The 115343-nt window shown below is 46.5% G+C and carries 97 protein-coding genes, 4 tRNA genes, 3 pseudogenes and 1 riboswitch (1 of these 105 running past the window's edge); of the genes and pseudogenes, 30 read left to right on the top strand and 74 right to left on the bottom strand.

The window, feature by feature from the left end:
* Positions 1–263: the 5' portion of a Panacea domain-containing protein gene (locus tag ACE3T3_RS06685; RefSeq protein WP_374665270.1), read on the bottom strand. The gene continues 253 nt to the left of window position 1, outside the view; only the first 263 of its 516 coding nucleotides appear in the window; its start codon is at positions 261–263; its stop codon lies off the left edge, out of view.
* A gap of 230 nt (positions 264–493) precedes the next feature.
* A pseudogene (gene tehB / locus ACE3T3_RS06680) lies at positions 494–1105 on the bottom strand (tellurite resistance methyltransferase TehB); the annotation flags it as partial.
* A 182-nt stretch (positions 1106–1287) separates the two neighbouring features.
* Here tehB and ACE3T3_RS06675 point away from each other — a divergent pair.
* On the top strand, positions 1288–1893 hold the full coding sequence (locus tag ACE3T3_RS06675; RefSeq protein ID WP_374665268.1) for a hypothetical protein: 606 nt from the start codon (positions 1288–1290) through the stop codon (positions 1891–1893).
* Positions 1894–2045: 152 nt separating this feature from the next.
* Here ACE3T3_RS06675 and ACE3T3_RS06670 read toward each other — a convergent pair whose 3' ends face one another.
* The 7 genes from ACE3T3_RS06670 to ACE3T3_RS06640 form a co-directional block, all read right to left on the bottom strand.
* Positions 2046–2318, bottom strand: a complete 273-nt coding sequence (locus tag ACE3T3_RS06670; RefSeq protein ID WP_374665266.1) for a hypothetical protein — start codon at positions 2316–2318, stop codon at positions 2046–2048.
* Positions 2319–2438: 120 nt separating this feature from the next.
* Complete coding sequence (locus ACE3T3_RS06665; RefSeq protein WP_374665264.1) at positions 2439–3188, bottom strand: hypothetical protein; 750 nt, start codon at positions 3186–3188, stop codon at positions 2439–2441.
* A 258-nt stretch (positions 3189–3446) separates the two neighbouring features.
* A complete protein-coding gene (locus ACE3T3_RS06660) occupies positions 3447–3953 on the bottom strand; it encodes a hypothetical protein (RefSeq protein WP_374665262.1) in 507 nt (168 codons plus the stop codon).
* A gap of 164 nt (positions 3954–4117) precedes the next feature.
* Complete coding sequence (locus ACE3T3_RS06655; protein WP_374665260.1) at positions 4118–4855, bottom strand: class I SAM-dependent methyltransferase; 738 nt, start codon at positions 4853–4855, stop codon at positions 4118–4120.
* 352 nt (positions 4856–5207) lie between these two features.
* Positions 5208–5283 (bottom strand) — tRNA-Phe (locus tag ACE3T3_RS06650).
* A gap of 134 nt (positions 5284–5417) precedes the next feature.
* Positions 5418–5493, bottom strand: a tRNA-Phe gene (locus ACE3T3_RS06645).
* A 215-nt stretch (positions 5494–5708) separates the two neighbouring features.
* Entirely contained in the window at positions 5709–6086 is a 378-nt protein-coding gene (locus ACE3T3_RS06640) for an acetyl-CoA sensor PanZ family protein (protein ID WP_374665258.1), read from the bottom strand.
* A 98-nt stretch (positions 6087–6184) separates the two neighbouring features.
* Here ACE3T3_RS06640 and hisB point away from each other — a divergent pair, with 98 nt between their 5' ends.
* From hisB to ACE3T3_RS06610, 6 genes are all read left to right on the top strand, one after another.
* On the top strand, positions 6185–6778 hold the full coding sequence (gene hisB / locus ACE3T3_RS06635) for an imidazoleglycerol-phosphate dehydratase HisB (RefSeq protein ID WP_374665257.1): 594 nt from the start codon (positions 6185–6187) through the stop codon (positions 6776–6778).
* The gene (gene hisH, locus ACE3T3_RS06630; protein ID WP_374665255.1) at positions 6778–7395 is read left to right on the top strand and encodes an imidazole glycerol phosphate synthase subunit HisH; all 618 of its coding nucleotides are present in this window, start codon (positions 6778–6780) and stop codon (positions 7393–7395) included. The genes hisB and hisH overlap by 1 nt, the downstream gene beginning before the upstream one ends.
* Positions 7396–7555: 160 nt before the next feature.
* Positions 7556–8026 (top strand): DUF805 domain-containing protein, encoded by a 471-nt coding sequence (locus tag ACE3T3_RS06625; RefSeq protein WP_374665253.1) that lies wholly within the window; start codon positions 7556–7558, stop codon positions 8024–8026.
* Between the two features lie 100 nt (positions 8027–8126).
* Positions 8127–8804, top strand: coding sequence for a 3'-5' exonuclease (locus ACE3T3_RS06620; protein ID WP_374665251.1), 678 nt, complete (start codon positions 8127–8129; stop codon positions 8802–8804).
* Between the two features lie 70 nt (positions 8805–8874).
* The gene (gene hisA, locus ACE3T3_RS06615) at positions 8875–9606 is read left to right on the top strand and encodes a 1-(5-phosphoribosyl)-5-[(5-phosphoribosylamino)methylideneamino]imidazole-4-carboxamide isomerase (RefSeq protein WP_374665249.1); all 732 of its coding nucleotides are present in this window, start codon (positions 8875–8877) and stop codon (positions 9604–9606) included.
* A 66-nt stretch (positions 9607–9672) separates the two neighbouring features.
* Positions 9673–10572, top strand: a complete 900-nt coding sequence (locus tag ACE3T3_RS06610) for a DMT family transporter (protein WP_374665247.1) — start codon at positions 9673–9675, stop codon at positions 10570–10572.
* 152 nt (positions 10573–10724) lie between these two features.
* Here the strand turns inward: ACE3T3_RS06610 and ACE3T3_RS06605 are convergent, their stop codons facing one another.
* From ACE3T3_RS06605 to ACE3T3_RS06595, 3 genes are read right to left on the bottom strand one after another with little or no spacing between them, the layout of a single operon-like run.
* The gene (locus tag ACE3T3_RS06605) at positions 10725–11117 is read right to left on the bottom strand and encodes a DUF4870 family protein (RefSeq protein WP_374665245.1); all 393 of its coding nucleotides are present in this window, start codon (positions 11115–11117) and stop codon (positions 10725–10727) included.
* A 26-nt stretch (positions 11118–11143) separates the two neighbouring features.
* A complete protein-coding gene (locus tag ACE3T3_RS06600) occupies positions 11144–11770 on the bottom strand; it encodes a DUF1294 domain-containing protein (RefSeq protein WP_374665243.1) in 627 nt (208 codons plus the stop codon).
* Positions 11771–11794: 24 nt separating this feature from the next.
* On the bottom strand, positions 11795–12745 hold the full coding sequence (locus tag ACE3T3_RS06595) for a homoserine kinase (protein WP_374665241.1): 951 nt from the start codon (positions 12743–12745) through the stop codon (positions 11795–11797).
* A gap of 110 nt (positions 12746–12855) precedes the next feature.
* On the opposite strand from ACE3T3_RS06595, the gene hisF reads away from it, so the two are divergent.
* Positions 12856–13617 carry an imidazole glycerol phosphate synthase subunit HisF gene (hisF, locus tag ACE3T3_RS06590; protein WP_374665318.1) on the top strand — a complete coding sequence of 254 codons (762 nt, stop codon included), beginning with the start codon at positions 12856–12858 and terminating at the stop codon, positions 13615–13617.
* 745 nt (positions 13618–14362) lie between these two features.
* Here the strand turns inward: hisF and ACE3T3_RS06585 are convergent.
* Positions 14363–14980 (bottom strand): hypothetical protein, encoded by a 618-nt coding sequence (locus ACE3T3_RS06585; protein WP_374665239.1) that lies wholly within the window; start codon positions 14978–14980, stop codon positions 14363–14365.
* Between the two features lie 107 nt (positions 14981–15087).
* On the opposite strand from ACE3T3_RS06585, the gene ACE3T3_RS06580 reads away from it, so the two are divergent.
* Entirely contained in the window at positions 15088–16095 is a 1008-nt protein-coding gene (locus tag ACE3T3_RS06580) for an AraC family transcriptional regulator ligand-binding domain-containing protein (protein ID WP_374665237.1), read from the top strand.
* Positions 16096–16206: 111 nt separating this feature from the next.
* Positions 16207–16893: an aquaporin Z gene (gene aqpZ, locus ACE3T3_RS06575; RefSeq protein ID WP_374665235.1), complete on the top strand. Its 687-nt coding sequence runs from the start codon at positions 16207–16209 to the stop codon at positions 16891–16893.
* A gap of 128 nt (positions 16894–17021) precedes the next feature.
* Here aqpZ and ACE3T3_RS06570 read toward each other — a convergent pair whose 3' ends face one another.
* Together ACE3T3_RS06570 and ACE3T3_RS06565 are read right to left on the bottom strand one after the other, a co-directional pair.
* Complete coding sequence (locus tag ACE3T3_RS06570; RefSeq protein WP_374665233.1) at positions 17022–17267, bottom strand: hypothetical protein; 246 nt, start codon at positions 17265–17267, stop codon at positions 17022–17024.
* 59 nt (positions 17268–17326) lie between these two features.
* Complete coding sequence (locus ACE3T3_RS06565) at positions 17327–18418, bottom strand: DNA/RNA non-specific endonuclease (protein ID WP_374665231.1); 1092 nt, start codon at positions 18416–18418, stop codon at positions 17327–17329.
* A gap of 266 nt (positions 18419–18684) precedes the next feature.
* On the opposite strand from ACE3T3_RS06565, the gene ACE3T3_RS06560 reads away from it, so the two are divergent.
* The gene (locus tag ACE3T3_RS06560; protein ID WP_374665229.1) at positions 18685–19395 is read left to right on the top strand and encodes a hypothetical protein; all 711 of its coding nucleotides are present in this window, start codon (positions 18685–18687) and stop codon (positions 19393–19395) included.
* A 151-nt stretch (positions 19396–19546) separates the two neighbouring features.
* On the opposite strand, the gene ACE3T3_RS06555 is transcribed toward ACE3T3_RS06560, so the two are convergent.
* Positions 19547–21427 carry a potassium transporter Kup gene (locus tag ACE3T3_RS06555; protein WP_374665316.1) on the bottom strand — a complete coding sequence of 627 codons (1881 nt, stop codon included), beginning with the start codon at positions 21425–21427 and terminating at the stop codon, positions 19547–19549.
* Positions 21428–21551: 124 nt separating this feature from the next.
* On the opposite strand from ACE3T3_RS06555, the gene ACE3T3_RS06550 reads away from it, so the two are divergent.
* Both ACE3T3_RS06550 and ACE3T3_RS06545 read left to right on the top strand, forming a co-directional pair.
* Positions 21552–21641: transfer RNA gene (locus tag ACE3T3_RS06550), tRNA-Ser, on the top strand.
* A 181-nt stretch (positions 21642–21822) separates the two neighbouring features.
* Positions 21823–23019: a tyrosine-type recombinase/integrase gene (locus tag ACE3T3_RS06545; protein ID WP_374665227.1), complete on the top strand. Its 1197-nt coding sequence runs from the start codon at positions 21823–21825 to the stop codon at positions 23017–23019.
* A 226-nt stretch (positions 23020–23245) separates the two neighbouring features.
* Here ACE3T3_RS06545 and ACE3T3_RS06540 read toward each other — a convergent pair whose 3' ends face one another.
* The 16 genes and pseudogenes from ACE3T3_RS06540 to ACE3T3_RS06465 all read right to left on the bottom strand — a co-directional run bounded on the left by ACE3T3_RS06540 (position 23246) and on the right by ACE3T3_RS06465 (position 47013).
* The gene (locus ACE3T3_RS06540) at positions 23246–25117 is read right to left on the bottom strand and encodes a DUF262 domain-containing protein (RefSeq protein ID WP_374665225.1); all 1872 of its coding nucleotides are present in this window, start codon (positions 25115–25117) and stop codon (positions 23246–23248) included.
* A 61-nt stretch (positions 25118–25178) separates the two neighbouring features.
* On the bottom strand, positions 25179–28445 hold the full coding sequence (locus ACE3T3_RS06535) for a type I restriction endonuclease subunit R (protein WP_374665223.1): 3267 nt from the start codon (positions 28443–28445) through the stop codon (positions 25179–25181).
* A complete protein-coding gene (locus ACE3T3_RS06530) occupies positions 28442–29704 on the bottom strand; it encodes a restriction endonuclease subunit S (protein WP_374665221.1) in 1263 nt (420 codons plus the stop codon). Before ACE3T3_RS06530 ends, ACE3T3_RS06535 begins: the two co-directional genes overlap by 4 nt.
* Positions 29704–32049, bottom strand: a complete 2346-nt coding sequence (locus ACE3T3_RS06525; protein WP_374665219.1) for an N-6 DNA methylase — start codon at positions 32047–32049, stop codon at positions 29704–29706. Before ACE3T3_RS06525 ends, ACE3T3_RS06530 begins: the two co-directional genes overlap by 1 nt.
* 147 nt (positions 32050–32196) lie before the next feature.
* The gene (locus ACE3T3_RS06520) at positions 32197–33372 is read right to left on the bottom strand and encodes a Fic family protein (protein ID WP_374665217.1); all 1176 of its coding nucleotides are present in this window, start codon (positions 33370–33372) and stop codon (positions 32197–32199) included.
* A gap of 203 nt (positions 33373–33575) precedes the next feature.
* Positions 33576–33806 (bottom strand): helix-turn-helix transcriptional regulator, encoded by a 231-nt coding sequence (locus tag ACE3T3_RS06515; RefSeq protein WP_374665215.1) that lies wholly within the window; start codon positions 33804–33806, stop codon positions 33576–33578.
* A gap of 79 nt (positions 33807–33885) precedes the next feature.
* The gene (locus ACE3T3_RS06510) at positions 33886–34770 is read right to left on the bottom strand and encodes a hydrolase or metal-binding protein (RefSeq protein ID WP_374665213.1); all 885 of its coding nucleotides are present in this window, start codon (positions 34768–34770) and stop codon (positions 33886–33888) included.
* 195 nt (positions 34771–34965) lie between these two features.
* Entirely contained in the window at positions 34966–36024 is a 1059-nt protein-coding gene (locus tag ACE3T3_RS06505) for a YqaJ viral recombinase family protein (protein WP_374665211.1), read from the bottom strand.
* Positions 36025–36209: 185 nt separating this feature from the next.
* Complete coding sequence (locus ACE3T3_RS06500) at positions 36210–37244, bottom strand: DUF932 domain-containing protein (protein ID WP_374665209.1); 1035 nt, start codon at positions 37242–37244, stop codon at positions 36210–36212.
* 22 nt (positions 37245–37266) lie between these two features.
* Positions 37267–37545 carry a hypothetical protein gene (locus tag ACE3T3_RS06495; protein ID WP_374665207.1) on the bottom strand — a complete coding sequence of 93 codons (279 nt, stop codon included), beginning with the start codon at positions 37543–37545 and terminating at the stop codon, positions 37267–37269.
* A gap of 104 nt (positions 37546–37649) precedes the next feature.
* Positions 37650–38624 (bottom strand): inovirus-type Gp2 protein, encoded by a 975-nt coding sequence (locus ACE3T3_RS06490; RefSeq protein ID WP_374665205.1) that lies wholly within the window; start codon positions 38622–38624, stop codon positions 37650–37652.
* A gap of 291 nt (positions 38625–38915) precedes the next feature.
* On the bottom strand, positions 38916–41462 hold the full coding sequence (locus ACE3T3_RS06485; protein WP_374665203.1) for a hypothetical protein: 2547 nt from the start codon (positions 41460–41462) through the stop codon (positions 38916–38918).
* Positions 41463–41712: 250 nt separating this feature from the next.
* Positions 41713–41913: pseudogene (locus ACE3T3_RS06480) on the bottom strand (integrase); the annotation flags it as partial.
* 838 nt (positions 41914–42751) lie between these two features.
* Positions 42752–43444 (bottom strand): hypothetical protein, encoded by a 693-nt coding sequence (locus ACE3T3_RS06475; protein ID WP_374665201.1) that lies wholly within the window; start codon positions 43442–43444, stop codon positions 42752–42754.
* A gap of 12 nt (positions 43445–43456) precedes the next feature.
* Complete coding sequence (locus tag ACE3T3_RS06470; RefSeq protein ID WP_374665199.1) at positions 43457–45478, bottom strand: hypothetical protein; 2022 nt, start codon at positions 45476–45478, stop codon at positions 43457–43459.
* A 29-nt stretch (positions 45479–45507) separates the two neighbouring features.
* Positions 45508–47013 carry a hypothetical protein gene (locus tag ACE3T3_RS06465; protein ID WP_374665197.1) on the bottom strand — a complete coding sequence of 502 codons (1506 nt, stop codon included), beginning with the start codon at positions 47011–47013 and terminating at the stop codon, positions 45508–45510.
* 985 nt (positions 47014–47998) lie between these two features.
* Here ACE3T3_RS06465 and ACE3T3_RS06460 point away from each other — a divergent pair.
* Together ACE3T3_RS06460 and ACE3T3_RS06455 are read left to right on the top strand one after the other, a co-directional pair.
* Complete coding sequence (locus ACE3T3_RS06460; RefSeq protein ID WP_374665196.1) at positions 47999–48226, top strand: hypothetical protein; 228 nt, start codon at positions 47999–48001, stop codon at positions 48224–48226.
* A 146-nt stretch (positions 48227–48372) separates the two neighbouring features.
* Positions 48373–48448, top strand: a tRNA-Thr gene (locus tag ACE3T3_RS06455).
* Positions 48449–48511: 63 nt separating this feature from the next.
* Here the strand turns inward: ACE3T3_RS06455 and ACE3T3_RS06450 are convergent.
* The 3 genes from ACE3T3_RS06450 to ACE3T3_RS06440 form a co-directional block, all read right to left on the bottom strand.
* Positions 48512–49342 (bottom strand): cyclopropane-fatty-acyl-phospholipid synthase family protein, encoded by an 831-nt coding sequence (locus tag ACE3T3_RS06450; RefSeq protein ID WP_374665195.1) that lies wholly within the window; start codon positions 49340–49342, stop codon positions 48512–48514.
* A 3-nt stretch (positions 49343–49345) separates the two neighbouring features.
* On the bottom strand, positions 49346–50644 hold the full coding sequence (locus ACE3T3_RS06445; RefSeq protein ID WP_374665193.1) for an FAD-dependent oxidoreductase: 1299 nt from the start codon (positions 50642–50644) through the stop codon (positions 49346–49348).
* Positions 50645–51066: 422 nt separating this feature from the next.
* Positions 51067–51948 carry a pirin family protein gene (locus ACE3T3_RS06440; protein WP_374665191.1) on the bottom strand — a complete coding sequence of 294 codons (882 nt, stop codon included), beginning with the start codon at positions 51946–51948 and terminating at the stop codon, positions 51067–51069.
* Positions 51949–52272: 324 nt separating this feature from the next.
* Between ACE3T3_RS06440 and ycaC the strand changes: the two genes are divergently transcribed.
* Together ycaC and ACE3T3_RS06430 are read left to right on the top strand one after the other, a co-directional pair.
* Complete coding sequence (ycaC, locus tag ACE3T3_RS06435) at positions 52273–52896, top strand: isochorismate family cysteine hydrolase YcaC (RefSeq protein WP_374665189.1); 624 nt, start codon at positions 52273–52275, stop codon at positions 52894–52896.
* A 142-nt stretch (positions 52897–53038) separates the two neighbouring features.
* Positions 53039–53962, top strand: a complete 924-nt coding sequence (locus ACE3T3_RS06430) for a LysR substrate-binding domain-containing protein (protein WP_374665187.1) — start codon at positions 53039–53041, stop codon at positions 53960–53962.
* 132 nt (positions 53963–54094) lie between these two features.
* On the opposite strand, the gene ahpC is transcribed toward ACE3T3_RS06430, so the two are convergent.
* The 8 genes from ahpC to ACE3T3_RS06390 form a co-directional block, all read right to left on the bottom strand.
* Positions 54095–54658, bottom strand: coding sequence for an alkyl hydroperoxide reductase subunit C (gene ahpC / locus ACE3T3_RS06425; protein WP_374665185.1), 564 nt, complete (start codon positions 54656–54658; stop codon positions 54095–54097).
* 28 nt (positions 54659–54686) lie between these two features.
* Entirely contained in the window at positions 54687–54905 is a 219-nt protein-coding gene (locus ACE3T3_RS06420) for a hypothetical protein (protein ID WP_374665183.1), read from the bottom strand.
* Between the two features lie 64 nt (positions 54906–54969).
* Positions 54970–55392: a hypothetical protein gene (locus ACE3T3_RS06415; RefSeq protein ID WP_374665181.1), complete on the bottom strand. Its 423-nt coding sequence runs from the start codon at positions 55390–55392 to the stop codon at positions 54970–54972.
* A 125-nt stretch (positions 55393–55517) separates the two neighbouring features.
* Positions 55518–56108, bottom strand: coding sequence for a single-stranded DNA-binding protein (gene ssb / locus ACE3T3_RS06410; protein WP_374665179.1), 591 nt, complete (start codon positions 56106–56108; stop codon positions 55518–55520).
* Between the two features lie 51 nt (positions 56109–56159).
* Complete coding sequence (locus ACE3T3_RS06405; protein WP_374665177.1) at positions 56160–57524, bottom strand: MFS transporter; 1365 nt, start codon at positions 57522–57524, stop codon at positions 56160–56162.
* Positions 57525–57673: 149 nt separating this feature from the next.
* Positions 57674–58759, bottom strand: coding sequence for a DUF475 domain-containing protein (locus tag ACE3T3_RS06400; RefSeq protein ID WP_374665175.1), 1086 nt, complete (start codon positions 58757–58759; stop codon positions 57674–57676).
* A gap of 200 nt (positions 58760–58959) precedes the next feature.
* Positions 58960–59295: a GlpM family protein gene (locus ACE3T3_RS06395; protein ID WP_374665173.1), complete on the bottom strand. Its 336-nt coding sequence runs from the start codon at positions 59293–59295 to the stop codon at positions 58960–58962.
* Positions 59296–59391: 96 nt separating this feature from the next.
* Positions 59392–59769, bottom strand: a complete 378-nt coding sequence (locus tag ACE3T3_RS06390) for a hypothetical protein (RefSeq protein WP_374665171.1) — start codon at positions 59767–59769, stop codon at positions 59392–59394.
* A gap of 235 nt (positions 59770–60004) precedes the next feature.
* On the opposite strand from ACE3T3_RS06390, the gene uvrA reads away from it, so the two are divergent.
* The gene (gene uvrA, locus ACE3T3_RS06385; protein ID WP_374665170.1) at positions 60005–62836 is read left to right on the top strand and encodes an excinuclease ABC subunit UvrA; all 2832 of its coding nucleotides are present in this window, start codon (positions 60005–60007) and stop codon (positions 62834–62836) included.
* 82 nt (positions 62837–62918) lie between these two features.
* Here the strand turns inward: uvrA and ACE3T3_RS06380 are convergent, their stop codons facing one another.
* Together ACE3T3_RS06380 and ACE3T3_RS06375 are read right to left on the bottom strand one after the other, a co-directional pair.
* Positions 62919–64622, bottom strand: coding sequence for a KAP family P-loop domain protein (locus tag ACE3T3_RS06380; RefSeq protein ID WP_374665168.1), 1704 nt, complete (start codon positions 64620–64622; stop codon positions 62919–62921).
* Between the two features lie 267 nt (positions 64623–64889).
* Positions 64890–66542: a GGDEF domain-containing protein gene (locus ACE3T3_RS06375; RefSeq protein WP_374665166.1), complete on the bottom strand. Its 1653-nt coding sequence runs from the start codon at positions 66540–66542 to the stop codon at positions 64890–64892.
* 1559 nt (positions 66543–68101) lie between these two features.
* On the opposite strand from ACE3T3_RS06375, the gene omp33-36 reads away from it, so the two are divergent.
* On the top strand, positions 68102–69046 hold the full coding sequence (gene omp33-36 / locus ACE3T3_RS06370; RefSeq protein ID WP_374665164.1) for a porin Omp33-36: 945 nt from the start codon (positions 68102–68104) through the stop codon (positions 69044–69046).
* A gap of 77 nt (positions 69047–69123) precedes the next feature.
* Here the strand turns inward: omp33-36 and ACE3T3_RS06365 are convergent, their stop codons facing one another.
* Positions 69124–69813: an ion channel gene (locus ACE3T3_RS06365; RefSeq protein WP_374665162.1), complete on the bottom strand. Its 690-nt coding sequence runs from the start codon at positions 69811–69813 to the stop codon at positions 69124–69126.
* Between the two features lie 246 nt (positions 69814–70059).
* Between ACE3T3_RS06365 and ACE3T3_RS06360 the strand changes: the two genes are divergently transcribed.
* Entirely contained in the window at positions 70060–70434 is a 375-nt protein-coding gene (locus ACE3T3_RS06360; protein WP_374665160.1) for a hypothetical protein, read from the top strand.
* A 90-nt stretch (positions 70435–70524) separates the two neighbouring features.
* Here ACE3T3_RS06360 and ACE3T3_RS06355 read toward each other — a convergent pair whose 3' ends face one another.
* Both ACE3T3_RS06355 and ACE3T3_RS06350 read right to left on the bottom strand, forming a co-directional pair.
* Positions 70525–72240, bottom strand: coding sequence for a cation acetate symporter (locus tag ACE3T3_RS06355; RefSeq protein WP_374665158.1), 1716 nt, complete (start codon positions 72238–72240; stop codon positions 70525–70527).
* Between the two features lies 1 nt (position 72241).
* Positions 72242–72574 carry a DUF485 domain-containing protein gene (locus tag ACE3T3_RS06350; RefSeq protein ID WP_374665156.1) on the bottom strand — a complete coding sequence of 111 codons (333 nt, stop codon included), beginning with the start codon at positions 72572–72574 and terminating at the stop codon, positions 72242–72244.
* A gap of 184 nt (positions 72575–72758) precedes the next feature.
* Here ACE3T3_RS06350 and ACE3T3_RS06345 point away from each other — a divergent pair, with 184 nt between their 5' ends.
* Positions 72759–76250, top strand: coding sequence for a PAS-domain containing protein (locus tag ACE3T3_RS06345; RefSeq protein WP_374665154.1), 3492 nt, complete (start codon positions 72759–72761; stop codon positions 76248–76250).
* Positions 76251–76704: 454 nt separating this feature from the next.
* The gene (locus tag ACE3T3_RS06340; protein WP_374665152.1) at positions 76705–77472 is read left to right on the top strand and encodes a hypothetical protein; all 768 of its coding nucleotides are present in this window, start codon (positions 76705–76707) and stop codon (positions 77470–77472) included.
* A gap of 91 nt (positions 77473–77563) precedes the next feature.
* Here ACE3T3_RS06340 and ACE3T3_RS06335 read toward each other — a convergent pair whose 3' ends face one another.
* Complete coding sequence (locus tag ACE3T3_RS06335) at positions 77564–78214, bottom strand: response regulator transcription factor (protein WP_005006791.1); 651 nt, start codon at positions 78212–78214, stop codon at positions 77564–77566.
* A 377-nt stretch (positions 78215–78591) separates the two neighbouring features.
* Here ACE3T3_RS06335 and ACE3T3_RS06330 point away from each other — a divergent pair.
* Together ACE3T3_RS06330 and ACE3T3_RS06325 are read left to right on the top strand one after the other, a co-directional pair.
* Positions 78592–78768 (top strand): annotated as a pseudogene (locus ACE3T3_RS06330) (FMN reductase); the annotation flags it as partial.
* A gap of 326 nt (positions 78769–79094) precedes the next feature.
* On the top strand, positions 79095–79709 hold the full coding sequence (locus tag ACE3T3_RS06325; RefSeq protein WP_374665150.1) for a riboflavin synthase subunit alpha: 615 nt from the start codon (positions 79095–79097) through the stop codon (positions 79707–79709).
* A 236-nt stretch (positions 79710–79945) separates the two neighbouring features.
* On the opposite strand, the gene ACE3T3_RS06320 is transcribed toward ACE3T3_RS06325, so the two are convergent.
* The gene (locus tag ACE3T3_RS06320; protein WP_374665148.1) at positions 79946–80110 is read right to left on the bottom strand and encodes a hypothetical protein; all 165 of its coding nucleotides are present in this window, start codon (positions 80108–80110) and stop codon (positions 79946–79948) included.
* Between the two features lie 8 nt (positions 80111–80118).
* On the bottom strand, positions 80119–82062 hold the full coding sequence (gene acs, locus ACE3T3_RS06315; protein ID WP_374665146.1) for an acetate--CoA ligase: 1944 nt from the start codon (positions 82060–82062) through the stop codon (positions 80119–80121).
* Between the two features lie 296 nt (positions 82063–82358).
* Between acs and ACE3T3_RS06310 the strand changes: the two genes are divergently transcribed.
* Together ACE3T3_RS06310 and ACE3T3_RS06305 are read left to right on the top strand one after the other, a co-directional pair.
* A complete protein-coding gene (locus ACE3T3_RS06310) occupies positions 82359–82940 on the top strand; it encodes a DUF805 domain-containing protein (RefSeq protein WP_374665144.1) in 582 nt (193 codons plus the stop codon).
* 112 nt (positions 82941–83052) lie between these two features.
* Positions 83053–84018 (top strand): mechanosensitive ion channel family protein, encoded by a 966-nt coding sequence (locus ACE3T3_RS06305; protein ID WP_374665142.1) that lies wholly within the window; start codon positions 83053–83055, stop codon positions 84016–84018.
* Here ACE3T3_RS06305 and ACE3T3_RS06300 read toward each other — a convergent pair.
* The 5 genes from ACE3T3_RS06300 to prfB form a co-directional block, all read right to left on the bottom strand.
* Positions 84004–84714: a 16S rRNA (uracil(1498)-N(3))-methyltransferase gene (locus tag ACE3T3_RS06300; RefSeq protein WP_374665140.1), complete on the bottom strand. Its 711-nt coding sequence runs from the start codon at positions 84712–84714 to the stop codon at positions 84004–84006. The two genes, ACE3T3_RS06305 and ACE3T3_RS06300, sit on opposite strands and share 15 nt — an antisense overlap.
* Before the next feature lie 253 nt (positions 84715–84967).
* Complete coding sequence (locus ACE3T3_RS06295; protein ID WP_374665138.1) at positions 84968–86248, bottom strand: 3-deoxy-D-manno-octulosonic acid transferase; 1281 nt, start codon at positions 86246–86248, stop codon at positions 84968–84970.
* Positions 86249–86333: 85 nt separating this feature from the next.
* Positions 86334–87422 carry an alkene reductase gene (locus tag ACE3T3_RS06290; RefSeq protein ID WP_374665136.1) on the bottom strand — a complete coding sequence of 363 codons (1089 nt, stop codon included), beginning with the start codon at positions 87420–87422 and terminating at the stop codon, positions 86334–86336.
* A gap of 29 nt (positions 87423–87451) precedes the next feature.
* On the bottom strand, positions 87452–87751 hold the full coding sequence (locus ACE3T3_RS06285) for a helix-turn-helix transcriptional regulator (RefSeq protein WP_086211566.1): 300 nt from the start codon (positions 87749–87751) through the stop codon (positions 87452–87454).
* A gap of 154 nt (positions 87752–87905) precedes the next feature.
* A protein-coding gene (prfB, locus tag ACE3T3_RS06280) for a peptide chain release factor 2 (protein WP_374665134.1) occupies positions 87906–89001 on the bottom strand; the annotation gives its coding sequence in 2 pieces (ribosomal slippage) (positions 87906–88928 and positions 88930–89001; 1095 coding nt in all).
* Between the two features lie 208 nt (positions 89002–89209).
* Here prfB and ACE3T3_RS06275 point away from each other — a divergent pair.
* Entirely contained in the window at positions 89210–90025 is an 816-nt protein-coding gene (locus tag ACE3T3_RS06275) for a putative porin (protein WP_374665132.1), read from the top strand.
* Positions 90026–90399: 374 nt separating this feature from the next.
* Positions 90400–91185: a putative porin gene (locus tag ACE3T3_RS06270; RefSeq protein ID WP_374665130.1), complete on the top strand. Its 786-nt coding sequence runs from the start codon at positions 90400–90402 to the stop codon at positions 91183–91185.
* 79 nt (positions 91186–91264) lie between these two features.
* Here the strand turns inward: ACE3T3_RS06270 and recJ are convergent, their stop codons facing one another.
* The 10 genes from recJ to ACE3T3_RS06220 all read right to left on the bottom strand — a co-directional run bounded on the left by recJ (position 91265) and on the right by ACE3T3_RS06220 (position 104894).
* Positions 91265–92968, bottom strand: coding sequence for a single-stranded-DNA-specific exonuclease RecJ (recJ, locus tag ACE3T3_RS06265; RefSeq protein ID WP_374665128.1), 1704 nt, complete (start codon positions 92966–92968; stop codon positions 91265–91267).
* Positions 92969–93625 (bottom strand): pyridoxamine 5'-phosphate oxidase, encoded by a 657-nt coding sequence (gene pdxH, locus ACE3T3_RS06260; RefSeq protein ID WP_374665126.1) that lies wholly within the window; start codon positions 93623–93625, stop codon positions 92969–92971.
* Positions 93626–93640: 15 nt separating this feature from the next.
* Positions 93641–94972, bottom strand: a complete 1332-nt coding sequence (gene glmM / locus ACE3T3_RS06255) for a phosphoglucosamine mutase (RefSeq protein ID WP_374665124.1) — start codon at positions 94970–94972, stop codon at positions 93641–93643.
* Between the two features lie 126 nt (positions 94973–95098).
* Complete coding sequence (gene guaB, locus ACE3T3_RS06250; protein WP_374665122.1) at positions 95099–96565, bottom strand: IMP dehydrogenase; 1467 nt, start codon at positions 96563–96565, stop codon at positions 95099–95101.
* A 226-nt stretch (positions 96566–96791) separates the two neighbouring features.
* The gene (locus tag ACE3T3_RS06245; protein ID WP_374665120.1) at positions 96792–97157 is read right to left on the bottom strand and encodes a YkgJ family cysteine cluster protein; all 366 of its coding nucleotides are present in this window, start codon (positions 97155–97157) and stop codon (positions 96792–96794) included.
* Positions 97158–97251: 94 nt separating this feature from the next.
* Positions 97252–98049, bottom strand: a complete 798-nt coding sequence (locus ACE3T3_RS06240) for an MBL fold metallo-hydrolase (RefSeq protein ID WP_374665118.1) — start codon at positions 98047–98049, stop codon at positions 97252–97254.
* 183 nt (positions 98050–98232) lie between these two features.
* The gene (locus ACE3T3_RS06235; RefSeq protein ID WP_374665314.1) at positions 98233–98808 is read right to left on the bottom strand and encodes a TMEM165/GDT1 family protein; all 576 of its coding nucleotides are present in this window, start codon (positions 98806–98808) and stop codon (positions 98233–98235) included.
* Between the two features lie 79 nt (positions 98809–98887).
* A riboswitch (yybP-ykoY riboswitch) is annotated at positions 98888–99032 on the bottom strand.
* Positions 99033–99207: 175 nt separating this feature from the next.
* Positions 99208–101178, bottom strand: a complete 1971-nt coding sequence (locus ACE3T3_RS06230) for a 2-oxo acid dehydrogenase subunit E2 (protein WP_374665117.1) — start codon at positions 101176–101178, stop codon at positions 99208–99210.
* A 2-nt stretch (positions 101179–101180) separates the two neighbouring features.
* Complete coding sequence (gene aceE, locus ACE3T3_RS06225; RefSeq protein WP_374665115.1) at positions 101181–103883, bottom strand: pyruvate dehydrogenase (acetyl-transferring), homodimeric type; 2703 nt, start codon at positions 103881–103883, stop codon at positions 101181–101183.
* A 321-nt stretch (positions 103884–104204) separates the two neighbouring features.
* The gene (locus ACE3T3_RS06220) at positions 104205–104894 is read right to left on the bottom strand and encodes a M23 family metallopeptidase (RefSeq protein WP_374665113.1); all 690 of its coding nucleotides are present in this window, start codon (positions 104892–104894) and stop codon (positions 104205–104207) included.
* Positions 104895–105002: 108 nt separating this feature from the next.
* On the opposite strand from ACE3T3_RS06220, the gene ACE3T3_RS06215 reads away from it, so the two are divergent.
* On the top strand, positions 105003–105443 hold the full coding sequence (locus ACE3T3_RS06215; RefSeq protein ID WP_374665111.1) for a DciA family protein: 441 nt from the start codon (positions 105003–105005) through the stop codon (positions 105441–105443).
* 97 nt (positions 105444–105540) lie between these two features.
* Here the strand turns inward: ACE3T3_RS06215 and lpxC are convergent, their stop codons facing one another.
* The 8 genes from lpxC to gshB all read right to left on the bottom strand — a co-directional run bounded on the left by lpxC (position 105541) and on the right by gshB (position 114920).
* Entirely contained in the window at positions 105541–106443 is a 903-nt protein-coding gene (lpxC, locus tag ACE3T3_RS06210) for a UDP-3-O-acyl-N-acetylglucosamine deacetylase (RefSeq protein WP_374665109.1), read from the bottom strand.
* A 125-nt stretch (positions 106444–106568) separates the two neighbouring features.
* The gene (ftsZ, locus tag ACE3T3_RS06205; RefSeq protein ID WP_374665107.1) at positions 106569–107765 is read right to left on the bottom strand and encodes a cell division protein FtsZ; all 1197 of its coding nucleotides are present in this window, start codon (positions 107763–107765) and stop codon (positions 106569–106571) included.
* A 157-nt stretch (positions 107766–107922) separates the two neighbouring features.
* Entirely contained in the window at positions 107923–109185 is a 1263-nt protein-coding gene (ftsA, locus tag ACE3T3_RS06200) for a cell division protein FtsA (RefSeq protein WP_374665105.1), read from the bottom strand.
* Positions 109186–109251: 66 nt separating this feature from the next.
* Positions 109252–110106 carry a cell division protein FtsQ/DivIB gene (locus ACE3T3_RS06195; protein WP_374665103.1) on the bottom strand — a complete coding sequence of 285 codons (855 nt, stop codon included), beginning with the start codon at positions 110104–110106 and terminating at the stop codon, positions 109252–109254.
* Positions 110107–110109: 3 nt separating this feature from the next.
* A complete protein-coding gene (locus ACE3T3_RS06190; RefSeq protein WP_374665101.1) occupies positions 110110–111039 on the bottom strand; it encodes a D-alanine--D-alanine ligase in 930 nt (309 codons plus the stop codon).
* A 58-nt stretch (positions 111040–111097) separates the two neighbouring features.
* Entirely contained in the window at positions 111098–112546 is a 1449-nt protein-coding gene (gene murC / locus ACE3T3_RS06185; RefSeq protein ID WP_374665100.1) for a UDP-N-acetylmuramate--L-alanine ligase, read from the bottom strand.
* Between the two features lie 12 nt (positions 112547–112558).
* Complete coding sequence (gene murG, locus ACE3T3_RS06180; protein ID WP_374665098.1) at positions 112559–113656, bottom strand: undecaprenyldiphospho-muramoylpentapeptide beta-N-acetylglucosaminyltransferase; 1098 nt, start codon at positions 113654–113656, stop codon at positions 112559–112561.
* Positions 113657–113975: 319 nt separating this feature from the next.
* Complete coding sequence (gshB, locus tag ACE3T3_RS06175; protein ID WP_374665096.1) at positions 113976–114920, bottom strand: glutathione synthase; 945 nt, start codon at positions 114918–114920, stop codon at positions 113976–113978.
* Between the two features lie 112 nt (positions 114921–115032).
* Here gshB and ACE3T3_RS06170 point away from each other — a divergent pair, with 112 nt between their 5' ends.
* Positions 115033–115236 (top strand): DUF3565 domain-containing protein, encoded by a 204-nt coding sequence (locus tag ACE3T3_RS06170; RefSeq protein WP_374665094.1) that lies wholly within the window; start codon positions 115033–115035, stop codon positions 115234–115236.
* Positions 115237–115343: the final 107 nt, after the last annotated feature.

Genomic DNA, 115343 nt, shown 5'->3' with positions numbered 1-115343 from the left:
TCATCATTCACAAAGTGAACTGGTGTTTCAGGCGTAGTAATACGGCTAAATCCATACGAACGAAAAGTATTATAGACACTAGGAGTTACCGGTCCATATTGCCATTTTTCAATTTGGTCATCAAAAATCGGGAAGCCACTCTTCAAAAAATCACAATAAACATAGTAAAGAATTTTTTGTAATTTCACATGTGTAAAACTAGTATTCGGAAAATTTTGATTCACGAACCAAATAATATAGTTAGCAAAAGCTAGAGCATTCATACAACACCTCCATTTTCACTAAAACAAACTTAAAAACCCAAAAGCACTTATAAAATAAGTGTCGACGTATTATCCATAAATCAATATTTTTATAAAGGCTGAATAACTTAAATATCTATACTATTTTTAACATGAGCGACCTAAGCTGTCACCCTAAATCAGATAGAAAAATTTTAATTTTTAAAATTAAAAAAATATAAAACAATAATTTAACTGAAAAATTGGGGAGGTTAATCAGTTCTCTGCGCCAACAACGTTGCAAAATGCTGTTTAATCCGCTTCCCTTCCGCATCGACCCGATGCAATTCCCCGACATTTTCGTTGTATTTCACAATCTTCCACCCTTCATACAGCGCACTTAACTCCCCTGCTTTAAAGGTAAACGGGAAGTCTGGCTGTGCAGGTATGTCATCGCTATCCATCGCACAAACGATCAGGTTAAAGCCATTGATATTCGTAGCTTGCTGCATCTGCTGAATCAAAGGTTTTACAGTTTTGGCTTCCAAGAACATCATCACCACCGTACAGCAAATAAAGTCATATTTGCCTGTAATGCTCTGGTCAGCATTGAGGTCACGTTGTTGCACATGAATCTTTTGAATGCCCTCAGCTTCTATAATCTGCTGTAGTTTTTGCAAGCTTTGTGGATTCACATCCCACGCATCAACCTCATAACCCTGCTGATTTAAATACAGACTGTTACGCCCCTGCCCACAGCCGACATCCAGCGCACGACCACCCTGCAAATATGGCGTTGCGGCTAAAATTTCAGAATGGGTGGGCGTCAGTTGATATTTCTTATAATAATAATCTTGCGGGGGACAGTAAAACCGCAGTAAGCATTGCACCTCTTGAACCATTCAAATTATTCATCTTCAAAAACAATGTTATCTCTTTGTAAATATAGGCGAATATTCACACAATATTAGCGCATTCAATAGCCACCATCCTAAATCCATATTTCATAAGCATTAACATAGTCCGTTCTCCCTCTAATCAAATCTCAAAATTCAGGATGCTACCCATGAATGCGATTAAAACTGCTATGGCTATTGCTCTAGTTACTGGTACAACCTCTGCTATGGCTGCTGAAGCTGTTCAAACAGCAAACCCTATTGCACAAGTGAAAGCAGACACTGTAAAAGCCGTTGCTGCTGTTGAAAAAACCACTGAAACCGCTGCACAAACTATTGCAGTAAAAACAGTTGAAGCAAAAGACACGGCTGTTAAAACTGCCGTAAACGCAAAAGAAGCCGCTGCGGCGAAAACCGTTGCAGCTAAAGATGCAACTGTTAAAACTGCTGTAAACACTAAAGATACTGTTACAGCGAAAACCGTTGCAGCTAAAGACGCAACTGTTAAAACTGCCGTAAACGCAAAAGAAGCCGCTGCGGCGAAAGCTGTTGCAGCCAAAGACGCAACCGTTAAAACTGCTGTAAATGCAAAAGATGCCGTTGCTGAAAAAACAGCTGAAATCAAAGAAGCTGCTGCCGAAAAAACTGAAGCAATCACTGCTGAAGTAAAAGAAGCATGTGCAGAACAATGTGCAGAGAAAAAAACTGAAGCGGTAAAAGCGCAAACTGAAGAGAAAAAAGGCTTCTTCTCTTGGTTTAAGAAAAAAGCTGCTTAATTAAAATTGAGCCGTTAAAAAAAGATGCCTGATGGCATCTTTTTTTATGTCCGCATCCAATAGCCAATCAATCTGTAGCCAGATATTTTTCATAAAAAATCAGATTTTCAGCTCTTAAGCTTAGCCAGAAATCAACCACAGCCAACGAGCGCTTAAGCCTGCAGTTCGCCCAGAAGCCATGGCAAATAGCGCGCCTGATCCATAAAATCCGGCGCATGGGCGGTATCTAAACTGAAGTAATCTTCATTCAATTTAATCACGATTTGTTCTGTATAATGCCAGTCTTCAATTAAATAAAAATATGTACTGAAAAAGAACCGGTTTTTGCCCCAGTTATTTAAGCTTTCCAATTTGGGATACTGCCGATTCGCTAAAAAATCAGCATACACTTGCGGGATATCATCAATAGCGCGAACATTTTTCATGCTGTTACCTGCTTTATAGAAATCAATCATTGCTCAGCAGTTCCAGACTAAACCCTCAAGTTGAATGCTTCATGACAAAACAGGCAAACTTTCGCACTATGGATTCTTTATGCTCGAGGCTTAGAGCTTCCCGGTAATCTCTTCGCGATTTTGCGCGCTGACCTGCTTCATCTGCTGATTCAGCGCCAAAATTTCTTTGTACAACGCATTAAACTGCGCTAAAGGCGCATCGTCATAAAACATAAAGGTCTTGCCGCGCTTTTCCCATTTGTTATTTTTCAATACGCTGAAAATGGCATCCGCTTTGGCTAAACTTTGCTTTTCCAGTTCAAATAGTGCATGCGCATCATCGCTGCGCTGGCTGTCTCTGAGGCTTTGCGCCAGCTGATGCCGGTATTTACTTTTAATCGGCAGATTTTTGGCCTGCGCCAGACCATTTTGCTCAAACTGCTGCGTTTTCTGCGCATAGCGGTCTACAGCTGCATGGACATTTTTCAGCATATCTTCAGTCGCTTGATAGCCCTGCTTTTTATCTGCGCTTAAACGGTCGATATCCAAAAAATGATCCCAATCCAGCGCTTTCAGCTCACGGATATAGCTGTTGCGCGCTTCAGCGCTTTGCAGCATCTGCGTCAGCACAAACTTCGCCATCACTTGATAATCCTCCTGCAGCCGAGGGTCATTAAGATCGACTTGAATCGGTTTTTCAGGGTCTTTGGCCTGATGAAAAATTTCCTCTGTTTTTTCCAGCAGAACAGTTTGATAGCTATGCAGCTGGCCCAGCTCTTTTTGCTGGGCACGATACTGATAAAACATGCCGCCAAAAATCAGCACCGTGGCGGCGGTTAACATAATCAGGATACGCGGCATAAAACGCTCCGAATCTCATTTATTTCAGTTTAAGTCCAAATACGCAAAATGGCGAATAATTCATCAATAAATGCCCTTCAATATTTAAATTCAAACTTTTTAGAAAGCTCAAACCTGTTTTGAATTTAAAAAAAATGGGGGCAGAAAATTTGAATTCAAAACAGATTGAGCCTAAAAAGCGCAGAAAACCGTGGTCTAAAGCAAAAAATCCGCAAACAGATTGCGGATTTTTCAGTTTTGAATTTAAAACTTCAGCCTTTACTTTTGCGGCGCGCTATTCAGCAAAGAACGGTCGATATTGCCTAAATTGATTTGGTCACGGCTGATCTGCACATTCACTGCATTGCGGTCCATGCCAAAAGGCTGAAGCATGATGTAGAGGCCATTGCGCGGATCTGACGACTGCAAGCCGCTGGCAATATTCAGCACATGCTGCTGCAAAGCGGGAGACAAGCCCGACATATCCACTGCAGGCACAGGCAGGATATCCAGATTGGCTACGACGGTCGGATCAACAGTAAACGACTGCGCATCGCCTTCAAGCTGCATGACACGGTGCTGCAGCGCTTTACGGCGCCCAGTTTCCTGCTGAAACGGCTCAACAACGGTTTCTTCACGCATTTCACGCTCAGCCATGACTGTCAGCACAGGCAAACGCACTGCTGCATCCTGCTGTTCTTTCGGCTGCTCTGCAGCAAAGGCTGCAGCTGAAATACAGCCGGTCAGCGCACAAATTGCCGCGCCGAATGGTTTTGGGAGATTCATATCACTGCACTCAATTCAAAGATGGAAAAGATGAAACATCTGATGAATCTCTATATTGTACAAGAAAGCGCCAAATCCTCTGCGTTTCTCTGACAGACGGCATGCTACCGCACGTCATGCACGCACTGTTCTATCTCATGGCAGCAGGCCTATTGGCCCCCTTTTTATTGCAGCTTGCCTATGCGCAGCAGCACCGGAAATCCAATGGCATATAATGCCTCTGCAGGCTGCTGGGCAAAAAACGCTTCCAGCCGCGCCAGCGGGTTCTGCCCCTGCTGCTTGATATAATGCTTCAGACCCGACCAAGTATTAAAGTAGTTCAGCAGCTGCTGCGCGCTCCAGCAGTAATTCAGCGACAGCGCTGGGACTGGCTGCTCCGCAAAGGGAAATGGAATGGTCTGATACAGCTCATCGACATAGCGGCGCTCAGCATCCCAATAGCCTTTCAGCGTGTCAAAATACAGCGCCTGAATCAGCTGGTTCAGCTCAGCGTCCTGCGCTTCAATCAAGCCATAGCCAATCACCGCCAAACTGCCATTGGGTTTCAGCACCCGGCGCACTTCGGTATAAAAGTCATCAAAATTAAACCAATGAACCGCCTGCGCCACGGTAACCAAATCTGCACTGTGATCCGGCAGTCCAGACTGTTCAGCGGGCGCCGCGCGGTAGGTGATATTTTCTAGGGCTTTGGCCTGCGCCAATTGCGCTGCGCTCAGATCAGTCGCCAGCACCTGCTGAAAATGCGGCGCCAGCCATTGGGTAAACTGGCCCGAGCCCGCGCCGCAATCCCATGCCAGCTGGCGTTCAGGCACGCAGTTTAAAATCGCCTCTAAAATATCCGCGGAATAATCCGGACGCGCTTGCTGATACAGCTGACTGTTGTCGGAAAATAAATCTTTCATGCATGCATCCTTTGCTTTGCAGCCATCTGCCGCCGCTGTGCTTTCTTATCATCCGCCTTGTGCGGTTTTAGCCAACTTAACTGAATTTGGACACAGGCAAAATAGTCAGATGGTCGCAGTCGTGAAGCCTTTTCAATTGCTGGGGCTATTTCATTTTTGGGTCTGGGATTGATTCAGTATTTTAAGTCCCGCGCAAGCTTATCAGCCTTCTTCTGTTGTTTATGGCGCTTGAAAAATACGGCGGCTTTATAAAAATTCTATGGTGGATCAATCTTTTTAGGCTTTTCATCACAGCAGCCAGCAAATTGAAGGCATAAAAAAGCCCCAAACACTGTTTGAGGCTTTTTAAATATGGTGGCGAGACCCAGGATCGAACTGGGGACACACGGATTTTCAATCCGTTGCTCTACCTACTGAGCTATCACGCCGATGCGGTGTATTAAGCCGTAATTGCCGGCATTAGTCAATCTAAATCATCAATATTTTTACTGAATGTATTTTTTTTAGACAAAAAAAATCCCTGATGGGATCAGGGATTGAAACTTTAAATCAGTTTTGAATATGGTGGCGAGACCCAGGATCGAACTGGGGACACACGGATTTTCAATCCGTTGCTCTACCTACTGAGCTATCACGCCGATGTCGCGTATTAAACAGTTTAAGCGCCATGACGTCAAGCATCAGATTTCATTTTCGCATCATTTGTTTACTTTTACAGCAAAAATTCCGGCATTTGCTTATTTTTTATTTAAATCTCAAGCAATTAATCCTGATTCCATTGTGTGACGATAAAGTGCGGCGATAAAAAAACGGCCCGCCGGCCGCCTTTTCTGATCCGCCTGCAGCATGCAATTTAAATTTTATCCAAATGCGCTAAACAGCGGTGAATGGCGCCGCAGCCCGGTTCAAACACTTTCACGCCCTTTTCTTCTTCCATGCGGCAGGCTTCACTCACCAGCCTTTCCGCCACCCCGCGCCCGCGGTTGGCTGGATGCACTACAATGTATTCTAATGTTTTGCTTTCGCCCTGCCCCGTACACCAAATTGCGCCGATCAGTTTGGTATTAAATTCTGCAGTATAAAGTAGGGTATACTGAGTTAAGTTTTGCTCCAGTTGCTCAATCGCATCTGCACCGTCGCTAAATTCAGGGCTGGTGTCATACAGTCGCTCAAGCTGGCTGCGCACTTCATCATTTTCTAAAGAAGTATAGGCATGTACGGTAATAGGCATTGATAAACCCTCCTGAGCAATCTAATATGCGGTGACTTTTCGTCACGGCGAAAAACATTTTTACATCAATCATTTTGACGTATTTGAGGAACGTGTCTATGACCGATCGTATCAGTGAAGTGGTAAGAAACACCAACGAAACCAAAATTCGAGTTCGCGTGAATCTTGATGGTTCCGGTCAAGGCACTTTAAATACTGGTGTTCCATTTTTAGATCATATGATTGATCAAATCAAGCGGCACGGCTTATTTGATATTGATATTCATTGTGACGGCGACCTCGACATCGACGATCACCACACCGTAGAAGACTGCGGCATTACTTTAGGCCAAGCTTTCGCGCAAGCGCTGGGCGATAAAAAAGGCCTGAAGCGCTACGGCCATTTCTATGCGCCTTTAGACGAATCTTTAAGCCGCGTGGTGGTGGATCTGTCTGGCCGTCCGGGCCTGTGGATGGACATTCCATTTACCCGCGCGCGCATCGGCACCTTTGACGTAGACCTGTTCTCAGAATTTTTCCAAGGTTTCGTCAATCACGCCCTCATGACCCTGCACATTGACAATTTGAAAGGCAAAAACAGCCATCACCAAATTGAAAGTGTCTTCAAGGCCTTTGCCCGCGCGCTGCGCATGGCGTGCGAAGTTGATCCGCGTGCAGAAGGCAAAGTGGCTTCAACCAAAGGAACACTGTAATGACCCGCATCGCCCTTCTTGACTATGGCATGGGAAATCTGCACTCAGCGGCCAAAGCGCTTGAGCATGTCGGTGCAACGGTAGATGTGACCAATGATCCAAAGCTGATTGCCCAAGCTGATAAAATTGTGTTTCCAGGCGTCGGCGCGATGCGTGACTGCATGCAAGGCATGCATGAAGCAGGCATTGATGAGGTGGTGCGCAAGGCGGCATTCAATAAACCCGTGCTGGCAATTTGCGTCGGCATGCAGGCATTAATGCAGCGTTCTGAAGAAAATGGCGGTGCAGATGCACTGGGTATTTTTGAAGGCGTGGTGAAACACTTTCCTGAAGTGGAAGGTTTAAAAGTGCCGCACATGGGCTGGAACCAAGTGCATCAGGCAGACCCAAGCCATCCGATGTGGAAAGACATCGAGCAAGACGCGCGTTTCTACTTTGTGCATAGCTACTATGTCGAACCGAAAGATTCCAGCATTGTGGCTGCAACCTGTGATTATGGCCTGGAGTTCTGTACTGCGATCCACAAGGAAAACTTGTTTGCCACGCAGTTCCACCCAGAAAAAAGCCATACCGCAGGCCTACAGTTACTGAAAAACTTTGTGGAATGGGATATTTAAATCTCAGCACATGGCTTTACATATTCAAAAGTCCGCTTCGGCGGGCTTTTTTATTGACTGCCTATTCTTTAATCTAGAAGAAAAAACCATTATGATCTGATTACTTATTCAATATTTCTATTCAACAAATATTTCTATTAAAAAATCAGAGGTCACAATAATGAATAACCCTGTCAATGATTCAGCCCTCAATGCAGCTGGACGTTTTGGACGCTTTTCCTATTTAGCCTGGAATTGCTTGCTCGCCATTGCGGTAATACTGATCGGCGGCAGCTTAGCCGTGATATTTCCCAATCTGTTCATCAATATGGAAACTGGCAATTTCGGCTCCGGCGCGCTTATTTTCGGCATTCTGTATATCGTCATGATTTATTTTACCTTTATCTTTGCCATTCGCCGCCTGCATGACCGCAACCACTCCGGCTGGCTGTCGCTATTATTTTTAGTGCCTTTCGCCAATATCCTCATTGGGCTGTATTTAGCTTTTGCCGCCGGCGATACGCAAAGCAATAATTATGGCGCACCAAGGCCTACGGCTGGATGGGAAAGCGTGCTGGCGTGGATTTATATTATTTTAATGCTCTTGGCGCTTATAGGCGGTTTAATCGCCGTTATGACCATAAATCAATAAGGGCCTGCAGCCTAGAACATAAAACCTGCGCCCAGCAGGTTTTATTTTGCCTTTGCGCTGAAAAGAAGCTAGTCTGCCTAAAAAGATAGTTTTGATTCCAATGAATAATCCCGCTGCCGCTGCGCTGCCCAGTAAAGACCAAATTCAGTCCTTTCCGCTGTTTCAAAATTTGCCCGCGCAAAATATTCAGGTCATTCAAACTTTAGCACAATGCCGCGTTATTGAAGCGGAATTGAAAACCGCTGCCCTGTTCGGCTTTGATACCGAATCTAAACCGACTTTTGTGAAAGGCGAAACCGCGACCGGCCCTCATCTCATCCAGCTGGCAACGCATGAACGCGCGTATTTATTCCAAGTCAGCGATGAAATTTTAGAATTTTTAAAACCGGTATTCGCCAATCGGGATCAAATTAAAACCGGCTTTGGCCTGAAAAATGATGCGCATCTGTTCCGTAAAAAAGGCATGGAGCTCAACAGTGTGGTTGAACTGTCGAAATGCTTTAAATCCTTTGGCTTGGACAATCCGGTCGGGCTGAAAAATGCGATGGCGCTGCTGTTTCAGGTGAATTTTCCAAAAAGCAAAACAGTCAGCACCTCCAACTGGTCGAAAAAGCATTTAAGCCCGCAGCAAATTGCCTATGCCGCAGCCGATGCTTATGCGCCGGTGCTGATTTTTGAAGAGCTGCTGCAGCTTGGCCTGCTGCCGAAAGAGATTCCGAACACCTCGCTCAAACTGCGGATTCGCCCGAATAAAATAAAACCGCCATCAGACGCTTAGAAAATTTACAATATTTTGCTAAGATGGCGCTCAATACATTCTTTTTTAAGATTAGGCAAGGAGCGAAAGCATGCTGATCATCCCGGCAATTGACCTGAAAGATGGCAAGTGTGTCCGTTTAAAACAAGGCCGTATGGAAGACGATACCGTATTTTCTGACGACCCTGTCGCAACTGCACAGCATTGGGTCAATGAAGGCGCGCGCCGCTTGCATTTGGTTGACTTGAACGGCGCTTTCGCAGGCACGCCAATCCATAAGCCCGTGGTTGAAGCCATTGCCAAAGCGCAGCCGGAATTGCCGATTCAAATCGGCGGCGGCATCCGCTCACTGGAAACCATCGAGCATTATTTAGATGCGGGCGTTTCATTCGTGATTATCGGCACTAAAGCGGTTCAAAATCCTGAATTTGTTGAAGAAGCATGCAAGAAATTTGCAGGCCACATCATCGTAGGCATCGATGCCATGAACGGCATGGTGGCGACGGATGGCTGGGCTAACGTGACCGATGTGAAAGCTACGGATCTGGCGAAACGTTTTGCCGATGCCGGTGTATCGAGCATCGTCTATACCGACATTGCGCGTGACGGCATGATGCAGGGCGTCAACGTGGAGCAAACTGTGAATCTGGCGCAATTCTCAGGCTTGCCTGTGATCGCTTCAGGCGGTGTCACCAATCTGGATGACGTGCGCAACTTAAAAGGCCAGCCGGGCATTTTGGGCGCCATCACTGGCCGCGCAATTTATGAAGGCACTTTAAACCTGCGCGAAGCGCAATTGCTGCTGGATGAACAAGCATTCTAAGACACGCTTGCTCTTCATCAAAAGGGGTCTGCGGGCCTCTTTTTTATTTGTTGAAATTGATCAATCATGAACTCTTCTACATGGCTGCACAGCAAAGCGCCGCAAATCTCCCTCATCCTCATCACCATGATTTGGGGCGGCAGCTTCATCACCGTGCAATACGGCCTGAACTTCAGCAGCCCGATTCTGTTTGTCGCACTGCGTTTTGCCGCAGCCGCCATTGCGGTCAGCCTGCTGTCTTGCAAAGATTTAAAAGGCTTTAATGCCTATGAAGTTTTTGCCGGTTTCTGCATTGGCGCAGTGATTGCGATTGGCTATGGCACGCAAACCATTGGCCTGCAAAGCATCAGCAGCAGCGAGTCGGCATTTTTAACCGCGCTGTATGTGCCGCTGGTGCCGGTGTTTATGTGGCTGTGCTTTAAAAGCCGCCCGCATATCATGACTTGGCTCGGCGTATTCCTCGCCTTTTTGGGCTTAATCTTGTTAACGGGCAATGGCTTGGGCGCTGTTCAGCTGAGTTTTGGACAGCTGATTACGCTGCTTGGTTCCGTGGCGATTGCTTTTGAAATCATTCTGATCAGTTACTTTGCCAGCAAAGTCAATCTGCGCCGGGTCACCGTTCTGCAGCTGGCTTTTGCTTCACTGCTGTGTTTTCTGATTGCGCCATTGAATGGTGAAACCCATCTCCCTGCTTTAGAATGGCCCTTAGTGGCCGTGCTATGTGCCTTGGGATGCGCCAGCGCAGTTATCCAGCTGGTGATGAACTGGGCGCAGCGCATGGTCGATCCCTCGCAAGCCGCGATTATTTATGCCGGCGAACCGGTTTGGGCTGCGCTGATTGGCCGCCTTGCCGGTGAACGCCTGCCGGCCTTAGCGCTGCTGGGCGGATGCATGGTGGTGCTGGGCGTCATTGTCAGCGAATGGCGGCCAAAATTTTTAAAACAGCCTCAATCTAAAGAAGTTTAAGCAGAATCCAGTTAAGGCAATACGCTAGGAAACCGGCATATATTTACAGGCCGAATGCCGGCAAGGCATCCTGCACACCGATTGAAACATTTCCCCTATCCTAAAAAAAGCAGCCGAAGCTGCTTTTTTTAGGATAGGAATTGCGCGATGAATTATTGATACATCGCTTCATTGTCATTGACGCGAATCAAACCCTTAATTGCGCGGTAGACAATCCAAATCCAAGACAGGCCGATGACCGCCACACAAAATGCCGAGGCGCCAAAAGCCACGCCAGCAAAGACATTCGGGTTTTCACCGGTAAAAAGTAAGAAGAAAAACGGCACAAAGGCCAGGATGTTCCAGAACAGATACCACCAGAAGGTGCGGATTTGCCAAGTGAAATGACTCTCAAAAATAGAGCCCTGCACATCGCTGCGCTTTACATAGTTAATGATCAGCGCAATGACAGCCAATAAACCTGCAGAAAAAATGGCAACGATATAAAGCACATACAGCGCTATGGTTAAGCTGCGGTTCGGATCTTTATCAATGGAATAATTCATGCGCCCTCTCTATTTTTATGCATCAATCAGCTTTTGAACGGATTGAATGGCGAAATCAGCCATAAAATCAATAATATATTAAATGCTATAGTACAAAAATAAATTTGGCGGAACGGTTGCTTTTGTGTTTTATGACGCAGGCGCTGCTGCGCCAGCCATGCCGCCGGCCAGCCGCCTAAAAAAGACAAGATATGCAGGGTATTTTCCGGCACACGGCGGTTGCCCAGCTGCGCGGCTTCCTTATCTTGCGCATAAAACCAATAGGTGGCGGCATTCACCAAGCTGATGGCCAGCAGCGCGATCCCTTTCAGCAGCCCCATTATGCTCAAGGCAGCCAGCGCCAAAATATAGGCAATGCACAAAATCTGCATCAGCGGGACTTTTTTCGGCATGCGCGTCACATTGTCTTTCACTTTTTTCGGTGCGGCCTTCACTTGCGCCGCTTTCAAATAAGTGACCTGCTGCGCGCGGTAACGCCCGCGCTCATCCAGAATAATCAGATATTCCAGCGCACAGCCCACGATAGGCCGCGGGCCGGGGCGGACAAAATCCTTGATGTGCAAAAATACGCGGTCTTTGGCGCTGTCATTGGGCTGAATAAAGCCATAGCCTTTATCGTCAAACCATTCAATTAAGCGGCCTTGATCGCGCATATGTGTTCCTTTTTATTTTCTAAATTAAGCCGTTACAAACTTCAGGCGTTCAATCAGCATATTACGCATTTCTGCCGGGTTTTTCTGCAGAATATCGCCGCCCGTACGGCCTTCCGCGGCATTCTTCTGCGCCACCTGCAGACGCATCATCCAGAAACGCCCTGCCGCCATGGCCAAATACAGCTCCAGACAGGCTTTTTCATCCGCCGTCAGCGGGCGCACGGTTTCATAAGCATTCAAAAAAGCTACGGCGCGCGCTTCGTTCAGTGTCACATCCGGGTAGTCGGTGCAGAAGTCATTTAACGTAATGGCAATATCAAACAGCCATTCATCTTTATTCAGCTCATAAAAGTCTAAAATGCCTTTCAGCCCATCGCCTTCAAACAAAGTATTGTCACGGAATAAATCTGAATGGATAAAACCTTTAGGCCGGTCCGGATACATCGCAGTCAGCGCATCATACAGGCCCAGCAGGCTGTTCAGCAGCATCGCGTCTGCTTCGTTCAGGCTGGGCTTTACTTCGCGCGAGACTTGGCGCCAATAAGCATGGTCACGGTAGAAGGCGCGCTCCAAAGGAAAGTCCTGCAGCGCCACATGCATTTTGGCCTGAGCGATGGCAATGGCTTCCGCCTGCGCCAGTGTCGCCGGCATGGGATGCGCTCCCTGCATGCGCGGCGCAATCTGCGCAGGCTTGTCTTTGAGCGTGTGGATGGCCTTGCCCTGATAGGATAATGGCACAGGCACCGCCAGCCCAGCTTGGCCCAAATGTTCCAGCACAGGCACCAGTTCGCCGGCGCCCTGCTCATCCATTTCTTCAAAGATGGTCAGCACATACTGCTGGCGATTTTCACAGACGATAAAATAGTTGGTATTTTGAATTCCGCCTTGAATCGGAATCAGGTCTATCACCTGCAATCCATACGGCGCTGCGAAATCCTGAACTTCCTTTAAAGTCAAAGTGGTATAAACCGACATACAAAACCTGCGAAAAACCTTACATAAGTTTGATAGAATACCTGCTCAATCTGCCAAGGTGTAGCGCTTGAGCGGGTGAGTTTCATAATCGGCTGTAATTATTGGAAAAAATTATGCTTGCTAAACGTATTATTCCTTGCCTCGACGTCGACAACGGCCGCGTGGTGAAAGGCGTTCAATTTCTTGACATCCGTGATGCAGGCGATCCAGTAGAAGTAGCGCGCCGCTATAATGAACAGGGCGCAGATGAAATCACCTTCTTGGACATTACCGCGACCTCCAGCGGCCGCGACACCACTTACCGCACTGTTGAGCGCATGGCGGAATCGGTTTTTGTCCCGCTGACTGTCGGCGGCGGCGTGCGCAAAGTGGAAGATATCCGCTTATTGCTGAATGCCGGCGCAGATAAAGTCAGCATCAACTCAGCCGCGATTTATAACCCAGAATTCGTGCAGGAAGCCTCTCAGCGTTTTGGCGCGCAGTGCATTGTTGTGGCCATTGATGCGAAAAAAACCGGCGACAACAAATGGGAAATCTTTACCCACGGCGGCCGCAAGCCGACAGGCATTGACGCGATTGAATGGGCGGTGAAAATGGCGGAATTCGGCGCAGGCGAATTGCTGGTCACGTCTATGGATGCTGACGGCACCAAAGCAGGCTACGACCTTGCGCTGATGCGCAATATCAATGACCGCGTGACCATTCCAACCATTGCCTCCGGCGGCGTAGGCAATTTGCAGCATTTGGCGGACGGCATTTTAAAAGGCGGCGCAGATGCGGTACTGGCGGCGTCTATTTTCCACTTCGGTCAATATACGATTCCAGAAGCGAAAAAATATCTTGCAGATCAAGGCATTGAAATGCGCTTATAATTGACAGCAGCATAAAAAATTGATTAAAGAGAGCGCTTCTGCGCTCTTTTTTAATTTCGGCCAGCATGTATTTAGACACCGCGTTGTTTGCCGCCGGCTTCTTCTGCCTGATTGCATTTGGCCTGCTGGCTTATGTATTCAACATCCAGCAGCAAACGTAAGGCATCATATTCATGCTGATGATTTTCGGGCTAGATCAATAGCGTGAAAGACGCTATCAAAAAGCGCTGGATTCACAGCAGCAGTTCAGTCAATGCGCTGAATTTTTCCGGCAGATTCAGTTCAATCGGGGCAGAAAAAATTCCTATGAAGCCGCCTATCAATTTAAAACGGATCAATCGGCGTTTATTGAATTTAATGGCGATCTGCCGGCTTTAAAACATGTTCTGCAGCTCACGCAGCTGCAGCAAGGCCAGCGCTGCTGCATGCGCTATGCGGCTGATCTCAAAGATTAGAATAGACGCTGGATGATGACCGCGCTGCAGACTGATCAGCAGAAATCATCCATGCAAGACTGAGCGCACTCAACATTCAGGCAAAAAAAAGGAGTCCGCAGACTCCTATAAACCAAGAAAAGTACAGCGCTCGGTTATCTTAAATTGACCAGTGGAATAGACAAACAGTTTATCGGCAGCCTGCAGGGCCGCTTGGATATTGACAGCATACCCAAGCCCATCTGCGCAATATTGACAATAAAGCTGAAAATTATTGACCATATGCGACAAAACAGCCGTTCCGCATTCCTTTAAACCATTGCATTTTCGATATTTTTCACTTTCTTTTCGACCCATTTTGCCGGGCGGAACCGGTTAACGGCCCAATTCAAAGTATCCGATAAAACCGGCGGCAAGGCGACGCCCAGCGGGTTGCCTTCCTGCAGCTCCGGCGATGAAATCACCCGTGTGCCCAAAATATAATCAAACCACGGCTTGGTGACGCACCAGTTGGCATCCTGATTGGAATTCATATGATGATCATAATGCCAAGGAATTTTTTTCATCGCCCATTCCGGCTCTAAATGCGCGCGGCGGTGAATGTAATAATAATTGCAGGCGCTGTATAACACAGACAGGCTCATCCCTTTTGAAATCGGATAAAACAGCGGCGTAAATACCCCCGCCACGACGGCCAATGAAATGATTTCATTCTTGGTGCGCCAATTGCTGATGCCTTCCACATAGCCATGGTCATGAAAATCTGTTTTGCGCACTTCGCGGTGATGTTCCCAATGCGATTTCATGCTGTCAGGCACTGGGCTATAGCGCGGCTTTCCAGCCCGGTGCGTGCCATGCAGAATATATTTATGCGCGACCCATTCAAATCCATTCGCAACGATCAAACCGGCAATAAAACCTTTCAGCATTTGCATTTCTCCTTCTCTTCAGCCAACTATAGAGAATGCGCAGGGCTAGATATTGACTATTTTTTTTTATATCATTGACAAATTACGACAATATTCAAAATAAAAAAATGCAGCAGCTCAAGAACTATAGCGGCTCTGTTTATGGCGGCCTCGGACATTTGCTTTATGCCTTCTATCAATCGCAAAAGCTCGCCATACCAGAGCAGCTGGAACACATTCAAAACTTGGAACGCTTTGACTACAGCCTGTGGCGCGACTTGCTGACAGCGCTGGATGCGCAGCTGCAGCGGCCAGCCTTAGGCCTTGAAATTGCAGAACTGGTGCAGCCCAAGCATCTGGGCATCATTGCCTATATTGCCATGTCATGTGAAAACTTAGGCGAAGCTCTGCACCGCTACCATGATTTTCACCGGCTGATCTATGACGGCACGCCGCTGCAGGTGAGCGCTGAACAGGATTTGCTGTCTATCCGCTGGTCGAGCCTGCCCAAGCAGATGTCGTCCCAGCTCACCGATGAAATCGCGATTGCCTTGATGGTTGGCTTTTTAAAGCATTTTATGGACTTTAAAGACATCAGCCTGCACGAGGTGCATTTTCAATATCCCGCGCCCAAGCATGTTGCGCTGTATGAACAGTATTTCCGCTGCAAAGTCCGCTTTTCACAGCCTTTCAGCCAAGTGCTGATGCCGGTTCAGGAACTGTCAAAACCCTTCATGCAAGGAGACCAGACCCTGCAGCAGCTGCTGACTCAGCAAGCGCATTCCCTGCTGGAAAAACTGCCGCATACGACCCAGACAGACCATCGGCTGCAGCAAGCCATTTTGACCGGCCTGCAAAAAAATCTATTTCAGATTGAGCATATTGCCTCTCAGCTGAATATTTCTGTGCGGCAGCTGCAGCGGCATTTGCAGCAGCAAGGCACCTCTTATCAGCAGCGCATGCAGGAAATCCGCTGCATGATGGCAGAAGAGTATTTGCGCGACCCGCATCTGAGCCTGCATGAGATTGCACTGCTTTTAGGCTATTCAGAACAGAGCGCATTTCAGCGCGCCTTCAAGCAATGGCAGCGGCAAACCCCGCAGCAATGGCGTCAAAGCAATCTGCCCTCAGGTTAATGCGATTTACTATAATATTCTTGTTTTAAATGATTATTCATCATAAAAGTAAAAAAAGTTTATTTTTCACAAACAAAACAACAGCTAAAAAATAACATCACTGGAGCATTTATGAATAAATATATTGCAGAACTCATTGGCACCTTTTGGCTGGTCTTTGGCGGCTGCGGCAGCGCAGTACTGGCTGCAGCCTTTCCAGAACTCGGCATCGGCTTCGCCGGTGTGGCCCTCGCCTTCGGCCTGACCGTACTGACTGGCGCTTATGCGCTGGGGCATATTTCCGGCGGGCACTTCAACCCGGCCATCAGCATCGGCTTATGGGCCGGCGGACGCTTCGGCGGCAAAGACCTGATTCCCTACATCGTTGCGCAAGTGCTGGGCGCGGTCCTTGCCGCTTGGGTGCTGTATTTGGTTTTCAGCGGCCAAGCCGGCTTTAGCGGCACGGGCGGTTTTGCCAGCAACGGCTTTGGCGAATTATCTCCAGGCAAATATTCCATGACCTCAGCCCTGATTATTGAGATTGTGCTGACAGCCATGTTCCTCATTATCATTATGGGCGCAACAGATAAGCGCGCGCCGGCAGGCTTTGCGCCGATTGCCATTGGTTTGGGCTTAACCTTAATTCACTTAATCAGCATTCCGGTCACCAATACCTCGGTGAATCCTGCGCGAAGCACAGGTGTGGCGCTCTTTGCTGAAACTGCCGCCTTGAGCCAATTGTGGCTGTTCTGGGTTGCGCCAATTATTGGCGCGGTGATCGGCGCGCTGATTTATAAATTCACCGCCAAAGCAGAATAATGCCGCCAGACAGGCGCATTGATGCCATGCCCTGAGCAAATGAAAAAAAGCGCAATAAATTGCGCTTTTTTTCTGCAGGTCTATATTAAAAAACCGGATGAATCTTCAGCGCCGGCATGCAGCAAAGCTCAAAGAAATGGATTTTCAATTTCCCCGCCGTCATGGTGCGCAATCTTCTCCGGCAAATCCGCTTCGCTTTCCAGCGCACGGACTACATCGTTCAGCAGCGCCTGCAAAGCCTTTGCCGCAGCCAGGCCAGCCTGATCTTTGGTCAGCTGCAGATTGCCGTAAAGGCTGACGCAGTCTTCGGCATTTTCAAGGGTCAAATCATGGATGGCATGCGATTCCGTGCCGTTTTCATAAGGCTTAAACATCTTGTTCTCTTATCTTGTTGTTATCAAATCAGGAAGCTGCCCATGCTAATGCAGGATGCCTATTTCAACAACTGCAAAATATACTGCAGCAGCGCCTCGATCAGCTGTTTCACAATCGCATCCTGAGAGGCAGGATCCAAGCCTGAAGATGCGCTGCCGCCGCCTTCAGCGGATGCTGCATTATTGCCGGATGGCTTGAATTGCTTCTGCATGGCCTGCAGCGCGCTATTGTCAACATCTTCAGCGCATTGGCTTTCGGCATCCCAATGTGAATATTCAATCGGTTTTGCCGCCTTCACTGCTGTGGCTTTTAAGGGCAACTTATAGGTATTGCGCTTTTGCTCTTCCGTCAGCTGCGGAAACAGATTGATCCCGAGCTGCTCTTCCAAATAGCAGACACTGACAACTTTCACCTGCAGCGAATTATCATTCGGCGCATAGTAAGCGCCTATCGCACCGGTTTTCGGCAGATAAACCGCCTTATAGGTGGCGGTCGGCACAATCACGCCTTTGCCGATCGTCTTGAGTTTTTTAGCGGCGAAAACAGGCCCTGAAACCACATATACATCCTGCTTTTGCCGGGTCACCACAGCGCGGGTGGCTTCTTCCAGCTCACGCCAGACTTGCTGATTATTTTTCGGCGCCTGCGGCACCATATTGGCCAAAGAAAAGCTGTCAAACTGCGCATCCTTGGTCGGCATGTCGGCATTCGGCGCCATGTGCCCGCGGTCATAGCCGGAAGCGCGGTAATCGGACAGCAGCGCACGGTGTGCGGCATCGACACGGCTTTCTTCATGGAAACTGTCTTCGCGCGGAATTTTTTGGCTGAGGCGGCTTGGCGTCAAGGCTTCCGCCACCCAAAGCGGGGTTTTGGATACGCCGGAGTACATGACATTAAAGCCGTTAAAGCACAGCGGATAACTGTGCTTATTCAGACTGTCCTTCATCAGGTACGGCGGAACATCACGGTAGAACTGATCCAAACAGGCTGAATTGGAGGGTGAAGCTGCAGCGGCAAACTGCTGAATTTTTTCTTGGCCAAATGCAAAAGCAAAACTTCCAGCAGCGACTAAGCCTAAAATCATTTTGACGCCATTGCGATTGAGTAACTGAGTCAAAATATTTCCCGAACTGCTTTTCTTTTTTGCCATTGCCTGCAACATTTAAAATTAAAAAAAACTATTTTTCACGAGCTTAGCAAGCGCGCAAGATGAAGTATATGGAGCTTTCATTGCCTTGATTAACAAATATGCAAAAATTGTCCAACAATACGCCAGTCGGTGTAACAAAATGTCGCGCTTATGATTCATTTTCTGCGTGAGATTGAAGCCTTTGCGTAGGTTTCATTGAAAGCAGCCAAATAACTATGACAAGGTAAAAATACGAAAGCACGCAAGAATAATGAATTGGAGTTGTTATGCATTTAAAAACCAAGGCTAAAGCGCATACGAAAGCAAAGATGATCAGTTTGGGCCTTCTGACGGGGTTCATGAGCGCCGCAGTAATGGCGGAGCCGCCGATTCAGCCGGGTGATACCTTAGAAAGCCTGTCTCAAGCTAAAGTCAATACCACAGTGAATGGCCAGCCGGGCTCTATTCAAGAGCTGGTGGCCAGCGGTCAAGTCCGCCTTGTGGATGCGCCCGCAGCCGAACCGGCTCCTGCAGCGGATCAGCCTTTAGACCCGAATCAAGCGGCTGCAGAGGCTGATGCGGCTTCAGCTGAACCCAATGCGGACTTGGCTGCACAGCAAGCCGGCGCGGACACTGAAAATATCGCTGCAGCGCAAAATGCGCAAAGTACACTGAATCAGGAGCAGGCAGCAGCTCAAGCCCAAGCGCCGGAACTTGCGCCTGCAAATCAAAGCGCAAATGCAGCTGAACAGGCCGCGCCTGAATTAGCATCTTCTGCTGACGCACCAATCAATGCGGAAGCACCGGCAGGCAGTGACAGCGTATTGAGCGCTGCGCCTGAAGCGCTCAATCACTTGCCGGCAGACCAAGCGGCAGAGGCAGCGATGCCTGATGCCAATGCCGCAGCCGAAGCAGCGCCGGAAGCGCCAGCCGCAGACAGCGCCATTCAGGCCTCTCCAGAAGCGCCTGAAGCATCAGCAGACCCTGCAGCGCAATAATCTAATCGGCAATCTGCCGGCTTGCGCCCAAGGCTAAAACCCAAATAAAAAAACCAGAGATTTACTCTGGTTTTTTTATTTGCTCTTTGGCTGGATCCGCCGTTTAGACTGGATCTTTTTTTACAGCTGAACCGCCGCTTACAGCCATGCGCTAAATTTCAATCTGGCTGCCCAGCTCCACCACACGGTTGGTCGGGATCTGATAGAAATCACTGACCGGGCTGGTATTGCGCTGCATGGAAATAAACAGCTTTTCACGCCAAGGCGACATGCCCTCACCCAGTGTATGAATGATGCGGTCACGGGAAATAAAGAAGCTGATTTGCATTAAATCAAACTCAAAGCCCAGCTTTTCATACGCTTTTTCCAATGCCTGCGGAATATTCGGCTGATCTTTAAAGCCATAATCCAAGCTAATCCGGTAAAAACGGTCATCCAGCTTTTCTACAAAGCAGCGCTCTGCATCTGGCACAAAAGGAATATCCCGCGTAATCACCGTGACCATGATATTGCGCTCATGCAGGACTTTATTGTGCTTGATATTATGCAGCATCGCATGCGGCACGATATTCGGCGTCCCGGTTAAGAAGACGGCGTCGCCCGGCACAAACTTGGTTTCATTGCTGAAGCTGATGCTCTTGATGAACAAGTCGATCGGCAAAGAATCTTTTTCCAAACGCTTGAGCACCAAAGCGCGGCCATCTTTCCATGTCATTAAAATCGTGAACAGCGCTGCGCCGATTAAGATTGGCACCCAGCCGCCCGAGACAATTTTTAATGAGGTTGATGCGACAAAAACCAAATCAATCAGCAGGAAAGGCACGGCAAACAGCGCCACTTTCCAGAGCGGCCAGCGCCATAAGCCGTAAGCCAGAATAGAAATCAAGATGGTGCCGCACAGCATGGTCATGGTCACCGCCACACCATAAGCGCTGGCAAGATTGGCGCTGTTTTCAAACAGCAGAATCAGGATCAGCACCGAAATATACAGCGTCCAGTTGATGAATGGCAGGTAGATTTGCCCGCGTTCAACATCAGATGTATGCCGCACCGTCAAACGCGGCAAATAACGCAGCTGAATCGCCTGATTGACCATTGAAAATACGCCGGTAATCACCGCTTGAGAGGCAATCACCGCAGCCGCCGTCGCCAAGCCGATCATAGGATACAGCGCCCATTCGGGAATCAGCATATAAAATGGATTGGCCAAGGCCTCGGGATTGCGCAGCAGCAGCGCGCCTTGGCCTGCGTAGCTGAGCAATAAGCACGGCAAGACCACAATAAACCAAGCCAAACGGATCGGCAGGCGGCCAAAATGCCCCATATCAGCATATAAAGCTTCACCGCCGGTCATGGTCAGAATCACTGCGCCCATGGTTAAAAAAGCCACGTAGGGCTGATTAAAGACAAAGCTGAGCGCCCAGTATGGGTTGACCATCAGCAGCACATGCGGTGTATGAAAAATGCTCCACAGGCCAAAGCCGCCAATCGCCAGAAACCACAGCAAGGTGAGCGGGCCAAAGAATTTCCCCATGGTGCCGGTGCCGTGGCGCTGGACGAGAAACAGCCCCGTCAGAATGCCGATCGACAGCGGCTCCAGCCACTGGTTGAAAATCGGCGTCGCAATGCTTAGGCCCTCAATCGCTGACAGCACTGAAATAGCCGGCGTAATAATGCCGTCGCCGAAGAACAGCGATGCACCGATAAAGCCCAAAGCAATCAAATAAACTTTTTTATTTTCGCTGATGAGCGTGGTCCGCAGGTTCAGCGCCAGCAGGGACATGATGCCGCCCTCGCCGTTGTTGTCTGCGCGCATGATGATGGTGACGTATTTGAAGCTGATGGTCAGCATCATGCACCAGAAAATCAGCGACAGGATACCCAGCACCGAAGCTTCTGAAATTGCCAGATGCGCGGTGAGGAAGCATTGGCGCAGCGCATACAGCGGGCTGGTGCCGATGTCTCCAAATACCACACCTAAGGCTGCTAAGGTAATAGCAGGCAGTGCGGCTTTTTGTGCAGTACTTTGCATATTTATGTCTTCAATTTTAGACAGCATTTTTGCGAATCATACCATCAAGATAAAAGTTTTTCTCTAAATCAATTGTTTCAGCTTGGCAGTATGATTTTTTTTGGGTATTATCCACGGCGCAGATGGTGAGGTGTCCGAGTGGCTGAAGGAGCACGCCTGGAAAGTGTGTATACGTTTGCGCGTATCGAGGGTTCGAATCCCTCTCTCACCGCCAAATACTATTCTCGTGATGTCTCATGAGATCTTAAAAGACTTAAATCTAAAGGGTTTAGGTCTTTTTTTATGTCTAATACAATCCACTTTGTCTATTGCAAGCTTGATATAGTTGGGGGTATAACTGAGGGTATAATAAATTACCCCCAAAATTATACCCCCAATTCTGCGGAAAAATTGCAATGCTTACAGATGCTCAAGTCAGAAAAATCAAACCGTCAGAGAAAAAAACTAAATACTCTGATGAAAAAGGCATGTATCTGGAGGTAACACCTTCAGGTGGTATGCATTGGCGGATGAAGTTCCGCTTCAATGGTAAAGAGAATATTTTCAGTATTGGTACATATCCAGATACGACGCTTGCCCAAGCAAGAAGAGTAAGAGATGAAGCACGATTAAAGCTAAAAGATGGGATTAATCCCAATGAAGCAAAGAAACAAAAGAAACTACAGGCCGATGAAAATACACTTTTTAAAACACTTGCAATGGAGTGGATGGAAGACCGTAAAGCTGTAATTAAAGTAAATACTTATTTACGTGACTTATCTGTATTTGAGAAAGACCTTTTCCCTGCTTTGGGTAATATGCCGATTGACCAAATCAAAGGTAAAGATGTGCTTGCTTGTGCTAAAAAGATTGAAGCCAGAGGAGCACAAGAAATGGCTAAGCGTTCAATACCTTTAGCTGGGCGGATTTTCCGTTTCGCAATTCGTAAAGGTCTCATCGAGAATGACCCTACACCACACTTAGGAGAGGCCCTAAAACCGCGAAAAACAAAGCATATGGCACGCTTAGATATTTCTGAGTTTCCACCCTTCCTTGAGCGTATGGATCACTATCATGGTAATCCAATGATCAAAACAGCGATTCAACTAATGACTCTCACATTTGTACGCACCGCTGAGCTTAGAATGATGGAGTGGAATGAGATTGATTTTGATAATCATTTATGGCGTATTCCTGCTGAAAAAATGAAAATGGCTCAGCCTCATATCGTTCCCTTATCAAGACAGGCAATTGAATTAATAGAAGGCTTAAGACCTCTTACAGGCAATAAGCAATACGTTTTCTATAACCACAGCACTGCCAGACCTATGAGCAGTAATGCCCTACTCTGCGTAATTCGCACAATGGGTTATAACGGTAAAATGACTGGACATGGGTTTCGTGGGCTTGCATCAACGACTCTTCATGAACAAGGCTATATGCATGATGCTATTGAAATTCAGTTAGCGCATCGAGTCGGTAATGCTGTTTCTCAAGCGTATAACCACGCACAACATTTAGAATATCGAGTAAAGATGATGCAGGAATGGTCAGATTTTATTGATAGTTTAAGAAATAAAATTGTGCCTTTCCCTAAGCGGAAGATGATGTAAAAGTCTATGTAATAAACTCAATTTTTAAGTTCATTTTATATGGCTATTTTGCAGAGATAATATTTTTTCTACTTAAAATTTTTAAAAGTTTCTATGGTAGGTTTTTTTATTTCAGCAGCCACCGAAGTGGCTGCTGAAATAAAATTTAGATATTATTTTAATAAATAATTAAACAATATGTTGAGCTAGTTAGAATAACCTAATATCACCTTGACCTATAGTTTCCTTATAATACCTCTGCAGCAACTTGATCTATGTTTATACGTTGCTCATCTTCATCAGTAAATTTATATTGGTCTATTCTTTGTCCATTAATTGTCCAAGACAAAAGAGCTAAATTCAGTAAAACTTGCTGACGCTGGTGAATCTGTTCCTTTTTCCATTCATTAAAAGCATAGTTATAATCATGGATAAATTGATTCGTTGAAGTATTTTTACCAATACTAAATTCATCATCTAGCATTTTGCTTAGTACTAGTGCTGAATTTTTATATTCAGATTGCTTTTGCTTAAACCAATCTGCACTTAGGTCATTAAAATTATTAACTGCCTGATTAATCTGACTTTCTAATAATGTCACGTTACCTAACATGTAAACCTGACTAGAATATTCTAAATAGTCAGCTCCATATGCTTCAGGAATTACATCTGCCTTAGGCGTCTGAGGTAAAATATGTTCGACTTGAAGACTTTGGATAAATCCATGATCTTTCAGTGGCATATTACAAAGTTCAGCTGCTTTATTTTCTAAAGTACCTAAAATATAACGTAAACGATACAACGGATTAAAAGCATCATGACGTTTTATTAAGAAAGTTTGTTTAAATTCGGCTGCCTTTTTAGTAATATATTTTGCAATGGTTTTTTCCACAGCAACTTTTACTTGTTCAATGGTTTTTAAACCGCGGAAATATTGCACCCAAATACTAAAATTATTCTCATTATATTTAGCTTGTATACCTAAAGTATTGTTCACGAAAAATAAAGTTTCTAACTGTTTCGCCAGATAATTAATTACTTCATCTTCACAATTAACATCTAATGCCAACAATAGCAATAAGTGCTGTCTAGACATATATTTATTAATGTAGCCAATGTTAATTACAGCATGATACGTTTGATGATGGTCAGCTAAACTTGTCGCGTTAACTAGTTTTGAATAACGTTCTGAAGCACTTAATAATGCATTCACAAATTCTATTGGTTTCTTTTTATAGTTGATTAATGGCTCACCTTCAGAAATAATCCATTTATAGATATCTTCCTCACGTAAAATTCCATTATTATAATAACGCGCCATTAAAAAATAGCGTAGAAAACGTAATGGATTCTCCCCTTCTTTACAGGCATGAATATTTCCAACAATCGTTTTCCATTTAGATTTAATATCAGGAAAATCTTTTTCATTAGCTTCACTAAAAATCAGATTTTTAACCAAATCCATAGCATCTAGACTTGCGCCACGCTGATTACTAGTTTCAAATATTTTTAATGCACCATGAAGATCTGCAGAAACAATAAAAACCAAGACAATTTTATTGAAGAAGAAAGTAATAAAATCAACTAGATGCTCTTGTCCTTCATTATTCAAACTTCCAACATACTCATACATCGCATCGTAGGCTGCCTGCATTTTTTGAATAGATGGCGTAACCTTACCTTTGTATTCTTTTTTATGAATAAGATAGCCTACATAATTTTGGCTTTCTTCGTATTGCAACTCTACACGGTTTTGATGAGATGCCGTTTTCATATTAAAAGTCGACAACCATGATTTAATCGCAGTATAGAAGTTTTCAGCAGATTCAGTACGAGTAATACTCTCTAAAAAATCTTTTAATGCACATAGAGTTAATACAATTGTAGTAAGACGTTGCTGACCATCAATGACATCATAATTATCATTTTTTTTAACAATAATAACTGACCCTAAATAGTAGCTCGAATCATTACTTGAAGTTTCAAAGGCATTATCTATGTCTGTGATGAATTGTTTTACTTGGTCATTAACTTTCCAGACATATTCTCTTTGATAATCTGGAACAATAAAGAACTGATTAATATCTGAAATACTTTTTACTTGGGCATCAATTTGCATTTTCTTTCCCCTCTCCCTCTCTAAAATTATTCACCTTTTAAATACCGCACGCTCTAATTTCCTAACGTAGCGGCATCTGCCCACGATTCGCCAACATATCAAAAATCAAATGACCAAAAATATGTGCCTTAGATGGATCTGAAAGCAATTGCATCATCTGCTCTCTATGTGCTTCATGACTGCCTAGAATGGCATCATCAATAGCACGAGGGAAATCGCCTAGCATTGCTTGCTCACGTGTGTTATTGGCAATCTGCGACATCACTCCATTATTCTCATAGACTTTGTCTGCAATGGTGTTCGCGTAATTAATCATGTCTTGATCGGTCAGCTTATCTGTCACAAAGACTTCATTTAAACGATGAATAATGCTGGATAAAAAATCTTCCTTTTTATCTTTAGCAGTCGCACTGCCGACATCATTACCTGGCTCTAGCAGATGTTCGGTACTATTAGCTTGTAGCTCAATATCAATCTGACGCAGTTTAGACAAGCGATAGTGACTCATCTCAATATTACTTAAATCAATTTCATCATTTAAGATGATATTTTCACGCAGCATCGGTCTTAGGTTACGCGCAAACAGACTCAGCTTCTCCAGCTCCTTATCATCATAATCCACGATTTGTGACATGAACTCATAAAAGCGGGTAAACGTCCCTAAATCCTTTTTAAAGATTTCCAGTTCATCTTTGGCTTTTTTGGCTTCAGTAAAATCTTTTTCTGCATTACCCACCAACACCGCATCACCGCTTTGTTTACAGCGTTCCAGCATGTCTTTGGTTTTACTGTATGCAGCAATCGCCGTGTTATAGCGCTGCTGCCAACGCTCAATGGCAGGCTTACAGATATTTGCCAGTACTGCATTGGATTTATTACGACTAAAGAATGCCGTGGCAAATTGCTCAACTTCCGACCATAAAAAGATACCATTGCTTTTGAGTTTGTTAAATAGCTCAAAGACTTTATCTGGATCGGTCACATCAGCCAGTTCAGCAGTTTGATAATAGGGTTGAAAAGACTCTAAAATTTCATCAGGTTCATTAAAGAAATCTAACACGAAAGTGCCTGACTCAGCTTTACCCGGATAAGTTCGGTTTAAACGAGACAAGGTTTGTACGCACTCTACCCCGCCGAGTTTTTTATCCACGTACATGGCACAGAGTTTCGGTTGGTCAAAGCCAGTTTGGAACTTGTTGGCGACCAACATCACCTGATAGTCATCACTGTCAAATGCCTTACGCATTTCACGCCCTTTTAAATTCGGGTTCATGTTGTGTTCAGTAAATTTTTGCCCGACTAATGCACTACTATTGGGATCGGAATCGTTAAACTCAACTTCACCCGAGAATGCCACCATGGCTTGAATCGACTGATAACCTTGTTCAGTTACATATTTATCAAAGGCCAGTTTATAACGCACAGCTTCTTTACGTGAACTGGTTACGACCATGGCTTTGGCTTGCCCCCCCAATAAGCCCATCACATTCTTTTTAAAATGCTCAATGATCACTTTTACTTTTTGTGAAATATTGTGGTCATGTAAACGTACCCATTGATTGACCTTGAGCTTGGCTTTTTTAGCATCTACTTCCTGATCTTTGCTTGCCAATTTTTGCGTCAGTTTATACACCACTTTATAGTTGGTGTAGTTCTTCAGCACATCTAAAATAAAACCTTCTTCAATCGCTTGGCGCATGGAATAGACATGATAGGCTTCAGGTTTATTCTGCTCTGACGGTGGAAGCAAAGGATTTGGACAACGTCCAAACAATTCTAGGGTTTTGGCTTTCGGGGTTGCGGTAAAGGCGTAATAACTAACATTCGGATTTGCGCGTCGTGCTGCCAAGGTTGCATCTAAAATATCTTCCGAGGATAGCATGACATCTTCATCGCTGCTCTCAGTCATCAAGACTTCTTTGAGTTGTCGCGCTGTTGAACCGCTTTGGGATGAATGTGCTTCGTCGGCAATAACCGCATAACGTCTTTCTTTGAGTGCGGTACTGTTTTCAATAGCTTTAAGGACAAAGGGAAATGTCTGGATGGTGACAATAATAATCGGTTGAGATTTTTCCAGTGACGTTGCCAGTTTCTCTGACTTGGAGCCATCGCCTTCTTTATTGTTTATTCGTCCCACTACGCCATCGGCATGTTCAAACTGATAAATCGTATCTTGTAGCTGGGCATCTAGGATGGTGCGATCCGTTACCACAATTACAGAATCAAACTGTTTATTGCCATGTTCATCGTACAAGGTAGACAGCTGATGCGCTGTCCATGCAATCGAATTGGATTTACCTGAACCGGCACTGTGCTGGATCAGGTATTTATGCCCTGTGCCATTCTCTTTCGCATCTTGAACCAGTTTGGTCACCACATTCCACTGATGGTAACGTGGAAAGATAAGGCTTTCTTTTTTGTATTTACGCCCTTCTGCATCTTCTTTGTCTTCAATATTCAAGTGAACAAAACGTCCAAGAATATTCAGCAAATTATCAGGCGTTAAAACTTCATTCCATAAATAGTCTGTGGCATAGCGGGTTTGGTCTTCAGGTGCATCATTGCCTGCACCACCGTCATGCGTACCTTTATTAAAGGGTAAGAAAAAGGTGCTATCGCCTGCCAGATGTGTAGTCATATAGACTTCATACTGACTCACGGCAAAATGTACCAATGCACCACGTTTAAAGGTCAGTAGTGGTTCAGGCTTGTTGGTATCAGGGTCTTTCGGCAAGCGCGTTTTTTTATATTGGGTAATCGCATTTTGTACAGTTTGCTTAAATTCAGATTTAAGCTCTAGCGTAGAGACTGGTAAGCCATTAATAAACAGTACCAGATCGATGCGCCATTTTTTGGCTTGCACACCGGTACTTTCTAATTCTGCTTTTGTCGCGTATGGACTATAGACCAACTCCGGCACTACACGGCAAATGTTCTGTTCATAACGTGCCAAGGTCTCGGCATTGAGATGATGCTCAGGTTTAAACTGGCACAGTTTAAAACGGGCATTACGGATTTTCAGTCCATGACGCAACACGCCCAAGGTGCCGTAACTACGTGAAGCTTGATCGGTGGCATTGATGTCGGCTTTTTTGAGTTGTACCACCAAGGCATCAATAAATTTTTGTTCTGAGTCGACAGGATAGTTCTGGCAAAACTTGTTCCATTCTTCAGGCTGCGTCGTTTGTACAAAGTTTAGAACGTCTGCGCGATACAGTGCATTTTCACGGTCGTAGTGTTTGGCTGTACCCAATACCCAACCGTTGGCTTGCATGTGCTGAATCATGTCGTTTTGGAAATTATTTTCCCGAGTAGCATCTAAACTCATGCGCTAAACTCCATTTTAGCCTCAGTTGGGTTTTGCCAGTTGCGTACGTCGATCTTTCCTGTGACGGCTGCGGAAATAAGTGCTGTGCGGCGTTCTTGCATCAATTGAATGGCTTTATTAGCACGAATCATTAAAGCACTATTTTTAGCTATATAATTTTTAAGATATTCAACAATTCTTTGTTGTTCATCTTTAGAAGGAATGACAAATCCTAAATTGAGAAGATCCTCTTGAGTCATACTTGGTAGAGCTGTATTTGTTGACAGTTTATCAAATGGAAACCCTAATGATTGATAATAAATATATTCAGGAATAAACTTCGGATCTATTTCACTGTAAAACATGGTATCTACAGTCCAAAACTTACCTTGAACTAATAATGGTTTATCAATCGTACCTTTTCGCCCAAAAAGCAGAGAAATTCCATCATATAGAAATGCTGAACTTCGCTTAAAAACTCCTCCTGAGCCATAAACAGGATATCCACCATCTTCTACTTCTACAGTTTTATAATCCCGTCCATTTTTAATACTTAAAACATTTTTTAATCTTCCAACCTCCCAATGCTCAGGCACTTGCCTTAACCACTCCACACTAGAATCTTTCATCGGAACATCAGAATTTAATCCCTTAGTCACAGCATGGCCAATCACTGCTTGACGTTTTTCTTTTAACAATTGAATCAACTGCTGTTGTTTTTCAATCAGGCTGTCAATTTGTGTTATTTCATGGTCGAGAAAATCAACTATCTTATTTTGTTCTTCAAAGGTTGGGAAAGGCATGGAAATTCGACCAAGCTCATCAAAATATAGTCGTAAACGCATTTCCATAATTCCTCTAGACCAACGCTTAAATTCCATATTTGCAATTTTGGTTCTAAATAAATAATGGTAGAACTTAGGATTTAATTTCTTAGTTGGACGCAAAATATCGTAAGCAGGACTAGTTACACCGTCATATTCTGAATAACCTACTGCACCCATCCATGCCAATAACTTATTAATTACAATGTCACCTTTTTTAACGAGCCAATAACCATCTGTCGTTGTAGCTTTATTACCTTTTTGTTCAAGTTCTTTTCTTGGTTTAACACCAATTTCCGTATATACAGATAATAATTCATGATTATTATTATCTGGTGCTGGCTCCGTTATCAATCTAAAGAAGCGTTTAGTTGGTTGAATATCCCAATGTGAAGGTATTTCACCTAGCCATTCTCCTGAGTCCTTATATTCCGCATATTTCTGATACTTCATCATTATGAACGCACCTCTTGAAGAAGCTTCATAATCTCAGAACTGACCGCATCCAAATCCGCATCAATCTGTTTTAAATCACGCGGCGGTTGATAAACATAAAAATGACGGTTAAACGGAATCTCATAACCCACTATGCCAATCTCGCCATCTTTATCATCACGCTTATCGGCATTCATCCACGCGTCCGGCACATGCGGTTGCACTTCGCGTTTAAAATAAGACTCGATTAAATCGGTGGTGTCTACATTTGGATTCAATGCAATATTTTCCGCATCACGCAAATCACCATCCTGTACAAACTCAACCACTTTGCCTTTATAGCTAAACTGACCATAAAGCGGGTTTTCAGCACCTTTTACCACTTTACCAATCACGGGTTCCGCTTCAGGGTTTTTCCAGCTAATCGCATCGAGGAATTGTTTTTTCTCTTTGCTGTCGAGCTTGATGGCAAACTGAGCATCAAGGGCTTTAAAGGCCTGCTTTAAGCTTTCATCAAACTGGTTAAAGTCGTCACTTTGCGCCGTGCCAATGTGCTCTTGTAAGGCTTGAGCCTTTTGCATCAGTTCTTTTTGGAATAACCAGATTTTGCTATCCAGTACATCTTTAATGTCTTTTTCTTTAAGCTCGGGATATTCAGCTTTAATCAAGGCACGCACTTCAAGCGCAACCTCAGATAAATCACCATAGCTTTGCTCTGTAGCTGCATCGGTCCATGCCGCACCAAACTGCTCATAAATGCTTTGCATCACCGCATTAAATGGCTTCGGTGCAAAACGTAAAGAAGCAATCGCCTCACTCGTAATCTGTGCCGATAAACGCAATGGACGTTCAATGGTCACGCGGCGATAACCGAACTCATAGCTGTTAAAAATTTTACTGGCAAAGGTTTTGGCAGGCTCACTTTTAGGATTAGCAGACTGGCGACCACGATTAGACTTAACTTCTGCTGGTTTATCCAGTGTGCGGGCGTCCATCACTTCGAAGTCACCAAAGCTGCGGATAATGGTCTTGATATCGTCTTCGCTCATCTCATTACGTTTAGAGCCGAGAGACTTACGCATTTTGCTGTACAGATTACTCCCATCAATCAGCTGTACTTTTCCTTTACGCTCAGCATCTTTCTTGTTACTGAGTACCCAGATATAGGTGGCAATTCCGGTGTTATAGAACATGTCATTCGGTAAAGCGATAATCGCTTCAAGCAAGTCAGCTTCTAGAATATAACGACGGATTTCACTTTCACCACTGCCTGCGCTACCGGTAAACAACGGTGAACCATTCAAGATAATTCCGATTCGGCTACCTTGATCATTCGCTTGATCACGATTACGCATTTTACTAATCAAGTGCATCAGGAACAGTAAAGAACCATCCGATACACGTGGCAAGCCGGCACCAAAACGCCCATCAAAGCCTTTGACCTGATGCTCATCCTTAATATCTTGTTCAATCTTTTTCCAGTCCACACCAAAAGGTGGATTGGAAAGCATATAATCAAATTTATCCTGTGAGAGTTGGTCATTGGATAAAGTATTGCCGAGTTTGATTCGGCTAACATCCTGACCTTTAATCAGCATGTCTGCTTTACAGATAGCATAAGACTCAGGATTTAGCTCCTGACCAAAAGACCGCATCACAGCTTTAGGATTTAGCTCTAGTACGTATTCCATACCTGAAGATAGGAAACCGCCTGTACCCGCCGTTGGGTCATATATAGTACGGATAATGCCATCTTTACTTAAAGCTTCATCATCTTCCATAAAGACCAGTGATGTGGTTAAGCGCACGATGTCACGAGGGGTAAAGTGCTCCCCTGCAGTTTCGTTCGAACCTTCAGCAAAACGACGGATCAACTCTTCAAAGACCAAGCCCATTTCATGATTAGAAACAGCTTCAGGACTGAGATCAGTCGTGGCAAACATCTTGACGACTTTATAGAGTAAGTTGGCATCATCGAGTAAACCGACAAATTCATCAAATTTAAAATGCTCAAAAATCTCACGTGCATCTTTAGAAAAACTTTGCACATAGGTTTTGAGATTGGCTTTAATATCGGTTTGACCCATCTTGCCCAAATCCATAGGCGAGGTATTAAAGAATGCCAATTCATTAGTGACACGTAATAAGAACTTTTCTTGCGCTTCTTCAGGTAAGTTAAGTGGCTGAATTCTTTCATGCTCTGCCACAACCGCAGCTTTACTTTCCGCAAGGACACACTCTAGGCGGCGCAATAAAGTAAACGGTAAAATGACACGTCCATATTGCGATTGTTTAAAGTCACCACGAAGTAAATCTGCAACCGACCAAATGAAGGCTGCAATTTGAGAAAAGTTATTATTCGACATCAGCAATTTCCAAAGCGTGAAAGCTATAGCATTTTTAAATTAGCTTGATTGTGCCTGAAATAAGTATAGATTTTCTATAGATAAAAAAAATAACGTCAGCACATGTCGTGCTAACGTTATTGGTCGTTTATTCATTATGCTTTTTAGCTATTGAAATAGATAAGGAAACAAAACCTCAACAGCATGTGGTGATAAGCGAACTTGCAAAGGCCGTTTAGGTGGAGCAAAGATCAAATGATCTTTAGCCATTTCCGTAATGATATCCCTCAGTTTCCGTTCACTCACTTGCAACTTATCTTGCAACTCTTTACGCGTATGCGGGCCATTGTATAAAAGCGTTTTATAAATATCTTTCGCTTCCAATGGCAGTTTTTTTAATGGTTTGCCTTTACTGTCAAACAAACCACCATTAAAGCGTAATTGGAAATAAACATTGATTCTTTCTTCCAGTTTATAAGGCTCTAAAAGACTGGTGAAGTAAGTCATTTGATCAATTGCGACATCCACAAAATATTCAGTAAAACTTACTAAACCCGCATCAGATAGGATTCCACGGCCATCTTCTCCGCCTTGTCGTGGCCTATCAGCAATCGATAGGTAACGATAGTATTGTTCACTCGATCGAGCAAAACCCCGAGACATTGACCATAATCCATAACTTTTCAAACCAATGGCTCGCATAAAGCAATCAGTAAATAAACGTGTTACCCGTCCATTGCCATCCAAAAATGGATGAATCCAAGCAAGGCGATGATGCGATGCGGCCATAGCATAGTACTTACTTAAGCCATGCAAATATTCAATTTTATAAGCACTCGCAAACCAACTCATGTAGGTAGGCACTAAATCTGGTTTTGGAGGTCTGTGCTGTCCTACAACAACATCCGTAACCCTATATTCGCCTGGTTCAATTTCATAAATCTTAGCGTTATCGCTAGATGAAACTAAAAGCTCATCAGGGGTACATTCAGCATAGAAAGCTTTATGGATTGCTTTTATAAAGTCTTGCTTCGCTACATCTTCCTGAGGGTTATTCTCAAAATTAAGCTTCACTTGAACTTCAATATGACGCTTAATTTCCAAAAGCCCTTTTGATTTATGCTCTGTTGAATCATCTACTAATGCAATCAATTCACTTGGCTTAGTCGGGTTACCTTCGATTTTATTACTGTAATACGAGTTCACTACTCGAAGTAAGCCTTCTACCGACTCACGAATAGTGACAGGCACAGTAGCATCCAACTGCGCATCCAAACGAGCTATTTCTAATAATTTCTCTTCAAGCTCAGGTGAGTACACACGTGCTATAGGGGTAATATCCACTTTAACCACCTTAACAAAACAACTGAAATCATTATAGGTTATTTTTGCCGAAATAAAAAAAATATAAATTTTTTAATATCAATAATATAAGTTATTTTAACAAAAAAAATTGCCGCTATTTATACCGATATACTCAAAGATAATTTACTACCATTTAAGTGTAGCAATCCATTTAAAAAACAAGGGAGCCGAAGCTCCCATTTTTACTCACGACTTTCCAACTTGTCTTCAATCCACTGATGCACTTCCCAAGCTGACCAGCCGATACGTGATTCACTTAAACGTACAGGTCGAGGAAAAGTAGGATCGTAGTATTTTGATTTTTCATTAATCATTTCATAGATCTTAGCTCGACTAATACTTGTAAATTGGATGACATCTTTAATATTAACGATTTGATTCATTTGAAAAGTTTGACCAACAAATGCGTTCATGATGTTTACTCCTATCTCATGATTTTGAGCAACTCGCTCATGAGATACGGCAATCTCGTAAGGTTTTACTCTGTGCCATTTAGTTCAAAACCGTCACTGATCCTTTCAATCCCTGCTGGATATTAAACGCAGTCTGAGCCTCCTCAATCTGCTGCCCCTCAACAGGCTGATAAAACTCCTCGACCACATCCAAGCCTTCCTCCATATCGACCTCCATCTTCCCATTTGCAAAGCCCTGCTTTGCCGTAAAATCAACTGCCTCCTGATAAAATCCTGCCTGCTTACTCTGCTCATCAATCTGCTTCGCCTGAATAATGGCCTCATTCAGACTGATCCCATCCCTTAAAGTTAAATCCACGTAGTACACGGGTTGGCGATAGCTCTGTGTTGTGCTCTTACCTCGTAATGTCAGTTGTAACGGTAAACACGAAAGCAGACCATTCGACGCAGCATGGTAATAACTCAGCCGAGCTGCCAAAGTCCGAATGCTATTAAAACCCGTTGTTCTAAAAATGAATGTACCGAATTCATCCGATTCATCTAAGTTCACATGCAAACGTCCGTATGGCTTGCAATGCCCTCCTTGAGCCAATGGACAAAGATCAGGTGAAGGACAAGGATGCTGTTCTACACCTTGACTGGTGAGTCGCTGACAGGTTTGACCATCCCCCATACAAACAGGTCGCCCCGTCTGACGATCAAACAAAGTGTACTCTGCTCTTAAGTTCAGATCAGGATCATTAAAGATCATTCTGACTGGGATCGAGCGCAGCTTTTGATTGGGTGCATTGGCTCGAAGCTGTTCATCAAGCGGATGTTTAACCCAACCTTCTTTATTTTGAATTTGTGAGGTAATGGTGAATTGATCATCTTTTTCAGGCAGACGCTTGCCATTCTTTTCCACGACTCGCCCAATGCTGATCCGCCCAAGCACTGGTGGTGTAATTGCTAGACCTTTAATCATTTTGATATTCCTATATTTAATTCCTTACATATTTGAGTGCTTCTATGTAGGCCAGAGTACGGGCCAAATAAGTTACCCAAATATTGAAAAGTTAGTTGCTGGCTGCAAAGATCGTGACCGATTTGCTCTCTACACATGATGTAGAGAGCGGGGAGCGATTTTTGTGCATTTTGGATTTGATGAAATGAAGTAGGTTTAATCAGTATAGATGTTGAAGCGACGGCTGCCCTGCTTTTGAAGTGGATAAAGCTCGATGAGTTCAGGCTGGTGCTGAAGCAATGCCTTGGTATTTAGGCTGATAGAGTCCTTGGCTTTCTTCCAGACTACAGAACCATGAGCAAAGGTGGCACGTTCAGCATCCCTCATCATCATTTGGATCTGATGCTTAAGTTCATCGAAGCGTTCTTGCTTATGCTGAATCTCTTCTTTCAGTTTTATCAGCTTATCGAACATGAGATTGGCTGTTTCATTCTGAGATAGGTCTTCAACTGTTAGCGGTATATGGACCGGATACAGTTGTTGAATCGCTTTGGCTGCCGATTCACTTGCATCGACAGATGGTGGCGTATCCTTTTCTACACACTCCCAGAAATATCGTTCTGCACTAATGATGTGTTCAATCACAGATTCAGAACGAGTCACTTTAAAGATTTTGGTTTCATGTCCACAGAGCAATACACAAACATGGGCTGCCTGTTTTCCTGTCACTGCCAATTGGTGCTGCACCTGACACAAGACATAAAGTGGTACACCATCACGCCACAGCTTAGCTCCATGCTCCCCTGCTGTTTTACATTCAAGGATCTGCACTTCTTCACTACCGACAACGGAGTAATCCAAGTTTGCCAGCATGAAATGCTTGTCAGGATCATGGTGCTGTAACACGGCATTGACTCGACGCACCTTATTATCGGTATGCATGCTGTAATACTCAGCGACTAAGGGTTCAAGCTGTTTTCCCCAATAGAGTGGCGCAACACCTGTGCTTTCATCTTCAATAGATTGAGTTTGACGACCTGTTTTGATTAGCCAGAGTTCCAGCATCGACATATAGGGGTTTAAGCCACATGCTGTTGCGGCATCACTACTGCCAATGCCTTGCTTACGGACTTCGAGCCAGTCTTGATAAGCCATATCTTTGGTATTGACTAAGCGTTTTGCAGAGCTTAGTCGCTTGGCTGTTGTCTGTGGATTCATTATGGTTTGAACATCAGCCTGCCGAGGCTGATTTGAAATCGGTGCAATTTGATTCATAGTTGTATCCTTATAAATTCCAGTTCTTGTAAAAAAGTGCATAAAATAGCCACCCCCGACACGAGGTCGGGGATGGCTATATGCATGCTTATAACGATGATTGATTGTGCTTTAAAAGTTGGGGGGTTTACGTGTGTGCTGTGATCAGCGATTGTTGCGACTTGAGGGGTTAGGTTTTAATGGGCTTAGGCTATCAAAGACAAAGCTTGTTCTAGCCCACGTTGTTTAAGACCTGCGCCAGCTCCAAACCATGCTGAGTCCAAACGATGATCTGTACTCATGGCGCGACGTTCATGATCTACAAATTCTGTGATCGAACACAGTAAGCCATAAGCCGTATCCTTGGCAGATGAAAGATCAGCCCCTCGTCCCTGACCATTAAACATGTCGAGTGCTTTGGTCATGGCTCTTCCATTTGGCTCAGTTTTGTTTTGCTGTGGTGGATTACTTGCGACCTGACGATAGAACTGAATGATATTCTCTTCAGGATCAGAAATTGACATGGTGCTGTTGTTGAACACTGCATCAAAGTAAGCCTTAGCTTCCGACTGACTGATTTTACGCTGTGAGAGCTGTTTCATTTCATACATATGTTCATCCCATGCACGAACTGAAATACCCAATTGTTGTTTAACCTTCTCTGCATCAAATTTGGTGCTATGAGGTACTTTGACCACACCCGCACTCGCTATCGCTCCTTTTAAAGCAATAGCAAGTGTGTTGTTGCAGACCACACGAATACTGGTGAATTGAGCTGTGGTTGCTAATGTACCGTCACATGCAGAAGCAAGTAGAATATAGCCATTACTGACATCCTTACCTTTTAAAGCGGTGCTTTGTCCTGTGCGTGCTAAAGCCCAGAACTTCTTACCGCCTTTCAGAACCCCTGCGGTTTCTAATTCAAAACCTGATTGCTCAGTCAGATCACGGTAGAATTCCAAAATCTCTTTCGGTTGTACTTCCTGATAACGCTGACTCACAACCGATAATGGAGCATGTGTATCTGAGCGATACAAGACACGCTGCTCTTCAAACGACATGATAATGCTCTGACCACGTTCATTCTTTGCCATATAACTGACATCGGATGATTCAATACGCCAATCCATCCCTGCTTGCTGTGCCCAAACTTCGAGTGGCTGATTTGGACCGAGTTGATTACCTAGCCCATGCCAAGGGGTTTCACCAACATAGGCGATTTGCTCAATTTGATGTGCCATTGATTTGATCTCCTATGCTGACTCAACGAAAGTTCTGCTGACATTGGTTACAATGATAGTAGGTCATGGTGACAGGCTTTTTAGGCTCATCAAACACACTACTGAATAGACCACCAATCACTGCTCCTGCAAGCCCACCAAGTAGCGGTGATACAGGCAAAGGTAGGCTCTTTGAGATGGATGCACCAATGGTTGCGAATGATGCAGATGCTGCTAAGCCTGATGAATCAGTTCCATTCACCTGTTGATTGACCACTTGAATGACCTGATCCGATAAGCAATAAGGACAATTTAAACTCATAATATACATCTCCAAAAATGACAAAGGCTCACCGATTGGCAAGCCTAGAAAGTTGAAATAACTTTGTTTTCATCTAGATAATGTATATCTGAGATTTGATTCAATTAACGCTTAGGATGCTTGCGACCACCCTCTAATCGTCGATCCCCTCTTACTCGATTAATCGTATCAGCAGTAGCACGTCGCGAAGGTCTATTAAATTTACCATGTCCAAAGGTCTGCATATTTTTGTCACGTACTCTTAGATATTGCTCCGTTTTATCAGGTGCTGTGAAATACCTGACTATTTTCAGAACATTTGCTCTCTTAGCATTGTCTCCCCGACTCACAGAACCTAGAGCATCATTACCTCTCTCTTGGTAACTTTTACGATTCTGCTTAGTATTGCAATTGTATCCTTGACCAGCCTCTCCTGTTATTTCTTTCCAAGTATCGATAATACAATCTGCAATATGGCGATCAAACTTAACACGACTACCATCATAGAAAAGTAGGAAATGAGCATGATATCCTTTTTGAGCACCTTGCTCTAAAGCATACATATAGCCCTGCAAATCACTGAAATGGCGATCTCCATCCTGTAATCGGTCCAGTAATTTTCGAATATCTTGTCTAAAGTCCGAGATATCAACGAATCTGCGCTTATTCTGTTTATAAGATAAATCAACCCGAATAACAGCTAATTTAGAGTAATGCTCCAGCAACAGTTCTGTGTATTCCATAGCCTTGCATCGATTTTTTAACTCATCCTCTTTGAAACATTGAATCTCTCGTTCATGCTGTCTTTGGAACTTTTGAAATCTTGACTTTACATCACGAAATCTTAGTTTTTTTAAAGTTGAATTCTGAATATATTGAAAGGCTTTTAATCCCCGTTCCAATTCAAACATCAGCTCAATCATGGCTCTGTTATAAGGAGAATAAATCAGATCTGAATTATATTGCTCTTGTAATTCACTAAGTAGTTCAACCAATTCAGACCAATAATCATCCCATGGTCTTTGACGTGTTAGTGTGTCTTCTACAAAGTTCTCAATTGAAGTAATGAGTGGTGAATGATTGATCTTAGTTTGTTCCATTGCTATGTACCTGTTGTTAATACATAGCTATAGGACAGATCTTTAAGAATTTACTTGTAGGATTAAATGAGCTTAGATTAGTTGATTCCTATATGATATTAGATCTATATTATTGATTAATATTAAATATAATATATTTATATAGCCTTATTTACCCACTTAGCTTCGAGCTGGTTTTTACAAGGCAGAATTGGACTTAATCCATCTACTTCCCTATAAAATGTATTGCTAAGTCCATTTATGACGAAGCGACAACTTTTTGCTATGCTACAAAATCGGTGGCTATTCAACTCATGATTTTTTTGGTGTCAAAGGCTCAACACTAGCCGCTAAGTTTAGTATTCTTTGACGTTGAAACTCCTTAGCTCTATCCCGCATTTGTTGTTCCCCATCGTCAATAACTACATTTGAATTTTCACCATTTTGAAGCCGATCCTTCTCAATCATTACAGTATGTGCTTGCTCAATGGTGTTATCCGTGATTAGTACTGCCTCATCGACTAAAGAATCCCCTTCAGATGACTGTACGATACTTAAAGGTTGTTGTCGTTTTTTAACTCCTTTACCTTTAGAAACAGGCTTTCGAGTTCTGCCTCTTAAGAACAACTCAGGCCTTTTTTCTACATGACCCTGTATAATTTTACATGCCCCAATGTATTCGTATGCAGTATAAAAACCCACTAGATCTTTTTTAAGCTGAGGAATAAGTTTGTCACCTTTATTGACCACAAAAGGATCTAAATTACCATCTTCAGACCAGAGAGTCGGAATTAGGTACAAGCTTAATTGATTAAGTTTAAGTTTTTTGGTTTTAGCGTACTTATTTTTAAATTCCTGCCAATAATCTTCAAGGCTTTCCTGAACATCCTGAGCATGTACATTATTTCTGAGATAAAATATTGCCGTACAATCAATAGAGTATCTTTTTCCATCGTGAACATAATAGCCGATATAGGCATCTATCTCTGCCCCTATCCGTTTAGGTGCACGACCAATCGCCTTGATAAACTGTGTAAATAAATTTTTCAGCGTACTCAATTCAAGACCACTCTCCCGATTATCAATCTTAAAGCGCAATAACACCGAATTTTGTTTAAAGCTGTACTTCAGATATTCCATAGCGGATTGACTATTTTTTTCGACCAATCTTGTCGATACTTTTAAACTGGTTAGGTTTTCTTGATTTAACAGCTCTCTTTTAAGTCTGCTCAGCTCTTTAACTATCGCCTTCAATGATTGTTCTGATTCTAGCTCTTCTTGTATACCTCTTATAGCTGGGTTACATCTAAAACTCCTATCTAAAGGCTCAAGCTCACAAACGGCTAGGTCACTTAATTCCAGATACGAACTATTCCAATCCTGAAGCAATAACAAGTAAATCTGAACTACATCAGCCCATTTTTGAGGTTTTGCCATTTTAAGCGTATCTTGCAAGCCATCTAAACGTGTGACCTCTAAATAAGCTATAAATAAATTCAACTTTTGAAGCTTATCAATATCGTCATTAGTCAACCCTTCAATATCCCTTAAACCCTGATAAAGGTAATGGATAGAACTGAAGTATGTGGGTACTTTTTTTAAAAGTTTGGCTGTATTCCAAGTTGATCTATTTTTCGCTATGTCTATCGTTCTTGCTTTTGTTCTGCGATCTAGCTCACCTTTTATATTTTCTAATTTTTTATAGTTAACATTTTGAATAACTCTGCTGTCAGCAAAGCACGTCTCTGCTTCCAAATTAGATGGCTGAATGATAGCGTCTACTTGATAAAAAACACCTAAATACCACTTCAACATCAAATCTACTTTTCTTTTACTGGGCAGTTTAATATTGCGAATTAACCCAACACCAAGCTGATCGAATATCTGATCTAACTGTACAACATCAAAAACAATAAATGGCTCAAACCAACTTCCTTCCAATCGCTGAGCAACATCATAAACTAACTGCTGCTCAATCCCTTTGGGCTCTAGTTCTTGATCAGTAGCATCCAATATCATCCCGATTGTAAATCGTACTTGCCTCCGAATATCTATCTCAGCCTTAGTCCATGTACATATCCAAGGTAATTTACCAACAATATGCTGCGGACTGAGCCATTCGATAAAATCTCTTAGCTTTTGTTCAGATTTGAAATCGGCTAGGAATGTATCAATTTTAAGATCTGCAGTTAACCTAGCAAGCTCATCTTCTGATAAATCAGCCACACTAAACTTTATGACATATAGTGCCTGAGTAATCCTCTTAAATTTACTTATCGCTTTTTCAACTTCTTTGGCCTGTTCTTTCCATTCGGATGGTATAAGAGCAGGACGATAACTCTTTTTTCGCTCTTCAAAATACTGCTTAAATTGGTCTACAGTTTTAAAAATTTCATCATGTGGAAAATCCTCAGTCGTCCACGGGTTTGCTTGCACATCCGATCTAAATCTACAGTTTTCCACACTGTCAACAAAATGAATAAATGCTTTTACTTTAGGAGCAAAATCATAACCCTTCATCCCGACTTTCATCAGGTCTACATCAATGACTAAGTCATTATAAAAATCGACGATTTCTTTTATTTTATTTTTCTTTTGTACTGTATCAGCATCCCTCCAATCAATTTTTGCATAACCTATAAAATCTGATACCTCAACCAAGCGATGATGCAACCGCTCTAATGTCTCAATAGCTTCGAAGTAAATACCCTCAGGTTGAGTTCGCACCCCCTCCTCAGAAAGCGGATAGGTATCGTTATAGTAGCGTTTCAAAAAACTGAAAATCTGATCACTACTTAGCCTCTTAAAATGAAGATTACTGTCGCTAACTTTATCAGTATTGGAATGGCTGTTTTGCATATCATTAAGTTATTGATTATTTTTTTAAGAATAGCGTATAAAAATATAGCTGAATACCTATAAACTATGGTTTTTTACTTTCTTTATAATTTTTTTATTTTACTGTTATACCCATTTATAATAACTATTACACACACTTTTATAAACTTTTAAACCTCATTTTAGATACTGTTATACCTTATTAAAAAATAAACATTCTGCATAAAAAACCACGCTTGATGGCGTGGTCTTTATGGTTGTTCTAGGTCGATTAATTCAACCATTCCTTCACCCTCTCCTCATACCATTCCATGATTTTCACACGCTCATCCCAGTACTGAGCACGGTTATATGCAGAGCGAATACGGTTCTGAGGCACATGAGCAAGCTGACGTTCAATGGCATCGTTATTGAATAAATTTGACTCATTGAGCACAGTACTAAAGAACGATCTAAACCCAAGTGCAGTTATTCAGCAAACACAGCATGAATGCTTAATTTCCACTTAAATTGATTCACTGTGAGTAAAATGAATTAGCCAAAGATAAAATGATCATTATTTAGCCAGTTAATAAATACCACGAAATGACATAAGAGTACCCTCATTCAGTTGGGGGTATAAATGTGGGTATAATTAAAAATTTATTTTTTTATTTTATTGTATTTCATATATTTAATTTAAAAATATGACTCCCTATCTCGCCATATTTTACTCTCATGATGGTTCATGAGGTCTTTAAAAGCTTAAATCTAAAGGGTTTAGGCTTTTTTTGTGTCTGACAGCATCAACTTTATCTGCGGCAATCCCGATCTGGCCAGGGATATAACTGGGGGTATAATAATTTACCCCTATTTTTATACCCCCCAGATTCCGACGGAAACCGCTGCAGTATTGATAAATGCTTTTGTCGGCATGACAGCCTGTATCTATTAAAACAATGTTATGCCCTATGCCGGATAGATACATTCACCGAGATATAAAATAATTTACAGCATAATTGCCTTTTTCCATTAACCGACTGCAATAGAAACCTTGGTATTCCTGCAATTCTGCCAAAATATTTGTTAGCGCATTGAGCTGGCTTTTTAGATAAGGTGGAAAGCGCCCTCTCCAAACAGCATGATTCAATTCAATGGCAAAAGCTTGAATCCTCCAAAAACCTGCCAGTGGCTGTGAGTACAGCCATTTGCCTGCTTTAAACTTCCTGTAAAGCTAAAAAAAGAGCCCACTCAATGGGCTCTTTTTCCTGCAAACAACTTGATGATTATTTACAATTTAAACGCTATTAAGGCTGAACCTGAATCCAGTTTTAAATGTCCGCAAGATCTTTCGGTTTATCTGCTGAGCTGGTCGGCATTTTAAATTCAATACCCGCTTTTTTGAACAATTTAGGATATTCCACTAAAGCCATCGACGAGTTTTTCGCAATGCCAGTGATATCGCCAACCACATTTTTAGCGTCAACTAAAGACATTCCAGTATTGGTCAGGCTTTTTGGATTTGCCATTAAACTCGTACTTACTTGTTTAGCGCCTACTGCTAATTCACGAGCAGTTAAGCTTGCAATGACAAAGTTTGTTGCAGAGTCCACTAAATGTTTCTTTTGCTCTACATTTAATGCTGACAGTTTAGCGACGGTTGCTTCTTCATCTTTTTGAGAAGCCTCTAAAACAGTATTGGACAGCGCTACAATTTGTTTTTGAATGGCTTCTTTTTCTTTCAAATCAGACGTTGTTTTCAAGCTTTTCTGTTTAGCTTTCAGTTCATCCGAATCCTGCTTGCTTGCCAGCAATGAAGCTAAAGCGGTACGGCTCTGAATAAACATTGCATTGGTTGCTTTAGCTTGCGTGAAGAAGCCATTAATATCCATGTTTGAAGAAGATACCCCTGTCGCCGATTCAGACAATGACGATGCAAGACCGCTCAATGACCCAAAGCCTGCATAAGCGCCTGATGCGCCCATTGCAGCAGCTGCTGCTAAAACAATCGCAATTTTTTTCATTCCTTGTTACCCCTATTGTGAAGAATCGGCTTTTTGCACGATTTGATTTAAAATTTTTGGTAAAGCTTCAAACATCTGAATGTTATACATTGCATGACGATGCTGATAATCAATACCCTTTAATCCGATTTCCTGCTGCAGACCATAAGCCCCAATTTTTTCGGCTTTTTGGTTAAATCTGCGTGCGCCGCTGGCCATCACCAACGTGGCGTCACAATTGCTTTTATCTGCATTACATTTAACATCGTCCTGTTTCACTTCAATTTTAAGCACAGGCTGCAAGCATTCATCTTTAGGAATATGAAAATCAACTTTCATATCTTTTTTAAACCCAGCATTTTCAGTCATCGCAACGACCGAATCTTTCAGCAAGGTCTGCCCTTTGAAACCGGATCCTGTCGCATAAAATGGCCGTTTCGACTGACTGGTAAAAGCGTGATAAATTAAAGGGCCGAAGCCATAAAATGGAATTTCACCGACTTGTTCAGTATGCAAGCCCAAACATAAAACACGGGATTGTTTCGAGTCTCCCACGGGAGCAGAGCTATCCAGCAAAATGCTGTCGCCAGAACGCACGGGCAAACGATCACTGCTGCTAACTGGGAAGTCTAATTGCGCGGTAACTTTCGCGCCTTGGCGTTCTAAAACAGTCGCTTCCCATGTTGGAATCAAAATATTGCGCCCTGCTGCTTTATCTGAATGATAAACATGAATTTTCATTCCAGTACTTAAGCGTTCGCCGGCATCATCAATCACAATGTTCTGGCCGCTTGAACCTGAAACTTTTAAATCAGAACGGGTAAATTGAATCCCTTTTTGAAATTGCTGGCCTAATTTCAAAAGCGCATTTTTCAATACGACTTCTTTACGCGCCTCTAAAGAAAAGCCCATGCCTTCTGAAATCACGTCTTTAATATCATCTGCCGCATGCGCGGAGTAAATCACACGGCCAGAACGGTCAATCATTTCAGCAAAGACTTCACTATGAAAAATCTGCTGCTGAGTCATTTTTCCTATCTGCTGCTGATAAGCAATTACCGGCATGGCATTGATCCGGATAAAAAACTCAGGCAATTCACGCTGGTTAATATCTTCACTTTGCGCCAATGCGGTCTGTTCGCTTACGCTTTGCGCCATAGCGCTGTAACGCCGATTGACCGGGGTCAAGGTAAATGAAGCCTGCTCACCCACCGCATCAGAAAAGATTTGCTCGATTAAATCTTTCGATTCCCCCTGATAAGTCAGCACATCAACCACCAAAGCTTTTGGCTTGTTCATCGCTTGGCGCGTATTGGCAGACACTTTGCTAAAGCGCTTGCTGCCGCCCTGCATCAGCACAGGCAAAGCCACAGCATAGTCACTGTCCGCATGTACGACACGGATCAGATCCCCCTCTGCTGAACTCAGCTCATCCTGTGCAGCAATCCCTTGCTTGAAGCCTTTATCCAGAACCAGATAGGATTTCCACTGATCAACCACTTGGGTCTCAGTTTCAGAAACTTTAAGTTTCGATTTTAATTCTTGGGTCACTTGCTGCGTCAATGCCAGCAACGTGCTTTGGAATTTCTGCTTGATCGCGGCTTTTGTTGCAGAAGAATCAATTTCAGCAGCAAGCACTTGAATCGGCTGCGACAATGTCGCACTGTCACTGTATATCACCTCGCCCGACAGCACATTGGTGAGTTTTAGACTCAAAGTGACTGGCAGAAAAATTTCTGCAGTCGAGTCCTTCTTCACAATGTATTCGCTCGCGCGTAAGACTTCTAAAGATGCGATATAAGTACGGTTTTTAGTTTTTTGCGAAATGGTATCGACAATCTGTCCACCGAAACTTTGCTTTAAGCCTTGTACAAAAAGCTGCTCAGCTTGTTTGCGAATAATTTCATTGTCAATGGCTTGACTGAAATCACACACAATAGAAGAACCATTCGCTTCATATTTTCCGGGATCAGTACGGCAGCCCTGCTCCAGCCCAAAAATGCCTTTCGATGGATAGATTTGAATATCCGCATTCGCCCAGGCCGAAACAAGCATTGGCATAGCCAAGCATAAAACTTTGGATTTTATTTGCATTGTGTACCGCCGATGCAAAGTGTAATCGTATTTCCAGCCTGTAAACGCTCAGCACTCGACAGTGTTGGATTCACTTTCCGCAACGCCTTAGCCAATTCGGCACTAATCGGCTTATCACTCTTATACGTCATGGTCATTTCAACCAATTTGCCATCCTGAGTGCGAATATCGATATTTTCCGCGCCATCCATCTCATCTAAGGCGATATATAAATCATCTCCTAAACGTGAAGAGACATTTCCAGAAACGCTTTTCACAAAAACGGTAATTTCTTTACCGTACATAGAGCGATTTTTGGCATAGCCTAAAATCTGCGGCCCGACTTGGCTAACGGCTAATTCACCAAGTTTTTTTGCCACATTGGTCCGGCATGAATCTGTGGTCGCGCCTGTCGATGACTCTGTGCGGGTTTCACCGCCCATCAACGTTGAATCATCAACTGAATAAATTTTAAAACTGACTGCGCCATCGCAGACAAATTGGCCAGTGGCACTTGAACGGCCACGATCATAAATATAAGAACTGCCGGCCATAAACCAATCCGCTTTTTCTTTACGTGCCGCGATGACCAGCTTATTCAGCTCCGCATCGCTCATCAGCTGCTGAATGCTCATGCTGCGGCCATTTAAATACTGGCTTCTGAAACGGTCAGAATCGAGCAATCTGAGATCATACCGCGATGCAGAACCGGCAATAGCATTCAAAGTCTGGTTATCCCGCTCAGCTTTAGTGCTTGGGACCTGATATTCCACATATTTCACAAAGCTTTGGATGTCATTCTGGCGTTCAGACTGACTGTATTTCGCCGATTCACTGGCATTATAGCTGCTTGAAGATGCTGATTTTCCTGAATTATTATGGCTTGCTGAACGGGCGGAAACGCCTGCGCCTGCGCCATAATAATTGCCATAGGCATAACCTGATGCGGCAGATGAACGGCCTTTGGACGAATAAGAATCGGAAGCGCTAGCTTTGGCGCTTTCGCTGGCCTTGTAGCTGGCATCCTCATCATAGCTATAGCTGCGGTCAGAAAAATAGGAGGTAAATTCTTTAACCGGTTTAGAATTGTCTTTTGGCACACCAAAATATTCATCCATCACAATCATGATTGGGCTGGTTCGGCTGTTTTTCTTTGCAAGGCCTAAATCATTGAGAATTGAACGAAATTCTTGATCATCCATTTCCAGACTGACTTGAGTGACTAACTCATTGCTGCTATTCGTGCTGCTGCCGCGGTTTAACACATAACTGCTGTCAATTTGCTTTACAATATCATCCACATATTGATTTGCGTCATTCATGGCTTGAGGGCCATTGATACGTTTGATGAGGGCGATCACAGCATCTCTTTTTGCGTTATTAAATGCTTGATTACGTGTAGCATTGAGATCTTTTTTAATAATGGGCGCAATGCCTTCCCCATTCACTTTAATCATTTCTGCATTGCTGCCTTGAACAGCGCCCAAACACAAAAGTGTACATATAGCCTTTTTCATAATTTCCCCTACATTTAAAGCTTGCAGCCGCATCTATAATTGCTTTATTAAATTTTAAAGTGATCTTTTATACATACAAAAAACAAACAAATGATAAACAATCTTTAACACTAACTCCATCACATAATTTCTCTTTTTTATTAATTTTTCACAAAATTTTATTGAACAAATTTTAAAAAAAATTTTCCTTCTCATTGAATTAATAGAAGTGATGCATATCCTGTGGGCAACACGAAAGAGACAAGCCCTGTAAATTTAGTTATATAAAATGATCGTAAATTTATAGAAAAGTCACATTCGCCAGTTCAATAGGCTTGAACAGCTCTGGACTTAAAGGCGATGAGCCGTTTCATGAGCGGCAAGTTCTGTTTTGAGGTAAAACGGATTCATCAACCCTCTTGATCAAGTTTTTTATATCAAAAACTTGACATAAAAAAAGCCGTATCGAGGGCGATACGGCTATCAAAGGTGCTCAACTTCTGCTTCTGAGGGCTGCCATTAAACTGCTTCAGCTCAATGAACAGCTTTAATATCAATCATCAAGATGAAGCAAACCTTAAGATCAGGCGGAATCCGTCAATTTCAGCCTCTTTTTATGTGAAGGCTGCATTTGCGCTGCATGATGGCCTGGGCTGAATACATAATTGAATAACTAATAAAATTTAAAAGCCGCGGCTCATTTTAAAATATAACGACTAAACAGCAGCTTAAATCTGCCCCCTTAGTCACATTCAGGCAATTTTTTAGACATGATTTATTACAAATTGAAAATTCAGCGCCTAAAAACAATCTGCGCGCGCCATGTTAAAACCTAAGCAAGGCACTTTTTCAGGGCATTGCGCAGGCAAAATCAATCTATTGATCTTCAACTATTTGCGATTTAAGCAATTTGAAATATTTTAAGCTTACATTTCACTTAATCCACACTTTTCTGAACAGCGTCACCTTATATTCAGCATACAGCACTGCTTATTCGGGAGAACACATGAATAACAGCCTAAACTATGTCAAACAGATCAAGAATGCGAAACGCGGCGGCTATACGCCAACCTTAGCCAAGGACATCAATAAGCATAAAATCCAAAAAGCCCTCAAACTGATTGAACAATGGCGTATTTTAGCCAATGAACTGAAACCGCAAATGCAGCTGGACATGGCATTGACCTTAGAAGAATGCGCGCAGGATCTGGACAAAATACTGCGCAGCAAATAATCATGCGGCGCCTATGCCGATCACCGATTTCCCCAGGGCATAGCCTGCACATCCGCAGCTCTGCCCTTGACCGCTGAAGCCCTGCATCAATCGCTCATTTTTTGGCTTGCGCCTGAAAAAAAATTCTGTAAAATGCTTTCCACAACGCCGGCATAGCTCAGTTGGTAGAGCAACTGACTTGTAATCAGTAGGTCCACAGTTCGAATCCGTGTGCCGGCACCATTTCTTAGCCTCGCTTTTCAGTGAGGCTTTGATGTTTCTGGGCGCCGCATTTTTGCTTTCAGCTCAATCCTTCTGTACTGCAATCTGCACATATCTCACCAACCCTGCTTCAAACAGCATCCGGCACAGCTTGGCGGTCATGTCGATTTTCAATTGATCTAAACGCTTGACGCCTATGCTATTTTTTAATTCTGTTTCCGCATAATGGGCAAAGCCCGCCAGCACCTGCGCGCTGAAATCCAAAATCTGAATATTTTTAAATTCAAATTGCATCAAGCGTTGCCGCAGCGCCGCTTCCGTCATTAAATCATGCAGATTGACATCAGCCGCTTTCAGCACAGCCCGCAGCTTCAGCTGCTGCAGCGCATTTAAATTCAAAACATGATCTGACAGCATCAAGGTATGAAAGCCTAAACGGCCATTTGAATTTAAAACTGACTGTGTGGATAACAGGAATGAATTCAAATTGCTGTGATAGGCCGCATCGATGCACAGCACGGCATCAAAGCGCTTTTGAGGGAAAATTTGCTTTAAATTTAAAAAAGAACCGCAGTGAATTTCAGCATTTGAATTTAAATTTTTTTGGATTTTTTCAACACAGGCCGGCTGCATTTCAACTGCGCTCAGCTGCTGAATCTGGTAGCGCTGCCGCCAATGTTGCAGGCTGGCGCCCTGACCGCAGCCGATGTCCAGCAAGACATCTTCCGGCTGGAGCCGGACCGCCAGCGCCAGCTGATCCGCCAGCGCTTGGCACGCCTGCGGATACGACTGCGTATCCGCCTGCCAATAGCCTAAATTGCTCCAAGCCAGTTCGGCATCATCGCCCAGCAGTTTTGCATTGATTGCATATTTATGCTGCGGCATAAAATTGCGGACTGTTTGAAGCCATTTCATGGATTAATAACCGAGCTGCGGAGCAACCTCCACTTTAGGTTTTAATCCCACAAACGGCAATGGCGCGCCAAAAATTTCCGCAATATGCATGGCCGATGTCACCGCCGATTCCAAAATCGGCAGGCCGTCGCAAGACCATGAACCGCAATAGAATACTTTGCGGTTCATGGCTTTATGGCGCTGCTGCAGTTCCTGATTCAGCGCCACAGTGTCCGAATCCACTACAGCGCGGGTTAAGGTAACGGTAGAAATCACCTTTTTCGGATCAATCGGCGTGACCGGACGCCAGGTTTGGAACACTGGCGTTTTGCCGACCAGGCTCGGTTCAATTGAATTCAGCCAAACGGTAAACTGCTGTTTGGTGAACTTGCGGTCCATCATATAGCTGAGCACCGCCCAGTCTTTGCGTTTTGGCGGCATCACGGTTTGATCGGTATGAATCACCAGATCGCCCTGCTCAAATTTGAATTTTTTCAGCAGCGCAATATCTTCAGCAAACTGATCCGCATCTAAAAATTCTTCAATCTTGGTCGTTGGCGTTGCTACTACGACACGGTCAAATTCAGTCACTTGGCCTAGGGTGTTTTCCACCAGCACTTTATCGCCCTGCTCTCTTACCGAAGTAATCGCAGATCCGCTGATGATGTCGATATTTTCAATCAGCTTATTCACCAAGGCCGGCGTGCCGCCCTGAATGCGCAGCAGCGCATCGCCATCGGTCAGCTGGCGCAGGAACACCAGCAGCGGCTTGGCAGGCCATTCGCCAATGGTTTTCGGATTGCAGGTGCAGATGGTGTACAGCACCGGCATCACCGCGCCATGCCAAAAGACTTCTTCAATCTCATTGCGGTTAATGAATTCCGCCAAAGTGATATCTTGGTCTTTGGATTTAAAAAATTTGGCAATCGCTGTTTTCAGCTGCAGCATGCCTTTGACCAGCCGCCAGCCATACTGCTGTATGCCTTTGCGGTTATTGATAATCGGGAAATTGCCAATCCGGCTGCGCGTGGTGGTCAGCCAGGTTTCTGTTTTATCTTCAAACAGCCAGCTGCATGCCATATAGGTGCGCACAGGAAAGGTTTTGATGCCTAAATAGGCCGCCAAGCTTAAAGTATTGTTCCAAAGATGCGGATTCATCACACGCAGCGGCGCATCAATCAAGCCGCCTTCAAATTCGGTGCTGTGACTGTCCATGCCGCGTCCAGGCAATGCTTCAAAAATGGTAATGCTATGCCCTGCATCTTTTAGAATTCTTGCGGCAGCAAGCCCAGCCATGCCGCTGCCGATGACTGCAATATCCAATCTTCTATTCCGTGTATTAAATTTTCATAAAATTATGACGCATCGCCCTAAAAAACTGGCTATTAAAAACTACCAGATTACGGCCTTTTCCACAGCAGATACAAAAACCCACAAAAGGTCATATTTACAATTTTTAACATATTGAATTTATCTCAATAAATACATGAAACACATTATTTATTTTAATTTATGAAATAAATCCTTTAATAAACAATATAAATAAATTCACCATTATTTTAATTTTGGTTTTACTTTTGCTTCAATTGACGCTAATATCCGCCGCATAAAAATGATAACTGCATCACATATTAAAGACACATAAAAGGTGATCGCGGTAAAAGAACAACTTTATCAGCGAAAAAGAAGAAAGCCCCTGATCATCATCAGGGGCTTTTTTTTCTTCAGCCTGTATTTTTCATGCATCAATGCGCCGTCTGAATTGGAATTTCACCAAATTTTCCAGCATTGAAATCATTAAATGCCTGAATGATTTCATCTTTCGTATTCATCACGAAAGGCCCATAGCCCTGAATCGGTTCATTCAGCGGCTTGCCGGTCAGCAGCAGAAATTGCGTGTCCTGATGGGCCTGCAGTTGAATTGCCGGATCACCGTCACGGGCAAACATCACAATCGAGCTGTCCAGAACCTTTTGGCTGCCATTCACCATCACTTCGCCATTCAGCACCACCAGCAGCGCATTGTGCTCGGCTGGAATATGCACCATCGTTTCATGATCCGCTTTCAGCAGGCCATCCCAGACATTGATTGGACTGTAAGTGCTGGCAGGGCCTCGATGTTCCGCAAACTCGCCGGCAATCACCCGGACATGGCCCGCATCATCATCCAGCGCAACACGCGGAATCTCTGCAGCGGCAATCGCCTGATAGCGCGGCTCAGTCATCTTGTCCTTCGCAGGCAAATTCACCCACAGCTGCACCATCTCAAATAAGCCGCCATGCTGGGCAAAGTCCGGGGAGTGGAATTCTTCATGCACCACCCCTGCGCCGGCCGTCATCCATTGCACATCGCCAGCCTGAATGGTGCCGCCGCCGCCCGCAGAATCTTTATGCGACACTTCACCCTGATAGGCCAGCGTCACGGTTTCAAAACCGCGGTGCGGATGCGAACCGACCCCATGCTGCGCAGCAGTTGGATCAAAATGATACGGCGCGGCATAATCCAGCAGCAAAAACGGGCTGATGGCCTGTCCCAAACGGTCGTAGGAAAACAGGTTTTTGACAGGAAAGCCGTCGCCGACCCAATGCATTTGCTGATTACGATAAACGCCAATAACTTTTTTCATCTTTTTACTCCTATCTCTTATAGGATGAACATGGGTCTATTTTAATGCCGAATATGCGTTTTAAATAGGCGGATCGTAAAACGCAGTATCTTGTTCATAAGACAATCAGCGCTTGGATTTCAGAAAAACCGCCCCATCCATTGCCCTCTGCATGCCGCCCGCGCCCATAATCCCATTATCGCGATTCACTATCCCGCAATAAGCGCTTAATTTATTCGAATTTTCAAACTACGATGAACTCCGCATCCGCTTCTTTCTGGCAATTTTACCCTCCGCCATTCAAGAAAAAATGCAAACTGAATCTCATCCAAAGGAAGATAAAAAATGGGCAAACCTTATATCCGCTTAGATAAAGACAACGCCGCAGTGCTTTTGGTCGACCACCAAGCTGGCCTGCTTTCATTGGTTCGCGATATTGATCCTGACAAATTTAAAAACAACGTGCTTGCGCTTGCAGCCGCGGCCAAATACTTCAATCTCCCGACAATTTTAACCACCAGTTTTGAAGATGGCCCAAACGGCCCGCTGGTGCCTGAACTGGTTGAGATGTTCCCTGATGCGCCGTATATTGCGCGCCCTGGCCAAATCAACGCTTGGGATAATGAAGATTTTGTCCAAGCAGTGAAAGCGACCGGCAAAAAGCAATTGATTATTGCCGGCGTGGTAACCGAAGTCTGCGTGGCCTTTCCTGCGCTTTCCGCATTGGCTGAAGATTTTGAGGTCTTTGTGATTACCGATGCTTCCGGCACCTTCAACCACTTAACCCGGGACTCTGCCTGGGACCGCATGTCGCAAGCCGGCGCGCAGCTGATGACCTGGTTCGGCGCTTCATGCGAACTGCACCGTGACTGGCGCAATGATATTGATGGCTTAGGCGCATTATTTGCAGCGCATATTCCAGACTACAAAAACCTGATTCAAAGCTATGTGAAAAACACTGCAAAATAAGTGAATTCATACAGTAAAGAGCAGCCTGAGGGCTGCTTTTTGCTGCGCAGCCGATTGGTTTTTTATCTGCAGAAAATCCGCTTAAAAGCATATAGAATACCCGCTAGCATGCCCAATTCAACATTCATGAGCGAGGTGGCGAATGCACTCATTCGATGACTATTATTATTTCTACCTTGTGGTCAAGCATGGCGGATTTGGCGCAGCCAGCGATGCATCCAACATCACCAAATCAAAACTCAGCCGCCGGATTCTAGACCTTGAAGCGGCATTCAATGTTACGCTGATTCAGCGCTCAACCCGGCATTTTAAAGTCACGCCGCTCGGGCAAGAGTTTTTCGCAGAATGTGAAAAAGTCATTCTGCAAACGGAATGCGCGCGCAATGTGCTGCTGAAGCAGAAAAGCGAGCCGCAGGGCCTGGTCAAAATCAGCTGCCCGGCCGTGATGATGCGCTATCAGATCCGCAGCCTGCTGAACCAGTTTTTAAAAGCTTATCCGCAAGTCAAGATTGAGATGGAGCTGACCAGCCGGCGCGTCGATGTGCTGCATGATGACATCGACTTGGCCATCCGCACCAATTTTCAGGCCAATGAAGATTCCAGCATTGTGGTGCGCGACGTCATTAAAACCACGCATTGCCTGGTGGCCAGCCCTGAGCTGCTAAAGGGCCGTGTCATTCAATATCCGACCGAAATCAATGATTATCCAACCATTGTTCTGGGCACGCAAAAGCCGCATGATCAATGGCAGCTGCGCCGTTTGGACAATCAGGAGCAAATTGATATTCCGCTCGAGCCGCGCATTAAAAGCAATGATCTGGCCGGCGTGTATTATTCAGTGATCGATGGCCTCGGCATTGCCGATTTGCCTTATTTAACCGTAGAGCATGATTTGGCTGCAGGGCGTTTGGTGCATATTTTGCCGGAATGGTGTTCCAATATCGGCACGGTGCAGCTGGTATATGCATCACGTAAGGGCCAGCGTCTGGTGATGGAAAAGCTGATTGAGCATCTGGTTGAAGGCCTGCGCGCCAATGCCGGCAGCCATCCGGGCTATGCCGTATAGATAGCCAAATGGTCCGTATTCAGCAAGTGAAGATTGGCCTTGGCGGCATTGCTTAAAAAGAAAATTTTCCATTAAAAAACCAGCTGCGGGAGCTGGTTTTTTTTAATAGCTGAAACCTGTGCAGGAATCAGATTAGATTTTGCCGACCAAGTCGATGGATGGCGCTAAAGTCGCTTCGCCTTCTTTCCATTTTGCCGGACAGACTTCACCTGGGTGAGCATGCACATACTGCGCTGCTTTCACTTTGCGGAGCAGTTCAGAGGCATCACGGCCAATCCCGCCAGCGTTGATTTCTACAATTTGAATTTTGCCTTCCGGGTCAATGACGAAAGTGCCGCGGTCTGCCAGACCATCCGCTTCAATCAGCACGTCAAAGTTTTTCGCCAACGTCCATGTTGGATCGCCCACCATTGGATATTCGATTTTCTTAATTTCTTCAGAAGAATCATGCCAAGCTTTATGCGTGAAATGCGTATCAGTAGAAACGGAATAGATTTCTACGCCCATTTTTTGGAATTCTGCATAATGATCCGCCAGATCGCCTAATTCTGTTGGACATACAAAAGTAAAATCTGCAGGATAGAAAAATACAACAGACCATTTGCCGATCATATCTTTCTCAGAAACCTCAATGAATTGGCCATCTTTATAAGCCGTTGCGTTAAATGGTTTTACTTCAGTGTTGATCAAGCTCATTTCATATTCCTCTTCAACATTTTAGGGATTACTTATCTGTTGAAGCTAGAATACGAAAAACATCAGCATAGGTAAAACCGAACTTTTTTATAAATATTATCGGATTTTTAGATTTGTTATTTATATCAATATGCCGGTTTCCATCGATAACGCCTATAAAGCGCGGTCTGCTGAAGCCGATCAGTCCATGCTTCAGTTGCCATGCAGCGCCAGCCCTGAACCGCTGGCGCTGCATGGTCAAAGGCATAACTGCAGAATGCGGCAAAAAGCCGGCAGCGGCCTCATGCAGTTGCTGCGCCTATTGATGCCGCTTAATGCGCAGCCGTGCAGACATACTGATAAAGCGCATTCACCTCCGGTGAATCGAGGTTCATTGGCTCAAAATATCTCGGCATTTCAACGGCTTTTTCCATAGCGGTGCCATTGGCCTTAAAGCGATGGCTGAAGATATACGCGCGGGTCTGTTCCGCGCAATTGATCATATGCACGGCTTGTATATAGCCTTTCGGTTCAATCTTTAAGGACGGCACGCCATAGGTATATACATATTTATAGCCGAACTTTTTTACTCCGGCCTGCACCGGCACATTTGCAGCGGCGGCGGTATGCAGATCGGCAAATGTAGTTCCATATTCATTTTGATAGATTTTCACCCATTTGTCCGCTTTCGGCGCGGCATGCGCCGTTGCTGCAGCGCAGATGAAAAGCGCGGCTCCTAAATATGCTTTTTTCATTTTACTCCCCCTCTGATTAATCATTGAATCTCTGCCCTTAGGTTATAGCTTTTTTTAGCCAAAGATAAAACAAAAAACCCTTTGCAGAAGCAAAGGGTTTTTATATTTTTCAGCGATTTAGCAAATTAAAAAGGAAGATCATCATCCAAATCTGCTGGAGCAGCCGCTGGCGCTGCTTGAGGCTTAGGCGCAAAACCGCTTGGATTGTTGTTGGCATAGCCATTGCCTTGATTATTGCCGCCTTGATTGCCATAACCGCCTTGGTTATTGCCGCCCTGATTGCCGTAGCCGCCAGACTGGTTATTATTATAACCGCCTTGCTGACCGCTGTTATTGTTGAAGCGCGGCTGCTCAAAGCCTTGGCCTTGCTCACCTTGCGAACGGTTGCTGTCCAGCATCTGCATCTGCTCACCGCGGATTTCAGTGGTGTAACGCTCTTGACCATTTTGGTCTGTCCACTGGCGGGTGCGCAATGAACCTTCAATGTACACTTTAGAGCCTTTGCGCAGGTATTGCTGCGCAATTTCACCTAAGCGGTTGTGCAGCACAATACGGTGCCATTCTGTTTGCTCTTTGCGCTCACCGGTGCTTTTATCAGTCCAGGAATCGCTGGTCGCGATAGAGAACTGAGTCAGCGAACCGCCATTCGGGAAAGTTTTTGTTTCTGGATCTCGGCCTAATGTGCCTACTAAAATAACTTTATTTACACCGCGCATCTGATGTTTACATCCTATCTATTTCTATTATTTACTTTATAAGAGTTATCATTAAATGGCTACCTCTTTCCCGAACAAGTGCGTTAAATGTTGTCGCGCAGCTTCATCAATTTGCTGCTTATCCACCTTAACATAGGCCACTTGCTGATCAGACATCACCACAACCTCTTCAATACCACGAATCGCTAAAAGCTGAGAAGTCCATTCATCTGTTTGTTTGGTTTCCGGCAAGCGTAAAACCAGCGAAGACAAATAGCGCGGCTGCGCCAAGCCAAAGCTGATGAACAGCCAAATGACCGCAATGGCGGTCAGGATGCCCCAGCCCATCGCCGTATTGTTCAGCAACAGCAGCTGGCCGCCGATCATGCCGCCAAAGAACGCGCCTAGAAATTGCGCACTGGCATTGACGCCCATGGCGGTGGCTTTGGACTGAATCGGCGCCGCTTTCGACAGCCAAGACGGCAGCAGCGCTTCCATTACGTTAAAGGCAATAAAGAACAGCCCCAAGCCGGTCAGCAGCACGTATTTAGACTGATAACCGAAAATCAGCACCGCCAGCCCGATAATAATGCCGCCAATTGCAGTCAGGAAAATACCGCGCATTTTACGGTATTTTTCCGCCAAAATAATGCTCGGGAAAGCAAAAAACAGGCTGACCACCAGCAAAGGCAGATACACTAGGCCGTGACTGGACAACGGGATTTTAGCAAAGTCGATCAGCTGTGACGGCACATAAATAAACATCGCGGTCAGCAGCAGATGCAAGGAAAAGACCGAAACATGCAGGCGGTTGAGATTGCCCATTTTCAGCACTTGCTTGAGCTGGGTCAGATAGCCTTGCTGAAAATTGCGGTGATGACGGGTCACTTTCGGCACCAGCAGCAGCATGGAAATCGCCGCCAGCCCCATAATGGTGGTGACCCAAAACAGGCCTGAAATGCCGACCAAGCCGGTCAGCCAAGGCCCAAGGCTAAACGCGGCAACAAAAGACAAGCCAATGCTCATCCCCATTATCGCCATGGCTTTGGTGCGCTGCTCTTCACGGGTCACATCCGCCAAAAGCGCCATCACCACTGCCGAAACGGCGCCGCCGCCAGCAATTGCACGGCCGATAATCACACCGTAAATAGTTTCAGACATGGCGGCAATCGCGCCGCCCAAAGCGAACAGCAGCAGGCCAAAAACAACCAGAGGCTTGCGGCTGTAGCGGTCTGCAATCAGGCTGAAAGGAATCTGCAAAATGGCCTGCGTTAAGCCGTATACACCCACTGCAAGGCCAATCAGCGCCGGCGTTGCATATTGATAAGACTGCCCCGCTACAGAGAAAACCGGGATAATCATGAACAAGCCCAACATGCGCAATGCAAAAATACTGCTTAGGGCAAAAGTTGAGCGGCGTTCTATAGCATTCATCATATCAATAAGCGTAATCAAGGGACTAACAGATGCAGATATCCTACATCATTCCGGCTGCCGGTGCTGATGTATTCATGCACTCGCCCTGCAATAAAAAAGGGCGCATTTCATGCACCCTTGGATTGTAGCGTTATTTTATGAAGTGAAGATTAACCGCGCAGCTCTTGGCGTTTTTTATATTGAATCGATGCAATCACGGCCCAAACAATGAACGCCACGCCAATCAGGCCTGTCACCACTTCCGGCACATGCACGCCCGTGCCGCTGGCCAGCATAATGAAAGCCAGCGCGCCAATCGCATAATGCGCGCCATGCTCTAAATAGATATAGGCATCCAGCGTGCCTTTATCCACCAAGTAAATGGTCATCGAACGCACGAACATCGCGCCAATCGCCAAGCCCAGCATAATGATCACTACATCTGAAGTAATGGCGAAGGCGCCGATCACGCCGTCAAAACTGAATGACGCATCCAAAACTTCCAGATAAATAAAACCGCCAAGACCCGCTTTAATCACGCCAGTCGACGCGCCATTGGCATCATGGCCGACGGCATTGCCGTTTTCATCCACTTCCGGCTCACCGCCCAGCATATGGCTCAGCACCTGCACGCCAATATAAATCACAATGCCCCAGATCCCTGCCATGGTCACCACCAGGCGTTTGGCTTCTTCCACATTGGCCGCCATGATCAGCAGCGCAATCAAAGCCAAGAAAACCGACATGGCCGGCACGTTAGCCAAATTGGCCAAACGCCGTTCCAGCCAGCGGAACCAGTGGGTATCTTTGCCTTCATCCAGGAAGAAATTCAGGAACACCAGCAGCAGGAACGCGCCGCCGAATGCAGCGATTTCCGCATGATGCGCAATCAGGCGTTCAGAATAATTTTTCGGATCATTCAGCGCCATCTGCACCACTTCCATCATGCCCATGTCCGCCGTCACTGCAACAATCACAATCGGGAAAATCAGGCGCATGCCGAAAACCGCAACCAAGATGCCGACGGTCAGGAAAATCATTTTCCAGAAATGATCCCAGCCGCGCAGCACAGAGGCGTTGACCACCGCATTGTCAAATGACAGTGAAACTTCCATCACTGCCAGAATCGCAGTAATGGTCAGTGCGGTAATCATGGCTTGAACGCCTGCGTTTGGCCCGTGGCTAAAGCCCCAATACGCAGCAATTGCAAGACACACGATCGTAAAGATGATAGAGAAACCAAAATGTTTCATCATGACAAATCGACCTATGAATGTATTTAAATATGGGAAATGGGTAAATCTTAAAAATGTTTAAGGTTTAATGCCGGCAATTATGACCGCTTTTGCCCGCGATGCCAAAACACTTCGTATGATTTTCTTGAATGGTGTGGGGCGATGCTCTATTCAGTCAGCCCTGCCAAGCCTCTCAGCAATGTGCGCCCCCAATAATGGATTCAGAACCGCGGCCACAGATAAATCAGCACCGCCGCGGCCGCCGTCCAACCCAACGCTGCTGCGCCTAGACAGCTCCATAAGGGCATTTTTTCCGCCAGAAGATAGACCAGCAGCAGATAAACAAAGTACGGGATCAGCGACCACATCCCAAACAGCGCCGTTTGGCGCAGCGCTTCAGCGCCTTTTTCCTGCGATACAATCACATGCGCAATCAGGGCAAAAGTCGGAAACAGCGGCACAAGGCCCGCAATATAAAAGGCTTTGCTTTTAGAAAAAAGCGCAATGATCAGTACCGCCGCGGCGCCCAGCAGGCTTTTTAAAAATAAGGACAGCATAATTTTCCCCAGCTCAAACGGCCCGGCCGTTCAGCAGTCCAAACCCATACTTGTCTACTGCAGAGCAAGGCCTCAATGGATTCAGGCCTAAATGAGTTAATGCGCTGATTTGCACAGCAGATTGCTTTGAAAACGGATTTTTTGCTGCTCCGCCAGCTGCTTGAACTGCTGCTGCACGTTCTGATCGGCATCGCTCATTAAGTGCTGATTGGCCTCCATGATAGCCAGCATCTGCGCATAATGCGCAGGGATCTGTTCACAGCTCAGCTTTTTTTCTTCCGCGGGGTCTTTGGCCTGACCCAGCTGCACAATCAGCCGATCAATGATTTCACTTTCTGCGTCCAGCGCTTTGGACGCTTCTGCAACCGTGGCATATTTTTTTGCCTGCACATCCGGTTTTTGCTGGCAAGCCGTCAATGCCACAAGCATCGCCGCGGCAGCCAGCACTAAACGTGCTTTAAAGATTAAATTCATGCGCTGTCCTTCATGAGCCATACGAGGCGCTGCCCGCAGCCATTCATTCATCAATTCGAATGCCTGCAGTTTATCAGGCTTTATGGCCCGCTCCCTAGGCATCCTTCATTTTGAATGCGGAAAAAATCTGCCTTTTTCTCATAATTAAATGCCAAATCCGAGGTTTTTTACACTTGAACATTTTTCATGCGCTATCATATATACCTTTTCATTTATACCTGACCGAGATGTTTTTATGAGCCAAAGCCATATCCGTATTCGAGGCGCACGCACCCATAATTTAAAGAATGTGTCTCTCGATATTCCACGCGACAAGTTTGTGGTGATTACGGGGCTTTCCGGTTCAGGCAAATCCTCTTTGGCTTTCGATACCTTGTATGCCGAAGGCCAGCGCCGCTATGTCGAATCCCTGTCGGCTTATGCGCGCCAGTTTTTATCGCAAATGGAAAAGCCGGAAGTCGACTCCATTGAAGGCCTTAGCCCCGCAATTGCCATTGAGCAGAAATCCACCAGCCACAACCCGCGTTCAACTGTGGGCACGATTACTGAAATTTACGATTATCTGCGCCTGCTGTATGCGCGGGTCGGCACGCCGTACTGTCCTGAACATGACTTGCCGATGGTGGCGCAAACCGTGACGGAAATGGTCGATGCAGTCAAAGCGCTGGAAGAAGGCACGGCGCTGATGCTGCTGGCGCCTGTGGTGCGTGAGCGCAAAGGCGAATACACTGCGCTGTTTGAACAGCTGCAGAGCCAAGGCTTTGTCCGCGCGCGCGTGGACGGTGAAATCATGGAAATTGATCCGCCGCCGGAATTGGACAAAAAGAAAAAGCATAGCATTGAAGTAGTGGTCGACCGCTTTAAAGTGCGTGATGATCTGGGCAACCGCATTGCCGAAAGCTTTGAAACCGCGCTGCGCCTAGGCAGCGATATTGCTATTTTATCGTGGATAAAAGGCGAACAGGCCGACCGCGTTTTTTCCGCCAAACACTCCTGCCCGGAATGCGACCGCGCTGTGGCGGAACTGGAACCGCGCCTGTTTTCCTTCAACAACCCCTTTGGCGCCTGTCCGGTTTGCGACGGCTTGGGAACTCGCAGCCATTTCAGCGCAGAAAAACTGATTCCCAACCCTGGACTCAGCATCAGTGAAGGCGCAATCCGCGGCTGGGACAGACAGCGCCCGTATTATTACAGCATGATCCAGAAAGTGGCGGATCATTATGGCTTCACGTTGGAAACGCCGTGGAATGAGCTGGATACCGACACCAAGAAAAAGTTCCTTTACGGCACAGGCAAAGAAAAAATTGACCTGAGCTATATTGATGAACGCGGCCGCCGCCACAGCCGCGTGCAGGCCTTTGAAGGCATTCTGCCACATTTGGAACGCCGTTACCGCGAAACTGAATCCAACTATGTGCGGGAAGATTTGGCGCAGTATCTGTCGAATGCAGCTTGCGATGCCTGCGGCGGTTCGCGCTTAAATGAAATTTCCCGCAATGTCCGCGTCAAAGACAAAACCATTGCCGAAATCACCAAGATGTCGATTGGCGATGCCGAAGATTATTATCAGCATTTAAACCTCAGCGGCGCCAAAGGTGAAATCGCTGATAAAATTTTTAAAGAAATCCGTGAGCGCCTGCATTTTTTAGTCTCCGTCGGCCTGAACTATTTGAGCCTGTCGCGTTCTGCAGAAACCCTGTCGGGCGGTGAAGCGCAGCGCATCCGTTTGGCTTCGCAAATCGGCGCAGGCTTGATGGGTGTGATGTACGTGCTGGATGAGCCTTCGATTGGCCTGCATCAGCGTGACAATGACCGCCTGCTGGAAACTTTGGTGCGCCTGCGCGACCTCGGCAACACGGTTTTGGTGGTTGAACATGATGAAGATGCGATCCGCGCAGCTGACCATATTATCGACATCGGCCTGGGCGCTGGCGTGCATGGCGGCTATGTGATTGCTGAAGGCACCTATGATGAGCTGGCAGCCAACGAAAAATCGCTGACCGGGCAATATCTGTCGGGCAAACTGAAAATTGAAGTGCCGAAAGCCCGCGTACAGCCGCCGAAGCCTGAAGAGCAGATCAAGCTGATGGGCGCGGCCGGCCATAACCTGAAAAATGTTGATCTGACCCTGCCTTTGGGCATTATGACCTGCGTGACAGGAGTCTCCGGTTCCGGTAAATCCACCTTGATCAACCGCACTTTATTGCCGCTGGCTGCAACGCAGCTGAATGGCGCAACGACACTGACTGCTGAGAAATTTGATTCAATTGATGGCCTGCAGTTTTTGGATAAAGTGGTGGATATTGACCAAAGCCCGATTGGCCGCACCCCGCGTTCCAACCCTGCGACCTATACTGGCCTCTTCACGCCAATCCGTGAACTGTTTGCGCAGACGCAGGAAGCCAAAGCCCGCGGCTATGCGGCTGGACGTTTTTCCTTTAACGTGAAAGGCGGCCGCTGTGAAGCCTGCGAAGGCGACGGCATGATTAAAGTGGCGATGCACTTCCTGCCGGATATGTATGTGCCTTGTGATTCTTGCCACGGCAAACGCTATAACCGCGAAACGCTGGAAGTGAATTACAAAGGCAGAAACATTTCGGATGTGCTGGAAATGACGGTTGAAGATGCGATGCATTTCTTTGATGCGATTCCTGTCATTCACCGCCGTTTGGAAACCTTGAACCAAGTCGGTTTGGGCTATATCCGTCTGGGCCAGTCTGCGACCACACTTTCTGGCGGTGAAGCGCAGCGGGTGAAATTGGCGCGTGAGCTGGCCAAGCGCGATACGGGCAAAACGCTTTATGTATTGGATGAACCGACCACTGGCCTGCATTTCCATGACATCGCCAAACTGCTGGACATCCTGCATGAGCTGCGCAACAAGGGCAACACCATTGTGGTGATTGAGCATAATCTGGATGTGATTAAAACCGCAGACTGGATTGTCGATTTAGGCCCTGAAGGCGGTGCCGGCGGCGGTATGATTATTGCCGAAGGTACGCCGGAACAGGTGGTGAAATCAAAAGTTTCACATACTGCGAAGTTCTTGAAGCCGTTGTTGAAATAGAATCCCCCCTGCGCAGCAGTGCTCCTCATCTTTAGTAAAGATGAGGAGCCCCCCTTTTTTAAAGGAGGGCTGGGGAGGATTTCTAGTCATCTAATCTAGAGATCAAATAATTCATATATTTTTTATAAAATTCAGATTCGTTTCCTTTCTCTTCGTAAATTTCAATAATCATTTTCTTAATATTTTGATTAAGCTCAGGCTCCATCAATTGCTTAATCATTTTAGAAGCAATCAAATTACTATTCACATATTGGAATCTTTCATCATTAGGAATTTTCTCAAATAACAATTCCTTCCAATCATTTTTAGATGCTATTTCTAAAGAACGTGTATGTTTAGGACTCCATCCATTATTAAGCGTATATTGATGTACAGTTTCTAATAAACTTGGCAAACCTTCATACAAATGCTTTTCTTGATACTTATCAATATATTCATAAAATTCATTTTTTGATTGCTTCCAAGATGCAAAAATATCTATAAAACTTAACTGATCTTCTCTCAGCTCTTTATTTATCCATTGATAAATTTTATCACTCAGTTCATTCGCTAATTCGACTGCACCTAATTTGTTTAAAATTGTACAAGTAAAGTCTAGATTTTCAATCTCTAAAACCCCAATCAATGGCAATGTTCTATCAAATAATTGTTTAGGAAAATCAACATCAATTTTATTATTCCAAAATTGATCCCACAGTTTTTTCCTATGTTCTTTAAGCAATTCAAATCTTTCGGAAATCAATTCTGAATTAGCTAAATCGCTTAAAGCATCTTTATTTGTTTGATCTTTTTGCTCAAACCAATTTTTAAATTGAATAAACCAACCATCAGATGAGCCTGTAAATTTGTAATGAATATTATTAAGCTTATTAAAAAGTTTATGAGTAACTTTGTTTAAATCATCATTAGTTTGTTCTAATATCTCCATTGTTTTTTCAGTCGTAAAATCATTCCATCCTACATTTAAACTTTGACCATAATCCTCAATCAAATAGCCTTGCAAAACTCTAATTAAAATAATTTCTTTTGTTGAATAAGCAACTTCTTCAGGCAATTTTTCTAAAAATTGTTTATATAGTTTAATAACTTTTTGAAATAATCTAAAATTATGGATTTCTAATTCATCGGCAAATTCCACCATCAAATCCACTAATGGTTCATCTATACCTTTTGCATTTTCACGAATTAGAGGTTCTACAGATGTAATTTTTATCGTCTCATCAATCAATTTTTCTTTATATTCAGCATATTTTATTTTGTTAGCATCGTCAGTCTTCAACTCATCTAAAATCAAAACGACCTGACAATTTCTTTCTAATTTGAGCTGATTGACCAATCCCATAACATCTTTAATATCAAGCTTACTCGACATACGCTCAAAATCATCGAAGCAAATGATGGCATCTTTAATTTGATTAAACATTAGGTTATCAATCAATTTAACAGGCGCACTTATCCCTAATTGGCTAACACGTGTATCTTTGAAAATTGAAGGTAAACCTTTTAGCCATTTAGGAACTTCAATAGCAGAATGATGATTTTCAATATTGCTATAAATCTGAGTTTTTAAATCGCTTAAAGACTCGATTCCAAATAAAGAAATATATGCATACTTTCGGTTAAAAACCGCATCTTTCTTATCAACTCTTTCCACAGATTGCATTTTGTCTAAAAAGCTATTCCAAAAGAAAGTTTTCCCAACTCCCCAGCAACCCGTAATCGCAACCGCAATACCTTTATTATCATTTTTTCTAAAAATTTCTTCTAAACGCTCTTCTTGCTTCATAACCATATAATTATTAAAAAATTAGTACTTTTATAGCTTTTAAATCATAGAAGTTCAATCATATGACCCACAACATGGATGTCGCCCGTTTGACTAGGGCACACGGACATGCCCTCAGGTAAACCAAAGAATTTTCCTGCTTTTGTTCTTTCAAAAGCAGAAAGCTTCCTACGCAACTCAATTAACAAACCATGGCGCAAAATGAGGAAATGCAAATTGCGAACAATTATTCATATGAACGCAACATAAGAATATGAAAACAAAAAACTAATCAGAAACCGTATTTTTCCCTTTCGCTTTCGCCCGGAACAGCGCCTCATCCGCCTGCACCAGCAATTCCATCCAGCTTGGCGCTCCAACCGCAACCCCAGCGCTAATCGACACTTTTACCTGATCAAAGGCTTCACTGGCAAAAAGCTCCGAAGCCAGCACCGCTTTCCGGATTTTTTCAGCAATTTTCAGCGCCGCTGGCAAGCTGACATTCTCCATCAGCACCAAAAACTCATCCCCGCCGTAACGCACCAGCAAATCTGAAGTGCGCACCGTGTTTTCCAAACACTCCGCAACAGTACGAATCACAGCATCGCCCATGATATGGCCCAAGTTGTCATTCACCTGCTTAAAATTATCAATATCCACCAAAATGACACAGGAATTTTGAAATTGATCCGGCTGGTTTTCTATCAGCTTAATATATTCATCCAAAGCAAAGCGGTTGGCCACACCTGTCAAAGAATCCGAATGCGCAATATGCTTCAGCTGGAACTCTAAGGCTTCACGCTGCTGCAGTTTCAGCTGCAGCCGGTTAATCGCATCAAAAATTGTCGCGTCAGGCCTAAAGGCTTTAGATGAAGAAGCCGCTTGTTCAGCCCGGGCTAAAGCAAATAATTGCTCTCGCGCCAGAATCAGCGGTTCAAAGACCCATTTTCTGGCATAGATCATGGTCAGCAGCACAGTCAGCAATGATACTAAAACCATTAAAATGGCATAAATCAATTCCTGCCGCGCCTTGTTCTTCTCTGCAGCGGCGTTGCTGATGCTGGTTTCTAAAATATGATTCTGTAAATCAACGACTGTGGCAAATTTATCCACCATCACTGCGGTCAATTTAGGGCCGCTTATGCTGAATGGCTGGCCTTCTATGCTCTCATGCATTAGCCCAGTGATAATCGGCAAGCCTCTGTCTAAAAATCGAACCTTCACCTGCTGATACAGAATTTGAAATTCGTCTGTTTTTGCATCTGCCGGCTGAATCACCCCGACCAATTTCCACAGATATTGTGTCTGGCGCAGCGTCTGCATAGAGCTGGCCAAATTATCCTCAGGCATGCGCTCATTAAAAGTCACTGGCGCCATAACATTCGATGCTGTGCGTCCAGCTTGATCCCGCAAATCTGCCAGCAGCAAAATTAAAGTGTAATAGCTGGATAACACAGCATCTTTTTCAGCGGCATTTCGAACCAAACCTTGAAGCGCTTCATAGCATTGGTCCCATGCGGCAAACATTGCCAATACCGCATCATCCATCTGCCGCATAGTGCGCTGCGGGTATGGCAAAGCAATATATTGATCAATTGCCTGACGGCCTTTCATCAAGACAGGCAAAAAATTATGCTCCAGTTCCTGCACAGTACTGTGCTGTCCGGACTGTTCTAATTTTTGCAGCGTTGATTGAATTTGGAGGTCGACTTCAGCGCGGTATTTTTGCAGCGCTTCCAAATGCCGCGGCACATCTTCAGGCGAGCTGGACATTGCATTATTGGATGGCGCGCGCTCTTTGGAAATTTGATTTGCCAATTCCGCCACGATTTTCAGGTTTTGAATTTCCAATAAAGCGTCAGAACTTTTTTGATAGCTTCTGTAGCTGCCCACGATCAGCGGCATGCCAATTAAAAGCACAGATAAAACAACTACCAGCATCGCTGCCCATAGCCGGTTGCTGATATGTTCTGAACGCAAAGCATGTCTAGCGATAATTCAAATCCTGTACTTAATGCATTTGACTCGTCAAATAAGAAAAAAATTCCATTAGGTACGGCAGTCTATCTGACTGCTGATCACAGTCTGAATCACAAGCCAGCGCTTACCTTTAGTGATGCAATTCACATTATATTCAATAATTATATTATAAAGCACGCTTTTATCAATATCTTTCACTTTAGATTTCATTCGCATATCAAAAAACTGCTGTTTTTTTATAATAAAGAATTAAAAGCATATTTTAAATTGATACAATTTGGTGCATAATGCACAGCATTGGGGCAATTTAAGATCATCCTCAGCAGTAATTTTAAACTCCCCCACAAATTTTGGCGAAAAAAGCCCAGTTTTGCAGAAAACTGGGCTTTTTTTTATTCGGTTAAAAACATTCCAATGATTTTTACGCACACTATTGGTGCATTTTTCTTTCCCAGCTCTAATTCATTGACGCCATAAATACCCTTCCCTGCTCCAAAGCAATAGAAGAAACCTTAAATTTCAGGCAAAAAAAAGCCCAGCCTTGGGGAAAGCTGGACGGATAAAACTAAAAATGTGGAGAATCAGTCAGAGATCACAAAAATAATGATCTAGCTGATCTAATGAACACATTATGTGACATTTCGCAAAACAAGTAAAGCCTATAGTTTCGGTCAGGATTAAACTCATCTAGAACCGCATCAAAATTTTATTAAAAATCAAATAATATTTTAAATAAACAAGAAACAGACTATTTTAACATCTGGTCAATATTTAAACACATTTCTATCATTTGGTCTTTTTCTGGCTGCATGTTTTCATTGTGGCCAATTGATTCGGGCATTCCATATCATTATTGCCAGCATCCTGTCCTGGGCGCTTCATCAGAACTTAAACTACGCTTTATCCCTAACCTTACTGCACCACTCAATCAATCACGGCAAATCTTCAGGCCAGCTGCCTGCAATGATAAATTAGCTGGTTTTTTTGCCGCATGCCTAATCCAGTCAAACAGTTCTAAAAAAGAACAAGGCTTCAGCCTATTTCTCTTTTTCAGCCTAGGCCGCAGTACCGCACAGGTAAAAATCATGTTTCATTCAATCCGCATCATAGAAACTTGACGCGGTATTTCTAAAAGGCATCTTTTGCCAAATCCAAGCTTTTATTATGCAAAAACGAGGAGGGACCATTAAGCCATTTATTGCTCTGCTTATCTTTAAAGCAGCTTAAAAAAGAGAGAATGTTCCAGTATTTTTAACAATTAAATAACTAAAAACAATCGTATTTAACAATGATTGTTTTTTTTAAATCTATACAAACAGAAAAATTTTTTAACATATTGCACTGTTATGACAGAATTTTTTTTTGTTGACAATGAAAAAAACAAACGTGCAATTCTTAAACAATACACATTTTAGAGCAATAGCTCAAATCGATAATGTTCTTTTAGTTCATTGACTTAATAAACTGTTACAATACAATGCTCAATGTTTAATCCATTTGCAACATAACTGGTAACTATTATGAAAAAACTCGGTTTAGCCTCTGCTTTATTATTAGCCATGACCGGTGCTCACGCATATCAAACAGAAATCAAAGGTCAAGTTGAATACTTTGATGACACAATGAATAACAATAACTATACAGGTTCAGTTCAAGGCACTTACTATTTCAAAGACGTTGATTCGTCTAAAGGCCCATTGGCCGAAGCGGCATTCTTAAACCAAGCTTCGAATGTTTCTGCGGCATATTCTTTCGGCCAATATACTGCAGATGTTAAGGTTCCTGCAGCAAACATTAATGAAGAAGCTGAGGCTCAACAGCATTCTTACGGCATTAAAGCTGAAGCATACATCCCAACTCAAGTTGTTCCTGTCTATGCAAGTGCCTCTTATAATCACTCAAAAACTGATGCTAAAAACAACTTCACAGCAAATAATCCTTTAAATAACGAAAATATTGCTAAATTGTCTGATGGCAATGGTGACCGTTATTCATTAGAACTTGGTGCAGTTATTGCGCCTAATTTCTTGGTTGCTGTCGGTTACACCAGCGTTGCTGATCAATTCGCATTTGATACATTCAATAACCTAAGCAATGGCAGCGTCATTTCTGCATTGGAAACAGGTACAATTGCAGATGACCAAGATGCGATCACTGCACGCACTAAATATGTAGGCGCGATTGACGGCACTAACATGTCTATCGGCTTTGAAGCTGGTTTAGTTTACGGCGAAGATACGCTTTACCAATTAAAAACAGATCTTTATTTAACTCCAAAGCTAAGCACGGGTGTTTCTTACACAGAATCAAGCTTTAAGGAGACTCCAAGCACTGCATGGGGCCTTAATGCAAATTACTTCATCACTCCAGCCGTAGCTGTTGGTGTGAACTATGTAAATGCCAATGCTGAAAATTCACAGCGTGATACTCAAACTGCTGGCGTAAATGCTAAATTCCGTTTCTAATCCATTTTAGAAATTGAATGTAAAAAAAGGACGCTTTTCAGCGTCCTTTTTTTAGGTCTGAATTTAAGCTGCCCGCCCTATTCATCTTTATGCTTATTGGGCAAATGCGCGACATAATGCAATGCGATCAATCTGGAGACAATCACGGCCAGATACATGACGCCGCAAAACATTTGCAGCATCGCCAAAACTCTTGCCGGCGCACTGACAGGCATCAGATCGGATAGCCCTGTCGCCGACTGCAGGCTGAAGCTTAAAAACAGCAAATCCAGCCAAGCCTGCCTGCCGGGAATATCGGGATTAAAAAAACTGCCGGGATAAATCAGCTGGCAAATGCTGTATAGAAAAGCGAAGCCCCACGCAATCAATGTAAATACGGCGCCCGCAGCAAACATTTCATCTTTGGTTAAATAGCCGTCTGCAAACATATAGCGCAGCAATCCATAGGCCGCGCTGAAATAGGCCAGCGCTTCAAAACTATGCGCGATGATCTGAATATGCGGGCTCTTAAATCCAAGAATGATCAAGGTCGAAAAAAGCACTGCGCCGCTGACAAAACTGAGGCCCAAAATCGTAAACATCGGGGTTTGGCGGATCACTTTGGCGATCAGCAGCAGCACCAGCACCCCAAGCACCCATAGCAGCGCCCGATAGCTCATGCTGAAATTCGGCACAGCCGTCAAAATTAAAATCAGCAGCTGCAGCAGCAGAAGCCATGCCGAGGGCAATAAGCGGAAGCTCTTCCAAAAATCAATCAATCCTTGCATGCCATCATTCCCGTGGTTTCTTATGTGAATCTTTTTTATTCTGCAGTCCAGCAAGGGGCTGAATCTGAATTCAACTTAGCATGAAGCGCAAGCCCGCCACAAAGTTAATTTTGTCAGCGCGGCAGCGCTCTTTTACGGCTGCATCATCCGGCACCTGCCCAAATTACATAATGTGATCAAAATACTGCTGTATCCCTCCCAGCGCAGGCGTACATTAAGAATCATGTCTGCACGCGAGGGCATACAATGAATATCCGGCTCTTCCTGCTTGCGCCCATTTGCGCCGTCATCCTCAGCGCCTGCACGCAAAACAGTCCTCTGTTGAAAGACCGTGAAGACTTTTTGGGCACATGGAAAAATGACCACAGCGAGCTGATGATCAAACCGTCAGGCGAAGTCAGCTATCAACATAAAGACCATACCGAAAAACAGCTTGCAGATGAAACATTCAGCGGAATGTCCTCTGCATCGGTGAAAGCCAAAATCAGCCATTTCAGCAGCCAAAGCTTCAGTATTGGCGAAGGGAGTCTAAATAAAGAATTCAAGATTGATCAGGCGCCGCATTTAGAACAGGGCAAATGGCAAATGACCTTGAATGGCGAGCGCTATACGCGGCAGTAAAGCATGGCCAGCCATGCTTCGGCTGTTCCTCTGCCTTATCGCCGGACATAAAAAAAGCTCCTTACGGAGCTTTTTTTATTGGCATTCAGATCAGTGATCTGATGCGCCAGAGATGCCGATACCTGTTTGTGAACGTACGTACTGCGCATTAAATGCTTTGCGTTCCGCTTCAGCGCGCGCTGAGCTGTCAGTCACAGAGAATAACCAGCAGCAGATGAATGCCAGCGGCATTGCAAAGATTGCAGGGCCATTGAATGGGTTGATTGGTGTTTCAGAGATGCCTAGAGTATCTACCCAAACTGCTTTAGATAAGATAATCAGTGTCACTGCTGTCAATAAGCCAACCAAGCCGCCGATCACTGCGCCGCGAGTCGTCAAGCCTCTCCAGAACATAGACAATACAAGCACTGGGAAGTTTGCGCATGCTGCTACAGAGAATGCCAAGCCCACCATGAACGCAACGTTTTGCTTCTCGAATAGAATACCCAAGATCATTGCGAAGATCGCTAAGCCCAAAGTTGCAATTTTAGACATGCGAAGTTCAGATTCAGGCGTTGTTTGGCCTTTCTTGAATACGTTTGCATACAAGTCATGAGAGATTGCTGAAGCGCCAGACAGCGTCAGACCCGCTACAACCGCAAGAATTGTTGCGAATGCTACCGCTGAAATGAAGCCCATGAACAAGTCGCCGCCCAATGCGTCAGACAAGTGCACCGCAGCCATGTTGTTGCCGCCAACAAGCTCCAGCTTGCCAGTAACCGCCATTTTCGCCATATCAAGGAATTGCGGGTTGTTCGATACATAAAGGATCGCGCCGAAACCGATGATGAAGGTTAATAGGTAGAAGTAACCGATGAAGCCTGTTGCCACAACCACTGACTTACGCGCTTCTTTCGCATCTTTTACTGTGAAGAAACGCATCAGGATGTGCGGAAGGCCTGCTGTACCGAACATCAATGCCAGACCTAGAGAGATCGCATCAATCGGGTTTGCAGCCAGTTTGCCTGGGCCCATGATGTTGCCTGCTTCTGCCAGCGTTACGTCATGAACTTTAGCGAATACTTCAATTGACTGAGAGAACATTTCAGCGAAGCTGAAGCCCACGCCTTTCATAACCATGAAAGCCATGAATGTTGCGCCAGACAATAGCATTACCGCTTTAATGATCTGTACCCAAGTTGTCGCCAGCATGCCGCCGAAGATTACGTAAGCCATCATCAGAAGGCCCACAATCACGACTGCGATGTTGTAGTTCAAGCCGAACAGCAGTTTGATCAGCTGGCCTGCACCCACCATCTGAGCGATCAGATAGAATGCAACAACCACAAGTGAACTCATTGCCGCTAAAGTACGCACTGGTTTTTCAGCCAAACGGAATGACACCACGTCCGATAAGTTGAATTTACCCAAGTTACGCAGACGCTCAGCAACCAGGAACAATACAATTGGCCAGCCCACCATGAAGCCTAATGAATACAGCAGGCCGTCAAAGCCTGAGCTGAACACCATTGCGGAAATACCCAAGAATGACGCTGCTGACATATAGTCGCCGGCAATCGCCAAGCCGTTTTGGAAACCTGAGATGCCGCCGCCCGCTGTATAGAAATCAGCCGTGTTGGTGGTTTGCTTTGCCGCCCATTTCGTGATTAAAAGGGTAAAGCCAACAAAAATGGCGAACATGATGATCGCATGCCAGTTGGTCGCTTGCTGCTGCGCTTCGCCTAAATCCGGTCCTGCCATTGCCATGCTTGACATCAGCAGTGCTGGTGCAGCCAGCGCTTGTGCTTTCAATGAATTCCATTTCATCTTAGTGCAGTCCTTTTTCATGAGTGATTGCTTCAACTTCACGCATTGCTTCTTGGTTTAATGAATCAAGCGTATTATTCGCGATATACGAATAAACAGCGCACAACACAAAAGACAGTACAATAATGCTTAAACCCAATGGCATGCCGATGGTGGTTACACCGCCGCTCACCGATGACATTAAAAATTCTTTGTTATAGCCAACCAACAGCATGAAGCCAACGTAAACCACCAGCATAATGATGGTCAACGTCCAGCTCAGTCTGCTTTTGCGGGCGACCATTTCCTTAAATTTTGGATTCTGTAGAATTTGCTCTACTTGTCTCTCATCCATAACTTTGCTCCTGTAAGCACCCAGCCTTGGGCGCAATTTTTTAATTCGAATTATTTCGCTCTTAAAGTTAGCAATCTTGCAGGGTCTTTGTAATTTAGACTTTGGTCGTTAAATTTTGATCAGTTCCCGACGAAATTGCTGAGATAAGGTATGATAAGCATAAGATTTTAATGCTGCAGGCAGTATGAACAGCTGGCTTATCATGGGGGTATTGGCCCTTTACATTGCACTCTTATTCATTTGCGCATTTTATGGCGAAAAGCACGCCAGCAGGCTCAGCACCCGCGGGCGCATGCTGCTGTTCAGTCTGACGCTGGGCGTTTACTGCTCTTCATGGACATTTTACGGCGCAACTGGCGCAGCTGTGCGTGAAGGCATTATCTTTCTGCCCATCTATTTAGGGCCTTTGCTGTTCGTCGCCTTAGGCTATGACATTTGGCGCCGCTTAGGCCGGGTGCGCCAGCACCACGCCATTTCATCAATTGCTGACTTTGTCGCGGCGCGTTATGGCAAAAGCGGCCCGCTGGCGTCTTTGGTGACGATTTTAGCCGTCATTGCCATCATTCCCTATCTGGCCCTGCAGCTGCGCGCCATTGCGCTCAGCGCCTCGGTCATTTTAGATTCGCCGGCAGGCGTCAGCAGCACTACCAACGGCGTGCTGTTCCTGACCGGCATACTGGCGGTGCTCGCCATGATGTTCGGCACCCGGCAAATCGCCAATACCGAGCAGCACGGCGGCCTGATGCTGGCTGTGGCCTTTGAGTCCTTTGTCAAACTGTTTGCCTTGCTCGCAGTGGCTTTCTTCTTCGTTTTTGATGCGCCGGAAAACCTGCATCAAATCAATGCCGATATCAGCGCCACCTTTAAAGATGTGCAGCTGTTCGGCGTACCGGAAAGCTTCTGGATCCAGACCTTGCTGGCGGCGCTGGCGATTATCTGCCTGCCGCGTCAATTTCACGTTGCGGTGGTTGAGCTGCGCGATGAAAAGCACATCCGCGGCGCGCGGCGCTGGTTTGCCGTGTATTTGATCCTGACGATCATCGCGATTATCCCGATTGCCAGCTGGGCTTTGCATGCAGCGCCGGCGTATTTGGCTATTCCAGATGTTGCCGTACTGTCGCTGCCGCTCAGCTATAATCAGGACTGGCTGACCCTGCTGGCGTTTTTGGGCGGCTTCTCGGCCTCTACCGGCATGCTGCTGGTGTCTTCGGTCGCGCTGTCCATCATGCTGAGCAATGACTTGATCATGCCGGCGCTGTGGCGCACCAATTTACTGTCCCGCCATGACAAACGCCTACCGCTGGTGCTGAAGTTCACACGCCGCGTGTGTATTTTGGCCGTCATGCTGCTGGGCTTTTTGTTCTTCCATTTCTTTAACGATATTGACCAGCTGTCAGTCTTCGGCTTATTGGCATTCAGCGCGGTGGCGCAGTTCGCTCCTGCGCTGATAGGCGGCCTGTACTGGCGCGGCGGCAGCAAGCAAGGCGTATATGCCGGCTTGCTGACCGGTTTCGCCTTATGGACCTATACCCTGCTGCTGCCAACGGTACTGCGCAGCTTGCCGGCGCAATTTAAAAGCTATACTCAGCATTTCCTGGATTTTGGCCCTTTCGGCATGAACTGGCTGCGTCCCGAAGCGCTGCTGGGCTTTGAATCCTTTGATCCGCTGACCCATGGCGTTGTGTGGGCACTGGGCCTAAATATTATTTTGTATGTTTGGGTGTCGCGGATCTTCCGCCCGAGCATTGCGGAACAGATTCAGGCGGAAAGCTTTTTCTATTACGAAACCAAGCCCTTGCCGTCGCACAATACCTCGAATGACATCAATTATCTGCATCACGATGTGGCGCGCCTGAAAGTCGGCGATTTAATCACGCTGGCCAAGCGCATTACCGGCGAAGGCGCGGCCACCCGCGCCTTCCAGCAGTTCTGCACGCAGAATGATGTCACGCTGAATGAGAACAGCAGCGCCAACGGCATGTGGTGGCGCTTTACCGAACAGTACCTCGCCGGCACCATCGGCGCAGCTTCAGCGCGGACCCTGCTGACCACCGCCATGGTCAACAACGGCTTAGCCTTAGGCCAAGTCGCCAATATTTTGGACCAAGCTTCACAATGGCAGCGCTTTAACCAAAACCTGATCATGACCATGATTGACCACATGACCCAAGGCGTCAGCGTGGTGGATGAAAACATGTGTCTGGTGGCATGGAACAATCAATATTTAAAACTGTTTGATTATCCAAAAGATATTGTCTACGTCGGCTGCCCGATTGCCGATCTGATCCGCTACAACGCCGAACGCGGCGAATGCGGCCCCGGCTCGGTCGAAGAGCATGTGCGCAAGCGCATCCACTGGATGCAGGTCGGCAGCTCGCATGAATTTGAACGCATCCGCAAAGACGGCCGGGTGATTCAAATGCGCGGCAACCCGATTGAAGGCGGCGGTTTCGTCACCACCTTTGCCGACATTACCGCCTTCCGTGAAAACGAAGCGGTGCTGGAAGCCCGTGTGCAGGACCGCACCCAGCAGCTGGCCAATGCCCTGTCTGAGCAGCAGCTGGCGCGAGAAGCGGCTGACAAAGCCAATATGTCGAAAAGCCGTTTTATTGCCGCAGCCAGCCACGACCTGCTGCAGCCGATGCATGCGGCGCGCCTGTTCAGCACAGCGCTGGAACAGAGCGTGCAAAGCGAAGAAGACCGCAAAACCTTGCAGCAGCTGGACCGGGCGCTGCATGGTGCAGAAAGCATGCTCTCTGCCCTGCTGGACATCGCCCGCCTGGAAGGAGGCACCATTCAGCCGAAGCGCCAGTCCTATCCGCTGCATGACCTGCTCAGCGACCTTGAGCTGCAGTTCAAATCCATTGCTGCTCAGCGCGGCATCAAATTCAGCGTGCATGACGCGCAGTTCTGGATTGATACCGACCCGCAGTGGATCCGCCGCATCATTCAGAACTTTGTCAGCAATGCGCTGCGCTACACCGCCCGCGGACGCGTGGTGGTGGGTGTGCTGCGCGCGGCAGGCAAGCCGAACCATATCCGCATTGGCGTCTGGGATACCGGCCCCGGCATTGCTGAAGAACAGCGCATCAAGCTGTTTCAGGAATTCGAGCGCTGCGGCCATACCTCGCCATGGGGCGAACAAGGGCTTGGCCTGGGTCTCGCCATTGTACAGCGCATGACCAGCCTGCTGGACTACTCGGTGCATGTCTACTCGGAACTGGGCAAAGGCTCATGCTTCATGATTGATGTGCCGATTGTCGAAGCGCCGAAAGTCACTGTGGCGCCAATTCAGGCCGTGCCGCTGAAAACCAAAGCCTATAAAATCCTGTGCTTAGACAATGACGAAACCATCTTGGAAGGCATGTCCACCCTGCTGACCAAATGGGGCTATCAGGTGTTTAAAGCCACAGAGCCTGAACAGGCGCTAGACATGCTGCAGCAGGAAAATATTCAGGTGTGGCTGGTTGATCAGCACTTGAATAACAACAAAGTCGGTTTGGATTTCATTTTGGAAAACCGTCAGGAAAATGTGCCGGTCGCGCTGATTACCGCCGACTCCGATCCTGAACTGCCGCAGCGCTTGAAAGAACTCAACATTGTGCTGCTGAAAAAGCCATTGAAACCGGCCTCGCTGCGCTCATGGCTGTCCGGCCTGAAAATTTCAGGAAGTTAAGCTGCGGTTTCTATACACGGCCCTTACTTAAGTCCACATCTGCAGCCCATTTCAATCACGTGAAATGGGCTTTTTTTATCCAGAAATTCATCAGCGCTTAAGCCAAATAGCATTATTTTTAATGGCATAGGCAAAATGCATCAAAAAGGCCAGACAATGAAGGATGAAAAATGACCAAAATGCTCAAATGAGCTTTGCCTATGGCAGAAGTTGACCATTACATTGAGTGAACAAATGTATACTTCGTTACAATTTTAAAAGCCTATGTTTTATATAAAATATTAATAGAAACAATGCGATTTTAAACTTTAGTCGTATTTTTATTCACCTCATTTCCATCCTACAAATAGTTCATGACCACATCAGTTTTCTGCAGCAAAAGCCGTGCACAATTCACAGGAGCCTTTTCATGTGAATTTCAAAACTGATCTGCCGCCTTAATTGGAGTTGAATTATGAATATTTCTGCATCTGTCCCGCATGGCATTCACTGTACCCAGCAATTCCACCGTGAATACGGCGTCAATGCCCTGCTGCCTGAAATCCGCTGGGCTGAGATTTTTAAATTCAGCAAACTGGATGATATTCATCTGCAGGCGCTGGACACGCTGTATCAAAGCGCGGTTCCACTCGCGCTGCAAGTCTTTGATGAACTGAAATTTGACGTATTTGCGCCATCAGCTTACGAGCCGCATGGCTTAGGCCTGTTTGAGCGTTTGGCGCAGCAGGAAGAAAAACTGCTGCAGCGGCTGGAAGCGGAATCCGCAGACTTGAATCCGCAGGTCCGCCATCAGATTTGGAGCATGCTGCTGCGCGGCGGCGCTGTGCTGGTGTTTAAAGCCTGGCTGGGCAAAGTCAAAACGGGCCTGGATCAGCTGGATACCACTCAGTTTGATGAATTGTCTGATTTGCTGTTTATTAAAACGCCGCCTTTTGAATTGGCGGAGCGCCTCGGCGTTGATGCCAACTCCTCTCAGGATCACATATTCCTGATGTATGGCAACGACGTTTATCTTGACCGGTTCAACAGCTTGGAAACTGCCGCGTTGTTTGTTGATCTCGGCGTGTATGATGCCGCGTTCCTCAGCCTGCGCGATGACCGCGTCGCGGAATACCTGAAAGCTAAGGGCTATGTGACCGATGAGCAGATTGATGAGTTGCAATGCGCCTTGAATCCACTGTTCTGCACAGACTTGACGCCAAAGCAGGACTGCATTGCTTAAGCAAAACTGGGATGTTCCGCTTGAAGCAGGCTGAACATCCAGCCATAAAAAAAGACCTCATCGGAGGTCTTTTTTTACAGCGTCTTGACGCTTACATTTTCTTTTCTTCAATATTCAGCGCGTTAATCGCCAGCACCGCCTGCGTGCGGTTTTGCACGCCGAGCTTGCGGAAGATCGCCGTGACATGGGCTTTAATCGTCGCTTCTGAAACATCCAGCTCATAAGCGATTTGCTTGTTCAGCAGGCCTTCTGCAACCATCATCAGCACGCGGAACTGCTGCGGCGTTAAAGACTGAATGCGCTCCGCCAAAGCCGTTTCATCGGCTGCACGCGGATCAAAGCTGACATTGGCCGGCAAATTCGGCGGCAGCCAAATTTCGCCTTCCAGCACCTGGCGGATCGCTTCGCCGATATGGCTAGGATGCGCAGATTTTGGAATATAGCCCATTGCGCCATGCGCAATCGCGCGCTGAATGATCGAAGTTTCTTCATGTGCAGAAACCACAATGATCGGTAAAGAAGGATATTGTGCACGGACATGAACCAGCGCTGAAAAGCCTGAAGCGCCCGGCAAGTTCAAGTCCAAAAGGACTAAATCCGGTTCAGGGCCATTTTCCAAACGTTCATAAAATTCATTTACTGCCGCCGTCTCATGAATTTGAGCTTGCGGTAAACTGTAGCGCACGGCTTGAATTAAAGCATGGCGGAACAGCGGATGATCATCAACGATTAATATATTCATAAGCAGCGTGATAAGATCTTGTGCACAGTACCCTCTATTCTAACCACAGTCGCGCCATGATGGATACGCAAGTTATAACTATTTTTTTATGAATCTATGGATTTGCACTACAAATTCTTCGGTTTCATGCGGATTTCTTGAAATCTTCCATTCAAATCATTTTTTCATATAAATTTTATCTGCTGGCCGAAAATCCTGAGCAAAATTCAATATAAATTGAAAATTCAATCAATTAATCCGCCCAAAAGATGCATCTTTTTAAATCCAGCTTATTATCTCAAAAAACAGATCACTTTTAGGTTTTTGCTTATTTTACAGAGATAAGCGCCCTCAGGATAAATACAAGGCATTCCAAAAAACCACCCCTAGGTTTAAAAATGCCGAATGTCCATCGCCAAAAACCGCTGAAGATTGCGGCTGTTTCAGGCAGGCTGCATCATCCATCAAAAACTGAAACCTTGCTGCAGGCCATTATTGATGAACTCGGGGATGCTGCACCCATCCATGTGCATTGCATTAAATTCAGCGAAATTGACCGTTTGCTCGGCGGCGCGCATTGCTGGTCTTGAACCAGCGTGCCCAAGCGGTACAGGCAAAATCGCAGCAGGCCAATAAAACTTGGGCATCAATACGCAAATTAAGCAGGACGAGGCGCCAAGCTTGGATATAGCTGAAGCCGCCCGCTCACTATCCAAAAACTGAACGCAATACAGAGCCGTGTCGTGCGCACCTTTGCTGTACTAAATCACCTAGAATTTATGCTGCACTGCCCTCAGCCTATCTTGCAACCTGACCGCTCAGACCAAAATTTCAGCCTCAAACCGCAAAAATCCATTTACACTAAAAACAGTTCCGCATTCAGCATAAAGGAAATCTGCAGATGTATACCGGCATTGTTCAAGGCTTAGAAAAAATTTTAGAGATCCGCACCGGTGAAGGCTATATCACGCTGGTCATTTCCAATGATCATGAATTTTTTCAGGATATCTTTATTGGCGCCAGTGTTGCAGTCAACGGCACCTGCCTCACTGCAACGCATATTGATCTGCCCGCCAATCAAGTACATTTTGATGTTTCTGACCTGACCCTCAGCCTGACCACACTCAAACACCTGCAGGCTGGCGATGAAGTCAATATTGAACGCTCCGCCAAAGTCGGCGCGGAAAATGGCGGCCATAACTTATACGGCCACATTGAAGGCACAGCGCAGATCAGAAACCTCAGCCGCAGCGGCGGGACCCTGCATCTTGACCTACACATCCCGGACGGCAATATCAAATACTTTTTTCTGAAAGGCTTTATTGGCCTGAATGGCTGCAGCCTCACCGTCAACCGCGTCGACCGCAATGCGGAGGAAATATCGATTGATCTGATTCCTGAAACCTTGCGCCTCACCACATGGAAAGATGCCAAAGCGGGTGATGAAGTCAACTATGAAATTGACCAGATGACCCGCACCTTGGTGGATACCTTGGAAAATATTCACCGTCGCTGAACAGCCTGCTGAGCTCTTTTTCTCAGATTAAAAGCCTCTCATCTGAGGCTTTTAAGAGCGCTATCCCATAAAGCTGAGAATAGAAGACCGGATCGGACGCACGTGCATAATGCCAGAAACGCTCTAGATTAAACTGTGCTGTGATTGCGCGGCCTGTCACTAAAACAGCTTTGGATAATATGCAGTGCGGCAGGCGCATTCATCAGGCAATCGGATCCTGTTCCAACTGACCCAATTTAGCAGAGCCTTTCGCCGTGATTGATCTCCATGCCCGCTTGCTGATGGCGCAAACCAAAATGCCGCTGGCTATTCAGCGGCATTCTCTTCAAATCGAATTCTGTGCAAATTCTGAAAAGCTGAACATCCTCTTTCCCTTTGAAAGCGAGAGAAGAAAAGCGCATGCAAACACTTAACTGGTTCTTTGCACCTCAGCAATCAGGTTATCCACCACCTGCGGTTCGGCCAATGTTGAAGTATCTCCCAATGAATCCAGTTCATTGGCGGCAATTTTGCGCAAAATCCGGCGCATGATTTTGCCGGAACGGGTCTTCGGCAGCGCAGGCGCCCAATACAGCGCATCCGGCGTTGCCACAGGCCCTAAAATCTTGCGCACCCAAGCCACCAGCTCTTTGCGCAGCTCATCGGTCTCCGCGGCGCCCGCCTGCAGCGTGACGAATGCGCAGATGCCCTGCCCTTTAATCTCATGCGGCATGCCAACCACCGCAGATTCCGCAACCAGTTCATGCGCCACCAGCGCGCTTTCAATTTCCGCGGTTCCCAAACGGTGGCCTGAGACATTCAGCACATCATCGACACGGCCGGTAATCCAGTAATAGCCATCCGCATCACGGCGCGCGCCATCTCCAGCAAAATATGCGCCGGGATAGGTTGAAAAATAGGCTTCAATAAAGCGCGCTGGATCACCCCAAATGGTGCGCATTTGCCCGGGCCAAGAATCCTTAATAATCAAATTGCCTTCGGCTGCGCCTTGCAGCTCTTTGCCGTCGCCATCCACCACTGCAGGCTGCACGCCAAAGAATGGGCGGGTTGCCGAGCCGGGTTTCAGCGCAGTTGCGCCAGGCAGCGGAGAAATCATGATGCCCCCGGTTTCAGTCTGCCACCAGGTATCGACAATTGGGCAGCGGCTTTCGCCGACCACGGTATAATACCAATGCCAGGCTTCAGGATTAATCGGTTCACCGACTGAGCCCAGCAGGCGCAGGCTGCTGCGGTCGCTTTCCCGCACAAAGCGGTCGCCCTCACGCATCATGGCGCGGATCGCCGTCGGCGCTGTATAAAGAATGGTGATATTGTGCTTATCCACTATATGCCCCGTACGCGCCCACGTCGGATACTGCGGCACGCCTTCAAACATCACCGTGGTGGTGCCGTTGGACAGCGGGCCATACAGCACATAGGAGTGCCCGGTAATCCAGCCGACATCGGCCGTGCACCAAAAGACATCGTCCTGCTTTAAATCAAAAATTTCACGGAAGGTGCAGTTCACATAGGTCAGATAGCCGCCGGTGGTGTGCAGCACGCCTTTCGGCTTGCCGGTCGAGCCCGAGGTATACAGAATAAACAGCGGATCTTCAGCATTCATCGCTTCCGGCGGGCAAATGTCATTGACCGACATAATTTCCATGTGATACCACAGGTCGCGTTCCGGCTTCATTTCAATCGGATTGCCCGTGCGGTGCACTACCATCACATGCTGCACAGAAGATGTGCCCTCCGCCTGCAATGCGGTATCCACATTTTCTTTCAGCGGAATCGGCTTGCCGCCGCGCATGCCGCAATCCGCCGTAATGACCATTTTCGCCTGGCTGTCTTCAATGCGGCTGGCCAGCGAGTCTGGCGAGAAGCCGCCAAACACCACGCAATGCACGGCGCCAATGCGGGTGCAGGCCAGCATGGCAATCGCCGCTTCCGGCACCATCGGCATATACAGCACCACGCGGTCGCCTTTGCCTACGCCATGCTTTTTCAGCACATTGGCAAAACGGCAGGTTTCATCATGCAGTTCTTCAAAAGAAATAATTTTATGCCGTGAAGGATGGTCGCCCTCCCAAATAATGGCCGGCTTATGCGGATGTTCTTTCAAATGGCGGTCAAGGCAGTTGGCGCTGACATTCAGCTGCCCATCGGCAAACCATTCAATTTTAAAATCGTCTGCGTTGAAGCTGGTATTTTTCACTTGGCTAAACGGCTTCATCCAGTCAATTTTACGCGCCTGCTCTGCCCAGAACTCATCGGGCTGCTCGATGGACTGCTGATAGCGCTCGAAGTATTGTGATTCCGAAATACGGGCGGTTTTTTTAAAGCTTTCAGGTACAGGATAGATCTCATTCATAATTCTACATCCTTGATTTTCTTCATCTCATCACGAGATGCATGCCACATTTTTGGTTTTATATTTTTTTGCATAGCGCCAGTATGGCGGTTATTTTTAAAGCAGATCAACCCTGCTTTGGTCGTATTTTGATCATTCTATTTAAAACATAGGCTTGCAGCAAAATTCAAGCCTTTCCTGTCTCATTTGCGTATCTGAACATTTCTTTTCATTCTGAATTTTAGTTCTATAATAATGCAGTAAATCCATACAGCACGTCCCCTTTACAATACACTGGTTATCAGCTGGTTCCGCCCATGAATTCACAAGACCCCTCTCCATTTTTTTCCCGCAATCCTGCCCCTGAGAGCGATCATCCGCTGTCTATAGGCGGCCGCTTCGGGCGCTTGAGCTTTATCGGCTGGTATGCTTTTCTCAATGTGATCAGCTTCTTTGCCTCGATTGCCTTCAGCTTGGCCATGGGCATTTTCAATCTCAGCACCATGTCTTTAAACAATCAGTTTATCGATGCGCTGACAGGCATGACTGGACTGGGCTATATCGCGCTGCTGGTGTTTTATCTTTATTTTTATATCGTGCTGACTGCGCGCCGCCTGCATGACTTGGATAAATCCGGCTGGATGATGCTGCTGATGCTGCTGCCCGTCATCAACATCCTGTTCATTTTCTATCTGCTGCTGGCTTCCGGCACTCCCGGCATGAACCGTTACGGCGCCCCGCGCCCGGCGCCATTCTGGGAAAAACTGCTGGCCTGGCTGATGATTATTCTGGCCGTTCTGAGCTTTTTTGCAGCCGGCAGCATGATGTCCTATATGATGAGCAGCGGCCAGCTGCAAACTCCGCAGGAAATGGTGCAGAAAAGCACTGAGTATTTTTAAAACAACTGCATTTTTTTGCATAAAACATATCATTTCACCGCATTTTGTTTCTTAATTTTCCGCAAAATTTCAGGCAAAATAACTGAAAATCAATTGAATCATCGGAGCCTCCGTGGCTGAAAAAGAAAATGCCTTGAGTGATGTCACGCAAGGCACAACGCAGCTTTTACAGGAAGCAACTGAAAAGACTGCGAAAACTGTAATTGAGCACACCGCAAAATACAACGATGCCTACAGCACCATTGATAAATTTGTGGATGGCTTCTGGGAGCGTCTGCCCTATCTGTGCATTGCACTGATTGTTTTTACAGTTTTTGTGCTTTTAGCCAGGCTGTTTAAGTTTTTTGTCCGCAAAACTTTGGCTGAAAAATCCTACACTAAGCAGAATTTAGTCTTGGTGTTAAACCGGGTCGGCAGTTCCGCCATTATCTTTATCGGCTTTTTGATTGCGATGGTGGTGGCCATTCCCGGCTTCACCCCAAGCCAGCTGATGAGCGCCCTGGGGATTGGTTCGGTCGCAATCGGTTTTGCATTCAAAGATATTTTCCAGAACCTGCTGTCCGGGATTTTAATTTTGCTGGGCGAACCGTTCAAAATTGGCGATGACATTATCGTATCCGGCATGGAAGGCACTGTAGAAGATATTCAGATCCGCGCAACCTTCCTGCGCTCGCCGGACGGCCGCCGCATCGTGATTCCAAACGCAACAGTGTATACCAGCGCAGTAACCGTGAATACCGCGTATCCGCGCCGCCGCTGTGAATTTGTGGTCGGCATCGGCTATGAAGATGATGTGCAGAAAGCCAAAGACATCATTATGAAAATTTTGGATCGGGAACCGACCATTTTGAGCCAGCCGGGATTCAGCGTCAATGTCAGCGCGCTGGCGGATTTCTCGATCAATCTGACTGTGCGCTGGTGGGTCAACACCTCCGAAACCACAACTTCAGGCTCAATCAGCGAGATTCAGGAACGCGTGATCCATGCCTTCAATGAACATGGCGTTTCTATTCCTTACCCAGTGCAGGAAGTCAAAATCTCCCGCGGGGAAGCCGAAGCGGCCTCAAACGCTAAATAAGCGTCCCAGCACATAAGGAATCACCGTTTCTGTACGGATAATCCGGCTGCCTAAGCTCACTGCTTGGCAGCCGTTTTTTTTCAGCAGCTCAATTTCATAGGGGATAAAGCCGCCTTCAGGCCCGATCACGATGGTGCAGCCCTGCGCAATGCCGGCGGGCATCTTCACCTCTTCATAAGGATGCGCAACAAAAGCCGGCCGATCCGGACGGATCATGATCGGCAGCACATCTTCCACAAAGGGCTTAAAGCGCTTGTGCAATTCAATTTGGGGCGCGATGGTATCGCCGGCTTGCTCCAAGCCCAAATCAATATAATGACTCAGCTGCTGTAAAAATGGCGTTTGCCAATAGCTTTTATCCACGCGGTAGCTGTGCAGCAGAATAATTTTTTCCACGCCCAGCGTCACGCTGTCCATAATCAGGCGGCGCAGCACTTTCGGCCGCGGCATTGCCACAATCAAGGTGACAGGCAATTTGGCCGGCACCGCCTCTTCAGCAATCGGCTTCAGCTGAATCTGCTGATCCGACACGGCTAAAACTTCTGTTAAATAACGTTTGCCTTCACGGATGCCGACTTTCAAGGTATCGCCCACTTGCACATCGACATGGGTTTTTAAATGCTCAATTTGACGTTGGGCGCTAATGCTCCAAAGTTCAGATTGCGTTTGCCGCGGGTCAAGAAGGACGATATTCATATAAACCAAATAAAAAATTATGCTGAAAGCACAGAAAAAGGATACGCGTCAATGTCATCCACAACTGTTCGAGGCAGGACGCATAAATTTAAAAATGCTTCTGCGATGGTTTAACTTAAAACAGGTAGTGGACGAGTTTTGTGGATGGCAAATAGTTTTGTTACTTTTGCCAAAACAAAAGTAAAATCCGAGCTCCGATCTTTCAATTAATAAAGGTAAGACGCCCGAAAATACGATGCGGCAACCCAAGAGATTATAAATACTGATCAATCACCTGAATATGCTTTTGCAGCGATCCCGTATTTTTCCGCATAATCACCTGCGCCGCAGCATTCAAAGCCTGCGCCTTTTGCGGATTGTCCAGCAGCTCAAACAGCGCCTCGGCGGCCTGCGCTGCATCCTGCACCACCGCAACCCCTTGCACAGCGGCAAATTCATCAACAATGGTTTGGAAATTAAAATAATTCTTGCCGAGTACCGTCGGCACCTGCAGCGCAACCGGTTCTAAAATATTATGCCCGCCGCCCGGCTCATTCAATGAACCGCCCACAAAGCAGGCTTGACTCAGCGCCAGCCATTGCCAAAGTTCGCCCATGCTGTCCGCCAGATACACTTGTGTCTCCGGCTGAATGCTTTGCCCTAAGCTTCTACGCTGGCTATGTAAACCCAGCTTTTGAATTTCCGCAAAGACTTCATCAAAGCGCTCCGGATGGCGCGGAACAACAATACATAACAGCTCTGGATGCTGCTGCAGATAAGGCTTCAAAGCGCTTAATAATTTCTGTTCTTCAGGCGCATGCGTGCTGGCGATGGTCACAATTTTCCGGCCCGCCAAAGACCAGTTAATTTTCAGCTGCGCTGCCTGCTCAACTGCCTGCTGCGGCGCATGGATATCAAACTTGATGCTGCCCACCACCTGGCTGTGTTGCGGCTTTGCCCCTAAGGCAATAAAACGGTCTAAAGTCGCCTGATCCTGCGCCAGCAATTGATTCAGCCCCTGCAGCATCGGACGGCTCAGGCTCGGCACTTTGCCATAGCCCTTAGCGGATTTTTCCGACAGGCGCGCATTAAGCAGCAGGCACGGCAGATGCAATTGATTGGCCTGATCAATCAGATTGGGCCAAAGTTCAGTTTCCACCAAAGCCAGCAGTTTAGGCTGATATTTTTGCATAAAACGGCGCACCAAATCTTTCTGATCGGCAGGCAGATACACGGCTTGAAACAGCGCTTCATACGGCGCTTTTAAAAATAAAGATTTGGCGCGGGCCTGCCCGGTTTTGGTGGTATTGGTGACCAAAACCGGCTGCCCGTTTTTAAGATAATGTTCGATCAGCGGCTGCGCGGCGTTGGTTTCGCCCACAGACACCACATGAAACCAGATGGCCTGGGTATTTTTTACCGGCTGAAAAGGCCCAAAACGCTCGAGGCATTCCTGCTGATATTGCGCATCATTGTCCGCACGCTTTTTGATGCGCGACCGATACAAAGGCTTAATGATGCAAAGCGCTGCGTTATACCAAAAAGGAGTAGCCAAACAATATGCTCTGAGATAATTTTAATCGGCAAATATAACAGAGCCTTATTGAGTTGTTAATGGATAATGCGCTTTTGCTGTTGGATTAATGCTGCACTTGTCCAGCGCCGAATTTTTCCTGCAGGCTTGGATAGTCGGTGTAGCCTGCGGCAGACTGCACGCCGATCATATTTTCCAGCACCAGCTCATTCAGCGGCGCATGCTGCAGCAAACGCTCAAATAAATCTGGGTTGGCAATATAGGCTTTGCCGAATGACACGGCATCCGCTTTGCCGGAAGCCAATAGATCGACGGCATCTTCACGGCTCAAACGCATATTGGCAATATACGGCACACCGCCGGAACGCTGTTTTAAATATTCGCTGATGCTGTCATCGGCCAAATATTCACGGGTAAAGAAAAACGCGATTTTACGCTGCCCCAGCTGTTCTAAAGCATAGCCGAATGTTTCACGTGGATCATCATCGCCCATGTCGTGCTCATCACCGCGCGGCGCCAAATGCACGCCGACTCGGCCTGCGCCCCACACTTCAATCAAGGCATCGACCACTTCCAGCAGCAAACGCGCGCGGTTTTCTACTGAGCCGCCATATTCATCTTCCCGCTGATTGGTTTTGCTTTGCAGGAATTGATCGATCAGATAGCCATTGGCGCCATGCAGTTCCACACCGTCAAAACCTGCTTCTTTGGCGCGGATCGCAGCCTGCTTGTACTGCTCGACGATTGTTTTGATCTCAGAAATTTCCAGCGGACGCGGCAGCACATATTCACGCTTCGGACGCAGCAGGCTGACATATCCTGCCTGCTGCACTGCGCTGGCTGATACCGGCGTTTCACCCTTGAGTAAATCTGGATGCGACACCCGGCCCACATGCCACAGCTGCGCCACAATCAGGCCGCCCTGCTCATGCACCGCCTGCGTCACCTGCTTCCAGCCTTGTGTTTGCGCATCGGTAAACAGCCCCGGCGTATTCAGGTAGCCATTGGCTTCTTCTGAAATCACTGTCGCTTCTGAAATGATCAGGCCGCTGCTGGCGCGCTGCGCATAATATTCTGCCATCATGGCCGTTGGAACACGGTCATCAGTTGCGCGGCTGCGGGTCAAAGGCGCCATCACTACACGGTTTTTCAGGTGCAGGTCGCCCAGTATTAAAGGAGAGTTGAGTTCAGCCATATCCGCCTCAGCACTCACTGCTTTTGTATTTAGAGTGAGTTTTGCAAGTAATCAATATATTGCTGAATCAGCGCTTCATTGCGAGAAAAATACGACCACTGTCCATATTTTTCCGCTTGAATCAAGCCTGCCTGCTGCAAAACGGACAAATGATTCGACATGGTAGATTGCGAGACCTTACCGAGTTTTTCGATATTCCCTGCACATACACCGCGATTAAAGCCGCCGCATTGCTCTTCAGACAGGAACTGTTCGGGCGATTTCAGCCATTCCAGAATCTGCCGCCGAGTCGGGTTTGCCAAGGCTTTAAAAATTAAATCAATATCCATAATTCAGACAGGTTTAATCAAACAATTAAGAAATAGCGCAAAGCACGATTCAGCATCTTGAATCCACTATATCGTATTTTTTCGATTTATATATCGAATATTTTAGATATATTTTCAAGATGCTTAAATCACGTTGTTTTTAAAAAGAATTTAATTAAAGTCCTTGCTTCAGGCTGGCTTCAATAAATTTGTCCAAGTCGCCGTCCAGCACTGCGCCGGTATTCGAGCTTTCAACGCTGGTGCGCAAGTCTTTAATGCGCGAGTCATCCAAAACGTATGAGCGGATTTGGCTGCCCCAGCCGATATCCGACTTGGTGTCTTCCAGCGCCTGCGCGGCTTCGCTGCGCTTTTTCATCTCTAATTCATAGAGTTTTGCACGGAGCTGTTTCCACGCATGATCACGGTTGGCGTGCTGGGAACGCTGGTTCTGGCAGGCCACGACAATGCCGGTCGGCGCATGCGTTAAACGCACCGCAGAGTCTGTTTTGTTAATGTGCTGACCGCCCGCGCCGGATGCACGGTAAGTATCGGTGCGGACATCCGCTGGATTGATATCAATTTCAATATTGTCATCAATTTCAGGTGAAACGAAGACCGCAGAGAATGACGTATGGCGGCGGTTGCCCGAGTCAAACGGCGATTTGCGCACTAAGCGGTGCACGCCGGATTCGGTACGCAGCCAGCCATAAGCATACTCGCCTTCCACACGGATGGTTGCCGATTTAATGCCTGCGACATCACCGTCAGATTCTTCCATCACTTCCGCTTTAAAGCCGTGGCGTTCAATCCAGCGCAAGTACATGCGCAGCAGCATAGACGCCCAGTCCTGCGCTTCCGTGCCGCCGGAACCGGCTTGGATTTCCACATAGCACGGGTTCGGGTCCATCGGATTGCTGAACATGCGGCGGAATTCAAGTTTTGCCAATTCCGCTTCTGAAGTATCTAATTCCGCCTGAACATCCGCCAACAGGCTTTCATCATCCGCTTCGACAGCCAAGTCCAGCAGCGCCTGCGCATCTTCCAATTGCGAAGACAGGCCTTCCAAAACGTTAATCACGTTTTCCAGTTCGCCTTTTTCTTTGGCCATCGCCTGCGCGCGGTTTTGATCATTCCAAATCGCCGGATCTTCCAGTTCGCGGAGAACCTCTTCTAAACGCTCTTTTTTCAGATCGTAGTCAAAGATACCCCCGTAATGTCAGACCACGGTCGTTTAAGTCTTTTAATTGGTTTAGATAAGGATTAATTTCCACGTGAATACTCTCAAACAAAAATTTTGGCTTAAATAGCCGGCAATTATAGCACAGACCAATAACGCAAATTCAGCCGCTTTTTCAGACAGCGTGAATTGACTCAGCTGATTGAAATATAAACAATAAGCGCGCTTCATCATAATTATGACATTTTTTTGACACTCTGCAGTTTTAACTGCAGCAACAACAATTATATTCTGAGGAATCTATGAAAAAAATATTATTCGCTTTGGGCCTGTCTTTGACCGCCTCTGCCAGCTTCGCCTATAACGGCCAAATTGATGGCGGATTCACGTATTTCGACCACGATGACAGCATTACCGACAGCAACGGCGCTTTTGACTTAAGCGGCACGCTGTATTTCAATCCAGTCAATGCGAAATATGGCCCGCTCAACGAAGCGGCTTTTCTGGGCCATAACAGCAATGCATCTTTGGCTTACAGCTACAATTATTGGGAAAGCAAAAATATTGCTGGTTTCGAGCAAGACAATAAAATCAATAATATTTCAGCCAGCATTGAATATTTTTATGAACAATTTTATGTCGAAGGCGCACTGGGCTTCAGCCGTGAAAATGAACAAAGCAAGCTGAATGGCTTCAAAGTCGCTGATGAAGACTACGACACAACCCTTTACCGCGCTTTAGCGGGCTTCATGCCTATGCCGAACCTGCTGCTGGCGGCCGGTATTGACGGCTATCAAGGCGATGGCGATAACGACGACAACCGCTTTGCAGTGAAAGCCAAATATGTGGCTGCGCTGGATCATGGCCAGGCGCTTAACCTTGAAGCAGACGGCGCATTTGGTGATACCGATACAGTCATGCTGGGCGCAGATTATTACTTCAACCCGGCATTCAGCTTGGGCGCTGAATACAGCATGCAGGACGATGGCGATGACGACACAGATTTCTTCGCTGTGCGCAGCAAATACTTCATCCATCCGGATTTTGCTGTGGGCGGCGCGATTGGTTTCGGCGACGATGTAATCGCATTCAATATCAACGCCAGCTTCCGCTTCTAAACGTCAAGCGCAGCTGAATGCAGAACAAAGACATCCCTCGGGATGTCTTTGTATCACTTTTTCACGCTTTTCATGGCGGTTTGGCCGTCCATTTCCACGTTCATCCGGCATCTCAAGCTGCAGCATTTTCTTTAAATTGTGTCGAAAATTTAAACAAAACAGCAAAAATCCACAATATCCACACAGTTTTAATAAAACAAAACATTTTATATTTATTAATTATTATCAATTACTTATCAATTAATAATTACACAAAATTACGCCAGACACAGTTTAGCAACTTTCCAAAAATTGACGTGCCGTTTTTTTGCTCTAGACTTAAAGTTGTAACAAAAAATGTATTATTTAAGCCAAATTTCAGAGGGGTATGATCCATGAAAAAATTAGCGATTGCTTCAGCTTTATTATCAGCAGTAGCCATGACTGGCGCTGCGCATGCGTATCAAGCAGAAGTCGGCGCTTCAGCTGGCTATATCGATCCTGACAACGGCGGCTCAGGCAGCCAATTCGGCGTGAACGGTACATATTACTTCAACCCAGTGCAAACCCGTAATGCTCCGCTGGCGGAAGCAGCATTCCTTGACCGTGCCAGCAATGTAAACCTGCATGCCACTTTTGCTGACCGCGGCGATATCGATGACAATACTTATGGTGCAGGCGTAGAATTCTTCGTGCCGAATTCAGACTTTTACCTTGGCGCTGACATCAGCAAAAATGAATTAGAACTCAGCACGCCAGCAGGCAAACATGACTTCGATACCACTTATTATTCAGCTGAAGTCGGTTACCTTCCAGCGCCGGGCTTCTTGGTTGCAGCCGGTGTGAAAGGTTATGACAACGACAAAGATGACGGCGTAGATCCGACAATCCGCGCAAAATATGTGACTACATTGAGCAACGGCCAAGACATCAATTTAGAAGCAGGCGCATCATTCGGTGATTTAGATGAGTTCAATCTGGCAGCAGATTACTTCATCGACAAAACTTTCAGTATCGGTGCAGACTACTACAACAATGATCTGACTGATCAAAGCGAAGTCGGCATCAATGCCCGTAAATTCTTCAATCAGCAAGTCAGCTTAGAAGGCCGTGTCGGCTTTGGTGAAGTTGGCCGCAATGATTACAACTCATTTGGCCTGGCAGCGAAATACCGCTTCTAATTCCAAACAGCGATATCTAGCCAGATAAAAAAACCGCTCAAATGAGCGGTTTTTTAATGATTCATTTTTAAACACTCATTTACTGCTCTAAATACAGCACACGCAGCTGCAGGCTGGTGGCGCCATTAAAGGTGTTTTTATCCAGCTCATACACCAAGCGCACCTGCCCTTTCATCGGGTCAAATTGATACTGCTCTGCGGCATTAAACGCAATGGCATCCAGCACCTGCCCCGAGGCCAGCGCCAGCCGAAGCTTGAGATGCACATCTTTCAGCCAGCGGTAATCCAGCACCTTAAACAGCCCATCAAAAATAGGCGCAGGGAATTTCTGCCCCCACGGCGTCAGCTGCTGCAGCGTATCTACGGTCGCAATCTGAAAGGCCTCTTCCGGCAAACCGCCATCCGTCCACAGCACAGCTTGAAACAGGCTGTCATCCTGCGCAGCCATCAGCTGCTCAAAAGCGGCTTTAAATGCGTCAAAATTTTCTTTCAGGATGGTCAGGCCTGCCGCCGCTGCATGCCCGCCGAAATGGCTGACCAAGTGCGGATGCTGCTCAGCAATCAGCTCAATGCTGTCGCGGATATGAATGCCCTCAATGGAACGCGCTGAGCCTTTGATATGCTTGCCGTCTTCATCAGCCGCAAAGACAATGGCCGGCCGATGAAACTGCTCTTTTAGACGCCCCGCGACAATCCCGATGACCCCTTGATGCCAATGCGGCTCAAACAAAATCAAAGCGGGCGGCAAATTGTCTTGATCCAGCTGCAGCTGCTGCAATTCCTGCAAGGCATCCTGCTTCATTTGCGATTCAACTTGGCGGCGCTCAACATTCAGCTGGTTCAACTGCTGCGCCAGCGGATAAGCGGCCTGCAGATCCGGCGCAATCAGGCATTCAATCCCGATATCCATGGTATCCATGCGCCCAGCCGCATTGATGCGCGGCCCCAGCACAAAACCGAGATCCTGCGCTTTCAGCTCAGCAGGATCACGCCCGGCAATATCCAGCAAGGCGCTGATACCGGCGCGGCACTGCCCCTGCTGAATACGCTTCAAGCCGGCATCAATTAAAATCCGGTTGTTGTAATCTAGGCTGGCCACATCGGCATAAGTGCCCAGCGCCACCAAATCCAAATAATTCACGACTTTGGCAGACGATTTGCCCTGTTTAGCACGCAGGCTGGACAGATTCGCCAGCACATAAAAGGCCACACCCACACCGGCCAGCGCTTTGCTTGGAAAATCGCAGCCCAGCTGATTCGGATTGACCACCGCTTCTGCCGGCGGCGTCGCTTTGGTGGTCAGATGGTGATCGGTAATAATCACCTGCATGCCATGCGCTTGCGCCTGCTCAACACCAGCATGGCTGGAAATGCCGTTATCCACGGTAATCAGCAAATCCGGCGTAAAGCTAGCAAAAGCCAAATCGGCAATTGCCGGGGTTAAGCCATAGCCGTATTTAAAGCGGTCAGGCACCAGATAATCCACTTTAGCGCCCATTTCACGCAAAGCCAGCAGCATTAACGCGGTGCTGGTGGCGCCATCCGCATCATAATCGCCAACGATCACCATATGCTTTTGCTGGTCAATCGCTTGATCCATCAGCTGAATGGCCTCCGGCAGCCCTTTCATCACCGGCGCCAGCAGATGCTTCAGCTTCAGTTCCAATTCTTGCGCGGAAGCGACACCGCGGCGCGCCAAAATTTGCGCGATAAACGGCGCGACGCCCTGAATCGATTCAGGGCGCGTCAATAAAGGTCTTTGCTGAATTAAAGGTTTTGACATTTACGGCATCAATCGCTGCAAGACCCACTGCCCGTCTTGTTTTGCATAACACAGGCGGTCATGCAGGCGGTTCGGGCGGCCTTGCCAAAATTCATAATAATCCGGCTCTAAGCGGTATCCGCCCCAAAACTCAGGCTTGGCCAGCGTGTCTTTGCTTGCCACTTGGTCATGCAGCTGCTGAAAACGCTGCTGCAATTCTTCGCGGCTGGCAATCACGCCGCTTTGCGGGGTGCTGATATGCGCCGCAATTTGACTGTCACGCGGACGCTTATGATAGTAATCGGTCGATTCCGCTTCCGTGATTTTCAGCACGCGGCCTGAAACACGGATTTGACGCTCTTGTTCCTGCCAATAAAACAGCAGTTCAGCATAAGGGTTTTCCGCTAAATCATTGCCTTTTTGACTGTCATAATTGGTATAAAAATCATAGCCTGCCGCCGCTGCGCCGCGCAGCAGCACGGTACGCACATGCGGACGCCCCTGCGTATTGGCAGTCGCCAATGACATGGCATAAGGCTCGTGCAGCTGCGCTTCCAGCGCATGGTTAAACCACAATAAAAATTGCTCATGGGGATCAGCATTGACCTGATCTTCATGCAGCTCGCCTTTTTGGTAGCTCATGCGCAATTCGCTTAAATCTTTGATCATATCACTCATGACATTTCACCTTATTTATGCAGCATTCGTACGCACAGCATCCGCTAAATGATTCGCCAATGCAGTCACTTCATCCAGCTGATCGCCTTCCACCATCACACGGATGACAGGTTCTGTACCTGATTTGCGGATCAGGATACGGCCGCGGCCTTTCAGCTGCGCTTCGGCTTTTTCAAATTCAGTAGCCAATGCTGGAACAGAATACGGGTCAAACATTTGGCTTAAACGCACATTCACCAATACGTTTGGCAGCAGGTGGAACCCTGCGGTCAGTTCATGCAGCGCTTTTTGCTGCTCAACCATCACGGTCAGCACTTGCAGTGAAGCAATAATGGCATCCCCGGTCGTGCTCTTATCCAGTGTCAAAATGTGGCCCGAAGGCTCACCGCCGGTCACCCAGCCATTGTCATCCAGCGCCTGCAAGACATAGCGGTCACCGACTTTAGCGCGGACAAACGGCACTTTGGCTTGATCCAAAGCGATTTCCAGCGCCATATTGCTCATGACGGTGCCGACAATTCCGGCAGGCTTATGTGTGCCTTGCGTTGCGAGGATATACAGAATATGGTCACCTGTGACCTGCTCGCCATTTTTATCGACCATAATCACGCGGTCTGCATCGCCGTCAAAAGCAATGCCCAAGTCAGCCTGATGCTCCAGCACCGCCTTCTGCAGATTTTCCGGATGAGTGGAGCCGCAGTCTTTGTTAATGTTCAAACCGTCCGGCTCGTTATACAGCGCAATGACTTTGGCGCCTAATTCGCGGTATACCGATGGCCCTACGCTGTAAGCGGCGCCGTTGGCGCAGTCCACCACAATTTTTAAATGCGACAAATCCAAGTGGTACGGGAAGGTTGATTTGCAGAATTCGATATAACGGCCATTGGCATCTTTGACGCGTACGCTTTTCCCTAAGTTCGCAGTGTCTTCAATGACCATGTCATTTTCTAATTCCTGATTAATGGCATCCTGCAGTTCATCCGGCAGCTTTTTGCCTTCGCTGGAAAAAAATTTAATGCCATTATCAAAATACGGGTTGTGCGATGCAGAAATCACAATCCCTAAGCTGGCATGCAGCGCGCGGGTTAAATGCGCAATGGCCGGCGTCGGCAATGGGCCAAGCAAATGCACGTACACGCCGGCCGCGTTCAAGCCAGCCTGCAGCGCAGCTTCTAAAATATAGCCCGACAAGCGTGTATCTTTGCCCAAAACAACAATCGGCTTGGTTTTTTTACTGGTGCGTTTTAATACTTTACCTGCAGCAAACCCCAGCTTTAATGCAAAGTCAGGTGTAATCGGAAGTTCCCCAAATTTTCCGCGAATGCCATCGGTACCAAAATAACTCATCTTCTGCTCACTTTCTTATTTACACGCGGTGATTGTATCCACCATTTTAAATTGGATTTACTTTACACCAAAAACAAAAAAGCCGTCACAGAAATGACGGCTTTTCAGTATCTTGATTACTAAAAATCAACCAACGCGGTAGTTTGGCGCTTCTTTGGTAATAGTCACATCATGCACATGCGATTCTGACATGCCGGCAGAGGTGATTTTCACAAATTTAGCGTTTTGACGCAGATCTTCAACAGTTGCAGAACCAGTATAGCCCATAGAAGAACGCAAGCCGCCCATCATTTGATGCACAATGTTGCCCATCGGGCCTTTGTACGGCACGCGGCCTTCAATGCCTTCTGGCACGAGTTTTTCCGCGCCCGCTTTAGAGTCTTGGAAATAACGGTCTGCAGAACCGGTTGCACCCGCCATTGCGCCCAAAGAGCCCATGCCGCGGTAAGCTTTGTAGTAACGGCCTTGGAAGAATTCAACTTCACCCGGCGCTTCTTCAGTACCCGCCATCAGCGAACCGACCATAATGGTGCTCGCGCCTGCGCCGATCGCTTTCGCCATGTCGCCAGAGAAGCGGATGCCGCCATCAGCGATCAATGGAATTTGATCTTTCAATGCATTCGCCACAGAGTCAATTGCAGAGATTTGCGGCATACCGATACCGGCAACAATACGCGTTGTACAGATTGAACCAGGGCCAATACCGACTTTCACCGCATCTGCACCAGCGTCAAGCAGTGCAAGCGCTGCATCACCAGTCGCGATGTTGCCGCCAATCACTTGAACTTGCGGATAGTTGGCTTTCACCCAGCGTACACGTTCGATCACGCCTGCTGAATGGCCATGCGCTGTATCCACAACAATCGCATCTACACCCGCTTCCACCAATGCTTCAACACGGCTTGGGGTTTCTGCGCCAGTACCGACCGCAGCGCCGACACGCAAACGGCCTAAGTCGTCTTTGCAGCTGTTTGGATAAAGTTCAGCTTTACGGAAGTCAGTCACCGTAATCAAGCCTTTCAATTCATTGTTTTCGCCAACCACCAGCACTTTTTCAATGCGGTTTTTTTGCAGCAATGCTTGAATATTTTCTTTGGATTCGTTTTCGCGGACAGTCACTAAACGGTCTTGGCCGGTCATGATGTTGCTGACAGGCTGTTCCAGATTGGTTTCAAAACGCGTATCGCGGCCAGTCACAATACCGACCACTTTGCCGTCTTTCACCACAGGCACGCCGCTGATATTGTTTGCTTGTGTCAAAGCAATCAGCTCGCGGACAGTTGTTTCAGGTGTCACGGTGATAGGATCTTTCACCATGCCTGCTTCGAATTTTTTCACACGGCGAACTTCAGCAGCTTGCGCTGAAATATCCATGTTTTTGTGCAAAATACCAATACCACCGTTTTGCGCCATCGCGATCGCCATACGGGACTCAGTCACCGTATCCATAGCTGCTGATACTAAAGGAATATTCAGATTAATGCCGCGAGTCAGGCGTGTCTTTAGAGAGACATCTTTTGGGAGAACAGTAGAGTAGGCAGGGAGTAATAAGACATCATCGAAGGTTAGCGCTTCTTGAACGATGGTCAACATAACAGTCTCACTGGTAATTTCCGTGCGCCATTATAAACAAAATTTCAGTTTTTATTCATGCCTATTTCAGCCAATGCTGATTTTTTTTGTCAAAAGTTATGCTTTTCAGCATATAAATGCGCGCAACTGCTTATTTTTAGATTAATTTTCATCTTTTAATTTTATTTTAGGCCAGCATGGCAGAACCGCAGCCCCGCCATGCTTCAATATCATCAGGCTGAAAAACTCAGCAGACTTGATCAAAGCCCTCATCATTCACCGGATCCGGCGCATCAATCGGCACAAAAGGAATCATCTTATGCGCCGCGCGCGCCTTATTGCACTGCGCATCGGCGATTTGCACTTCTTTGCAGGATGAACTGCGCGCTTCATATATGCCGCAGCTGACCTGCTGCCCGACTGTCCCTTGCAGCGCAATGCAGCGCGGCGCAGGCTGATTGGTGCCGCTCATGCATGAATAAACTGCACTCACAGGTTCCGTATAATGCTCGGGCATATTCAGCCCTTCCGCCCAATAAAATGAAACCCGAAAGAAAGTGCAGCAGGCGCCGCAGCTTAAACACGCATCCTGTGTGGGAACTTGAGACAGCATTGTTATAAATTCTCATCATCAAAAGTATTTTTTGAAGCTGAATTTTAAAAAAAAACTGCCTTGCCGCTCAATATTTTTTTATCACTTCCCGCGTTTATTCCGGGAAAGTAAAAACAGACTCGTCCATTAAATCTGTACCGCATTCCAGCGTTTCAATCCAATCCAAAAACTGGTTGATCTGCTCTTTGCCCACAAACGGCGTGCCGTGCTGCGGCACAATCATTTCCACGTCCATGGTGCGCACCATATTGACCCAGAGGCGGATCACTTTGTTATTGCACATATAGCGCTGATGGAAACCTTTCATTTTCGGCACATGCGCGGCAAAGTTTTCTAAAGGCTTAGAGGCATCTTCAACCATCGAAGCGCCCATATCGCCCGAAAACAGAATTTTGGCAATCGGGTCATAAAATTGGAAGTTGCCGACCGAATGCAGAAAATGCGCCGGCACCGCAATAATCTGGCTCTGGCCTAAATGAATAATTTGACCATGATCCGGCAGCTCAACCAAGCGGTCCAGCCAATTGCCTTTCATGCGGTCACTCATAAATGCTGAGTTTAAATGCGGCAAGAAACGCGCCCATAATTTCGAAGCCACGACTTTGGCCTCGGTATAGACCAGCCAGCGCGGCATTGAGGTAATAATGTCCGGATCCTGATGCGAAGCCATCACATAATCCAGATTGGTCAGGCGGGTATATTTATTCAATTCCATCGTCAGCGGAACATAGGTTAAATCACCGCCTGGGTCCAGCACTGCAGCGCGTTCATTGTCCAAAATCAAAAACTGATTGGCCTGTACGCCTTCACCTTTGACCAAGCTGGTAAAACTGATGCATTTGTGTGTGCCGTTATCGAATAATACCTGCGATGTGGTGCGGTCAAATGCCATGCCTATTCCCCGAAAATTCTGTTGTTCTTAAAAGACTTTTATTGCCCTACAACATAGCTGGAATTACACAAACTTACAATAAATTTAAGACCAATATCATTAGAAATATCAAATAATTGAGACCTGCTTTGCATAAAAAAATCCCGATTTTTTAGGTCGGGATTCAAATTTATCAACGGCTGATCAGAAAAAATAATGCTGCACTAATGCCGCAACGCCAATAATCAGGAATACCGCTGCGCCAATTTTATGAATCAAGGCGATCGGCAATTTTTCCGCCAGCTTATTGCCGATAAACACCGCCGGCGCATTCACCAGCATGATGCCCAAAGTCGTGCCGAGCGTCACCCAGCCAATGCTGTCAAAACGCGCCGCCAAGGCGACTGTCGCAATTTGGGTTTTATCGCCGATTTCCGCTAAAAAGAACAGCACAAAGGTCGCGCCAAATACGCCGTACTTTTGCCATTTATTGATGCTTTCAGATTCATCACCCAGCTCATCCGGAATCAGCATCCATGCCGCCATGGCGATAAAGCCCAATGACACAATCCACAGCAGCACAGTGGGGCTGAGCACGGTGGTAATCCATTGGCCCAAGACAGCAGAAACCCCATGGTTGACCACAGTGGCTAAAAAAATCGCAATCAGAATAGGAACAGGCTTGCGGAAACGCGCAGCCAGCAGCAAAGCCAGCAATTGGGTTTTATCGCCCATCTCGGACAAGGCAACAACGGCTAAAGAAATCAGAAAAGCGGACAGCATGATGAATTTCTCTGGCTAGCAAAACAAATACCAATGACTCACCTCTCCTGCTAGCCAAAAATCTGCAGAGCGGTAAATCAAAGGTCTTGCCAACAAAAGAAAGCTTTTAGAAAAAGCTCAAAGGTTCTTTGCTATGATGGCCATGTCCATTTTAGGACAATTATGTTGACCACCACCTATTTACTTTGCGTAAATAGCGGCTACTCCCCAATGAAGTAGGCCCATTTTAAGGGGATGGCCCCAATAAAGCAAATCGATTTATAAATTAAAATAAAACAATCAGATAAATCCTTTCCACCTGTTCTGATCCGTATTTCAGGATTTACTCCAGCCCATCGGCCTAGAACAAAAAACCCTGCCGAAGCAGGGTTTAGATGTTCAATAGTCAGTCCGGCATCAGAGCAGCAGGCTGCGGATATCGGAAAGCAGCTTGGTCAGCTTATGCGTGAAGCGCGCGGCGTCTGCGCCGTTAATCACACGGTGATCATACGACAGCGACAGCGGCAGCATCAGCTTCGGATCAAAGCCTTCACCATTCCACACCGGCTGCATCGTTGCCGGTGAAATGCCTAAGATCGCCACTTGCGGCCAGTTTACCAGCGGTGTAAAGGCTGTGCCGCCAATCGCGCCTAGGCTGGAAATGGTAAAGTTCGCGCCCTGCAGGTCTTTTGGCGACAGTTTCTTATCACGCGCTTTTTGACCCAGTTCACCCAATTCCACTGCAATCTGCTTAATGGATTTTTGATCTGGATTACGCAGCACTGGCACGGTCAAGCCATCAGGGGTCGCAACCGCAATGCCCATATGGATTTCATTGCGCAGCAGCACCGACTTGCCGTCATCCGACAAATGGCCTGCAAATTCACGTTCTTCTTGCAGCAAATGCGCAACCGCTTTAATGATGAAAGCCATAATGGTCAGGCTGATGCCGTCTTTCTTAAAGCCGCCTTTCAGATCATTGCGCCATGCTTCCAGCTCAGTAATATCCGCCAAATCGAACTGAGTGACTTGCGGAATAAAGTTGTTCAGCGACAGCTGCGGAATGGATACCTGCTGCAAGCGCGTCAACACTTTTTCTTCCGTGCCGCCAAATGCAGCAAAGTCCGGCAGTTTCGGCAGGCCAGAAACCGCTGGCGCAGACGCTGCAGCTGGGGCAACTTGCGGCGCCGTCAAGCGCGCTTTCACATAAGCGGCCAAATCTTCTTTCATTACACGCTGATGCGGGCCAGAAGCCGTCACTTCCGCCAGCACAACGCCTAATTCACGCGCCAGTTTACGTACCGCTGGGCCGGCATAGACTTTGGCATTGGCTTCATTCTGCGCTTTGCTCAATTTGTCTGCGCCCTGCACTGGAGCTGCAGCAGGAACAGCTGCTGATGCTGCAGGCGCAGGCTGCGCTTTCACTTCAGCTTTTGGCGCCGGAGCAGAAGCGGCGGCCGGCGCAGCAGCAGGTGTTGAAGATTCACCTTCAATGGTCACCAAAGCCACGCCTTCGCTGACGTTTTGACCCAAAGTAACATGAACCGCTTTAATCACCCCTGCTGCCGTGCTTGGCACTTCAACAGTCGCTTTATCCGATTCCACCACCACAATGCTTTGATCTTTTTCGACCGTATCGCCGACTTTCACTAAAATTTCAGCGACCGCGGCTTTATCCACGCCTAAATCCGGCACCGCAATCTCAATTGCGCCCGTCTGCACGGGTGCAACCTGAGCCGCAGCTGGCGCTTCCACAGGTGTTGAAGCAGCGGCTGGAGCTGATTCTGCTTTTGGCGCTTCCGTGGCAGGTGCGGAACCTGCAGTTTTAACCGTCAGAATAACCACACCTTCTTTCACGCTGTCGCCAGCCTGAACCGTAATCGATTCTACGGTGCCGGCAACCGTGCTCGGCACTTCAACTGAAGCTTTGTCCGATTCCAGCAGAACCAAACTGTCATCCACCGCAACAGTGTCACCCACTTTCACCAAGAGTTCAGCAACTGTGGCTTTTTCCACCCCAATGTCCGGCACTTGCACATCGACCACAGCAGATGCCGCAGCGGGCGCTGCCTGCTGAGCTGGCGCCTGTGCTGCTGCAGGAACTTCAGCCTGAGGTGCGGGAGCCGCTTCAGTTTTTGGCGCTTCGGCAGCAGGTGCTGCGCCTTCAGCTTCCAGCTCAATCAGCACCGTGCCTTCATGCACTTCGTCACCCAGCGCAACAGCGATGCTTTTCACCACACCCGCAGCCGTGCTTGGCACTTCCACTGAGGCTTTGTCGGATTCCAATAGCACCAGGCTGTCATCCACCGCGACGCTATCGCCGACTTTCACCAACAGTTCAGCAACTGTCGCTTTATCTACACCAATATCAGGAGTCGTAATTTGCATGATCAGTTCTCCTCTTTGTAGTCAGCAACAGCGTGCAGTTCTGGGTGCGCCTGCGGCAGCCATGCCACTGGACGGTCTGTATCCAATTCAAAGCTGGAGATCGCATCTTTCACTAAGCGCGCATCCACTTCACCTTCATCCGCGAGTTTTTTCAGCGTTGCCACCACAATGTGCGCGGCATCAACACCGAAATAGCTGCGCAAATTCGCGCGTGTATCTGAACGGCCATAGCCATCTGTACCCAAAGCAACAAATGGGCGGTTGTCCGGAAGATAAGCGCGGATCTGTTCGCTGTAAGCGCGCATATGGTCGGTTGCAGAAACCACAATGCCATTGGTGGCGCGCAGCTGCTGCGATACCCACGATTCTTTTGCCGTTTCCGCCATTGGATGCAAGCGGTTGTACTCTTCACACGCCATGCCGTCACGCGCCAATTCATTGAAGCTGGTCACGCTGAAGACATTTGAGTGAATTTGATATTCATCACGCAGAATTTGCGCCGCTTTGATCACTTCACGCAGAATCACGCCTGAACCCATCAGCTGAACCGTAGCTTTTTCATCTTCCTGCAGCAAATACATGCCGCGCTTGATGCCTTCTTCAGCGCCTTGCGGCATTTCAGGGTGTTCATAGTTTTCGTTCATCACGGTGAGGTAATAGAACACGCGCTCTTGGTTCACATACATGCGCTGCAAGCCGTCATGCACAATCACCGCCAGCTCATAACCGAAACATGGGTCATAAGACACGCAGTTTGGAATGGTATTGGCCAAAATGTGCGAGTGGCCATCCTGATGCTGCAAGCCTTCACCGTTCAATGTGGTCCGGCCTGCTGTCGCGCCCAACAGGAAGCCTTGCGCCTGCGCATCGCCCGCTGCCCATGCAATATCGCCGATACGCTGGAAGCCGAACATGGAGTAGTACATGTACATCGGAATCATTGGCAGATTATTGGTGGAATAACTGGTTGCCAGCGCCGCCCAAGCACTCATCGCGCCGGCTTCGTTGATGCCTTCCTGCAGCATGTGGCCGTCTTTGGCTTCACGGTAATGCATCAGCTGTTCTTGGTCTTCCGGCGTATATTTTTGACCGTGCGCTGCGTAAATGCCGAGCTGACGGAACATGCCTTCCAGGCCAAAAGTACGCGCTTCATCTGGAACAATCGGCACCACGCGGTCTTTAATGGCTTTTTCTTTCAGCAAGGATGAAATCAAACGCACCATCAGCATGGTGGTTGACTGCTCTTTGCCGCCGCTGCCTTTCAATACCGCATCAAATACCGATAACTCTGGAATCGCCAGCTGCTCGCTTTCTTTGCGGCGCGCAGGCAAATAGCCGCCCAGCGCTTCACGGCGCGCTTTCAGGTATTTCAGTTCCGGCGAGTTTTCGCTTGGACGGTAGAACGGCAGTTCTTCCAGCTGATCATCATTAAATGGCAGGTTGAAACGGTCACGCACATATTTCAGCGAGTCAATTTGCATCTTTTTAATCTGATGCGTTTTGTTCACTGCTTCAATTTCTTCAGACAGGCCATAGCCTTTGACAGTTTTCGCCAAGATTACGGTTGGCTGGCCTTTGGCTGTGCATGCTTCTGCATAAGCGGCAAAAACTTTGTACGGGTCGTGGCCGCCGCGGTTCAGATTATCAATATCTTCATCGCTGAGATCTTTGACCAATTCTGCTGCTTCAGGATATTTGCCAAAGAATTTTTCACGGGTATATGCGCCGCCTTTTACTTGATAGCGCTGGAAATCGCCATCTACTGCTTCTTCCATCACGGCCTGCAGCGCGCCCGTCGTATCTTTAGCCAATAATGGGTCCCAATGACGGCCCCAAACCACTTTAATCACACGCCAGCCGGCGCCACGGAACAAAGACTCCAGTTCTTGAATGATTTTGCCGTTGCCGCGTACAGGGCCATCGAGGCGCTGCAAGTTGCAGTTGACCACCCAAATCAGATTGTCGAGCTTTTCACGGCCCGCCAGTGAAATTGCGCCCAAGCTTTCCGGCTCATCCATCTCACCATCGCCCAGATAGGCCCAAACTTTACGGTCTTCTTCTTTAATCAGGCCGCGGTTCATCAAGTATTTTTGAATATGCGCCTGGTAGATCGACATGATCGGGCCAAGGCCCATGGATACGGTTGGGAACTGCCAGTAGTCCGGCATCAAATACGGATGCGGATAGCTTGGCAAGCCGATGCCGCCGACTTCACGGCGGAAATTATTCAAATGCTCTTCGGTTAAACGGCCTTCAAGGAATGAACGCGCGTAAATACCCGGCGCGCAGTGGCCTTGGTAATAAATCATGTCGCCGCCGAAGCTGTCGCTGTTGGCGCGGAAGAAGTGGTTGAAGCCCACATCATATAAGGTTGCTGAAGATGCAAAGCTGGCCAAATGGCCGCCCAAATCATCACCGGTTTTGTTGGCGCGCAGCACCATGGCCAAAGCATTCCAGCGGATCAGCGCGCGGATGCGGCGCTCCATATCCTGATCGCCCGGCATCGCCGGCTGTTCTTCAACTGAAATGGTATTACGGTAAGGAGTATTTAGACGCTGAATAGGAACATGCTTCGCGATTGCGCGCTGATACAGTTTTTCAAGCAGAAAAGCTGCGCGCTCCGTTCCCATATGCTGTAAAACTGAATCGAACGCTTCTTGCCATTCTTGGGTTTCCTGCGCGTCTGTATCGCCGTAGAACGCCATAATTCACCTATCCTGTGTGCCTAATATATGCCTCTATATGTATCATATTTTCTGTCAGCTCAGTTATGGCTGCGGATGAATACGATCTTGGACTAATATTTAGGAAATAAATAGACATTGACCATTCCTTACACAAATCAGCAAAAAATAGCCAATAACGCATAAATAACAACCGATTTCCATTCTATAAAGTGATAGTGTCAAATGTGTAGGCATGAAATGTAAAAAGCCATTGCTCAATTTCTCTGAGGCAATGGCTTTTCGATCAAGCAGTTTTTTTAAGTTTTTATGCAATCGGTTTTTTATATGCGCGCCGAACGCTTATGGCAGCATCGCTAAATAAGTAGAGGGGTTTTTGCGCTGGCCATCTTTGACGACTTCATAGTGCAAGTGAGGGCCTGTACAGCGTCCGGTACAGCCGACATTGGCAATCTGCTCGCCAGCTTCAACACGGTCACCGACGCGCGCAATCAGGCGTGATGCGTGCGCATAACGAGTCAGGTAGCCATTGCCGTGATTGATTTCGACATATTGACCATAACCTGTGCCCCAGCCAGACTTGGTGACAATGCCTGGGCCTGTTGCATAAATCGGTGTGCCGCTCGGCGCTGACATATCTAAGCCAGAGTGGTTTTCAGCACGTCCGCCCATTGTACGTCCGCCATAATTAGAGCTGACGCGTTTTAAATCTGGAAGCGGATGCGTCACCAGCCATGAATATGGGTTGCCGGATGATGCTGAGAAGGATTTGATGCTGCTTGAACCGTATTTTTTTGCGATGGTGTCGTTGTTAAGTTCAACTGACTTTTCACGCAATTTAACATTCATTTTTGTTTCAGCAGGAATATCCATGTCGCTGGATTCGGAATAGGCGCCTTGCGCCAAGGTGCGGGTTAATTGCTCAAGACGGTCCGTTGAACCATCCTGGCTGACTTCAACCAGGTCCGCAAATGCAACTGATGCTGCTGAAGCGGCGAATGAAAATGCCAATAAAATACGGCGAAAATGCATAAAAACCTCATTAAAACTGTTCTTAATCGAATTCTTTGAGTGATCTCTTCCTTGATATCGACTGAAAGAAGCGCATAAGATTAAGACATAAGCATGAAGGAAATATGAATGTCAGAACCCTTGAACGTCTTTCAACAAACAAGAAAACACTTAAAAACAGGAAACTTTTCGTTTCTCTCAACGCAAGTCGCTGCTTGGCAGAGACTGACGAAACTCGTTCAACCTTTATTGCCCCAGCCGGAACAATGGCAAGTCGTTTGTTATCAAAATGGTGTGCTGATGCTTACTGGTGAAAATCAGGCGCTGGTCAGCCAGCTCGCGTATCTTCAAAAGCAATACATTGCTCAGCTTTCACAAATACCGGAATTAAAAGAAATAAACAAGATCCAAGTCCGCTTAAGAGTTCCGTCTCAAACGCCACCGCCCCTTGAAAAAATTTCAGAACCGCTCAGTCCAGAAACACAGGATCTTCTGCGCAATGCTGCTGACTTTGTGAACGACCCTAAGCTTAGCCAAGCTATGCTGCGTTTGGCAAGCAATAAAAAGTAACCGGCTCAGGATTGCGCGCTGACCTTTAAAATTATTTTGTGACGCGATCAGCATTTTACTTTGTTATATTATAACGCAACATTGAAAAGACAATGACTTATGTCACACTGACATAAGAAATTGGGCAGGCATTAATGTCATCAAATGTTACAATTTCGTAGCTGCTTGGATCACTTTTGACATTGCGCAGCAGCTGATTGTTTAATGCATGGCCTGACTTATATGCATCATATTTGGCAATAATTTGATGGCCCAGCAAATATAAATCGCCTACTGCATCTAATATTTTGTGACGAACAAACTCATCAGCGAAGCGCAAGCCCTCTTCATTGACCACGCCGGTATCGTCCAGGCCGACTGCATTATCCAAACTTGCGCCCAAAGCCAGATTATTGGATTTCAGATAGTCCAGATCTTTCATAAAGCCGAATGTACGCGCTTCACTGACTTCATACACAAATGTTTCGGTCGAAAAATCAATCGATGCAGACTGATCTTCTTTTTTGAAGGCAGGGTGGTCAAAATCGATGGTGAAATTCAGCTGAAAACCGTCATGCGGGCTGAAAACCGCTTTTTTATCATCAATCAGCGCTTCAACCGGTTTTAAAATTTTGATGAATTTTTTCGGCGCATCCTGTTCGGCCAAGCCGCCCTGCATCAATAAATAGATGAATGGGCCGGCGCTGCCATCCATAATCGGCACTTCAGACGCGGACACTTCAATAATCAAGTTATCAATGCCTAAGCCGGCGATTGCGCTCATGATGTGCTCAATAGTGCCGACTTTGGCATTTTCCTGCACCAGATTCGAGCACATGAATGCTTCCTGTATCAGCATGGCATCTGCTGGAATATCTACTTGCGGTTCCAGATCGATGCGGCGAAACACAATTCCCCCGTCTGCATGATGCGGCACAAAGTTAATCATGACTTTTTGCCCGCTATGAAGACCAATTCCGCTCGCTTTTACGACGCGCTGCAGGGTACGCTGTTTCAACATGCTTTTCATTCATCGATAGATAAAACCGCTATACGTTAGCATATTTAGCCATTGATAAAAAACAAAAAAGGCAGCCAAACTGCTGCCTTTCTCTATTTCTTAATTAAAAATCAAAGCGCTTTCAATTACTTGCGCTGCTGATTTTTTAAATAATCCTGAATGCTCATCGGCGTAGGACGCGGGCTGGATACAGCTGGCGTAGACTGAATCGGCGCGCCATTGGTTCCATCCGCCTGCTGGCGCTGAATAGCAGGAACATCATCTTCATCGACAGACTGAACAGCTGACTGCTGGCGCATAGACTGCTGCACGCTTGGACGCTTCATCGGTTCAGCTGTATCTGCTGAATTACGGGTTAAACCAGTTGCAATCACAGTCACACTGATTTCATCACGTGCATCTGGATCAAATACTGTACCGTAGAACACTTGACCTTCGTCCAAATCGACGATTTGGTTCACAACATCAGTGATTTCTTCAATTTCACCAAAAGTGACATCGTCACCACCAGTTACGTTAATAAGAATACCTTTGGCATTCATAATGGTCACGTTATCTAGTAATGGACTGCGAATCGCTTGTTCAGCCGCTTGACGCGCACGGTTCTCACCACGACCTGAACCTGCACCCATCATCGCATAACCGCGTGTACTCATTGCGGTTTTCAAATCGGCGAAGTCAAGGTTGATATGACCCGGACGTACCACAAGATCGAAGATACTGCGCACTGCATTTAACAGTACGTCATCTGCCTTTTTATAGGCATCTTTCATTGAAATATCACGGAATACTTTCAGCAAGCGTTGGTTCGGAATAATAATTAAAGAATCAACATGTTGCTCAAGTGCTTCAATCCCTTTTTCCGCAGATTGTTGACGGCGTTTACCTTCAAAGTTAAACGGAGTCGTCACCACACCGACAGTCAGAATTCCCATTTCTTTGGCAATTTCAGCAACAACAGGTGCTGCACCTGTACCTGTACCGCCCCCCATACCAGCAGTGACAAACACCATATCAGTGCCTTCCAAATGCTGGCGGATCAGTTCACGGCTTTCTTCCGCTGCCGCTTGGCCGACTTGCGGATTCGCGCCTGCGCCCAAACCGCGCGTGCCTTGCTCGCCCAGCTGGATTTTAAATTGCGCATTCATGCGGTCCAATGCCTGTTTGTCTGTATTGGCGCAGACAAATTTCACACCCTGAATATCTGATTCAAGCATGTGCTGCACAGCGTTGCCGCCTGCGCCGCCTACACCAAATACAGTGAAACGGGCTTGACCAATGCTATCGCTTTGATCATCTTCTAAAAATTCAAATGAGGCCATGACCTGTAAAATTCCTAATCTTAATCGGCAGTCACATCAGCCCGTATACTGCCTTAATCTTAATAAAATTGTTTTTAGAATGCGGTTCCGGCCTGAGCTTGTCAAGTTCAAGCAGTATGCCGTACAACTTCCCAACAATATTCCCAAAAAATTCCACTTAAAAGATGGATTTCAGCGTTTCATTTAATCCTGACCACGCGCGTTTCACCCGCTGCATCATCGACAGGCCTTCAGGATCATCCTGCTCGACAAAAGTATCCTGCGTATCGCTCTGGCTGTACATCAGCAAACCTGCAGCCGTGGCGTATTGCGAACGGCGCAGCGCAGCCTGATTCTGATCCTCTGCATGCACCTGTACCGGCGGATTGCCTAAATGCGCAGAAACACCCAGCTTTTTGCGCGCGAAACTGACCATGCCTTCAATTTGACCGGCATCACCGGTCAGCACCACACCGTGGTAAAGGCCATGAATGGCGCCGTTGCGCTCCAGCACTTCACGCACCATGCCCAGAATTTCATCGTAGCGGGCAATGATAATTTCCGTCAATTCAATCCGGCTGATGGTCTGCGGACCGTCAATGCCCTGAAACTGAATCATATGGTCCGGCTTCACCACTTTTAAATCGACACAGCCGTACAGCAGCTTGATGCGTTCCGCTTCTTCAGTGGTGGTCTGCAAGACCGCAGCAATATCCCGGGTCACATGCTCGCCGCCGCGCTGCAGCGTATGCGTCATCGCCAAGCGGCCATCCAAATACACCGCCACATTGGTGGTGCCGGCGCCGATATCCAGCAAGCAAACGCCATATTCGCGCTCATCTTTCAGCAGGCTGGCTTCTGCCGTCGCCAGGCTGGAAATCACCATGCGCTCCACACCGATATTCGCGCCTTTCAATGCGCGGTCCAAGTTCTGCATGGTGCTGATCGGCAACATCATCAAATGGTAATGCCCTGTCATGCTGTGCGCAGACATGCGGATCGGGTTCAAAACCCATTCCGGCGCATCATCCAGCTCAAAACCCAGCGGCACAGCGCTCACCAGATAATGATCCGAAGTCAAATGGCTGGCTTTAGCCAGCTCTAATGCACGCACCACTTCATTGGTTGTTATCGTATGGTCCGTATTTTCTACCGGTGTGCGCCCAGAGGCATAAAAACTTTTCAACTCAGCGCTAGGGATGGAAATCCACGCAGAATGCACGCGGCACTCCGCCATGTCTTCCGCTTCCTGCACTGCATTTTTAATTGCTGTAATAACCTTATCGAGACTGACAATTTTGCCTTTATTCATGCCTCGGTTACGAGCGGTCGCCATGCCAATGACCTGGATATTATCCGGCGCATGTACCTTACCAATCAAAACTGAAACTTTATGTGTCCCAATGTCAATCGCAACAACTGAGGGAACAGCTTCATTCATTATTTACTACTACCATTCACATGTGTGTTTAATTATGGCTCAACGCCTCTATCTGTAAAGCCAGCATTATGGCTTTACGGCCGTTCCATCTGCAATGCCTGTGTCATTAATCGTTACAACAAAATGACCATTTGCTATTTTTGGCGGCATTGAGTTTTTCCACTGAATAGCCAAACCATTGCGATAGCGCAAGTCGATTGCTGAAATATTAGACCATACTGGCTTTAAATCTGCAGTTGCCAGATGACTCAAGCGTTGAAGCTTACTCATGGTTTGATCCTGATCGACAATAATGCGCAGGCCAGAATCAAACTGCATAAACCAAGTCATGCGTTCCGTTAAATATAATTCTTTTAATCGAATGCCGACCGGCAGGAATAACTGGTTAATTTCGTTGTATCGGCGCATCATCATTTTTGAATGCGTCACAGGCCCATGCAGCAGCGGCAGGTTTGGATAATTGCGGGGCGCAACTTCCGTAAACACATCACCGCTGTCGCTCAGCAGCCGCCCTGTTCCCCAACGTGCGATTGCATTGCGAGGCATCACGCGCACACGAATAGCATTCGGCCACGCACGCGATACAACAACGCGATCAACCCAAGACATTTCCAAGGCGCGATCGCGTATCATTTTTAAATCTGAGGTGAAGTAATTTTCCGTCACCACCGGCGCCACATGCATCAGCACCTGCTGGCGCTCAGCATCTGAACGTGTGCCGACCACATCGAGCGATGCGATTTGCGCATCGGTCATCACGCGGTACAGGCCAAACATCCCCGCAGCCAGCACCACGGCCGCGACCAAAAGCAACAGCCAGCCGCCCACATTCGCAAGCTTTTCCTTTCGCGTTGGAGGCTTGTCATGAATTGAGGTGACTGCTGCCCGCTTGCGGCGCATCGATGCAGGGAGTTGAGCCATATCTTAGTGAGCCGCATCCGTCAATGTCTGCTCTAAAATAGCGACACATAGCTGATCGAACTCCAGACCGACAGCTTTCGCCGCTTTCGGCACTAAAGAATGGCTGGTCATGCCCGGCACCGTATTGACTTCAAGCAGCCAGAAATTGCCGTGCTCATCCTGCATCGCATCAATGCGGCCCCAGCCGCTGGCGCCTACCGCCTGGAATGCGCGCAGGCACAGCGCTTGCAGGCGCTGCTCTTCATTTTCAGTCAAGCCGCATGGAATGCCGTACTGCACATCATTGCGGTTGTATTTCGCTTCATAATCGTAGAACGCCACATCTTTTGGCGGCTCTAAACGGATCACAGGAAGCGCCTGGCCATTGAGGATCACAATGGTAAATTCACGGCCGGTGATCCATTTTTCCGCCATGACGACTGCATCATGCACCGCCGCTTTGGCAATCGCTTCTGCAAAGTCTTCAATTTTTTCAACTTTGCTCATGCCGATGCTTGAGCCTTCATGCACGGGCTTGATAATGAACGGCAGACCAATGCTGTCTACAATTTCATTTAAATCAGAATCTTTGCTGACAATCCGGTACGGCGCAGTCGGCAATTCAGAACCTTGCCAAACCTGCTTGGTTTTAACTTTGTCCATGCCGATAGCGGAACCCTGAACGCCAGTCCCTGTATAAGGAATATTCAGCCACTCCAGCGCGCCCTGAATCTGGCCGTCTTCGCCGCCGCGGCCATGCAGCACAACAAATGCGCGGTCATACGCCACCAGTTCCGTGACGCTGCGCTCTTGCGGATCAAAAGCCTCAGCGTTCACCCCTGAGCGGACTAATGCTTCAAGTACCGCTTTACCGCTATCTAGAGAAACCTCACGCTCAGCAGACTTACCACCAAGCAACACGGCAACTTTGCCGAACTTTGAAGCATTTGACACGTTTATATCCTTAAACTTTAAACTGGTCGATCAACTCAATACCGCATCACGAAGATGCTTATTTTAAATATAGGCCGTTTTGAGCCAGCTCGATAGAGATAGCTCCCACATTACCTGCGCCCTGCGTTAATAACAAGTCACCTGGCTGCAGCACTTTTTGCATCGCGTTCTGAAGGTTGCCATCTACAGGATCAATCAAAATCGGCTCGACCTCACCGCGCAGGCGGATGCTGCGCGCCAATGCGCGGCTGTCCGCACCCACAATCGGTTTTTCACCCGCAGGATAAACTTCCAGCAGGAGCAATTGATCCACTTGTGACAATACATCAACAAAATCATCAAAACAGTCGCGGGTACGGCTGTAGCGGTGCGGCTGGAACATCATCACCAAACGGCGGTCCGGATGGCTGGCACGCGCCGCTTTAATGGTCGCTTCCACTTCTTTCGGATGGTGGCCATAGTCATCCACCAGTTTCACATCACCCTCTTCAAGCGCAAATTGACCCTGCACTTGGAAGCGGCGGCCGACACCGCTGAAGCTTTCCAAGGCGCGTGAAATCGCGGCATCCGATACGCCTTCATCGGTCGCAATGCCAATCGCGGCCAATGAGTTCAGAATATTGTGCGCGCCCGGCATATTGATGGTGACACGCAATGGCTCACGGTCTTTGCGCAATACAGTAAAGTGCGACTGCATGCCGTCCTGCTCAACATCAACCGCGCGGATGTCATTGTCTTCATTGAAACCGTAAGTCAGCAGCGGACGGCCAATGCGCGGCATAATTTCGCGGATATTGGCGTCATCGCCGCACACCACAGCCAAGCCATAGAATGGAAGCTTTTGCAGGAACTGCACGAAAGTGGATTTCAAGTTGTCAAAGCTGCCGCCATAGGTATCCATATGGTCAGCATCAATATTGGTCACAATCGCCGCCATTGGCTCTAAAAACAGGAAGGACGCATCGGATTCATCCGCTTCCGCCACAATGTAGCGGCTCGCGCCCAAAGCGGCGTTTACACCGGTACGGTTCAGCAGGCCGCCAATGACATAGGTCGGATCCATGTTTTCTTCGGCCAGCATGCAGGTCACCAAGCTGGTGGTGGTGGTTTTGCCATGCGTTCCGGCAACGGCGATGCCGTGGCGGTAGCGCATCAGCTCACCAAGCATTTCTGCGCGGCGCACAACAGGCACGCGGGTTTCGATCGCCGCTTTAATTTCAGGGTTTTCTGGATCAATCGCAGTCGAAACCACCAATACGTTTGCGCCTTGGATATTTTCAGCTGTATGGCCGATATAGACCTTGATGCCGTTTTCTTCCAGCTGAGCGGTCGTTTTAGAGGCTTTGATATCTGAACCGGAGACTTTATAGCCTTGGTTTTTCAAAACTTCCGCAATACCGCACATGCCTGCACCGCCAATCCCCACAAAATGGATGTGTTTGATACGGCGCATTTCTGGCACTTTAATTAACTTTTTCGCTTGCTCAGCAGGAGTTGAAGGAGACATAAAATACTCGGATTACAATTCTTGAATTAAACGAACCACATGCTGTGCCGCATCTGGCTGTGCCTGCTGGCGCGCTTTCACCGCCATTTCCTGTAATAGCTGGCGGTTCATCAGCGGCTGCAGCAACGCTGTTAAGCTTTCTGGCGTCATCTGGGCCTGCGGGCAAATTTTCGCGGCATGGATATCGGCCAGGAATTTGGCATTTGCAGTCTGGTGATCATCCACTGCGCTTGGCAATGGAACAAAAACCGCTGCAAGGCCTGCAGTTGCAATTTCCGTTACGGTTAAAGCGCCTGCACGGCAAATAATTAAATCAGCATCAGAATAGGCTTGCGCCATATCTTCAATAAATGGAGAAACTTCAGCTTTGAGGCTTTCCGGCGCACCCACATAACGCGCTTGCGTTGCTTCTGCATTGTTCTGGCCGCATTGATGAAACACATTCAACGGCACATTCAGCTGTTTCAGCGCTTCCGGCACGCATTCATTTAAAGCGCGCGCGCCCAATGAACCGCCGACAATCAATATGCGCAGCGGCTGGCCCGCTTTTTCACGCTCTTGATAGCGCCAAGACGGATTTAAAATTTCAGTAATTTCCTTGCGCACGGGATTGCCCGTCGCCACCACTTTGGCCTGCGCGGGAAAAGTATGGGGGAAAGCTTCGCAAACGGTTTGGGCAATGCGCGACAGCTGGGTATTGGTAAAACCGGCAATGGCATTTTGCTCGTGAATAATCACCGGAATGCCGAGTGCGCGGGCAGCCAAACCGCCCGGGCCGGCCACATAGCCGCCAAAACCAGCCACGGCATCGACCTTCAGCTGCTTCATATAGCGCATTGCGCTAAGCGTGGCTTTCAAAATCTTAAAAGGCGCCAAAACTTTGCGCACAATGCCATTGCCGCGCACGCCTTGAATATCAATTTGATAAATTGGAATGTTGTGGTTTTTCAGCAGCCGGTTTTCCATGCCTGCAGGCGTTGCCAGCCAAGACACTTCGATGCCTTGCTGCTGCAGCTCTTTTGCGACAGCCAAAGCTGGGAACACATGTCCGCCAGTACCTGCGGCCATCATCATTACATGTTTAGGCTGTTTTCGCTGTGCATCAGTCACGGTTTAATTCTTCAATTTAAATAAGGCTAGAATGAATCTTTATAAGCAGACAATTGTAATCACAAACGCATTGCCGTGAAAGTTTATTTGCTTGATTTCACTGGCTGCGCCATTGTTTTTTTCTGCAGATTTTCAAGTTTAAACTAGTTTTATTATTAATCGAGCTAAATTGTCAAATTTTATACACTTTTAAACCATAAAGCCTCCACAGGCCATACATATCCGGCGCAAGATTCAACTATATCGGCAGGCAGAAATAAAAAAGAGCCCTTTCGGGCTCTTTTGGACTGCGTATGCAGGCGGATGATGCCGGCGAAGGTTAAGCGCCTCGGCCTTTTTCCAAAACATCAAATAAATCATCGGCAATGGACGTGCCATATTGCGCATCAATTTCGCGCACACACGTTGGACTGGTGACGTTGATTTCGGTCACATAGTTGCCGATCACATCGAGGCCGACAAAAACCAAGCCTTTTTCACGCAAGAACGGCCCAACTTTGGCGGCAATCGCTTTGTCATTGTCAGTCAGTGGACGCGCTTCGCCTAAACCGCCCGCGGCCAAGTTGCCGCGCACTTCGCCATTTTGCGGAATACGCGCCAAGCAATACGGTACAGGTTCGCCATTCACCATCAGGATGCGCTTATCGCCATCGACAATTTCAGGGATGTAGCGCTGCGCCATGATCGGCAGCGTGCCATTATTGGTCAAAATTTCAATGGTCGAACCAATATTCACCCCATCTTGATAGAGGCGGAAAATGCCCATACCGCCCATGCCGTCCAGCGGTTTTACAATCACATCGCCGTGTTCTTTTAAAAATTCGCGGATCAGGCTTTGCTGTGAGGTGACGAGGGTTGGCACTTGCAGTTCTGGGAACTGCGTAGCAAACAGTTTTTCGTTGCAGTCGCGCAGGCTTTGCGGTTTGTTGATGATCCACGCGCCTTCGCGTTCTGCCTGTTCTAAAATATAGGTGGTGTAGACAAAGTTCATGTCAAACGGCGGGTCTTTACGCATCAAGACCACGTCATAATCCGCGATGGATTCTTTTTTCTTTTCGCCCAATTCATAGTAATGGTTGTAATCTTCAAAGACTTTTAACGGCGCAATTAAGCCAAATGCCTTGCCGTGGTCGATGTATAAATCCTGCTGCAATGCATAGCCCAATTCATGGCCGCGGCGCGCTGCTGCCCAGAGCATCGCCATTGAGGTATCCTTTTTCAGGTTTACATTTTCGATGGGATCCATCACCACAAGTACACGCATGTCTTCGCTCTTTTAAAACTAATCCGATTAGGAGTATAACGGAGATTATCCTTTTGTTTTTCTGAATTTCAGTAAAGCTTTATCTGTTCTATTGAAGCGGGGTGCGGCGCTTATGCGGCAGGCAATTATCGGTTTCCACCAAGATGAAGAACATCACTGGGTCGCAGATCTCGCCTGCGGCCATGGCCAGCATGTACGGCATAACCCGCCGTGGCAGAACCGTCCGTGGGTCATCACGGAACAAGGACGGAAAGAAAAGCTGGGCGTGATGCTGGAGTGCAAGAAGTGTGATGAAGAGGTGTTATTCACCAATTAAAATGTCTATGCGATAAACCATTTAAAATGTCCTGTTTTTAACCACAAGAGTCAAGCACAGGATTTAAGTTTCTTTGTTCAACAACAGCTTTCTGAGCTTTACGACTT

The sequence above is a fragment of the Acinetobacter sp. genome (assembly GCF_041919735.1).
Lineage (GTDB): Bacteria > Pseudomonadota > Gammaproteobacteria > Pseudomonadales > Moraxellaceae > Acinetobacter.
Note: the sequence above shows the minus strand (reverse complement) of the source record. Positions and strands in the feature narration are given on the sequence as shown.

Excerpts from the sequence above, each read along its gene's own strand:
- ACE3T3_RS06380 (WP_374665168.1), bottom strand. The coding sequence starts at position 64,622 with ATGAAGCAAGAAGAGCGTTTAGAAGAAATTTTTAGAAAAAATGATAAT.
- ACE3T3_RS06405 (WP_374665177.1), bottom strand. The coding sequence starts at position 57,524 with ATGATGAATGCTATAGAACGCCGCTCAACTTTTGCCCTAAGCAGTATT.
- pdxH (WP_374665126.1), bottom strand. The coding sequence starts at position 93,625 with ATGAGTGATATGATCAAAGATTTAAGCGAATTGCGCATGAGCTACCAA.
- ACE3T3_RS06655 (WP_374665260.1), bottom strand. The coding sequence starts at position 4,855 with ATGAAAGATTTATTTTCCGACAACAGTCAGCTGTATCAGCAAGCGCGT.
- ACE3T3_RS06570 (WP_374665233.1), bottom strand. The coding sequence starts at position 17,267 with ATGTTTAAGCCTTATGAAAACGGCACGGAATCGCATGCCATCCATGAT.
- ACE3T3_RS06275 (WP_374665132.1), top strand. The coding sequence starts at position 89,210 with ATGAAAAAAATATTATTCGCTTTGGGCCTGTCTTTGACCGCCTCTGCC.
- hisB (WP_374665257.1), top strand. The coding sequence starts at position 6,185 with ATGACCGATCGTATCAGTGAAGTGGTAAGAAACACCAACGAAACCAAA.
- ACE3T3_RS06490 (WP_374665205.1), bottom strand. The coding sequence starts at position 38,624 with ATGGAACAAACTAAGATCAATCATTCACCACTCATTACTTCAATTGAG.
- ACE3T3_RS06475 (WP_374665201.1), bottom strand. The coding sequence starts at position 43,444 with ATGAAAAAAATTGCGATTGTTTTAGCAGCAGCTGCTGCAATGGGCGCA.
- ACE3T3_RS06565 (WP_374665231.1), bottom strand. The coding sequence starts at position 18,418 with ATGGCAAAAAAGAAAAGCAGTTCGGGAAATATTTTGACTCAGTTACTC.
- ACE3T3_RS06525 (WP_374665219.1), bottom strand. The coding sequence starts at position 32,049 with ATGTCGAATAATAACTTTTCTCAAATTGCAGCCTTCATTTGGTCGGTT.
- ACE3T3_RS06545 (WP_374665227.1), top strand. The coding sequence starts at position 21,823 with ATGCTTACAGATGCTCAAGTCAGAAAAATCAAACCGTCAGAGAAAAAA.
- ACE3T3_RS06170 (WP_374665094.1), top strand. The coding sequence starts at position 115,033 with ATGCGGCAGGCAATTATCGGTTTCCACCAAGATGAAGAACATCACTGG.
- uvrA (WP_374665170.1), top strand. The coding sequence starts at position 60,005 with ATGAGCCAAAGCCATATCCGTATTCGAGGCGCACGCACCCATAATTTA.
- ACE3T3_RS06350 (WP_374665156.1), bottom strand. The coding sequence starts at position 72,574 with ATGGATGAGAGACAAGTAGAGCAAATTCTACAGAATCCAAAATTTAAG.
- ACE3T3_RS06460 (WP_374665196.1), top strand. The coding sequence starts at position 47,999 with ATGAATAACAGCCTAAACTATGTCAAACAGATCAAGAATGCGAAACGC.
- ACE3T3_RS06240 (WP_374665118.1), bottom strand. The coding sequence starts at position 98,049 with ATGGCATTTGACCGCACCACATCGCAGGTATTATTCGATAACGGCACA.
- ACE3T3_RS06465 (WP_374665197.1), bottom strand. The coding sequence starts at position 47,013 with ATGAAAAAGGCTATATGTACACTTTTGTGTTTGGGCGCTGTTCAAGGC.
- ACE3T3_RS06335 (WP_005006791.1), bottom strand. The coding sequence starts at position 78,214 with ATGAATATATTAATCGTTGATGATCATCCGCTGTTCCGCCATGCTTTA.
- ACE3T3_RS06625 (WP_374665253.1), top strand. The coding sequence starts at position 7,556 with ATGAATAACCCTGTCAATGATTCAGCCCTCAATGCAGCTGGACGTTTT.
- recJ (WP_374665128.1), bottom strand. The coding sequence starts at position 92,968 with ATGTCAAAACCTTTAATTCAGCAAAGACCTTTATTGACGCGCCCTGAA.
- ACE3T3_RS06300 (WP_374665140.1), bottom strand. The coding sequence starts at position 84,714 with ATGAATATCGTCCTTCTTGACCCGCGGCAAACGCAATCTGAACTTTGG.
- ACE3T3_RS06420 (WP_374665183.1), bottom strand. The coding sequence starts at position 54,905 with ATGCCTTTGACCATGCAGCGCCAGCGGTTCAGGGCTGGCGCTGCATGG.
- ACE3T3_RS06450 (WP_374665195.1), bottom strand. The coding sequence starts at position 49,342 with ATGAAATGGCTTCAAACAGTCCGCAATTTTATGCCGCAGCATAAATAT.
- ACE3T3_RS06535 (WP_374665223.1), bottom strand. The coding sequence starts at position 28,445 with ATGAGTTTAGATGCTACTCGGGAAAATAATTTCCAAAACGACATGATT.
- ACE3T3_RS06220 (WP_374665113.1), bottom strand. The coding sequence starts at position 104,894 with ATGCATTTTCGCCGTATTTTATTGGCATTTTCATTCGCCGCTTCAGCA.
- ACE3T3_RS06440 (WP_374665191.1), bottom strand. The coding sequence starts at position 51,948 with ATGAAAAAAGTTATTGGCGTTTATCGTAATCAGCAAATGCATTGGGTC.
- ACE3T3_RS06560 (WP_374665229.1), top strand. The coding sequence starts at position 18,685 with ATGCATTTAAAAACCAAGGCTAAAGCGCATACGAAAGCAAAGATGATC.
- ACE3T3_RS06320 (WP_374665148.1), bottom strand. The coding sequence starts at position 80,110 with ATGCGCTTTTCTTCTCTCGCTTTCAAAGGGAAAGAGGATGTTCAGCTT.
- ACE3T3_RS06415 (WP_374665181.1), bottom strand. The coding sequence starts at position 55,392 with ATGAAAAAAGCATATTTAGGAGCCGCGCTTTTCATCTGCGCTGCAGCA.
- murC (WP_374665100.1), bottom strand. The coding sequence starts at position 112,546 with ATGTCTCCTTCAACTCCTGCTGAGCAAGCGAAAAAGTTAATTAAAGTG.
- aqpZ (WP_374665235.1), top strand. The coding sequence starts at position 16,207 with ATGAATAAATATATTGCAGAACTCATTGGCACCTTTTGGCTGGTCTTT.
- ACE3T3_RS06555 (WP_374665316.1), bottom strand. The coding sequence starts at position 21,427 with ATGCAAAGTACTGCACAAAAAGCCGCACTGCCTGCTATTACCTTAGCA.
- ACE3T3_RS06245 (WP_374665120.1), bottom strand. The coding sequence starts at position 97,157 with ATGCTGTCTCAAGTTCCCACACAGGATGCGTGTTTAAGCTGCGGCGCC.
- ACE3T3_RS06580 (WP_374665237.1), top strand. The coding sequence starts at position 15,088 with ATGCAGCAGCTCAAGAACTATAGCGGCTCTGTTTATGGCGGCCTCGGA.
- ACE3T3_RS06675 (WP_374665268.1), top strand. The coding sequence starts at position 1,288 with ATGAATGCGATTAAAACTGCTATGGCTATTGCTCTAGTTACTGGTACA.
- ACE3T3_RS06670 (WP_374665266.1), bottom strand. The coding sequence starts at position 2,318 with ATGAAAAATGTTCGCGCTATTGATGATATCCCGCAAGTGTATGCTGAT.
- ACE3T3_RS06195 (WP_374665103.1), bottom strand. The coding sequence starts at position 110,106 with ATGGCTCAACTCCCTGCATCGATGCGCCGCAAGCGGGCAGCAGTCACC.
- ACE3T3_RS06470 (WP_374665199.1), bottom strand. The coding sequence starts at position 45,478 with ATGCTTGTTTCGGCCTGGGCGAATGCGGATATTCAAATCTATCCATCG.
- ACE3T3_RS06515 (WP_374665215.1), bottom strand. The coding sequence starts at position 33,806 with ATGAACGCATTTGTTGGTCAAACTTTTCAAATGAATCAAATCGTTAAT.
- ACE3T3_RS06400 (WP_374665175.1), bottom strand. The coding sequence starts at position 58,759 with ATGATGAAACATTTTGGTTTCTCTATCATCTTTACGATCGTGTGTCTT.
- hisA (WP_374665249.1), top strand. The coding sequence starts at position 8,875 with ATGCTGATCATCCCGGCAATTGACCTGAAAGATGGCAAGTGTGTCCGT.
- ACE3T3_RS06430 (WP_374665187.1), top strand. The coding sequence starts at position 53,039 with ATGCACTCATTCGATGACTATTATTATTTCTACCTTGTGGTCAAGCAT.
- ACE3T3_RS06365 (WP_374665162.1), bottom strand. The coding sequence starts at position 69,813 with ATGCAAGGATTGATTGATTTTTGGAAGAGCTTCCGCTTATTGCCCTCG.
- glmM (WP_374665124.1), bottom strand. The coding sequence starts at position 94,972 with ATGAGTTATTTTGGTACCGATGGCATTCGCGGAAAATTTGGGGAACTT.
- ACE3T3_RS06395 (WP_374665173.1), bottom strand. The coding sequence starts at position 59,295 with ATGCTGTCCTTATTTTTAAAAAGCCTGCTGGGCGCCGCGGCGGTACTG.
- ACE3T3_RS06595 (WP_374665241.1), bottom strand. The coding sequence starts at position 12,745 with ATGTCGGTTTATACCACTTTGACTTTAAAGGAAGTTCAGGATTTCGCA.
- omp33-36 (WP_374665164.1), top strand. The coding sequence starts at position 68,102 with ATGAAAAAACTCGGTTTAGCCTCTGCTTTATTATTAGCCATGACCGGT.
- hisH (WP_374665255.1), top strand. The coding sequence starts at position 6,778 with ATGACCCGCATCGCCCTTCTTGACTATGGCATGGGAAATCTGCACTCA.
- ACE3T3_RS06325 (WP_374665150.1), top strand. The coding sequence starts at position 79,095 with ATGTATACCGGCATTGTTCAAGGCTTAGAAAAAATTTTAGAGATCCGC.
- ACE3T3_RS06285 (WP_086211566.1), bottom strand. The coding sequence starts at position 87,751 with ATGGATATTGATTTAATTTTTAAAGCCTTGGCAAACCCGACTCGGCGG.
- ACE3T3_RS06500 (WP_374665209.1), bottom strand. The coding sequence starts at position 37,244 with ATGGCACATCAAATTGAGCAAATCGCCTATGTTGGTGAAACCCCTTGG.
- ACE3T3_RS06355 (WP_374665158.1), bottom strand. The coding sequence starts at position 72,240 with ATGAAATGGAATTCATTGAAAGCACAAGCGCTGGCTGCACCAGCACTG.
- ACE3T3_RS06230 (WP_374665117.1), bottom strand. The coding sequence starts at position 101,178 with ATGCAAATTACGACTCCTGATATTGGTGTAGATAAAGCGACAGTTGCT.
- guaB (WP_374665122.1), bottom strand. The coding sequence starts at position 96,565 with ATGTTGACCATCGTTCAAGAAGCGCTAACCTTCGATGATGTCTTATTA.
- ACE3T3_RS06530 (WP_374665221.1), bottom strand. The coding sequence starts at position 29,704 with ATGATGAAGTATCAGAAATATGCGGAATATAAGGACTCAGGAGAATGG.
- ACE3T3_RS06510 (WP_374665213.1), bottom strand. The coding sequence starts at position 34,770 with ATGATTAAAGGTCTAGCAATTACACCACCAGTGCTTGGGCGGATCAGC.
- ACE3T3_RS06375 (WP_374665166.1), bottom strand. The coding sequence starts at position 66,542 with ATGCTGGTAGTTGTTTTATCTGTGCTTTTAATTGGCATGCCGCTGATC.
- gshB (WP_374665096.1), bottom strand. The coding sequence starts at position 114,920 with ATGCGTGTACTTGTGGTGATGGATCCCATCGAAAATGTAAACCTGAAA.
- ACE3T3_RS06390 (WP_374665171.1), bottom strand. The coding sequence starts at position 59,769 with ATGAATTTAATCTTTAAAGCACGTTTAGTGCTGGCTGCCGCGGCGATG.
- ACE3T3_RS06585 (WP_374665239.1), bottom strand. The coding sequence starts at position 14,980 with ATGCTGAAAGGTTTTATTGCCGGTTTGATCGTTGCGAATGGATTTGAA.
- ACE3T3_RS06360 (WP_374665160.1), top strand. The coding sequence starts at position 70,060 with ATGAATATCCGGCTCTTCCTGCTTGCGCCCATTTGCGCCGTCATCCTC.
- ACE3T3_RS06640 (WP_374665258.1), bottom strand. The coding sequence starts at position 6,086 with ATGCCTATTACCGTACATGCCTATACTTCTTTAGAAAATGATGAAGTG.
- ACE3T3_RS06340 (WP_374665152.1), top strand. The coding sequence starts at position 76,705 with ATGAATATTTCTGCATCTGTCCCGCATGGCATTCACTGTACCCAGCAA.
- ACE3T3_RS06600 (WP_374665243.1), bottom strand. The coding sequence starts at position 11,770 with ATGCGCGATCAAGGCCGCTTAATTGAATGGTTTGACGATAAAGGCTAT.
- ahpC (WP_374665185.1), bottom strand. The coding sequence starts at position 54,658 with ATGAGCTTGATCAACACTGAAGTAAAACCATTTAACGCAACGGCTTAT.
- ssb (WP_374665179.1), bottom strand. The coding sequence starts at position 56,108 with ATGCGCGGTGTAAATAAAGTTATTTTAGTAGGCACATTAGGCCGAGAT.
- ACE3T3_RS06290 (WP_374665136.1), bottom strand. The coding sequence starts at position 87,422 with ATGGCTGAACTCAACTCTCCTTTAATACTGGGCGACCTGCACCTGAAA.
- ftsZ (WP_374665107.1), bottom strand. The coding sequence starts at position 107,765 with ATGGCCTCATTTGAATTTTTAGAAGATGATCAAAGCGATAGCATTGGT.
- ACE3T3_RS06270 (WP_374665130.1), top strand. The coding sequence starts at position 90,400 with ATGAAAAAATTAGCGATTGCTTCAGCTTTATTATCAGCAGTAGCCATG.
- lpxC (WP_374665109.1), bottom strand. The coding sequence starts at position 106,443 with ATGTTGAAACAGCGTACCCTGCAGCGCGTCGTAAAAGCGAGCGGAATT.
- ACE3T3_RS06215 (WP_374665111.1), top strand. The coding sequence starts at position 105,003 with ATGTCAGAACCCTTGAACGTCTTTCAACAAACAAGAAAACACTTAAAA.
- ACE3T3_RS06665 (WP_374665264.1), bottom strand. The coding sequence starts at position 3,188 with ATGCCGCGTATCCTGATTATGTTAACCGCCGCCACGGTGCTGATTTTT.
- ACE3T3_RS06605 (WP_374665245.1), bottom strand. The coding sequence starts at position 11,117 with ATGAATTATTCCATTGATAAAGATCCGAACCGCAGCTTAACCATAGCG.
- ACE3T3_RS06345 (WP_374665154.1), top strand. The coding sequence starts at position 72,759 with ATGAACAGCTGGCTTATCATGGGGGTATTGGCCCTTTACATTGCACTC.
- ACE3T3_RS06540 (WP_374665225.1), bottom strand. The coding sequence starts at position 25,117 with ATGCAAATTGATGCCCAAGTAAAAAGTATTTCAGATATTAATCAGTTC.
- ACE3T3_RS06660 (WP_374665262.1), bottom strand. The coding sequence starts at position 3,953 with ATGAATCTCCCAAAACCATTCGGCGCGGCAATTTGTGCGCTGACCGGC.
- ycaC (WP_374665189.1), top strand. The coding sequence starts at position 52,273 with ATGGGCAAACCTTATATCCGCTTAGATAAAGACAACGCCGCAGTGCTT.
- ftsA (WP_374665105.1), bottom strand. The coding sequence starts at position 109,185 with ATGAATGAAGCTGTTCCCTCAGTTGTTGCGATTGACATTGGGACACAT.
- aceE (WP_374665115.1), bottom strand. The coding sequence starts at position 103,883 with ATGGCGTTCTACGGCGATACAGACGCGCAGGAAACCCAAGAATGGCAA.
- ACE3T3_RS06495 (WP_374665207.1), bottom strand. The coding sequence starts at position 37,545 with ATGAGTTTAAATTGTCCTTATTGCTTATCGGATCAGGTCATTCAAGTG.
- ACE3T3_RS06505 (WP_374665211.1), bottom strand. The coding sequence starts at position 36,024 with ATGAATCAAATTGCACCGATTTCAAATCAGCCTCGGCAGGCTGATGTT.
- ACE3T3_RS06485 (WP_374665203.1), bottom strand. The coding sequence starts at position 41,462 with ATGCAAAACAGCCATTCCAATACTGATAAAGTTAGCGACAGTAATCTT.
- ACE3T3_RS06610 (WP_374665247.1), top strand. The coding sequence starts at position 9,673 with ATGAACTCTTCTACATGGCTGCACAGCAAAGCGCCGCAAATCTCCCTC.
- ACE3T3_RS06310 (WP_374665144.1), top strand. The coding sequence starts at position 82,359 with ATGAATTCACAAGACCCCTCTCCATTTTTTTCCCGCAATCCTGCCCCT.
- ACE3T3_RS06620 (WP_374665251.1), top strand. The coding sequence starts at position 8,127 with ATGAATAATCCCGCTGCCGCTGCGCTGCCCAGTAAAGACCAAATTCAG.
- acs (WP_374665146.1), bottom strand. The coding sequence starts at position 82,062 with ATGAATGAGATCTATCCTGTACCTGAAAGCTTTAAAAAAACCGCCCGT.